At 66.2% G+C, this 113,102-nt stretch carries 100 protein-coding genes and 3 pseudogenes (1 of these 103 running past the window's edge); 63 read left to right on the top strand and 40 right to left on the bottom strand.

Translation table 11 applies throughout. The features are described 5' to 3' along the window. From D2T30_RS14435 to D2T30_RS14420, 4 genes are all read right to left on the bottom strand, one after another. Positions 1-190 carry the beginning of an ABC transporter permease gene (locus D2T30_RS14435; RefSeq protein ID WP_128185835.1) on the bottom strand. It extends 653 nt beyond the left edge of the window, so only the first 190 of its 843 coding nucleotides appear in the window; it begins with the start codon at positions 188-190; the stop codon falls past the left edge of the window. Next, entirely contained in the window at positions 187-1,137 is a 951-nt protein-coding gene (locus D2T30_RS14430; RefSeq protein ID WP_128209445.1) for an ABC transporter permease, read from the bottom strand. Before D2T30_RS14430 ends, D2T30_RS14435 begins: the two co-directional genes overlap by 4 nt. Positions 1,138-1,141: 4 nt before the next feature. Then, positions 1,142-2,668: an ABC transporter substrate-binding protein gene (locus tag D2T30_RS14425; RefSeq protein ID WP_128209444.1), complete on the bottom strand. Its 1,527-nt coding sequence runs from the start codon at positions 2,666-2,668 to the stop codon at positions 1,142-1,144. Positions 2,669-2,737: 69 nt separating this feature from the next. Then, a complete protein-coding gene (locus D2T30_RS14420; protein ID WP_128209443.1) occupies positions 2,738-4,219 on the bottom strand; it encodes a M81 family metallopeptidase in 1,482 nt (493 codons plus the stop codon). A gap of 533 nt (positions 4,220-4,752) precedes the next feature. On the opposite strand from D2T30_RS14420, the gene D2T30_RS23935 reads away from it, so the two are divergent. Further along, entirely contained in the window at positions 4,753-5,616 is an 864-nt protein-coding gene (locus D2T30_RS23935) for a MurR/RpiR family transcriptional regulator (protein ID WP_128209442.1), read from the top strand. Between the two features lie 203 nt (positions 5,617-5,819). On the opposite strand, the gene D2T30_RS14410 is transcribed toward D2T30_RS23935, so the two are convergent. Beyond that, positions 5,820-6,875, bottom strand: coding sequence for an alanine racemase (locus D2T30_RS14410; protein WP_128209441.1), 1,056 nt, complete (start codon positions 6,873-6,875; stop codon positions 5,820-5,822). A gap of 464 nt (positions 6,876-7,339) precedes the next feature. Here D2T30_RS14410 and D2T30_RS14405 point away from each other — a divergent pair, with 464 nt between their 5' ends. Continuing rightward, positions 7,340-8,239, top strand: a complete 900-nt coding sequence (locus D2T30_RS14405) for a LysR family transcriptional regulator (RefSeq protein ID WP_128209440.1) — start codon at positions 7,340-7,342, stop codon at positions 8,237-8,239. Between the two features lie 193 nt (positions 8,240-8,432). Here the strand turns inward: D2T30_RS14405 and D2T30_RS14400 are convergent, their stop codons facing one another. The 7 genes from D2T30_RS14400 to iolG form a co-directional block, all read right to left on the bottom strand. Further along, positions 8,433-9,932, bottom strand: a complete 1,500-nt coding sequence (locus tag D2T30_RS14400; RefSeq protein WP_128209439.1) for a CoA-acylating methylmalonate-semialdehyde dehydrogenase — start codon at positions 9,930-9,932, stop codon at positions 8,433-8,435. Between the two features lie 140 nt (positions 9,933-10,072). After that, positions 10,073-10,945: a MurR/RpiR family transcriptional regulator gene (locus D2T30_RS14395; protein ID WP_128185818.1), complete on the bottom strand. Its 873-nt coding sequence runs from the start codon at positions 10,943-10,945 to the stop codon at positions 10,073-10,075. Positions 10,946-11,154: 209 nt separating this feature from the next. Continuing rightward, complete coding sequence (locus D2T30_RS14390) at positions 11,155-12,279, bottom strand: Gfo/Idh/MocA family protein (RefSeq protein ID WP_128185816.1); 1,125 nt, start codon at positions 12,277-12,279, stop codon at positions 11,155-11,157. Further along, positions 12,272-13,237 (bottom strand): hydroxyacid dehydrogenase, encoded by a 966-nt coding sequence (locus tag D2T30_RS14385; RefSeq protein ID WP_128209438.1) that lies wholly within the window; start codon positions 13,235-13,237, stop codon positions 12,272-12,274. The genes D2T30_RS14390 and D2T30_RS14385 overlap by 8 nt, the downstream gene beginning before the upstream one ends. Beyond that, the gene (locus D2T30_RS14380; protein ID WP_128209437.1) at positions 13,237-14,055 is read right to left on the bottom strand and encodes an HpcH/HpaI aldolase family protein; all 819 of its coding nucleotides are present in this window, start codon (positions 14,053-14,055) and stop codon (positions 13,237-13,239) included. The genes D2T30_RS14385 and D2T30_RS14380 overlap by 1 nt, the downstream gene beginning before the upstream one ends. A gap of 21 nt (positions 14,056-14,076) precedes the next feature. After that, positions 14,077-15,507, bottom strand: a complete 1,431-nt coding sequence (locus D2T30_RS14375) for an NAD-dependent succinate-semialdehyde dehydrogenase (RefSeq protein WP_128209436.1) — start codon at positions 15,505-15,507, stop codon at positions 14,077-14,079. Between the two features lie 3 nt (positions 15,508-15,510). Further along, complete coding sequence (iolG, locus tag D2T30_RS14370; RefSeq protein WP_128209435.1) at positions 15,511-16,518, bottom strand: inositol 2-dehydrogenase; 1,008 nt, start codon at positions 16,516-16,518, stop codon at positions 15,511-15,513. Positions 16,519-16,622: 104 nt separating this feature from the next. Between iolG and iolD the strand changes: the two genes are divergently transcribed. From iolD to iolB, 8 genes are read left to right on the top strand one after another with little or no spacing between them, the layout of a single operon-like run. Beyond that, entirely contained in the window at positions 16,623-18,494 is a 1,872-nt protein-coding gene (iolD, locus tag D2T30_RS14365; protein WP_128209434.1) for a 3D-(3,5/4)-trihydroxycyclohexane-1,2-dione acylhydrolase (decyclizing), read from the top strand. After that, positions 18,495-19,412 (top strand): myo-inosose-2 dehydratase, encoded by a 918-nt coding sequence (gene iolE / locus D2T30_RS14360; protein ID WP_128209433.1) that lies wholly within the window; start codon positions 18,495-18,497, stop codon positions 19,410-19,412. After that, positions 19,409-20,221, top strand: a complete 813-nt coding sequence (locus tag D2T30_RS14355; RefSeq protein WP_128209432.1) for an SDR family oxidoreductase — start codon at positions 19,409-19,411, stop codon at positions 20,219-20,221. The genes iolE and D2T30_RS14355 overlap by 4 nt, the downstream gene beginning before the upstream one ends. A 1-nt stretch (position 20,222) precedes the next feature. Further along, positions 20,223-21,284 carry a sugar phosphate isomerase/epimerase family protein gene (locus tag D2T30_RS14350; protein WP_128209431.1) on the top strand — a complete coding sequence of 354 codons (1,062 nt, stop codon included), beginning with the start codon at positions 20,223-20,225 and terminating at the stop codon, positions 21,282-21,284. A 20-nt stretch (positions 21,285-21,304) separates the two neighbouring features. Continuing rightward, complete coding sequence (locus tag D2T30_RS14345) at positions 21,305-22,438, top strand: Gfo/Idh/MocA family protein (RefSeq protein WP_128185905.1); 1,134 nt, start codon at positions 21,305-21,307, stop codon at positions 22,436-22,438. 53 nt (positions 22,439-22,491) lie between these two features. Beyond that, positions 22,492-24,399, top strand: coding sequence for a bifunctional 5-dehydro-2-deoxygluconokinase/5-dehydro-2-deoxyphosphogluconate aldolase (locus tag D2T30_RS14340; protein ID WP_128209430.1), 1,908 nt, complete (start codon positions 22,492-22,494; stop codon positions 24,397-24,399). Positions 24,400-24,440: 41 nt separating this feature from the next. Continuing rightward, on the top strand, positions 24,441-24,641 hold the full coding sequence (locus D2T30_RS14335) for a DUF3329 domain-containing protein (protein WP_128185796.1): 201 nt from the start codon (positions 24,441-24,443) through the stop codon (positions 24,639-24,641). Then, entirely contained in the window at positions 24,638-25,441 is an 804-nt protein-coding gene (gene iolB, locus D2T30_RS14330; protein ID WP_128209429.1) for a 5-deoxy-glucuronate isomerase, read from the top strand. The genes D2T30_RS14335 and iolB overlap by 4 nt, the downstream gene beginning before the upstream one ends. Positions 25,442-25,572: 131 nt before the next feature. Here the strand turns inward: iolB and D2T30_RS14325 are convergent, their stop codons facing one another. The 8 genes and pseudogenes from D2T30_RS14325 to D2T30_RS23655 all read right to left on the bottom strand — a co-directional run. Continuing rightward, a complete protein-coding gene (locus D2T30_RS14325) occupies positions 25,573-26,334 on the bottom strand; it encodes a sulfite exporter TauE/SafE family protein (RefSeq protein WP_128209428.1) in 762 nt (253 codons plus the stop codon). Between the two features lie 63 nt (positions 26,335-26,397). Further along, positions 26,398-27,411, bottom strand: a complete 1,014-nt coding sequence (locus tag D2T30_RS14320; protein ID WP_128185790.1) for an ABC transporter permease — start codon at positions 27,409-27,411, stop codon at positions 26,398-26,400. A gap of 45 nt (positions 27,412-27,456) precedes the next feature. Beyond that, positions 27,457-28,992, bottom strand: coding sequence for a sugar ABC transporter ATP-binding protein (locus D2T30_RS14315; protein ID WP_128209427.1), 1,536 nt, complete (start codon positions 28,990-28,992; stop codon positions 27,457-27,459). A gap of 219 nt (positions 28,993-29,211) precedes the next feature. Further along, the gene (locus tag D2T30_RS14310) at positions 29,212-30,141 is read right to left on the bottom strand and encodes a sugar ABC transporter substrate-binding protein (protein ID WP_128209426.1); all 930 of its coding nucleotides are present in this window, start codon (positions 30,139-30,141) and stop codon (positions 29,212-29,214) included. Between the two features lie 330 nt (positions 30,142-30,471). Continuing rightward, complete coding sequence (locus D2T30_RS14305; protein ID WP_128185784.1) at positions 30,472-31,410, bottom strand: substrate-binding domain-containing protein; 939 nt, start codon at positions 31,408-31,410, stop codon at positions 30,472-30,474. Continuing rightward, complete coding sequence (locus tag D2T30_RS14300; protein ID WP_128209425.1) at positions 31,407-32,624, bottom strand: Gfo/Idh/MocA family protein; 1,218 nt, start codon at positions 32,622-32,624, stop codon at positions 31,407-31,409. The genes D2T30_RS14305 and D2T30_RS14300 overlap by 4 nt, the downstream gene beginning before the upstream one ends. 120 nt (positions 32,625-32,744) lie before the next feature. After that, a complete protein-coding gene (locus D2T30_RS14295) occupies positions 32,745-33,188 on the bottom strand; it encodes a GlcG/HbpS family heme-binding protein (protein ID WP_128185780.1) in 444 nt (147 codons plus the stop codon). A gap of 369 nt (positions 33,189-33,557) precedes the next feature. Beyond that, positions 33,558-34,089: pseudogene (locus tag D2T30_RS23655) on the bottom strand (transposase); the annotation flags it as partial. Between the two features lie 277 nt (positions 34,090-34,366). Here D2T30_RS23655 and D2T30_RS14280 point away from each other — a divergent pair. Further along, a pseudogene (locus tag D2T30_RS14280) lies at positions 34,367-34,991 on the top strand (helix-turn-helix domain-containing protein); the annotation flags it as partial. A 118-nt stretch (positions 34,992-35,109) separates the two neighbouring features. Beyond that, a pseudogene (locus tag D2T30_RS14275) lies at positions 35,110-36,088 on the top strand (IS5 family transposase). A 163-nt stretch (positions 36,089-36,251) separates the two neighbouring features. Here the strand turns inward: D2T30_RS14275 and D2T30_RS14270 are convergent. After that, complete coding sequence (locus tag D2T30_RS14270; protein WP_128209424.1) at positions 36,252-38,594, bottom strand: hypothetical protein; 2,343 nt, start codon at positions 38,592-38,594, stop codon at positions 36,252-36,254. Positions 38,595-38,618: 24 nt separating this feature from the next. Next, entirely contained in the window at positions 38,619-40,952 is a 2,334-nt protein-coding gene (locus D2T30_RS14265; protein ID WP_128209423.1) for a glycosyltransferase, read from the bottom strand. Between the two features lie 752 nt (positions 40,953-41,704). On the opposite strand from D2T30_RS14265, the gene D2T30_RS14260 reads away from it, so the two are divergent. From D2T30_RS14260 to D2T30_RS14250, 3 genes are all read left to right on the top strand, one after another. Further along, entirely contained in the window at positions 41,705-42,967 is a 1,263-nt protein-coding gene (locus D2T30_RS14260) for an MFS transporter (protein WP_206612972.1), read from the top strand. 331 nt (positions 42,968-43,298) lie between these two features. After that, positions 43,299-44,933 carry an MFS transporter gene (locus D2T30_RS14255; RefSeq protein ID WP_128209421.1) on the top strand — a complete coding sequence of 545 codons (1,635 nt, stop codon included), beginning with the start codon at positions 43,299-43,301 and terminating at the stop codon, positions 44,931-44,933. 26 nt (positions 44,934-44,959) lie between these two features. Then, positions 44,960-45,391, top strand: a complete 432-nt coding sequence (locus D2T30_RS14250; protein WP_164884312.1) for an acyl-CoA thioesterase — start codon at positions 44,960-44,962, stop codon at positions 45,389-45,391. Between the two features lie 141 nt (positions 45,392-45,532). Here the strand turns inward: D2T30_RS14250 and D2T30_RS14245 are convergent, their stop codons facing one another. Continuing rightward, a complete protein-coding gene (locus D2T30_RS14245; RefSeq protein ID WP_128209419.1) occupies positions 45,533-46,294 on the bottom strand; it encodes an IclR family transcriptional regulator domain-containing protein in 762 nt (253 codons plus the stop codon). A 106-nt stretch (positions 46,295-46,400) separates the two neighbouring features. Between D2T30_RS14245 and D2T30_RS14240 the strand changes: the two genes are divergently transcribed. Genes D2T30_RS14240 through pcaF form a run of 3 tightly spaced genes read left to right on the top strand, consistent with a single transcriptional unit; the run spans position 46,401 to position 49,004 of the window. Beyond that, on the top strand, positions 46,401-47,135 hold the full coding sequence (locus D2T30_RS14240) for a 3-oxoacid CoA-transferase subunit A (RefSeq protein WP_128209418.1): 735 nt from the start codon (positions 46,401-46,403) through the stop codon (positions 47,133-47,135). Then, a complete protein-coding gene (locus D2T30_RS14235; RefSeq protein ID WP_128209417.1) occupies positions 47,132-47,803 on the top strand; it encodes a 3-oxoacid CoA-transferase subunit B in 672 nt (223 codons plus the stop codon). The genes D2T30_RS14240 and D2T30_RS14235 overlap by 4 nt, the downstream gene beginning before the upstream one ends. A gap of 1 nt (position 47,804) precedes the next feature. Then, positions 47,805-49,004, top strand: coding sequence for a 3-oxoadipyl-CoA thiolase (gene pcaF, locus D2T30_RS14230; RefSeq protein ID WP_128209416.1), 1,200 nt, complete (start codon positions 47,805-47,807; stop codon positions 49,002-49,004). Positions 49,005-49,152: 148 nt separating this feature from the next. Here pcaF and D2T30_RS14225 read toward each other — a convergent pair whose 3' ends face one another. From D2T30_RS14225 to pcaD, 5 genes are all read right to left on the bottom strand, one after another. Continuing rightward, the gene (locus D2T30_RS14225; protein WP_128209415.1) at positions 49,153-50,211 is read right to left on the bottom strand and encodes a 3-carboxy-cis,cis-muconate cycloisomerase; all 1,059 of its coding nucleotides are present in this window, start codon (positions 50,209-50,211) and stop codon (positions 49,153-49,155) included. 68 nt (positions 50,212-50,279) lie between these two features. After that, positions 50,280-50,879 (bottom strand): protocatechuate 3,4-dioxygenase subunit alpha, encoded by a 600-nt coding sequence (gene pcaG / locus D2T30_RS14220; RefSeq protein WP_128209414.1) that lies wholly within the window; start codon positions 50,877-50,879, stop codon positions 50,280-50,282. A 1-nt stretch (position 50,880) separates the two neighbouring features. Beyond that, positions 50,881-51,609, bottom strand: a complete 729-nt coding sequence (gene pcaH, locus D2T30_RS14215) for a protocatechuate 3,4-dioxygenase subunit beta (RefSeq protein WP_128184463.1) — start codon at positions 51,607-51,609, stop codon at positions 50,881-50,883. After that, on the bottom strand, positions 51,606-51,992 hold the full coding sequence (gene pcaC, locus D2T30_RS14210) for a 4-carboxymuconolactone decarboxylase (protein ID WP_128209413.1): 387 nt from the start codon (positions 51,990-51,992) through the stop codon (positions 51,606-51,608). The genes pcaH and pcaC overlap by 4 nt, the downstream gene beginning before the upstream one ends. Next, entirely contained in the window at positions 51,989-52,774 is a 786-nt protein-coding gene (gene pcaD / locus D2T30_RS14205) for a 3-oxoadipate enol-lactonase (RefSeq protein ID WP_128209412.1), read from the bottom strand. The genes pcaC and pcaD overlap by 4 nt, the downstream gene beginning before the upstream one ends. 86 nt (positions 52,775-52,860) lie before the next feature. On the opposite strand from pcaD, the gene D2T30_RS14200 reads away from it, so the two are divergent. Further along, the gene (locus D2T30_RS14200) at positions 52,861-53,775 is read left to right on the top strand and encodes a LysR substrate-binding domain-containing protein (protein WP_128209411.1); all 915 of its coding nucleotides are present in this window, start codon (positions 52,861-52,863) and stop codon (positions 53,773-53,775) included. A 119-nt stretch (positions 53,776-53,894) separates the two neighbouring features. On the opposite strand, the gene pobA is transcribed toward D2T30_RS14200, so the two are convergent. After that, positions 53,895-55,064 (bottom strand): 4-hydroxybenzoate 3-monooxygenase, encoded by a 1,170-nt coding sequence (pobA, locus tag D2T30_RS14195; RefSeq protein ID WP_128209410.1) that lies wholly within the window; start codon positions 55,062-55,064, stop codon positions 53,895-53,897. 131 nt (positions 55,065-55,195) lie between these two features. Between pobA and D2T30_RS14190 the strand changes: the two genes are divergently transcribed. Beyond that, complete coding sequence (locus D2T30_RS14190) at positions 55,196-56,017, top strand: helix-turn-helix domain-containing protein (RefSeq protein WP_241651291.1); 822 nt, start codon at positions 55,196-55,198, stop codon at positions 56,015-56,017. On the opposite strand, the gene D2T30_RS14185 is transcribed toward D2T30_RS14190, so the two are convergent. Next, on the bottom strand, positions 56,018-56,980 hold the full coding sequence (locus D2T30_RS14185; protein WP_206612971.1) for an MBL fold metallo-hydrolase: 963 nt from the start codon (positions 56,978-56,980) through the stop codon (positions 56,018-56,020). Between the two features lie 320 nt (positions 56,981-57,300). On the opposite strand from D2T30_RS14185, the gene D2T30_RS14180 reads away from it, so the two are divergent. The 23 genes from D2T30_RS14180 (at position 57,301) to D2T30_RS14070 (ending at position 81,109) form a co-directional block, all read left to right on the top strand. Then, the gene (locus D2T30_RS14180; protein ID WP_206612970.1) at positions 57,301-58,533 is read left to right on the top strand and encodes an MFS transporter; all 1,233 of its coding nucleotides are present in this window, start codon (positions 57,301-57,303) and stop codon (positions 58,531-58,533) included. A gap of 171 nt (positions 58,534-58,704) precedes the next feature. After that, the gene (locus tag D2T30_RS14175) at positions 58,705-59,472 is read left to right on the top strand and encodes a LamB/YcsF family protein (protein WP_128209407.1); all 768 of its coding nucleotides are present in this window, start codon (positions 58,705-58,707) and stop codon (positions 59,470-59,472) included. A 12-nt stretch (positions 59,473-59,484) separates the two neighbouring features. Then, a complete protein-coding gene (locus tag D2T30_RS14170; RefSeq protein ID WP_128209406.1) occupies positions 59,485-60,420 on the top strand; it encodes a 5-oxoprolinase subunit C family protein in 936 nt (311 codons plus the stop codon). 35 nt (positions 60,421-60,455) lie between these two features. Next, positions 60,456-61,094, top strand: coding sequence for a GntR family transcriptional regulator (locus tag D2T30_RS14165; protein WP_128209405.1), 639 nt, complete (start codon positions 60,456-60,458; stop codon positions 61,092-61,094). Continuing rightward, positions 61,091-62,041: a hydroxyacid dehydrogenase gene (locus D2T30_RS14160; protein WP_128209404.1), complete on the top strand. Its 951-nt coding sequence runs from the start codon at positions 61,091-61,093 to the stop codon at positions 62,039-62,041. Before D2T30_RS14165 ends, D2T30_RS14160 begins: the two co-directional genes overlap by 4 nt. Continuing rightward, positions 62,038-63,291: a hydantoinase/carbamoylase family amidase gene (locus tag D2T30_RS14155; protein WP_128209403.1), complete on the top strand. Its 1,254-nt coding sequence runs from the start codon at positions 62,038-62,040 to the stop codon at positions 63,289-63,291. Before D2T30_RS14160 ends, D2T30_RS14155 begins: the two co-directional genes overlap by 4 nt. Continuing rightward, positions 63,288-63,971 (top strand): GntR family transcriptional regulator, encoded by a 684-nt coding sequence (locus D2T30_RS14150; protein WP_128209402.1) that lies wholly within the window; start codon positions 63,288-63,290, stop codon positions 63,969-63,971. The genes D2T30_RS14155 and D2T30_RS14150 overlap by 4 nt, the downstream gene beginning before the upstream one ends. Positions 63,972-64,108: 137 nt before the next feature. Next, entirely contained in the window at positions 64,109-65,095 is a 987-nt protein-coding gene (locus D2T30_RS14145) for a TRAP transporter substrate-binding protein (protein WP_128209401.1), read from the top strand. Between the two features lie 52 nt (positions 65,096-65,147). Then, a complete protein-coding gene (locus tag D2T30_RS14140; protein WP_128209400.1) occupies positions 65,148-65,681 on the top strand; it encodes a TRAP transporter small permease subunit in 534 nt (177 codons plus the stop codon). Between the two features lie 12 nt (positions 65,682-65,693). Beyond that, the gene (locus D2T30_RS14135) at positions 65,694-66,995 is read left to right on the top strand and encodes a TRAP transporter large permease (protein ID WP_128184493.1); all 1,302 of its coding nucleotides are present in this window, start codon (positions 65,694-65,696) and stop codon (positions 66,993-66,995) included. A gap of 21 nt (positions 66,996-67,016) precedes the next feature. Then, complete coding sequence (gene pxpB, locus D2T30_RS14130) at positions 67,017-67,772, top strand: 5-oxoprolinase subunit PxpB (RefSeq protein ID WP_128209467.1); 756 nt, start codon at positions 67,017-67,019, stop codon at positions 67,770-67,772. After that, positions 67,759-68,928 carry a M24 family metallopeptidase gene (locus D2T30_RS14125; RefSeq protein ID WP_128209399.1) on the top strand — a complete coding sequence of 390 codons (1,170 nt, stop codon included), beginning with the start codon at positions 67,759-67,761 and terminating at the stop codon, positions 68,926-68,928. The genes pxpB and D2T30_RS14125 overlap by 14 nt, the downstream gene beginning before the upstream one ends. A gap of 256 nt (positions 68,929-69,184) precedes the next feature. Further along, entirely contained in the window at positions 69,185-70,126 is a 942-nt protein-coding gene (locus tag D2T30_RS14120; protein ID WP_128209398.1) for a LysR family transcriptional regulator, read from the top strand. 123 nt (positions 70,127-70,249) lie between these two features. After that, the gene (locus D2T30_RS14115) at positions 70,250-71,221 is read left to right on the top strand and encodes an ABC transporter permease (RefSeq protein ID WP_241651290.1); all 972 of its coding nucleotides are present in this window, start codon (positions 70,250-70,252) and stop codon (positions 71,219-71,221) included. 16 nt (positions 71,222-71,237) lie between these two features. After that, the gene (locus D2T30_RS14110; RefSeq protein WP_128184503.1) at positions 71,238-72,254 is read left to right on the top strand and encodes a sugar ABC transporter substrate-binding protein; all 1,017 of its coding nucleotides are present in this window, start codon (positions 71,238-71,240) and stop codon (positions 72,252-72,254) included. A 54-nt stretch (positions 72,255-72,308) separates the two neighbouring features. Further along, entirely contained in the window at positions 72,309-74,441 is a 2,133-nt protein-coding gene (locus D2T30_RS14105) for an ABC transporter permease (protein ID WP_241651289.1), read from the top strand. Beyond that, positions 74,438-75,472 (top strand): SMP-30/gluconolactonase/LRE family protein, encoded by a 1,035-nt coding sequence (locus D2T30_RS14100; RefSeq protein ID WP_128209396.1) that lies wholly within the window; start codon positions 74,438-74,440, stop codon positions 75,470-75,472. The genes D2T30_RS14105 and D2T30_RS14100 overlap by 4 nt, the downstream gene beginning before the upstream one ends. Continuing rightward, positions 75,472-76,968: a sugar ABC transporter ATP-binding protein gene (locus D2T30_RS14095; protein WP_128209395.1), complete on the top strand. Its 1,497-nt coding sequence runs from the start codon at positions 75,472-75,474 to the stop codon at positions 76,966-76,968. The genes D2T30_RS14100 and D2T30_RS14095 overlap by 1 nt, the downstream gene beginning before the upstream one ends. Positions 76,969-76,979: 11 nt before the next feature. Beyond that, a complete protein-coding gene (locus D2T30_RS14090) occupies positions 76,980-77,384 on the top strand; it encodes a carboxymuconolactone decarboxylase family protein (RefSeq protein WP_128184509.1) in 405 nt (134 codons plus the stop codon). 11 nt (positions 77,385-77,395) lie between these two features. Then, positions 77,396-78,364 (top strand): quinone oxidoreductase family protein, encoded by a 969-nt coding sequence (locus D2T30_RS14085; protein ID WP_128209394.1) that lies wholly within the window; start codon positions 77,396-77,398, stop codon positions 78,362-78,364. 43 nt (positions 78,365-78,407) lie between these two features. Further along, a complete protein-coding gene (locus D2T30_RS14080; protein WP_128209393.1) occupies positions 78,408-79,166 on the top strand; it encodes an N-formylglutamate amidohydrolase in 759 nt (252 codons plus the stop codon). A gap of 9 nt (positions 79,167-79,175) precedes the next feature. Then, the gene (locus D2T30_RS14075; RefSeq protein ID WP_128209392.1) at positions 79,176-79,817 is read left to right on the top strand and encodes a cysteine hydrolase family protein; all 642 of its coding nucleotides are present in this window, start codon (positions 79,176-79,178) and stop codon (positions 79,815-79,817) included. Further along, the gene (locus D2T30_RS14070) at positions 79,814-81,109 is read left to right on the top strand and encodes a glutamine synthetase family protein (protein ID WP_128209391.1); all 1,296 of its coding nucleotides are present in this window, start codon (positions 79,814-79,816) and stop codon (positions 81,107-81,109) included. Before D2T30_RS14075 ends, D2T30_RS14070 begins: the two co-directional genes overlap by 4 nt. Positions 81,110-81,239: 130 nt before the next feature. Here D2T30_RS14070 and D2T30_RS14065 read toward each other — a convergent pair whose 3' ends face one another. Then, entirely contained in the window at positions 81,240-82,832 is a 1,593-nt protein-coding gene (locus D2T30_RS14065; protein WP_128209390.1) for an acetolactate synthase large subunit, read from the bottom strand. A gap of 124 nt (positions 82,833-82,956) precedes the next feature. On the opposite strand from D2T30_RS14065, the gene D2T30_RS14060 reads away from it, so the two are divergent. The 4 genes from D2T30_RS14060 to bhcC all read left to right on the top strand — a co-directional run bounded on the left by D2T30_RS14060 (position 82,957) and on the right by bhcC (position 89,018). Beyond that, entirely contained in the window at positions 82,957-83,865 is a 909-nt protein-coding gene (locus tag D2T30_RS14060) for a LysR family transcriptional regulator (protein WP_164884311.1), read from the top strand. 221 nt (positions 83,866-84,086) lie between these two features. Then, positions 84,087-86,156: a hydantoinase/oxoprolinase family protein gene (locus tag D2T30_RS14055; RefSeq protein ID WP_128209388.1), complete on the top strand. Its 2,070-nt coding sequence runs from the start codon at positions 84,087-84,089 to the stop codon at positions 86,154-86,156. Beyond that, the gene (locus tag D2T30_RS14050; RefSeq protein ID WP_128209387.1) at positions 86,153-87,793 is read left to right on the top strand and encodes a hydantoinase B/oxoprolinase family protein; all 1,641 of its coding nucleotides are present in this window, start codon (positions 86,153-86,155) and stop codon (positions 87,791-87,793) included. Before D2T30_RS14055 ends, D2T30_RS14050 begins: the two co-directional genes overlap by 4 nt. A gap of 61 nt (positions 87,794-87,854) precedes the next feature. Next, entirely contained in the window at positions 87,855-89,018 is a 1,164-nt protein-coding gene (gene bhcC / locus D2T30_RS14045; RefSeq protein WP_128209386.1) for a 3-hydroxy-D-aspartate aldolase BhcC, read from the top strand. A gap of 108 nt (positions 89,019-89,126) precedes the next feature. Here the strand turns inward: bhcC and D2T30_RS14040 are convergent, their stop codons facing one another. From D2T30_RS14040 to D2T30_RS14010, 7 genes are all read right to left on the bottom strand, one after another. Beyond that, a complete protein-coding gene (locus D2T30_RS14040; RefSeq protein ID WP_128209385.1) occupies positions 89,127-89,915 on the bottom strand; it encodes a GntR family transcriptional regulator in 789 nt (262 codons plus the stop codon). Between the two features lie 106 nt (positions 89,916-90,021). Beyond that, positions 90,022-91,305, bottom strand: a complete 1,284-nt coding sequence (locus tag D2T30_RS14035) for a TRAP transporter large permease (RefSeq protein WP_128209384.1) — start codon at positions 91,303-91,305, stop codon at positions 90,022-90,024. Continuing rightward, a complete protein-coding gene (locus tag D2T30_RS14030) occupies positions 91,302-91,931 on the bottom strand; it encodes a TRAP transporter small permease subunit (protein WP_241651288.1) in 630 nt (209 codons plus the stop codon). Before D2T30_RS14030 ends, D2T30_RS14035 begins: the two co-directional genes overlap by 4 nt. Next, positions 91,928-92,983: a TRAP transporter substrate-binding protein gene (locus D2T30_RS14025; RefSeq protein ID WP_241651287.1), complete on the bottom strand. Its 1,056-nt coding sequence runs from the start codon at positions 92,981-92,983 to the stop codon at positions 91,928-91,930. The genes D2T30_RS14030 and D2T30_RS14025 overlap by 4 nt, the downstream gene beginning before the upstream one ends. Positions 92,984-93,212: 229 nt before the next feature. After that, entirely contained in the window at positions 93,213-93,890 is a 678-nt protein-coding gene (locus D2T30_RS14020; protein WP_128209382.1) for a glutathione S-transferase family protein, read from the bottom strand. Positions 93,891-93,895: 5 nt separating this feature from the next. After that, positions 93,896-94,390 carry a carboxymuconolactone decarboxylase family protein gene (locus D2T30_RS14015; RefSeq protein ID WP_128209381.1) on the bottom strand — a complete coding sequence of 165 codons (495 nt, stop codon included), beginning with the start codon at positions 94,388-94,390 and terminating at the stop codon, positions 93,896-93,898. Further along, complete coding sequence (locus D2T30_RS14010; RefSeq protein ID WP_128209380.1) at positions 94,391-94,972, bottom strand: carboxymuconolactone decarboxylase family protein; 582 nt, start codon at positions 94,970-94,972, stop codon at positions 94,391-94,393. 555 nt (positions 94,973-95,527) lie between these two features. Between D2T30_RS14010 and tauA the strand changes: the two genes are divergently transcribed. The 3 genes from tauA to D2T30_RS13995 all read left to right on the top strand — a co-directional run bounded on the left by tauA (position 95,528) and on the right by D2T30_RS13995 (position 98,120). Continuing rightward, a complete protein-coding gene (gene tauA / locus D2T30_RS14005; protein ID WP_128209379.1) occupies positions 95,528-96,502 on the top strand; it encodes a taurine ABC transporter substrate-binding protein in 975 nt (324 codons plus the stop codon). 69 nt (positions 96,503-96,571) lie between these two features. After that, positions 96,572-97,351: a taurine ABC transporter ATP-binding protein gene (locus D2T30_RS14000; protein ID WP_128209378.1), complete on the top strand. Its 780-nt coding sequence runs from the start codon at positions 96,572-96,574 to the stop codon at positions 97,349-97,351. Continuing rightward, the gene (locus tag D2T30_RS13995) at positions 97,344-98,120 is read left to right on the top strand and encodes an ABC transporter permease subunit (RefSeq protein WP_206612968.1); all 777 of its coding nucleotides are present in this window, start codon (positions 97,344-97,346) and stop codon (positions 98,118-98,120) included. The genes D2T30_RS14000 and D2T30_RS13995 overlap by 8 nt, the downstream gene beginning before the upstream one ends. Positions 98,121-98,235: 115 nt before the next feature. Here D2T30_RS13995 and D2T30_RS13990 read toward each other — a convergent pair whose 3' ends face one another. After that, a complete protein-coding gene (locus D2T30_RS13990) occupies positions 98,236-98,868 on the bottom strand; it encodes a TetR/AcrR family transcriptional regulator (protein WP_128184547.1) in 633 nt (210 codons plus the stop codon). Between the two features lie 108 nt (positions 98,869-98,976). On the opposite strand from D2T30_RS13990, the gene D2T30_RS13985 reads away from it, so the two are divergent. From D2T30_RS13985 to D2T30_RS13930, 12 genes are all read left to right on the top strand, one after another. Next, positions 98,977-100,026 carry a polyamine ABC transporter substrate-binding protein gene (locus tag D2T30_RS13985; RefSeq protein WP_128209376.1) on the top strand — a complete coding sequence of 350 codons (1,050 nt, stop codon included), beginning with the start codon at positions 98,977-98,979 and terminating at the stop codon, positions 100,024-100,026. A 2-nt stretch (positions 100,027-100,028) separates the two neighbouring features. Further along, complete coding sequence (locus D2T30_RS13980; protein WP_128209375.1) at positions 100,029-100,883, top strand: ABC transporter permease; 855 nt, start codon at positions 100,029-100,031, stop codon at positions 100,881-100,883. After that, positions 100,880-101,653 (top strand): ABC transporter permease, encoded by a 774-nt coding sequence (locus D2T30_RS13975; protein WP_164884310.1) that lies wholly within the window; start codon positions 100,880-100,882, stop codon positions 101,651-101,653. Before D2T30_RS13980 ends, D2T30_RS13975 begins: the two co-directional genes overlap by 4 nt. Continuing rightward, positions 101,650-102,669, top strand: a complete 1,020-nt coding sequence (locus D2T30_RS13970) for an ABC transporter ATP-binding protein (RefSeq protein WP_128209374.1) — start codon at positions 101,650-101,652, stop codon at positions 102,667-102,669. Before D2T30_RS13975 ends, D2T30_RS13970 begins: the two co-directional genes overlap by 4 nt. Beyond that, on the top strand, positions 102,666-103,394 hold the full coding sequence (locus tag D2T30_RS13965) for an MBL fold metallo-hydrolase (RefSeq protein ID WP_128209373.1): 729 nt from the start codon (positions 102,666-102,668) through the stop codon (positions 103,392-103,394). Before D2T30_RS13970 ends, D2T30_RS13965 begins: the two co-directional genes overlap by 4 nt. After that, positions 103,394-104,341, top strand: a complete 948-nt coding sequence (locus D2T30_RS13960; protein ID WP_128184557.1) for a LysR family transcriptional regulator — start codon at positions 103,394-103,396, stop codon at positions 104,339-104,341. Before D2T30_RS13965 ends, D2T30_RS13960 begins: the two co-directional genes overlap by 1 nt. 91 nt (positions 104,342-104,432) lie before the next feature. Beyond that, complete coding sequence (speB, locus tag D2T30_RS13955; RefSeq protein WP_128184559.1) at positions 104,433-105,386, top strand: agmatinase; 954 nt, start codon at positions 104,433-104,435, stop codon at positions 105,384-105,386. A gap of 28 nt (positions 105,387-105,414) precedes the next feature. Beyond that, a complete protein-coding gene (locus D2T30_RS13950; RefSeq protein ID WP_128209372.1) occupies positions 105,415-106,485 on the top strand; it encodes an ABC transporter substrate-binding protein in 1,071 nt (356 codons plus the stop codon). Between the two features lie 27 nt (positions 106,486-106,512). Then, the gene (locus tag D2T30_RS13945; protein ID WP_128184563.1) at positions 106,513-107,547 is read left to right on the top strand and encodes an ABC transporter ATP-binding protein; all 1,035 of its coding nucleotides are present in this window, start codon (positions 106,513-106,515) and stop codon (positions 107,545-107,547) included. Further along, positions 107,544-108,386: an ABC transporter permease gene (locus D2T30_RS13940; protein WP_128209371.1), complete on the top strand. Its 843-nt coding sequence runs from the start codon at positions 107,544-107,546 to the stop codon at positions 108,384-108,386. Before D2T30_RS13945 ends, D2T30_RS13940 begins: the two co-directional genes overlap by 4 nt. Next, a complete protein-coding gene (locus D2T30_RS13935) occupies positions 108,383-109,183 on the top strand; it encodes an ABC transporter permease (protein ID WP_128209370.1) in 801 nt (266 codons plus the stop codon). The genes D2T30_RS13940 and D2T30_RS13935 overlap by 4 nt, the downstream gene beginning before the upstream one ends. Next, positions 109,176-110,198: an alcohol dehydrogenase catalytic domain-containing protein gene (locus D2T30_RS13930; RefSeq protein ID WP_128209369.1), complete on the top strand. Its 1,023-nt coding sequence runs from the start codon at positions 109,176-109,178 to the stop codon at positions 110,196-110,198. Before D2T30_RS13935 ends, D2T30_RS13930 begins: the two co-directional genes overlap by 8 nt. Positions 110,199-110,204: 6 nt before the next feature. Here the strand turns inward: D2T30_RS13930 and D2T30_RS13925 are convergent, their stop codons facing one another. Continuing rightward, on the bottom strand, positions 110,205-111,248 hold the full coding sequence (locus D2T30_RS13925) for a GSU2403 family nucleotidyltransferase fold protein (RefSeq protein WP_128209368.1): 1,044 nt from the start codon (positions 111,246-111,248) through the stop codon (positions 110,205-110,207). 174 nt (positions 111,249-111,422) lie between these two features. Here D2T30_RS13925 and D2T30_RS13920 point away from each other — a divergent pair, with 174 nt between their 5' ends. Continuing rightward, complete coding sequence (locus tag D2T30_RS13920) at positions 111,423-112,856, top strand: NAD(P)/FAD-dependent oxidoreductase (RefSeq protein WP_241651286.1); 1,434 nt, start codon at positions 111,423-111,425, stop codon at positions 112,854-112,856. The last annotated feature ends 246 nt before the right edge of the window (positions 112,857-113,102 follow it).

Genomic DNA, 113,102 nt, shown 5'->3' with positions numbered 1-113,102 from the left:
CGTCGGTGCCGAACAGATGCGCGGCCGAGGGCGGCTTCAGCTTGTTCACGATCGACAGCCTGTTCGGCGCATAGGGGGCAAGCAGCGGCGCGAAGATCGCGGCCAGCACCACGATCGCCAGCACGATCATGCCGAAGACCACGGCGCGGTTGCGCAACAGCGGGCGGAGAGCGGCGGGAACGAGGGTCATAGTTTCACTCGCGGGTCGGCGACGACGTAGAGCATGTCGACGATGAAGTTGATCAGCACGTAGATCGCGGCGGCGGCAAGCAGCGTGCCCTGAATGACCGGATAGTCGCGCCTGAGCACCGCCGAGACGACGAGATTGCCGACCCCGGGCAGGCCGAAGACGCTTTCCGTCACCACCGCGCCCGCGACCAGCATGGCGACGGACAGGCCGATGACCGTGATGATCGGCACCATGGCGTTGCGCAGCGCATGTTTCAGCACGACGCGGCCCTCGCCCGCGCCCTTGGCCCGCGCGGTGCGGATGTAGTCGTCGCCCAGCACGTCCAGCATGGCGGCGCGGGTGAACCGGGTGATCAGCGCGGAATTGACCACGCCCAAGGTGATCGCCGGCAGGATCAGGTGGTGAAGCCGCGCGCCGAAGGGCGTGTCCGGCCCGCCATAGCCCGAGGCCGGGAACCAGCCCATCTGGACGGCGAAGATCTGGATCAGCACCAGCCCCAGCCAGAAGCTGGGCACCGAGGCCGCGACCATCGTGACCGTCACCACGATCTGGTCGAACAGCGTGCCGCGCTTCACCGCCGACAGCACCCCCACCGGCAGCGCGATGGCCGTGGCGATCAGGATGGCGAAGAGCGTCAGGAAGAAGGTCGGCTCGGCCCGGCTCAGCAGCGCCTGCCCGACCGACTGGTTGAGAAAGATCGACTGCCCCAGATCGCCGTGCAGCAGCCCCCAGAGGAACTGGCCGTATTGCACGACGAGCGGCGCGTTCAGCCCGAGCTTTTCGCGCAGCTGCGCGATATCCTCGGGCGTCGCGTCGGAGCCGAGCATGACGGCCGCAGGATCGCCCGGGGTGACGCGGACGATGAGAAAGACCACCGTGGCGACGATGGCGAGCACGATGGCCATGCCCGCCAGACGCCGGACGAGGGCCTGGGCGATCCTGTTCATGGGCCTACTCCTTGGGCGAGACGTTCCAGAAGTGCGGCCAGTAGGTGGGCTCATAGCCCGCGACCCCCTTGGCGACACCGGCCAGCGCGTTGAAGTTGCCCACCTTGTAGAGCGGCACGTCATCGTAGATCGCGGTCTGGATCCGTTCCCATGCGGCGAATTTCGCCTCGTCCGTGGTGGCGTTCATGTAGGCCGCGACGGCCTCGGCCTTCTGGTCCGAGACATACCAGCCCGGATAATTGTCCGAGAGGGTGTTGATCGTCGAGGGATCGCCCGGGAAGTTCGAATGGGTGACGAAGATGTCCCACAGATCCGGATCGGCGCGCCGGGTGGTCAGCGTGGCCCAGTCCACGACCTGAAGGTCGATCTTGAAGCCCGCGGCTTCGAGATAGGCCTTGGCGACCTCGGAGATCTTGTAGTGGAATTCATACTGGCGCGAGGTCATCAGCCGCAGGGGGGTGCCGTCGTAGCCCGCCTCGGCCAGCATTTTCGCCGCGCCTTCGGGATCGCCTTCGCCGTAACGCGCGATGCCCGCTTCGGTGTGCCAGAAGAAACCCTTCGGGAAGATCGAGCCATCGACGCTGTAGAACATGTCCGCGTCGAAGGCCGCCATCATCATGTCGGTGGGGTTCAGCGCAAGCTGCACCGCCTGACGCAGGGCCTTGCTGGTCATCAGGCCCTGTTTCATGTTCATGTTCATCGACACCCAGCCGGCGTTTTCAAAGATCACGGGGGCGGATTTGTCCGATCCGTTCAGCCGGTCGTAGGCGCTGACGGGCAAGGAATCGGCAAAGTCGAACTGGCCGGACAGCAGCCCCTCGACCCGGGTGTTGGCGTCGGGCACCGGCACGAAGCGGATTTCCTTCGCGATCGCCTCGCGCCCGCCGGCGTAGTTGCTGGGTTCGCCCTCGGGTGAGGCATAGTCGTCGAAGCGGACCATCTGGATATACTGGTCCGGGCGGCGTTCCTTGAGCACATAGGGCCCGGTGCCGACGAATTCCGTCAGCGGATCGGCCAGCGTGGTCACGGGCAGGATCACCGAGCCGGAGCAGAGCGTGGCGATCAGCGGCGAATAATGGGCGTTGAGCCGGAAGACCACGGTGTTCGGGCCATCGGCCTCGAGGCTCTCGACAAAGGCGGCGACCTGCTTGCCCTTCGTCGCGAGATCGAGCCAGCGCCGGAGCGAGGCGACGACATCGTCGCTGGTCATCACCGCGCCGTTGTGGAACTTCACCCCCTCGCGCAGGGCGATCGTGTAGGTCAGGCCGTCGTCCGAGATCACCGGCTGCGCCGCGGCCAGAAGCGGCACGGTCTTCCATTCCGCGTCATAGGTGTAGAGCGTCTCGAAGATGTGCTGGTCGATCGTCATCACCAGGTCGGTAGTGGTCTGCATGACATCGAGGGTGGGCGGCTCGCCGATCATGGCGACGGTCAGAACCCCGTCCGAAGGGGCGGCAAATGCAAGGCGGGCGCTGCCCGCAAAGACGGCCGTGGCCGCGGTGGAGACAAGAAACGATCTGCGATTGAGCATGGTGAGAACCTTCCTGTGGCGTGTTTTCGTTGTGTCTTGGGCGCCGCCCGGGCCGGGCCGCGCGGTCGGTCAGCCGTCAAGCCCGAGCGGATCCGGCACGCGCGGCCAGATCCCCTTGCCGGCCTTGAGGTATTTCGTCTCGGCCGGGTTCGTCGGATAGCAGGTGGGGGCGGCGATATAGACCACCTCGGGCGTGATCGGCGCGAAGCCCGCGTAGAAGTGGTTGGTGGACTTGATCAGCAGGTAGTCCTTGGCGGCGGTGTCGATGCCGAGGTTGGTGAAGATGTCGGGTTCGTAGGTCTGGGTGCGCGAGGTGATCAGGATGATGTCCATGTCCGTGCCCACCGGGCGCACCACCGCGGCACGGCCAAGCGTGACGCGGCTGGCGCGGAAGCTCTGCCAGCCCTCGGACACGGTCTTCATCACCCGCACGCGCAGGTCGAGCGGCTCGCCCCCCTCGGCGCAGGATTTCCCGCCGATGCGCAGGGTGATCTTCGCACCCTCGCCCGCCGCATGGGCGAACCAGACGGCGATCGGATCCCACATGGTGGCGATGCCCGCATTGGTCATGCCGCGTTCCAGCATCCGGCGCAGGATGACCGTCGCATCGCCCGCGACGCCGCCGCCCGGATTGTCCCAGACATCGGCGATGACCACCGGCCGGCCGGGACGGGCGGCATGGACCGCCGCTGCGTGGTCGAGCCCGGTTTCGGTATCGAACATGGGAAAGGCGGTTTCGCGCCGCATCCGGTAAAGCTCTTCGCCCAGCTTGCGGGCCAGCGCGTCGCCCTTTGCCCTGTCATTGTCCGTCACCACGACGATGCGGGTGCCCATGTCTGCCACATCCCCCGCCATGAAGCCGTGGATGACCGAGATCGACAGGATGCCGTCCTTGCCCTGCATCGCCTTCAGCCGGTCGACGAAGGACCGCATCGGTTCGCGGCTGGTCGGGTAGATGGTGATCATCCGGCAATCGAAGGTCGAGATCACCGGCCTGACCGCGCCGCGCAGCGCCGCCAGCGAAACATCGACGACATGGGCGCCACGTTCCTCGAAATCGGTATGGGGAAATTCGAGAAAGGCCGCCAGCATGTCCAGTTGCGCCACGCGCCGCGCGGTGAGGTGGCTGTGCGGATCGAACTCGGCCGAAACGAAGACGTCGGGGCCGGTGATCTCGCGCACGCGGGTCAGAAGATCGCCCTCGGGATCGTCGTAGCCCTGCGCGACCATGGCGCCATGCAGGCCGAGGATGACCGCATCGACCGGCATCGCGGCGCGGAGCTGGCCGAGGATTTCGTCGCGCAGGGTTTCGTAGGTCTGGCGCTGGATCATCCCGGCGGGCTCGGCCCAGGTCGAGGTGCCCTCGATCACGGTGAAGCCCTCGTCCCGGCCGCGGCGGCGCAGGATCGGCACGACGGACGAGCAGAGCGTGGGGGTATCGGGGTGCTGTCCGGGGCCGGCGTAGAAGGCCGCCCTGAAGGCCTCGAGATCGGTCGGAACCGGCGAGAATGTGTTGGTTTCCGTGGCCAGCGAGGCCGTGAAGATACGCATGTCTTGCGTCCTGATGCGTGAACGCCGGGGGCCGGAGGCCCGCGTCGTCCGAAGATGTCTGATCATATGCCGGACGGATCGGCCGTCCGGCACAGGGCAGTGGCCTGCCGGGTGATTTTGTAATAAGTTTTCATAATCATGCCGTAAATGTGCCTGCGGTCAACGAAAATCCGGTAATTCCGCGGTAGTCTGGAAATTGAATTTCTCACTGAGGAAAAGATTTTCGCCATTGTCGGGCAAATTTTCGGCCGGTCCGGTGCGCATCGGTGGGATGGGTGCAAAAATACAGGAATGACAACAGGTTGCCCCGCCTGTTTCGATTTTGGGCGGAAAGCGAAGAGCGGAATTTCCCGCTGAAATTTCATGCAGTTTTTCGGGCCGGCGCGGGGTTGGCCGCATCCGGTGCCAAGACAGGGGCTGGTGATACGGAATTTCTTCATTGCGCCGTTCAAGGGTCGATTCGGCGCAGTCCGGGCTTGACGCAGGTGCCGGTTGCGTAATTCAATTTCAGGACCCCACAGACTGGATGTTTCATGGACCTGTTTCAGACCCTCGCGAACACCGCCGGCAAGCCTGAGGGGCTGGACGCGCGTCTGGCGCGCACGGTGCTCGACGATGTGGATTTCGCCATGCGCGCCTCGATCGCCGAACTGGCGGAGCGGGCCGGTGTCTCGGCCCCGTCGGTGACGCGGTTCTCGCGCCGGATCGGCTGTGCGGGCTATCCGGATTTCAAGGTCAAGCTGGCGCAGATGGCCTATGTGGGGCTGCGCTACCTCAAGCCCGAGGTCACCTCGACCACCCCCGCCGAGGTGGCCGAGGATATCGTGACCAAGGCGCAGGACGCGCTGTTCCGGTTCCACCGTCAGGTCGATCTGGCGGCGATGGAACGGGCGGCGCAGCTCTTGCGCGGGGCGGATTTCATTCAGGCGGTGGGGGCGGGGGGCAATTCCTCGATGATCGCGGGCGAGTTGCACAACCGGCTGTTCCGGCTGGGGCTGCGGGTGCACAGCTCGAACGACCTGACGATGAGCCTGATGCAGGCCTCCGCGGCGACCGAGGGGACGGTGACCATCGTCTCCTCGATGACCGGGATCGATGCGACGCTGGTGCGCTGCGTCGAATTGCTGGGGCAGCAGGGGCTGCCGACCATCGCGCTGACACAAAGCGGCTCGCCACTGGCCAAGGCGGCCTCGGTGGTGATCACCATCGACCTGCCCGAGGGGCAGAACATCTTCCGCCCCAGCTCGACCCGCTTCGCCTATCTGGCGGCGGTGGATGTGCTGGCCAATCTGGTGGCCTATGCCGACCGGGCCACGTCGCTGCAAACGCTGCGGAGGGTCAAGGCGGAACTGGTGCGCAGCCGCGATGGCGACGACCGGCAGCTTCTGGGGGATTAGGGGTCAGCGATCCCGTGAAACGGGCGGTCGCCGGGTGCATGGGTAGGATGGCGGCGCGCGACGAGTCGCGCACGGTGTAGCGGAGCACCTCGGCGAGGATGAGGATCTGCGCGCTGTTCGCGGCGCAAGCCCATGGCGTCTGACACCGTGCCGATGCTCACGCCAGCGCCGCCCGGCTCACCTTGCGGTCATCGGTCTGCGCCCTAGCGCGTGCAGCCGCGGGCGGACACGTCCCATGCCTCCAGCGTGCCGTCGGGCAGCCGCACCAGAACCTGATCGTGCAGGTTGCTGACCGGGCAGACGTGGTTGGGCACGATCCGCACCTTCTCGCCCAGTTTCGGGGCGGGGAGCGCGGGGTCGATGCTGACGATGCCGTGTTCCTCGGTCAGCCGCTCGATCACCGCCTGCGGATAGTCCACCAGCAGGCCGAAGCCGGGGTTGCCCGGGCCGGCGGGGTCGCTGGTCAGGGTCTTGGTGCCCGCGTCGATGATGAAATGGCCGGGCTGCGGAATGCTGATCACGGTGGCGATGACCATCAGCGCGCAATCCTCGATCGTCGCGGCCCCGGCGCCGATCATGGCGCGGTCGTTGTAGATGTAGGTGCCGACGCGCAACTCGTCGACGCAGCCCAGCTCGTGCATGTGGAAGGCGCGGGGCGAGCCGCCGCCCGACACCATCGGCAGCCCGATGCCCGCGGCGTCAAGCATCGGCCGCAGCCGCGCGACGAAAGCGGCGGTGGCCTCGTTCGCCGGATAGGTCATCACCCCGGCAAAGCGCAGCCCCGGCGTCGCCACGACCTGTTGGGCCAGCGCCAGCGCCGCCTCGGGCGTGACGACGCCGGTGCGCCCCAGACCGGAATCGAATTCGACCAGCACGCCGATTTCCGCGCCGGACAGGCGCGCGGCCTCGGCCGCCGTGTCCACGGCCAGCGTGCTGTCCGCCGCGACGGTGAACCGCGCCTTGCCGGCGATCGCCGCCAGACGGCGCGCCTTTTGCGGCCCGATCAGCGGGTAGGAGATCAGGATATCCTGCACGCCGCTGTCCAGCATCACCTCGGCCTCGGTCAGCTTCTGGCAGGTGATGCCGATGGCGCCCAGCTCGGCCTGACGCCGCGCCAGACGGACGATCTTGTGGGTCTTGATATGCGGGCGCAGGCGGATGCCATGCGTGTCGCAATAGGCCTGCATCCGGGCAAGATTGCGTTCCACCGTCGCCAGATCGACCAGCGGGGCGGGGGTTTCGATATCGTCGTAGGTCATGCCGGGTTCCTTGATGCGCCTGTCGGGCGCGGGGTGATGGTCTTGGTTCCGTCTTCGGATCGAGCCTGCCCGATCCGGAGCGCCACGGCGTCAAACGGGCGCGGACTCCTTCTTTGCCCGGAGTCTTGCGGCGCAAATTGCGCAAATGCAAACAATATTGGCCGGCCTGCGGGGACGGATCTGACGCTCGGCGGCAAACGCGTTGACCTGCACCAGTCCATTGGATTGATCGGCGTGGCGGGCCGGCGAAACTGAAATACAGGGACGAAGGTGTCTTCAAAACCGGCCGGCCATGATCTGGTGCTCAACGGCGACCGGATGTTCTACCCTATGGATCGCCGGTCGAGGGATGGAGTTGCCGTCATCCCACTGGGCAGTGATCCGCCGAAGCGGATCGGTCTTGCAGGAATGCCGGCAATATCCCACCATCGGCGCATTGGTTTTGCATTCATGCAAAGGGCATCATGGACTGGGACGATCTGCGGGTGTTTCTGGCCGTCGCGCGGGCGGAAAGCCTGTCGGCGGCGGCGCGCGTGCTGAAATGCGATGCCGCGACGGTCGGGCGCCGGGTCGCGCGGCTGGAAGAGGATCTGGGGGCGAAACTGTTCCTGAAATCGCCGCAGGGGTATCGGCTGACGGAGCCCGGGCGCCGCCTGATCCCCCATGCCGAAACCGCCGAACAGGCGATGTCCGGCGCGGCCGAGGAGCTTTCGGGCCAGACCGGAGGCCTCAGCGGGCAGATCCGCATCGGCGCGCCGGATGGCTGCGCGAACTACGTGCTGCCGCAGGTCTGCGGGGCGATCTGCGATGCCAATCCGGGGCTTGAGATCCAGATCCTCGCCCTGCCGCGGATGGTCAACCTGTCGAAGCGCGAGGCGGATTTCGCCATCACCGTCTCGCGCCCGACGGGGGGGCGGCTGACGGTGCAGAAGCTGGCGGATTACGCGCTGCATCTGGCAGGCGACCGGAGCTATCTGGCCACGCATCCGCCGATTACCGCACTCGCGGATCTGCGCGGGCACCGGATGATCGGCTATATCCCCGACATGATCTTCGACCGCGAACTGGACTATCTGGCCGAGACGGGGGCGCCGACGGTCGATCTGGCCTCCAACTCGGTCGCGGTACAGATGCAGATGGTGCGGGCGGGGGCGGGGCTGGGCATCGTCCACGATTTCGCCATCCCCGCCTGCCCGGATGTGGTGCGGGTGTTGCCCGAAACGATCGCGCTGCGCCGGACCTTCTGGCTGGTGCGGCACGCGGACGATCGCCGCTCGGAACGCCTGACCCGCTTTGCCGAGGCTTTCGCCCAGGCCACGCGAACGGAAATCGCCCGGCTCGAAGCCATCGCAGCCGGGCAATAAGCCCGGCTCCCGGGCGCCTCGTTATCCGAGGCGATCCTTTCCATTTCGGCTTTCCATAAATATCCCGGGGGATGAGGTGGAAAAGACGACCTTCCAGTGGAAGGTCGTCCCGCCGAATGCGCTTGCGCCGAGGGGGCTGGCCCCCTGCGACCTCACCGTCTGCGCCTGCCCCCGGGCCCTGGACCCCGAAGGATCAGTCCATCGCCTTGAAGTTCAGGCTCGCCCCGTCGCGGATGCCAGAGAACCAGCGCGCCGTGACCGTCTTGGTCTTGGTGTAGAAGCGGAAGGCATCCGGGCCATACTGGTTCAGGTCGCCGAAGGCCGACTTCTTCCAGCCGCCGAAGGAATAGTAGCTCAGCGGCACCGGGATCGGGAAGTTGATGCCGACCATGCCGACATTCACCCGGCTGGCGAAATCGCGCGCGGTATCGCCGTCGGCGGTGTAGATCGCCGTGCCGTTGCCGTATTCGTTCTTCATCACCAGTTGCAGCGCCTCTTCATAGCTGTCGGCGCGCACGGTGGACAGGACCGGGCCGAAGATCTCCTGCTTGTAGATCTCCATGTCCGGGGTGACGTTGTCGAACAGCGACGGGCCGGTGAAGAAGCCGTCCTCATAGCCCTGGATCTTCAGCCCGCGGCCGTCGATCACCAGCTTGGCGCCCTGTTCGACGCCCGAGGCGATCAGCCCCTCGATCCGCTCCAGCGCGGCCTTGGTGATGACCGGCCCGAAATCGACGTCATCGCCGCCGGTATAGGGGCCGACCTTCAGCTTTTCGATCCTTGGGATCAGCTTGTCGATCAGCGCATCGGCGGTCTTCTGCCCGACCGGCACCGCGACTGAGATCGCCATGCAGCGTTCGCCCGCCGCCCCGTAGCCCGCCCCGATCAGCGCGTCCGCCGCTTTGTCCAGATCGGCATCGGGCATGATCAGCATGTGGTTCTTGGCGCCGCCGAAGCACTGCGCGCGCTTGCCGTTCGTCGCCGCGCGGCCATAGATGTATTGCGCGATCGGCGTCGAGCCGACGAAGCCGATGCCCTGAATGGTCGGGTGATCCAGCAGCGCGTCGACGATTTCCTTGCCGCCGTTGACGACCTGCAGCACGCCGTCGGGCAGCCCGGCCTCCTGCGCGAGTTCCGCCAGACGCAGCGAGGTCGAGGGCACGCGCTCGGACGGTTTCAGGATCATCGCATTACCCGAGGCCAGCGCCGGCCCCATCTTCCACAGCGGGATCATCGCCGGGAAGTTGAAGGGCGTGATCCCCGCGACGACGCCAAGCGGCTGGCGCATCGCGTAAAGGTCGATCCCCGGCCCGGCATTGTCGGAAAACTCGCCCTTCAGGGCCGAGGGCGCGCCCATGCAGACCTCGATCACCTCAAGGCCGCGCTGCACGTCGCCCTTGGCGTCGGGGAGCGTCTTGCCATGTTCGCGCGAAACCAGCTCGGCCAGTTCGTCCATGTGTTCGTTGATGAGCGCGCCGAACTTCATCATCACGCGGGCGCGCCGCTGCGGGTTGGTCGCGGCCCATTTGACCTGCGCCTTTTCCGCCGAGTCGATGGCCGCGCCGAGTTCCTCGGGCGTCGCCAGCGCGACCCGGGCCTGAATTTCACCCGTCGCCGGGTTGTAGATGTCGCTGAAGCGCCCCGAGGTGCCCGCGACATGCTTGCCGTCGATCCAATGTCCGATGTCTTGCATCTTCTTCTCCTCCTGCTTGTTGGGAGGAGTTTAGTGTTGCAGAAATAGATGGAACAGAGGGAATAAGGAAAATCCGTTTTGCATTTTTGCATGATGAGGCGGGGAAGGGGGCATCGCGGTGCCTTTCCGGCGCAGGATCGTCAGATTCCGGTCACGGTCGGGATGCGCGGGGCGGTGTTGTTGTATTGCACCCGCGCGGCGACGGATACGACCAGCGCCTGCGCCAGACACATCGGTGCGGCGAGCGAGCGTGAAAAGGTGTAATCGTGCTCGGGCACCGGGAACAGCACCCGCGCCGTCTTGGCCAGCGGCGACAGCGTGCTGTCGGAAATCGCCACGATGTCGATGCCGCGGGCGCCGACTTCCTCGACGATATCGACGACCTCCTTGGCGTAGAAGCGGAAGGACACCGCCATCAGCACGTCGCGGGGCGTGATCGTCCGGCTGATATAGGTCGAAAAGCCCGCCGCGCTGTCGAGCAGGATGCACCGCTTGCCGATCATCGTCAGCTGGTAGCGCATCAGCTGCACCACCGGCAGGGACCGCAGCTGCCCGATCAGGTAGATGGTATCCGCCTGATGCAGAAGTTGCGCCGCAAGGGTCAGATCCTCGGGCCGGATGTCCTTGAGCAGTTCCTGAAGCGAGGCGATGTCGCGCACGACCAGTTCGCTGAGGAAACCCGTCTCGGAGCGGTCGCGCGAGGTGTGAAGCTCGGTTTCCAGCGCTTTCACCCGCGCCTCGAACCCCGGGGCGGCGGTGGCAAGCCGCTTCTGGAACAGCGCCTGCAATTCCTTGAACCCGCGATAGCCAAGCGCCTGCGCGAAGCGCACGAAGCTCGATGCGTGGATGCCGCAGCGTTCCGCGATGGCATTGACGGATTGCACCGCCACGTCATTCGGGTTCTGCGTCAGAAAGACCGAGATTTTCTGGTAGGTCTTGCTCATCTGATCGTGGCGTTCGTGAATCAGCCGGATCAGCTCTTCGTAGTCCTTGGGTGGCTCGCCTGCGTGCATATCTTGCTCCATGCCACAACTTTGCAATGAATATTGCGGAAAGCCAAGGGCAATGATGCAAAGGGGCGAATGGTTCCCTGCGGACAGGGGACGGGCGCCCGGTGGGGGACCGGGCGCCCGGAGTGCGGGGCGAGGAGGCCCCCTTGGCGCAACGGGTAGGAGGGGGCCCGCGCGCATTCCGTCAGACCGGCCCCGTCAGGCCGGCCCTATCAGGCGGGCACGGGCAGCCATTGCCGCGCGGCCGAGGATTTCTGGATCGTCTCGACCAGCCGCTGGATCCGCAGGCCGGCGACGAAGCCGAAGGGTTCGGGGATCTCGCCCGCGATGGCGCGGGTATAGCCCTCGATCTCGATCGCCTTGAGGTCGTTGAAGCCAAGCTGGTGCCCCGGCGCCACGCAGAAGCGGCCATAGGGCGGGTGATCGGGCGAGGCCTCGATCCGGCGGAAGCCGCGCCGGCCCGGGGCATCGTCGGTCGCATAGAAATGCAGCTCGTTGAAGCGTTCCTGGGTGAAAGCCAGCGCGCCCTTGGTGCCGTAGACCTCGAAATCATGCTGCATCTTGCGGCCGGTGGCGATCCAGTTGCCCTCGATCGAGCCCTGCGCGCCGTTGGCGAAGCGCAGGAAGGCGCGGCCGACGTCATCGACGCTGACCTTGCGGGTGCCGCCCTTGCCGTCCGGCCGTTCGCCGATCAGCGTGACGCAATCGCCCATCACCTCGCTGATCGGGCCGAGCAGGAATTCCGCCGTGGCGAGCGCATGGCTGCCGATGTCGGCCAGCGCCCCGCCGCCCGCCGGATCATGGCGGAAGGTATAGGGGCCGGAGGCGTCGGCCATGTAATCCTCGGCATGCAGGCCGCGATAGCCGCGGATCTCGCCCAGTTCGCCCGCGGCGATCATCTCGCGCGCAAGGCGCAGCATCGGGTTGCACAGGTAGTTGAAACCGACCTGCGTCTTGACCCCTTTCGCCGCCGCCGCATCGGCCATTTCGCGCGCGTCGGCCGCGAGCGGCGCCAGCGGCTTTTCGCAATAGACATGCTTGCCCGCGGCGATGGCGGCCAGCGCCATTTCCTTGTGCAGCGCATTGGGCGCGGTGATGTCGATCAGGTCGATCTCGGGGTTCGAGATCAGCTCGCGCCAGTCCGCCGTGGAATGGGCGAAACCGAATTCATGCGCGGCGCGGGTGGCGGCCTCCGGCGTGATGTCGGCGACGGTATGCAGCTCCAGCCGGTAGGGCAGGTCGAAGACCTTCTGCGCCGAGGCGAAGCCGAAGACATGGGCCTTGCCCATGAAGCCGGTGCCGATCAGGCCGATGCGGAGGACGGGTTTGTCAGACATGTGCGAATTCCGGATTGACGACGAGATGCCGGTCGATACTGCCGGCGAGATAGTTCAGGGCGTTCTCGATGGAGGCGATGGCCATGCGTTCGCCGCATTCGGCCGTCAGCCCCGCGATATGGGGGGACAGCAGGACCGAGCTGTGCGCGAAGAGCGGCGATCCGTGGACGGGCGGTTCCTCGTCGAAGACATCGACGCCGGCGGCACCCACCTGACCGGAGGCCAGCGCCTCGGCCAGCGCGGTTTCGCATACGACGCCACCGCGCGCGGTGTTGGACAGGATCACGCCGCGCTTCATCTTGGCGATCTCCGCTGCGCCGATGGCGGGCTTGTCGCCCTTGGGTATGTGGACCGAGATGCAGTCGGCCCATGCAAGCCCCTCGTCGAGCGAGACGGGCAACACCGGCCCCTCGGGCCAGCCCGCGCGTTCCAGATAGGGGTCGTAGGCGCGGATCTGCATGCCGAAGCCCGCCGCCATCCGCGCCAGATGCCGCCCGATCCGCCCATAGCCGAGGATGAGCAGGTTCTTGCCCGAAATCTCCTGCTGTTCCAGACCGTCGCGCCAGCGCCATTCGCCGCCGCGCACCGAATGATCGGCGCGCAGCACGCGCTTCGCCGCCGCCAGAAGCTGCATGATCGCATGTTCCGCGACCGAGATGGAGTTCACGTCGCCAACGATGGTCAGCGCGATGCCGCGGTCGTTCAGCGCCTTGAGATCGACCGAATCGTAACCGACGCCATGCCGCGAGACGACCTTGAGCCGGTCCGCCCGGGCGATCGTCGCCGCTGACAGCGGCTGCGTGCGGATCACCAGCGCGTCGGCCTTGTCGATCAGCGGCGCGTAGGAAGGTTCGGAGACCTCCTCGACGTAATCGACGGTGATGCCCCGGGCGGGCAGGTCGCGCAACAGCGCCTCGCCCGAGGGGTGGAGCTTTCCGGCAACCAGAAGATGGGGCATCAATAGCCTCCTTTCGCGGGCTGGGCGGGGGCGTCGGCGGGGGCCGTGCCGGTGAGATCGCGCCACGTCCGGACCGAAGCCGAGGCGGCGGCGGCCAGAAACCGGCTGTCGCCGCCCACGGTGGTCAGGTCGAATCCCCAGCCGATCGCCTTCGCGGCATATTCCGCCGTGCCGCAATGCAGGCAGGCGCGGATGCCGTTTTCCTTGCACACCGACAGGATGCGGCGGATCAGGGTGACCATGACCTCTTCCTCGCGGTCGAAGCCGGGCGGCAGGGTGCCGTTCTGCGTGCCGAGCGTGAGGTCGGCCGGACCGATGTAGATCCCGTCGAGCCCCGGCGTCGCGGCGATGGCTTCGAGGTTGTCGACGCCGCGCTGCGTTTCGATCATCGCAAGGGCCAGCACCTCGTCATTCGCCGCCACGCCATAGCTGCCATAGGCGAAGGCCGCGCGGGTCGGGCCGAAGCTGCGCTGGCCGAGCGGCGGATAGCGCAGGTAGCTGATGAACTCTGCTGCCTCCTCGGCCGAATTGACCATCGGGCAGATGATCCCCTGCGCGCCGGCGTCGAGCGCCTTCATGATCGCACCGGGTTCGCGCCACGGCACCCGCGCCATCGGCGTCACGCCCGAGGCGCGCATCGCCTGAAACATCGGCAGGACGGAGCCGTAGTCGAGCGCGCCGTGCTGGATGTCGATGGTGACGGAATCGTAGCCCTGCGCCGCCATGATCTCGGCGGTGAAGGGGTTGCCGATGGAAAGCCAGCCGTTGATTGCGGGCCGTCCTTCCGCCCATTGCCGTTTCAGCTTGTTGGTGAACATGGTCTTCTCCCTCGCGGCTGTTCAGAACACGATCTGCGCCAGCTTGGTGTCCAGATAATCCTCGATGCCTTCGATCCCGCCCTCGCGGCCCATGCCGGAATGGTTGGTGCCGCCGAAAGGCGCCTCGGAGGCGGCGAGGGCGAAGCTGTTGATCCCCACCATGCCGGATTTCAGCGCCGCCACGGTGCGCCGCGCGCGATCGGGCGATCGGGTGAAGGCATAGGCCGACAGCCCCATGTCCGAGGCATTGGCGCGGGTGAGTGCCTCCTCCTCGCTGGAAAAGCGGGTGATGGCGGCGATGGGGCCGAAGTTTTCCTCGGCGAAGACCTTCATGTCGTCGGTAACATTGGTCAGCACCGTGGGTTCAAAGAAATAGCCGCTGTTCAGATGCGCCGGGCGCTTGCCGCCGTGGGCGAGCGTCGCACCCGCGCGGACGGCGTCCTGCACGATGGATTCGATCTCTTCCAGCCTGCCGCCGTTGATCAGCGGCCCCATCCCGGTGTCGGGGTCGAGCCCGTCGCCCAGCCGGATTTTCGCGGTGCGGGCGACGAAACCCTCGACAAAGGCGTCATGCAGGCTGTCGTGGACGAAGATCCTGTCCGGCGTCACGCAGACCTGTCCGCAATTGGCGAATTTCGTCGGCACGGTCAGGTCGAGCGCGTTTTCCAGATCGGCATCGTCGTAGACGATCAGCGGCGCATTGCCGCCAAGCTCCATCGACACTTTCTTGACCGTATCGGCGGCGTCGCGGATCATCTGCTGACCCACGCGCGTCGAGCCGGTGAGTGAGACCTTGCGCACCCGCGTATCGGCCATGATCGGCGCATAGGTGTTGCCGGTGGACCCGACGACAAGATTGACCGCCCCGTCGGGCAGGCCCGCGGCGCGCAGGCAGTCGACCATCACCATCGCCACGCCCGGCGTCTGCGACGAGGGCCGCAGCACCACCGGACAGCCCGCTGCCAGTGCCGGCGCCAGCTTGCGCGCCGGCAGCGCGGCCGGGAAGTTCCACGCGGTGAAGGCGCCGACGATGCCCACGGGTTCGCGCGTCACCTCGAACCGGCCGCCGGGGACGCGGCTGTCGACAATGCGGCCGTAGATGCGGCGGGCTTCCTCGGCGAACCAGCGGAACTGGTCGCAGGCAAGGCCCCATTCCCGCCCGGCCTGCGCGATCGGCTTGCCGGTTTCCAGCGCGATCATCCGCGCCGCTTCATCCGCGCGGCGGATCATCTCATCCGCCGCCTTGTGCAGCGCCTCGGCCCGGGCGAAACCGCCCAAGGCCCGCAGTTTCGGCAAGGCCCGCGCCGCGGCATCAAGCGCCGCGCGGGTTTCATCCGCCGTGGCCGCGGGCACGGTGCCGAGCGGCTTTTCCGTGACGGGGGAGATGACCTCCGCCGTGACGGCGCCGGGGGTCCAGCTGCCGTCGATGAACAGTCCGAATTGCGAATACATGGCTTATCCGATCTCGCTGATTTTGACGGTCCGGCCTTCGGCGACCGAAAGGAGGGCGGCTTCGGCGAGGATCAGCGCCTGACGGCCATCCTCGAAATCGACCGGCGGGGCGATGCCCTGTTCGATCGCATCGACGAAGGCGCCGATTTCCGCCGCGAAGGCATCCTGATAGCGTTCGATGAAGAAGTTCAGCAGCGGCGTCGCCTGCCCGGTGAAATCGGCAGTATAAAGCCGCAGCTGGTTCAGCGTCCGGTTTTCCGAAATCGCCATGCCGCCGGAGCCGAAGGCCTCGACCCGCTGGTCATAGCCATAGGCGGCGCGGCGCGAGTTGTTGATGATCGCCTGCTTGCCCGAGGCGGTCTTCAGCACCACCGTCACCGTGTCGTAGTCATTGCAGCGTTCCATCAGCGCCGGATCGACGAGCCGCGAGCCGGTCGCCGTCACCTCGGTCACTTCCTCGCCCAGAATGAAGCGCGCCATGTCGAAATCGTGGATCGTCATGTCGCGGAAGATCCCGCCCGAGACCTCGACATAGGCGACCGAGGCCATGCCCGGATCGCGCGAGGTGACGATGACCTGATGCAGCTCGCCGATCTGGCCTTCCTCGATCGCCCGCCGCACGGCGGCATGGCCGGTGTCGAAGCGGCGCACGAAGCCCAGCATGATCGGCACCGTCGCGCCTGCAATTTTCGTTGCGCAGGCATTGACGCGGTCCAGCGACAGGTCGATCGGCTTCTCGCACAGGATCGGTTTGCCGGCGGCGACGCCCTCCTCGATCAGATCGGCATGGGTGGCGGTCGAGGTGGCGATCAGCACGGCGTCCACCTCCGGCGATGCGAACACCGCCTCGGCCGATTCGAACCGGGGAACGCCCAGCTTTTCAGATATTTCCACCGCTGCGGGTGTGTGGACGTCGAACACGCCCGCGAGGGTTGCACGCGGATGCGCGGCAATGTTTTCGGCATGCATGCGGCCGATGCGGCCCACGCCAAGGACGGCAATTCTGAGCATTGAGTCTCCTCCCGAGATCTTTGGCAATAATCATTGCGAGACTGTTGCATTGTCAATATGCATTCCGTAATATCGAAACATATCCATCCGCAGGAGGAGGCGAGATGACCCGCAATACCGTGCGCCTGACCATGGCTCAGGCACTGGTCCGTTACCTTTGCAACCAGTTCACCGAAATCGAAGGGGAGCGTGTGCCGCTGTTCGCGGGCGTGTTCGGCATTTTCGGCCACGGCAACGTGACCTGCCTGTCCGAAGCACTTGAACAGGTTCAGGATCAGCTTCCGACCTGGCGCGGCCAGAACGAACAGACGATGGCTCTGGCCGCGATCGGCTTTGCCAAGGCGAAGCGCCGCCGCCAGATCATGGTGGCCGCGACCTCGATCGGGCCGGGCGCGCTGAACATGGTGACCGCCGCCGGCGTGGCGATGGCGAATCGCCTGCCGGTGCTGCTGATCGCGGGGGATACCTTCGCGAATCGCCTGCCCGATCCGGTGCTGCAACAGGTCGAGCATTTCAACGATCCGTCGATCACCGCGAACGACGCCTTCAAGTCGGTCGTGCGCTACTGGGACCGGATCGTGGTGCCGGAACAGATCCTGCAATCGCTGCCGCAGGCGGTGGCGACGATGCTGGACCCCGCCGATTGCTGCCCGGCCTTCATCGGCCTTGCGCAGGACACGCAGGAACTGGCCTACGATTACCCCGAGGTGTTCTTTGAACCCAAGGTGTGGAAGATTCCCCGTCCGCGCCCGGACCGCGAGGCGGTCGCCGCGGCGGCCGAGCTGCTGAGGACGGCGAAACGCCCGCTGATCATCTCGGGCGGCGGCGTGCGCTATTCGCTGGCGGGCGAGACGCTGGCGAAATTCGCGGCGGAGCGCGGCATCCCGGTGGTGGAAACCATCGCCGGCAAGGGCACGCTGACGCATGACGACGCGGTCCATGCGGGCCCGATCGGGATCGTCGGCTCGACCTCGGCCAATGCGCTGGCGAAAGAGGCGGACGTGATCCTGGCCATCGGCACCCGGCTTCAGGATTTCACCACCGGATCGTGGACGGCGTTTTCGCGCGATGCGCAGTTCATCTCGGTCAATGCGGCGCGGTTCGACGCGGTGAAGCACCGCTCGCTGGCGGTCGTCGGCGATGCGCTGGAAACGATCGGCGAGCTGGATGCCGCGCTTGGCGGCTGGAAGGCCGATGCGGCGCTGCTGAAACATGCCAAGACGCTCTTCGCCGAATGGAACAAGCTGCTCGATGACGTGCAGGCGCCGACCAATGATCCGGTTCCGTCCTACGCGCAGGTCGTGGCGGTGCTGAACAAGGTCGCCGGGCCGAACGACACGCTGATCTCGGCCGCGGGCGGCACGCCCGGCGAGGTGGTCAAGGGCTGGCGGGTCAAGAACCCGGACACCTTCGACTGCGAATTCGGCTTCTCCTGCATGGGCTATGAAATCCCGGCGGGCTGGGGCTGCGCGATGGCGCAGGAAGGGCCGGGCGGCACCGGCGGCACGCCGATCGTCATGCTCGGCGACGGCACCTACATGATGGCCAATTCCGATGTCTATTCGGCGGCGCTGACCGGGCACAAGATGGTGGTCGTGGTCTGCGACAACGGTGGCTTCGCGGTCATCAACCGTCTGCAACAGGCCAAGGGCGTGCCGGGCTTCAACAACCTGCTGACCGATTGCCGGGTGCAGAACCGGGAAAACCCACTCCACGTCGATTTCGTCAAGCATGCCGAGGCGATGGGCGCGAAGGCGGTGAAGGCCGAAAGCCTCGCCGATCTCGAACGGGTGATGAAGGAGGCGCTGGCGCATGACGGGATCACCGTCGTGAACATCGTCTCGGACGCCTGGAAATGGGTGCCGGGCGATGCCGACTGGGATGTCGGGGTGCCGGAAATCTCGAATTTCGAAACCGTGCGGGCCGCGCGCAAGGCGCAGGAAAAAATCCGCGAAGCTCAGCGTCTGGGTGTTTAAATGAAAGCCAAACTTGGGATTGCCCCGATCGCGTGGTGGAATGACGACCTCGCGGAACTGTCGGATGATGTCAGCCTTGAGGAATGCCTGCGTCAGGCCTCCGTCGCCGGGTTCACCGGGATGGAGACGGGCCGCCGCTTCCCGATGGACATGAAGGAACTGGGTCCGATCCTCGACCGCTTCGGGATTTCGGTCTGCGGGGGCTGGTTCTCGGGCCTGCTGCTCGATGGCGACATCGAAGCGGAAAAGGACCGGATCGCGCAGCAGATGGAATTCTTCATCGCGGCGGGCGCGCCCTGCATCGTCTACGGGGAAACCGCGCGCTCGATCCAGGGGGTGCGGTCGGCGCCGCTGGCGACGAAGGTCAAGCTGAGCGAGGCCGAGGTCGAGGCCTATGGCCGCAAGATCTCGGATTTCGCCGACTGGGCGGCGGCGCAGGGGATGCCGCTTTCCTACCACCACCACATGGCGGCGGCGGTGGAGACCGAGGCGGAGCTCGACCTGTTCATGAAGCATTCCTCGGTGCCGCTGCTGTTCGACGCGGGCCACATGGCCTTTGCCGGCGGCGACGTGATGCGGGTGATCGAGAACCACCATGCGCGCATCACCCATGTCCACACCAAGGACATCCGGCGCGAAGTGATCGACGCGCTCGACCGCACGAAGGAAAGCTTCCTCGATGCCGTCATCAAGGGGGCCTTCACCGTGCCGGGCGACGGTAGCCTCGATTTCGAGGCGATCGTCAAGGCACTGGCCGCGAAGGGCTATGAGGGCTGGTTCGTCGTCGAGGCGGAACAGGATCCCGTCGCCAATCCGCCGCTGGAAATGGCGCGCAAGGGCCATGCGGAACTTCTGCGCGTCATGGACGCGGCGGGGTATGAGGTTGTAGGCTCTGACCTGGAGGAGGTGACGAGATGAACCGTATCGACGGAAAGGTCGCCGTCATCACCGGCGGCACGCAGGGCCTAGGCGCGGCGGTCGCGCGGTTGTTCGCCGAGGCGGGCGCCGCGGGCATCGTCATCGTCGGCCGCGATCAGGAAAAGGGCCGCAAGGTCGCCCATTCCATCAGCGAAGAGACCGGCGTGCCGGTCGAGGTGGTGGCCGCCGATCTGGGCAATATCGAGGACGTGCGCAAGATCATCCCGGCCGCCGACAAGCGCTTTGGCCGGGTCGACATCCTTGTCAACGCCGCCGGGCTGACCGATCGCGGCAACATGCTGAACACCACGCCGGAACTCTTCGACCGGATGTTCGCGGTGAACACGCGGGCGCCGTTCTTCCTCATTCAGGACGCGGCGAAGGTGATGATCCGCGAAGGGGCCGAGGGCCGCATCGTCAACATCGGCTCGATGTCCGGGCTGGCGGGGCAGCCGTTCCTTGCGCCCTATGCGGCGTCCAAGGGCGCGCTTGCCACGCTGACCCGCCATGCGGGTTTCTCGCTGATGCGCCACCGGATCCATGTCAACCAGCTCGACATCGGCTGGATGAACTCGGACCATGAACGGGCGCTGGTGCTGTCGGAAACGGGCGATCCGGATTTCATCGACCGGGCGGCGGCGGCGAAGCCCTTCGGCCGCATCCTCGATCCCAAGGAAGTGGCGCGGGCCGTGCTGTGGATGGCCTCGGATGACGGCGGCATGATGACGGGCGCGGTGATCCCCTTCGACCAGTCGGTCTATGGCGGTTATGACGACGCGCCGGTGCCGGCCGCGAAGCTGGAGGCCTGACATGCGCACGATCAAGGGGCCGGGGGTATTCCTGGCCCAGTTCGCGTCCGACGAGGCGCCTTATGACTCGTTGCCCGGTCTGGCGAAATGGGCGGCGGACAAAGGCTTCAAGGGGGTGCAGATCCCGACCTGGGACACCCGCCTGATAGACATGAAGCGCGCCGCCGAAAGCGACGCCTATTGCGACGAGATCTCCGGCCTTCTGGCCGATCACGGGTTGCAGATCACCGAATTCGCCTCGCATATCACCGGGCAGCTGGTGGCGGTGCATCCGGCGCATGACATGATCATGGACAGTTTCGCGCCGGAACATGTCCGCGGCAATCCCGCCGCCCGTCGCGCATGGGCCGAGGAACAGTTGCGTTTCGCGGCCCGCGCCTCGAAGCGGTTCGGCATCGACCGGCACGTGACCTTTTCCGGCGCGCTGCTGTGGCCCTATCTCTATCCCTATCCGCAATGGCCCGAAGGTCTGGTCGAGGAAGGCTTCGACGAACTCGCCCGCCGCTGGACGCCGATCCTGAATGACTTCGACGAACATGGCGTGGATGTCTGCTACGAGATCCACCCCTGCGAGGATCTGCACGACGGCCATAGCTGGGAATATTTCCTGGAGAAGGTGAAGAACCACCCCCGCGCCAACCTGATGTATGACCCGTCGCATTTCGTGCTTCAGGCGCTGGATTATCTGGCCTTCATCGACCATTACCACGACCGCATCCGCACCTTCCACGTCAAGGACGCCGAGTTCCGCCCCGATGGCAAGTCGGGTGCCTATGGCGGCTATCAGCCGTGGTCAAAGCGCGCGGGTCGGTTCCGGTCCCCCGGCGACGGGCAGGTGGATTTCGGGGCGATCTTCACCAAGCTTTCGACCTATGGGTTCGACGGATGGGCGGTCCTCGAATGGGAATGCTTCATCAAGAACCCCGAGGATGGTGCCCGCGAGGGGGCGCAGTTCATCGCGGACCATATCATCCGGGTCTCGGACCGCGCCTTCGACGATTTCGTGAAATCCGGCGCGAATGCACGCGCCAACCGGGCGATGCTCGGACTGGAGGAAGCATGAGCAGACCTTTGCGTCTTGGAATGGTGGGCGGCGGGCAGGGGGCCTATATCGGCAACATCCACCGTCTGGCCTCGCGGCTCGATGGCCAGTGGCAACTGGTGGCGGGGGCGTTCGATGTCGACCCGGCGCGGGGGCGGGATTTCGCCATCGCGCAGGGGCTCGATCCCGCGCGCAGCTACGGCACCTATCAGGAACTGATCGCCGGTGAGGCCGCGCGCGAAGATCCCGTCGATGCCGTCGCCATCTGCACCCCGAACTTCACCCATTACCCGATCGCCAAGGCGCTGATCGAGGCGGGCTTCGAGGTGATCTGCGAAAAGCCGCTGACCGCGACGCTGGCCGATGCCGTGGCGCTAGAGGCGCTGGCGCGCGACTCGGGCCGGTTCGTCGGCGTGACCTACACCTATTCGGGCTATCCGCTGGTGCATGAGGCGCGGGTGCGGATCGCGCGGGGCGAGATCGGCGACGTGCGCACCGTGCAGGTTGAATATCCGTTGGAATGGATGTCCGCCCCGATCGAGAAGGCGGGCAACCAGCAGGCCGCGTGGCGGACCGATCCGCTGAAGAACGGCCGGGGTGGGTCCATCGGCGATATCGGCACGCATGCCTATCATCTGGCGGGCTTCGTCACGGGGCTGAAGCTTGAAAGCCTGACAGCCGATCTGGCGACCTTTGTCGAAGGGCGTGCGCTCGATGACAATGCCCATGTCCTGCTGCGTTATCAGGGTGGGGCGCGGGGGCTCTTGTGGTCCTCGCAGGTGGCGATCGGCAATTCCAACGGTGTGCGGCTGCGGGTCTTTGGCTCCAAGGGCTCGTTCCAGTGGTATCAGGAACAGCCAAACGAGCTGATCTACACCCCGCTCGACGGCCGGGTGCAGGTCATCAAGCGCGGCTCCGCCGACCTGTCCGAAGACGCCGCCGCCCGCACCCGCACGCCCCCCGGCCATCCGGAGGGCTATCTGGAAGCCTTCGCGAACCTCTATCTGGGCTTCGCCGAGGCGATCCGGGCGCGGCGCGAGGGGCGCGAGCCGGGGCCTGCCGGGCGCAACCTGCCTTTGGCCTATGACGGGCTGAAGGGCGTCGCCTTCGTCGAGGCGGTGGTGGACAGCGCCGAAGCCGAAGACCAGCCGTGGATCACCCCCGTGGCGGTCTGAACGAAACGCGCGCGGGGGCGTCAGCCCCCGCCTTTGGGAGGAGGGCGCGCGACATGAAGAGCCTTGATCTGATCACCATCGGCCGGGCCTCGGTCGATCTTTACGGCGCGCAGATCGGCGGACGGCTGGAGGATATGGGCAGTTTCCGCAAATATATCGGCGGATCGCCCACCAATATCGCGGCGGGGACGGCGCGGCTCGGTCTGAAATCGGCGCTCATCACCCGGGTCGGCGACGAACACATGGGCCGCTTCATCTGCGAGGAGCTGCTGCGCGAAGGCGTCGACGTGCGCGGCGTCCGCACCGATCCCGAGCGTCTGACCGCGCTGGTCCTGCTGGGCATCCGCGACGAGGACCATTTCCCCCTGATCTTCTACCGCGAGAACTGCGCCGACATGGCGCTGTGCGAAGACGACATCGACGCCGCGCTGATCGCCGATGCCCGCGCCGTCGTCGCTACCGGCACGCATCTGAGCCATCCGCGGACCGAGGCGGCGGTGCTCAAGGCGCTGACCCTTGCGCGCAGTCACGGGGCGCAGACGGCGCTGGACATCGACTACCGGCCGAACCTGTGGGGCCTGTCGGGCCACGGCGACGGCGAGAACCGCTTCATCGCCAGCGCCGCCGTGACGGCGAAGCTGCAGGCGACGCTGCCGCTGTTCGACCTGATCGTCGGCACCGAGGAGGAATTCCACATCGCCGGCGGCACCACGGATACCATCGCCGCCCTGCGCGCCGTCCGCGCGGTGACGCCCGCCGTTCTGGTATGCAAGCGCGGCGCGGCCGGGGCCGTGGCCTTCACCGGCGAAATCCCCGACACGCTGGACGAGGGCGAGGCCGGCCCCGGCTTCCCGATCGAGGTGTTCAACGTTCTGGGCGCCGGGGACGGGTTCTTTTCGGGCCTGTTGAAGGGCTGGCTCGACGGGGAAAGCTGGCCGAAGGCGCTGGAATACGCCAATGCCTGTGGGGCGTTTGCCGTCAGCCGCCATGGCTGCACGCCCGCCTATCCCTCGTGGGAGGAACTGCAATTCTTCCTCGAACGCGGCATCCGCCGGCCCGATCTGCGCAACGATGCGGAGCTTGAACAGATCCACTGGTCCACCAACCGTCATGGCGACTGGTCGGAAATGCGCGTCTTCGCCTTCGACCACCGGATGCAGCTTGAGGAAATGGCGGGCGCGACGCCTGCGAAGATCGGCGCCTTCAAGGAGCTGTGCCTTGCCGCCGCGCTAGAGGTGCAGGACGGCCGCCCCGGTTATGGCATCCTGTGCGACAACCGGCTGGGCCGTCGGGCGCTGCACGCGGCCTCGGGCACCGGGCTGTGGATCGGTCGGCCGGTCGAATGGCCGGGCTCGCGCCCGCTCACGCTGGAACCCGAGATCGGACCGGATTACGGCGGGCTGTCGGAATGGGCGCTTGAGGATGTGGTGAAGGTGCTTTGCTTCTGCCATCCCGACGACACGCCCGAGATGCGCGCGGAGCAGGAGGCCGTCATGACGCGCCTCTTTGCCGCCGCGCGGCGCAACCGGCTGGAATTCCTGCTGGAGATCATCCCGTCCAAGGTCGGCCCCGTCGATGACGACACCACCGCGACGCTGATCCGCCGCTTCTACGAGATCGGCATCCACCCCGACTGGTGGAAGCTCGAACCGATGAAGACCGCGCGGGCCTGGGAAAACGCCGTCGCGGCGATCGAGGAAAACGACCCCTATACCCGCGGGATCGTGGTGCTGGGCCTCGATGCGCCCGAGGCGGAGCTGGCCGAAAGTTTCCGTGTCGCGGCGGCGCAGCCGCTGGTGCGCGGCTTCGCCGTCGGCCGGACGATTTTCGGCGCGGTGGCGCGGGACTGGATGGCTGATCGGATCAATGACGACGCGGCGGTGGCCGAGATGGCCCGCCGCTACGCCCGCCTGTGCGACATCTGGGACCGGGCGCGCGGCGCCGCCCGTGTCGCGGCATGACCGGCCCGGACGGGAAGGGCCCGGATACAAAAGGAAAATCGATGTTCGATCTGGACGATCCGCGCTTTCGCCCGCTCTGGCTGCGCGTCCTGCTGACGGGGATCTGCCTTCTGTGGGCGGTGTTTGAATTCGCGACCGGCAGCCCCGGCTGGGGATTGGCCTTTCTGGCGCTTGGCGGCTGGGTCGGCTGGCGCTTCTTCGTGACCTTCCGCCCCCGCGACGAAACGGGAGAGGGAAAATGAGCCGCCTCCAACTGAAACCCTTCGGCACTCGGGGCAAGGTGCATGAGGTCACGCCCGCCTCGGCCGGCTGGCGCTATGTCGGCTTTTCGCTCTATCGGCTGCGGCCGGGCGACGTGGCGCAGGAACCCACCGGCACGAACGAGGTGATCCTGGTGATGGTCGAGGGCAAGGCCGCCTTCACCGCCGCCGGACAGGACTGGGGCGTTCTGGGCGACCGGATGAGCGTTTTCGACAAGACTCCGCCGCACAGCCTTTACGTGCCGAACGGGCAGGAGTGGCGCGCCGTGGCGGAAACCGACTGCATCATCGCCGTCTGCGCGGCCCCCGGCCGGGGCAACTACCCGGCGCGCAGGCTCGGCCCCGAGGGGATCGTGCTGACGACCCGGGGCACCGGGCAGAACACCCGCCTCATCAACAACATCGCGATGGAGGCCGAGGATGTCTGCGACAGCCTGCTGGTCACCGAGGTTTACACCCCCGCCGGCAACTGGTCGAGCTATCCCAGCCACCGCCACGACGAGGACGATTTCCCCCGCATCACCTATCTGGAAGAGACCTATTACCACCGGCTCGACCCGGCGCAGGGCTTCGCCTTCCAGCGGGTCTATACGGATGACGGCGCGCTCGACGAGGTGATTGCCGTGCGCGACGGGGATGTGACGCTGGTGCCGCGCGGCCATCATCCCTGCGCCGCGCCCTATGGGTTCGATCTCTACTACCTCAACGTCATGGCCGGCCCGCGGCGGAACTGGCGCTTCGTCGCGGATCCGAATGTGCAGTGGCTGATGGATCGGGGCTGACCCGCTCCTTTCCCTGCGGCAGAAGGCGCCCCAAGCCCCCTTCTGCCGTCGTTTTTCCATAAATATCCCGGGGGTGAGGCGCTTGCGCCGAGGGGCAGGGCCCCCTTTCTTCCCCTCCCTACGCGGAACGCCTAAAGCCCCGCGATCCCGTCCCAGATCAGCTTCACCGCGACCACCGCGACCGAGATATAGGTCAGCGGATAGAAGATCGCCGGACGCATCCGGTGCACGATCCAGCCGCCGGCCCAGGTCGCCGCGACCGCAAGCGGGAACATCAGCGCCGCCCGGCCGAGGTTCTGGCCGTCGAACTCCCCCAGCATCGCATAGGGGATCAGCTTCAGCGCATTGGTGACGGCGAAGAACATCACCGTCGTGCCGGTGAAGATCCGCGGGTCGAGCCGCATCGGCATCATGTAGATCTGGATCGGCGGCGCGCCGGCATGGGCGACGAAGCTGGTATATCCCGCCGCCGTGCCGCAGATATTCGCAAGCCACGGCCGGTCGCCGTTCACCTTCTGCACATTGCGCGCGGGAAACACCGCCCGCAGCACGAAAACCGCCGAGACCACGCCGACGATCAGCCGCACCACGGAATCCGACACCATCTCGGCGGTGAACCAGCCGATGCCGATGCCCAGCACCGACCCCGGCATGATCAGCCGCATGATGTGCCAGTCGACCCATTTGCGCCACTGGATGACGCTGACGACATCCATCACCACCAGCACCGGCAGCAGGATCGCCGCCGCCGTCACCGGCGACATCACCAGCGCCATCAGCGGCACGCCCAGCATGCTCATGCCGCCAAGGCCACCCTTGGAGAGGCCCACCAGAATGACGGAGACCAGCGTGACGGTCAGCTCGACCGGCGAGTTGAACAGGTTCCAGAGCATGTTTCACCCACAAGAATGCCCGGAGCGGGATCGCTCCGGGCGGACAAGGTCGAGGGGTCCCCCTCAGGCCTTCTTGGTGCGCGCCTTCTGGCGGTAGACGTCGGCGACGACGGCGGCCACGATGATCAGGCCCTTGACGATTTCCTGATAGTAGGCGTCGACGCGCAGGAAGGTGAAGCCCGACATCATCAGGCCAAGGATCATCGTGCCGATCACCGTGCCGAAGATCCGCCCCCGGCCGCCGCTGAGCGAGGTGCCCCCGATGACCGCCGCCGCGATGGCGTCGAGTTCATACATCATCCCCATGCCCGCCTGCGCGGTTTCGGCCCGCGCCGCGGTGACGATGCCCGCAAGGCCCGACAGCAGCCCGGCAATGGCATAGACCGTGATCAGGTGGCGCTGCACGTTGATGCCCGACACGCGGGCCGCCTGCGGATTGGCGCCGATCGCATAGGTGAACTTGCCGTAGCGCGTGTAGCGCAGCGCGACGTGGAAGATGATCGCGACCAGCAGGAAGATCGCCACCGGCCAGGCGCCCGAGCCGATCTTGGCAAAGCTTTCCGTCGGGAAGGAGATCGGCTGGCCCTTGGTATACCATTTCGCGATGCCGCGCGCCGTCACCATCATGCCGAGCGTGGCGATGAAGGGCGGGATGCCTGTGATGGCGATCAGCGAGCCGTTGATGATCCCGGCCAGCAGCCCGAGGCCGAGCCCCACCGCCAGCGGCACGATCACCGGCATGTCGGTCAGCGCCGGATAGATCGCCCGGGCATAGTCGCTGGATTGCGCGAAGCTCATCGCGACCATCGCGGTCATGGCGACGATCGAGCCCGAACTCAGGTCGATGCCGCCGGTGATGATGACCTGCGTCACGCCGACGGCGATGATCCCCACGACCGAAACCTGAAGGATCATGATCGTCAGCCGCTGCGGGTTCATCAGGAAGCTCTGCCCCTGAAAGATCCAGCCCAATAATTCGAACACCAGCGCGACGCCGACCAGCACCGACAGGATGTTCAGTTCCTGTGGCAGCTTGCGTCTGGTCCGGGCCACGGGTTCGATCTGCACGTTTGCCATTGTATCCTCCTCCCCGGCTTGCGCCGTCGGTCTTGCGTTGCGGCCTCAGCGGGCCGCCAGTTCCATGATTTTCACCTGATTGGCCTCGGCCCGGTCGAGAATGCCGGTCATATGGCCTTCGTGCATGACCAGGATCCGGTCGGACATGCCCAGAACCTCGGGCAGCTCGGACGAGATCATGATGACCGCGACCCCCTCCTGCGCCAGTTTCGAGATCAGGCGGTGGATTTCCGCCTTGGCGCCGACGTCGATCCCGCGCGTCGGTTCGTCAAGGATCAGGATGCGTGGTTTCGTCAGAAGCCAGCGCGCGATCAGCACCTTCTGCTGGTTGCCGCCGGACAGGTTCTCGATCCGCTCGTCAAGGTTGGGGGTCTTGACCCGCAGCCGGCCCTTCATGTCCTCGCACAGCTTCGTCAGGCCCTGTTCGTCGACGAAGCCCGCCTTGACGTGGCCCTGATGGAGCGCGGCGATCTGCATGTTCTCAAGGATCGACAGTTGCAGGAAACAGCCGGTTTCCTTGCGATCCTCGGTCAGCAGGGCCATGCCCTCGCGCATCGCATCTGCGGAGGACCGGATCGTCACGGGGCGGCCGTCGATGCGGATCGTGCCCTCGGTCGCCGGGACGACGCCGAACAGCGCCTCGGCCACGTTCGAGCGGCCAGAGCCGACAAGCCCCGCGACGCCAAGGATCTCGCCCTTGCGCAGATCGAAGGTGATGCCGTGGAAGACGCCCGGCAAGGTCAGGTTCTCGACCGACAGGATCACGTCGGTGATCTTGGCTTCCTCTTTCGGGAACATGTCGGTGATCTCGCGACCCACCATCATGCGAATGATGTCGTCGCGGGTGACATCGGCGCTCGCGTGGGTGCCGACATAGGTGCCGTCACGAAAGACGGAAAACTCGTCGGCGATCTCGAACAGCTCGTTCATCTTGTGGGTGATGTAGACGATGCCGATACCGCGCGCGCGCAGGTCGCGGATGATGTCGAACAGGTGGTCCACCTCGGTTTCCGTCAGGGCCGAGGTCGGTTCGTCCATGATCAGCACGTCGGACTGGTAGCTGACGGCCTTGGCGATCTCGACCATCTGTCGCTGCGCGACGGTCAGGGTGCTGATCTCGGCCGTGGGGTCGATGCGGATCTTGAGCTGGTCGAACAGCTCGCGCGTCTGTTCCGCCATCTTGCGGTGGTCGATCAGGCCGAAGGCGTTCTTCGGTTCGCGCCGGATCCAGATGTTTTCCGCCACCGTCATCCAGGTCATCAGCGCGAGTTCCTGATGGATCATCGCGATGCCCCGCTTCAGCGCGTCCAGCGGGCCGTTCAGCTCGACCTCCTCTCCGCGCAGCCGGATGGTGCCGCGGTCGGGGGTGTAGATCCCGGCGATGATCTTCATCAGCGTCGATTTCCCCGCGCCGTTTTCGCCCATCAGGGCGTGGACGGTGCCGGGGCGCAGCCGGAACTGCACGTCGTTGAGGGCGAGCACGCCGGGGAATTCCTTGCGGATCCCCTCGATCTCCAGAAGGTAGGGGCCGACGGGCTGCCCGCCCTGTCCGAGGGTCTGCGGAGGCGTCATCGAATTCATGGCTGGTTCCTTCATGCTGACGGGACGGGCAGGGGCCTCATCCGGAGTTGCGGGCGAAGTTTCGGGACGTTCGGACCATCGCATGCGACCGGCCCGGCGCGGGACTCCCCCCGCCGCGGCGCGATACCGGGTGTCGGTTTCTCTGGCATGGCATCCCCCCTGTCGCATCCACTCCTCCGGTGGACGTCACGGCGCCCGGACGCATCCGGGCGCCGCCTGTCAGTTCCGCACGGTGTAGTCGTCGACGTTTTCCGGCGTCACCAGTTCGAACGGCACGGCGACCTTCTGTTCGTAGGTTTCGCCGCGGGCGATCTTGAGCACGGTGTCAAGCGCGCCTTCCCCCTGACCCTTGGCCGACTGGTAGACGGTGACGTCCAGATCGCCGGTCTTGATCGAGGCCAGCGCGTCCTGCGTCGCATCGACGCCCGCCACCACGACCTGATCCATCTTGAAGCCCGAGGATTTCAGCGCCTGAATCGCGCCGAGTGCCATTTCGTCGTTGTTCGCCAGAACCGCATCCGGTTTCATCCCGGAGGTGATCCAGTTGGTCATCAGGTCCATCGCCGGGGTCCGCATCCAGTTCGCGGTCTGCGAGTCGAGGATCTTGATCCCCTTGCATTCGTCGGATTGCAGGACCCGCTCCGCGGCGGCGGTGCGGCCGCGCTGCCCGGTGGTGCCAAGCTGCCCCATCAGGATCACCGCATTGCCTTCGCCGCCCATCAGCTTGCAAACCTCGGTCGCCTGAAGCTCACCCGCCTGTTCCTCGTCCGAGCCGACCCAGGCCTGCTTGTCGGGGAAGGTGTCCATGTTGGCGGGCAGCATGTTGACGAAGACAAGCGGAACACCCGCCCGTTCGGCGATGCGCGACATCGCCTTGCCCGAATCCGCATCGACCAGCATGACGATGATGCCGTCGACGCCGGAAGCGGCGAAGTTCTCGATCTGGGATTGCTGGCGGGCGATGTCGCCCTGCGCATCCTCCATCTGCACCTCGACGCCGCCAAGTTCGCCGGCGTGGCGCTGGATGTTGTGACGCAGCACGGTCAGGTAGTTGTCGTCGAACAGCGACATGGCCACGCCGATCTTTTCGGCATGGGCGGTTCCTGCCAGCAGGGCGAGAAGCGCCGTGGCCATTGCGAGTTTCTTCATGTGGTTTCTCCTCCGTTGAATGGGCTTCGGCCGGGTCTCCTCCTGACCCGTTTCGCCGTGCGCGGCATGTGGAAGATGTCCGGAAAGCCCCTCGCGCAGTCGGCCTGCGGCCGGTGATGCGAAATCAGGCTGAAACCCCTCCCCATGCGCCGACAGGCGACGCCAGTGTCGAACCCGTGACCGGATTCGTCTTGTCTTGAAAAACGGCGGGGGAACCTCCTTCCCCGCCTAGGAAGGATAGCCGCCGCGAAAAACATTAGCAACAAAAATTGCAGTGCGCATGTGCAGCAATATTTGTTCTCTCACGCGACGTCATCCGCCGGGCAGGCATCAGCGCGACAGGTATTCGGCCAGGTTGGAGGCCGTCACCAGCTCGAACGGGATGTAGCTGACCTGGTCGAAGGCCTCGCCCCGGGCCATTTTCGCGGCGATTTCGGCGCCCAGACGCCCCTGCCCGGCGGCATCCTGAAAGACGGTCAGGTCGACATCGCCCGACCGGATCCCCATCAGCGCGTCGGGCGTCGCATCGACCCCGGCGATGACGACATCCTCCTGCGACACGCCCGCCATCTTGAGCGCCTGCGCCGCGCCGATCGCCATTTCGTCATTGTTGGCGAAGATCACGTCAAGCTTGATCCCGGCGGAAAGCCAGTTCGACACAAGGTCGTTGGCCTTGCTGCGCGACCAGTCGCCGACCTGCGTGTCGATGATCTCGACGAAATCGCATTCCGGCGTCTTGACGAAATCCTGCACGGTTTCGGTCCGCACCCGGCCCGCCTGAATGAAAAGGTCGCCGGCAAGGATTGCGCCCTTGGCGTTCTCGCCCTCGCCGATCTTTTCGCGGACCATGCGGCAGGCCTCGCGCGCCTGAATCGTGCCGGCATCCGTTTCGCGTGAGCCGACGAAGGCTTCGAGCGGGCCGAGCTTGTCGACATGCGGCGGTTCGCGGTTGATGTTGACGATCGGAATGCCCGCGGCAGTCGCCATCCTGTCCATCTGCGGGATCGAATCCGAATCCACCGCGACGACGATGATCGCATCGACGCCCGAGCTGATGAAGTTCTGGATCTGGCTCAACTGCCGGGGGATGTCGTTCTGCGCATCCTCGAATTGCAGGTTCACGCCGGCGGCCTTGCCGCCGTCCTCGATCCCGTGACGCAGGATCGTCAGGAAGTTGTTGTCGTATTGCGCCATCGCGACACCGATTTCCTGCGCCTGTGCCGAGACGGCGGCAAGGGTGAGGGCGGTGCTCATCATCAGGGTCTTCATCTTGTGTCTTCCTTTGCAGAACCGGTGTCGAAGGTGCAGCCCACCCAGGCGCCGTCTTCGGCGTCGGACCGGATCGCGGCCTGGATGAAGGCGACGCCGGCCGCGCCTTCCTCGATCCCCGGATAGGCCAGCAGGCCATCGGGCAGGGTTCGGCCGTCGCGGCGCGCCTCGATCGCGATGGCGAATTCCTCGTAGAGGTTGCCCCATGCGTCCGAGAGCGCCTCCGGGTGGCCGCGCGGGATGTGGACGAAGCGCGCCGCGTCGGACAGGATCCCCGCGCCATGCCCGCGCGAAATCCGAACATGCGGTGCATTGAACGGGCGGTGATACAGGTATTCGGGGTTTTCCTGATCCCATTCCAGCGTGCCCGCGGTGCCCGAGATACGGATCCGCAAGCCGCAGCTTGCCCCCGCCGCCGCCTGCGAGATGATCAGCGTGCCGGGCACGTCGCCCTCGAAACGGCAGGTCATGAAGGCGGTGTCCTCAAGCGGCTGATCCGCGCCGAGACGGTGGAATTCCGCCCGCAGCCGCGTCATCCGCAGGCCCGAGACGAATTCCGCCAGATGATGGGCATGGGTGCCGATGTCCGCCGTGGTCGCCGCGCCGCCGACCTTGGCCGGATCCTGCCGCCAGGGCGTGCCGGACCATGCGGCATCGGCGGGCAGCAGGGCCATTTCCTGAAAATATTCCACATGGATCTGTGTCACCGGGCCGATAGCGCCTTCGCGCACCATCTGCCGCGCCTGCCGGACCATGGCATGGGCTGCGAAGGAATAGGTCACGCCGAAGATCAGCCCGGTCTCGCGTTGCCGGTCGATCAGGGCCTGCGCCTCCTCCAGCGTATTGACCAGAGGCTTGTCGCAGATCACGTCGATCCCGGCATCCATGAAGGCCAGTGCGACGGGGGCATGCAGGTGGTTGGGCACGGTGATCGCCACGGCGTCGATACCGTCGGGGCGGGCGGCCTCGGCCTCGGCCATCTCGCGCCAGTCGATATAGGAGCGTTCAGGCGCAAGGCCCCATTCGCGGCCCGAGGCCAGAGCGACCTCGGGGCGCGAGGACAGCGCGCCCGCCACGATCTCCCACCGGTCGGACAGCCGTGCGCCGCGCGCATGGACCCGCCCGATGAAGGCACCGGCGCCGCCGCCGACGATCCCCAGACGCAGTTTCCGCTTGGCCGGGGGGAATGTCCCCGGCGCTTCCGTCTTTTCCATGATCCATCTCCCCGGTCGAATCCGACCCTCCGGGAGGCATGAAAGACGAACGCGCCGGGGTTTGCAATAGTTGTTGCAATAATATTGACTAGTTTATTTTTGTTGCGTGATGTGCAGGGATCATTCGGCCTGCGCCGGGACCGCCCAATCCAGACCTTCGGCCGTCAGCGCCGCCTGCGCGCATTCGATGTCTTCGGCGGCTGTTGCCCCCGAAACGCCGATGCCGCCCACGACCCGCCCGTCATGCACGACCGGCAGCCCGCCGCCCCAGACGATGAACCTTTGCCGGTTCGCGAGCACGATCCGGGAATCGTCGCGCTGGCTGACCTCCTCGAAATAGGCCTTTGTGGTCACCCGCATCAGCGCCGCGGTATAGGCCTTGTCCGACGCAAAGCCGAGGATATGCGGCCCCACCCCATCCATCCGCAGCGCGGCGAGCATCTCTCCATCCGGGTCGGTGACGGCAACGGCCACCGGCCAGCCCTGCGCCTGCGCATGGGCGAAGGCGTGCTGAACAAGGCTCAGCGCCGTCTGCGCCGACAGGACATGTTTCGTGACGATCATATGGTTCCTCCGGTTCGCGGTGGCTGCTCCTCATGCCACCGTCGGAAGCAATGATAATTACTATTTCTGTAGGATTGCAATTGACGCTGTATTCGGTAAGGTACGCAGCAGTAGTTGGGGACGCATGTTGTCCGGGCGTCGGTCTTGGTCTTGCCCCGTTTCATCGGGCACTCAGGAGGTTGTGGTTTGCGCTGCGATGACCTCGCGGAGCGAGCACATTTTCAGCTCTGAGTGCGGGCGGTTATCATTGTAGTCTTCGATCCAGCGGCCGATCAAGCACACAGGATTGTCCGGGCATCCGGCATCGGCGTGATCGGCGTTGTTGCAAAAGTCAAAACCTGAGTAGGCAGTGCCCTTTCCCGGTTGAGTTCATGCCACGCGCTCGATCTCGGCGGTGCCGAACGCTTTGACGCGATTCATCAGTGCGACACGGATCTGGACTTCGGCCGTCTGTCGGTCCGGGTCGCGTGATGCGCTGCGTTCCCCGAACGCCTTGAGGTATTTCATCCAATCGTCGGGAGAACAGTCCACTGGACTGTTTCATGGTCCTCCTCATATCTCGATCCGGCTTCGGACGTGATATCCGGACCAGCGTTTCCAGGATGAGGAGGAACCGTGGCGCCAGTGGCGCCGCGCAAGTCCGACGAATGCGGCCCGGGCGTTGGGGCGCACGGGGATCCTGTTGCGGGGCGAGACATTATCCGCCACTGGTCCGAGGACCATGTCGAGCGCGGCGGGCAGTCCCCCGCCATCGTTGCCCGTTTTTGCGGAAGGGTATGACTACGGTACCGCCGCGCAGCAGGATGGCCGTGTGATAGCGGCGGGTGTCGGAGGCGCCGTCTCCGGTCACGGTGCCGATCTGCTCATCGGGCGGGATCTGGTCGAGCGGGTGGGGCAGAACCCTCGCCCGTTCGCTCGAGCCAGTGGCGCTTCATCGGCTCGATGTCGCCCTTGTCGCTGGAGATGAACTCCGCTGCGCAGATGTCGGTGGCCGTATCTATGGCCAGTTGAGCCTTGCGATACCGGCGTCGGCGATGCGTGCCATGCTTGCGCGCGAACCATTCATTCGATGGGCTTGCGCGGCTGCTCCGCAGCCACGGTCCCCTCTCATTCACCGAGGAGCTTGATGCCCTTCGCCATGGGCCCCGAACCTGTCCCCTTAACCTTCTTTCCGTGCAATTCTTGGAAAGGAGGAACCACCGAGGGACGGATCATCGAAGATCAGGAAGTCGCCACGTGACGCGGCCAGCAAAGTCGCGTAACAGCGGATGAGCGTGCTGGAGCTAGCGCGGGAACCAGGCAACGTCGCCGAGGCCTGCCGTCAGCGCGGCATGGATCGCACCAGCTTCTACGAGTGGAAGCGATGGTTCCAGACCCAAGGTTTCGACGGGCTGAAGGACCTGCCCCCGATCCACAAGTCCTACCCGCAGGCCACCGCGCCGGAGGTTGTCGAGCGCATCCGGGCCCTAGCGCTTGAGCACCCGGCATACGGCTGCAACCGGCTCGAGGCGATCCTTTCGCTGGAAGGGTGAGCCATTGGAGCGCCATTGGTTCGAGCCCAATGGCGAACGGATCTCGGCGATCACGATCCAGAAGCTGCTCAACGACCATGGGCTCGGCACCCGGATCGAGCGCTGGCTGGCGCTGGAAGAGGCCAATGCCGGCAAGGTCATCGATATCACCGCCGAGCAGGCTGCCTTCCTCGAAAAGCTCAACCCCTCCTACCGCGAGCGCCATGTCGAAAGCGCGGCGTCGGGCGAGCTACTGTCGGTCGGCACGTTCTTCGTCGGCAGCCTCAAGGGGTGAGCCATCGAGGCGCCACCGGTTCAAGCCCGATGGCGAACGGCGAGGTCTACCGGGCTTGTTGCACATATCGGTGATATGGATTCATTTTGGGAATCGGTAGGGTTAGGTCAGTCACATGCCGAAGCCTAACACCTCCCGCTATCGCACGACGAACTGGTCTATCTACAACGCCTCGCTCAAGCGACGTGGCTCCCTTTCGATCTGGTTCGATGCCGAGCTGGAGTGGTCGGCGGTCAGGACCGGCAGGCGCGGCCACCCCGAGGCTTTCTCCGACAGCGCCATTCAGATATGAGGAGGGTCAGCAAACAGTCCGGGGGACTGTTTGCCCGACGATTGGCCTGACGCTGAAGGTCCTCTTCGGCCTACCGCTCCGCCAGACCGTCGGTCTTGTCGCGAGCCTGATCAAGATGGCCGGTCTCGACTGGCCGGTGCCGGACTATTCGACCCTGTGCCGCCGCCAGGCGCGGATCGCGGTTCAAATCCCTTATCGATGCTCCGGCCAGCCCCTGAATCTGCTGATCGACAGCAATGGCATCCGTTTCCGCGGTGATCGCGAATGGCTGGCCCGCAAGCATGGCGCGGCGCGTAGTCGGGAGTGGCGCAAGGTTCACCTGGCGACGGACACCATGACAGGTGATATCCGTGCTGCCGAGTTCACCTCCAGCCGACAAGGCGACAGCCCGATCCTGCCGGAGCTGCTGTCGCAGATCCCGGTCACCGAGGATATCGAGACGGTCACTGCGGACGGAGCCTACGACACGCGTCGCTGCCATGCTGCGATCCTTGAGCGCGACGCGGAGCCGATCATCCCGATCCGACGGAACGGCCGTGCGTGGAAACCCGATTGCCCTGCAGCGATCTCGCGCAATGAGATCCTGCAAACGACCAGATGTCTGGGCCGGGCTCTCTGGAAGAAATGGACAGGCTATCATGCCCGAAGCCGCATCGAGGCGCAGATGAACCGCCTCAAGCTCTTCGGCGAACGGATCATGTCACGCGATCCCGACCGCCAAACCGCCGAAATCCAGATCCGCATCGCTATCATGGATCGCTGCTCGGCCCTCGGAAGAGCCGAAATCGAAGTCGTCGCCTGAAGCCAACTGGGAAAGGGAAAGCTCAAACTCAGCGCCGAATAGCGCAACAACGCCCACTGATTTAATGCAACTCCGAATTGCTCACCCCATTGGCGCGTTTTACCTCTATGGTCGGCTACTGTCCGGGGAAAATATTATCGACATCGCGTCTATCAGAAAGAGTTCATGCCGAGACGTGGACTCTTTTAGAAAGATGCTCTCCGATATTGATCTGAGTGCTCTGACCTGGAACCAAAGGCAATTTCTTTCCTGCCGCTCTGATAGTCACCTGATGCTGTCCCGCATTGAGGCCAAGGGCCTGTAGATCGAAATAAAAGCCAAGCCTCGCATCGCCATAACCGTTTGCAGTCAGGTCAAGCCGTGAATAACGCGACGGTATCGCCGTGACCCGGATCTCATCCACAAACAATTCTGGCATTGGCGGGCTGACAATCGACGCATTGTCGATAACCCAACCACTTATCGCTTTGTCATCAATACGGTCTATCCACCCTTCGATCCGGGTATGGGCGTCCGCCAAGCGACCGACACAATTGCGCAATATCGGAAATCCTCGCCCGGGCACCTCTCTTCCCGAAGTGCGATCATAAACGCGCACAACGTGATAGAGTCGTTTTATTAATGGCTCGTTAAAGCGAAAATGGAAGATATACTTTGATCCGCCATCCACCGGATTCACGACGGCGCGACCGACGATTTTTCCATCGACGGTGATTTCAAGAACAGGATCTGTTCCCTGAACACTCAATACCCAGCCTGAAACTCTATAAGGTGTGAGCTGCTCAATTGATCCATGTGCTGGGGTGTGATCACCGATCTTTCGGTGATCGCGTCCAGTGGAAGCTGGGTTTACCTCAGCCTCGAACTTTCGTTGAAGCGTCTCGGCATCCCTTGTCTTCGCGTCAAGTTTCTGCCTCAGGGTCATGATCGTCTTGTCGCGGACGATCAGATTATCGGCCATCACCCTGATCTCGGCCTCGAGTGCGGTCCGTTTTGCTTCATGAGAAGATCGGACCTCTGAAAGAGCGCTATCACTCGATTGACACTCGGAAAGTTGAGTGGAAAGCGCTCTAATTTCAGAAGAGAAACTCTTTTCTGATGCCTCCTTTTCCTTCCTTATCGCGTCGAGTTCGCGACGCAAGTTCACAATTCCTTTGTCGCGATCAATCAAATTGTCGGAAAGGATTCCGATCTCCGCCTCTAACTCGGTTCGCTTCTCCTCGGCCGTCGCCTGCATTTGCATCAAGATTGTATTGTGCTCCTGCAGTTCTTTTTGCAGAATGTTTTCTTGCTCTTGGCTCTTGTCGCGCTCACTGATGAGATCATTCAAGGATTTCTCCTGCGCAGCAATCGTGTCGGAAAGAGCGTTTATCTCGGTTTCATGCTCCGCTTGCTTTGCGTCAGCCTCGGCCTGTATCCTTACCAGAGCATCATTGCATTGTTGCAGCTCACCCTGCAGAATACCTTCCCGTTCACGGATTTCGTCACGCTCGCGCGTGAGGTCGACCAGAGTTTCCTGTTGCTTGGCGATCGTGTCGGAAAGAGATTCAGCGTTGGTTTCAAGTTCGACGAGCTTCGCCTTCGACGCATTCAGATCCTTTTCCAGCCGCCTTGCTTCTTGTTTCCTTTTATCCAAAGCGACCAGTGGACGGGAGAACAGCGACGCCGCAAGATCGAACTGACCATGTATATGATCCAGAACGTTTCTGTCTTCTTCTTTCTCCCCGTCAGCGGCCCATTCTTCCAGAATGCGCATACTGTCGACGATAAGTTTTGGTGCCGCCGCGTTCTTCAGAGTCGCGGCTATATCAGAGTCATGGTGGCGTAATTTCGGATCGATCAGATCGGCGACCCTTTCCTCGCGCAACTGCGAGATCACCGGCCAGGAGAAACCAAATCGTTCTTCCGCCCGTGCGGAGAACTCTGTCCAATTCCCGAGGATCCGGGAATAGCTGGTGAATATCCGCGGCAGATCCCTGCTGTTGGCCTCCGCCTCCAGAACGTATCGCAACCAGACAAGCATTCCGATACTCGGATCCACCTCGATATTGCGGCGTTGTTCGAGCGATGTGGCCACTTCGACCGGACTACGGTGGGTATGGATACAGACTACGCGATAGCCGTTATCTTCGAGGACCTGCCGCCAAAGCGGAAGAAGACGACAGATGCGTGGATCCTTGAGGTAAATCAATGAGGAACGGCCATATTCCGCCTCGATCAATTCGGCCGCACGATCCCGGAATTCATTGAACCTCGGCGAGAGTTGCCAGCCCGGGTCGAGAGGGCGCCAGTCATCCCATTTGAGAGCAGCCGCGGCGAGGATCTCGTCATTGAGGCGAAATATCGGCTGTGACTCAAAATAGCCTTTTGGATTACGATCATTGGCTGCGACAGGTGTCTTTGGGCCTTGGCAACCTAGGCTATGGAGCACCCCCGCCAAAAGGGATGTGCCGGATCGATGCATTCCCAGAACCAGAACTGCGACTTTACGGGTGGATTGTTCCATAGCTGATCTGCTCATCGGTAATGTTTATGCGACCTTTGTGACATTCTTTGCGGTCGCCAGCAGGGCCGCAAGCTGGTGCTTTTTCTCGTTAAGGCGTGCCTGTATGGCAGGACGATGTTCGGGCTTGGCAATACGCAAAGCATTTTCGCGGATTTCGATCGCTTGTTCTAATCGTGAAATCTGGCTCGCACCGGTCCAGACACTGGCGGAATTCAACCGGTAAACGCTCATAACTTCATCAATGAAGCCAAATTTACCAATGCGATCAAGATAGAACGACAGCGTAATTTCATTCATCCTCGGCTTATAGACTGCCGAGGGCAAATCGGCCATGATTTTCTTGCGAAACATTGCAGAGGAGAAATTGGCGATCAGGTTGAGGTGCTCATTCTTGGCAAAATCAGATCCCGCCAGCAAAGATGCTAATCCATCTTGCCGCGGTAATAAGCGGTAACTATTCTTTCCCATATCCAGCAACTCAATACGGGAAAAAACCATAGTTGCTTCAGGGTGCGACATCAAAAAAGATGATTGTTTCATATTCTTCTCTGGATCAGTCCAGTAGTCATCACCCTCCAGAACTGCTATAAACTTACCCACGGCCTCCTTGAAGCAATGACGATAGTTTTCTGCAATGCCGAAGTTTCCTCCTCGACTGATGTTCCGAATTATTCTGGGATATTTTTCTGCATAACGTGCAAATATTCTTGCCGTTCCATCATTCGATCCATCATCCGCTAGGAGGATTTCATGGAAGGGCGTTCCCTTTTGCGACAATGCACTTTCAATCGCCTCGACGATAAACTGTTGGTGGTTATAGCCCAGTATGACAGTCGACACTGTAGGTCTGTCGTCATGCTTGGTGTGAATCATCATATCAGCTTTAAGAAATGACTCGCAGACGCTAATCCGATCATCATGCTGCTCATCCGTATAGTCCAGAAGAATTCTTGGAATGTAAATGGGATCTTTGTGGCGTGTGAGGCGGATGCAAAGATCCCAGTCGACGAGTCGGCGCAATTCCGCGTCGAAGCCACCAAATTTCGAGATGAGAGATCTGCGGTGAACAAAGACGCCCAGATCAATGAAATTGCCCTTGACAAGGCCTTCTCGATTAAACGACTTTCCAATTATAACGCCGCCATTGACGTGGATCATTCTTCCATAGAAAGCATCACGATCCCGATGTTCGACGATCGCATTGGCCATCATCGTCAGAAAGTATGGTCGCATTACATTGTCGCTGTCTGCGTATCCGATCCATGGATTGCGGGCATGAGCTATCCCGATATTGCGCGCATTGCAAACGCCAACATTCTCTCGCAGTCGGATGTAGCGGATACGACCAGTCTCCAGATCGGCGCCAAAGTCTCGCGTAATTAACCCTTCGGTGTCATCGATAGAGCCATCATCCACGATGATCAGTTCAAAACGGCGATGCGTTTGCGCCATGACTGCGGTGACAGCTTTCGAAATGCACCATGCCCTGTTATGTGTCGGCATGATCAACGAAAATGCGACATCATCCGCATCTTCGAAGCGCCTTATGTCAATGTCCGAGATGACGTGTTCATAGAGATCAGGCGCGTTTTGATGAAGCCATTCCAGCACTCGATTCTGCCCGTCTGCATTTGTATGGGCTACACGAAGCGCCTTGACTTTCACCAAGGGCAGGCCGTGTTCGAGCGTATAAAGAGGGAATAGTGTCAGGTTGTTTTTGCTCGGGTCCTTTGGGTGCACGCCCTTCAACGTATTTTCGACCATGGCACCGGCTTTGAACCCGGCCTCAATCAATGTCTTCGTCAGGCCAAGTTCGTAGTTCAGGATCACCTTCTGAACATTGTCCTGCTTCTTCACGCTTTCAAGGAAGCTGGTGAATGCTGAGGAAAGGAAAACCTTGCGGCTCAATACCACCCAATAGCTTTGCAGGTGATAGGTGAATTCGCGGCTGTCCGTCGCGCCCCAGAAGTCGAGCCCGCGCGCTTCCATCTTCTCGAACATCGGTGCGAAGGAACCGACGGGACCAAAGCAGCTGTCATTGCACAGGATCAAGTCATCCGCAGTCTCAAGCAGTCCGTTGTCGCGCGCCCAGGCCGTGCCGCGTTTGTAGGAGCCGAAATCGTATTCGCCGTGTCGGCCGGTGATCACATGGGTGGCGTATGGCGCCAGCTTCTCGCGCTCTCCGGGGGCCAGATCGTTGTCGCAGACCACGATGATCGCCTGGGTCAGGGGCTTCAGCCCGGCGAGGTAGGGCAAAACCTGTGGAGGAAGAAAGCCATCACCGCTGTAGGAGGCAAAAATGGCAATACGCTTCCTACCGGACAGCAGTGATCCGCGATCGAACGAGAGGCTGGGCATTGGTCGTCTTTCAGGAGGATTTGGGAGGTGGATTTCGTGAACTGAGCAGTGAATATGGGACTATGCCGATTGAATTCTCCTTTAAATTGCATGATCTGGTCATCGAAGACAATGCCTGAAGGACCTCAGGAGGCCGATCCCGGCTGCTGTTTTCCACTCTGTTCATGAGCCAGCGTCCGAAGCCCGTCGCTCTGACGAACTGCTGAAATAAACGGCGGCGGACGGAGCTGGAGGGTGGTTTCGCATTGGTCATGTTTTCGCGAGCCGGCTATCGGCCTGGATCCGGCCCGTGGGGCAGCATCCGGCGACCACGGGGATCCGCCTGTGCGTCCGTGAAGGGCATCACGCGGCCGGGCGGGCTTCAATTATGACCGGCATCCAAAATCGTCTCGCAACCGGCCGCGCGAGCATGCCGGTTGCTCGACTACGGCTGTGGCTGGCTGGCACCACGCAGGTTTTCCGGATAGGTATTCCAGTGGACGCGCGGCTTGCGTGGCGTGAGCCGCGGCCTCAATAGGCTGATCGCGGTTCGCATTCTTAACGCCGCAGCCATGCTGAAAGCCTCAAAACTTAACCGCAGGTATATATATCTCGCGAAAAATGTCATGTTTTTCTGGGGGTGCGGCACATTGCCGCTGCATATCCGGCTCGCTAGTCTGCCGCGCTAAGGACGAGGGGACCATTGCCGCGCCGCGGCAACGGGAAGGGTTGAGGGGCCCGGGATTCGTCCTGACATCAGGAAGGAGACTATCTTGGCACCTACCCATTCCCAGAGTGCGTCCGCGCGCATCGTCGCGCTGCTTTGCTGGATCGCTGTCGTTCTTGACGGCTTCGACCTCGTGGTTCTCGGCGCGCTGATCCCGCCGCTGACCAGCGGTGAAACGCCGTGGATGACCCCGGCCGAAGCGACCTTCGTTTCGACCATCAGCCTTGTCGGCATGACCATTGGGGCGCTTTCGGTCGGCATCGCGACCGACTGGCTTGGCCGGCGCAAGGCGCTGATCTGGGCCGTGGTGGCTTTTTCGGTGCTGACGCTCGGCTGCGCCTTTGCGCGGAACTATATCGAGCTGGGGATCCTGCGCTTCCTTGCCGGCTTCGGGCTTGGCGGCTGCCTGCCCACGGCGATCGCCATGGTGACCGAGTTCTCGCGCGGCCGGGCCGGCAAGGCCTCGACCACGGTGATGACCGGCTATCACGTCGGCGCGGTGGCGACCGCGCTTCTGGGGCTGGTGCTGCTGCCGGTCTTCGGCTGGCGGGCGATGTTCGTCGTCGGCGCCATTCCGGGCTTCATCCTTGCACCGGTCATGTTCCGGTATCTGCCGGAATCGCCCTCTTTCCTGATCGCGAAGGGCCGCACTGCCGAGGCGCAGGCCATCGCCACGCAGTTCGGCATCACGCTCGCCCCGCCGGCCCCGGCCGAGCAGAAGGCGTCGCTCGGATCCCTGTTCCGCCATCCGTTCCTGCGCAATTCGATCGCGATCTGGGTGACCTCGTTCATGGGGCTCTTGCTGGTCTACGGGCTGAACACCTGGCTGCCGAAGCTGATGATGGCGGCGGGATACGGGCTGACCGGGGGGCTGTGGCTGCTGCTCCTGCTCAATGCCGGGGCGATCTGCGGGTTGCTTGTCGCGGGACAGGTCGGCGACCGGATCGGGCTGAAGCGCGCGGCCTTCCTGTGGTTCCTGTGCGGGGCGGTGCTGCTGGCGGCGCTGTCGGTCAGGATGCCCTCGGCCATCCTTTACCCGATGGTGTTCCTGACCGGCTGTTTCGTCTTTTCGGCGCAGGTGCTGGTCTATGCTTTCACCGCGGCGAACCACCCGCCGGGCGTGCGCGCCACCGCGCTTGGTATGTCGGCGGGCGTCGGCCGGGTGGGGGCGATCACCGGCCCGCTGGTCGGGGGCACGCTGGTCTCGATGGGGATCGGCCATCCCTGGGGCTTCTACGTCTTTGCCATCGTCGGTTTTCTGGGCGCGCTCGCCATCGCCACGACGCAGGTTTTTCAGCAAAAGGCGTGAGGGATCGGTCGTTGCGGGGGAGGGGCGTTGCCCCCGCCCCGTTCCGGTTTTCGGCGCGACGTCCTTCCACAGGAAGGCCATTTGATCCGCCTCATTCCCGCGGATATTCATGGATGAAAGCGGGAGAAGGGGCCAGTAATTCCGGCCTGCGCTGTCGCCGGATCGAACGGCGTCTTGCCGGTTCCGGGCGCATGGGATCCCGGCCGGATTGTGGGGATGGTTTCGTGCGCCAGCCGTGCCATTCGCCGCCGCTATCTGAACAAATCACCTTGCGACATCGTTCCTGTTCCAGTCATAAGGCTCCAGCCACATTCCCAAACAGCCCGCCGAGATGCCCAGAAGCTCTGTCCTCACGCCCTTCCGCAACAGCAGTTTCCGAGCCCTCTGGACGGCGACGCTGGCATCGAACCTCGGCGGTCTGGTGCAGGCGGTGGGCGCGGGGTGGCTGATGGTGTCGCTGACACCCTCGCATGGGATGGTGGCGCTGGTGCAATCGTCCAACACCTTGCCGATCATGGCCTTTTCCCTGATCGCGGGGGCGCTGGCCGACAATTTCAACCGGCGCCGGATCATGATCTTTGCGCAGGTCTTCATGCTGGTGGTTTCGGCCGCGCTCGCGTTGTGCAGCTGGTTCGGGCTGCTGACGCCCTGGCTGCTGCTGGCCTTCACCTTCCTCATCGGGTCCGGTACGGCGCTGTTCAACCCGTCGTGGCAGGCCTCGATGGGGGATATCGTCGCGCGCGAGGATCTGCCCAATGCGGTCAGCCTGAACAGCATGGGCTTCAACATGATGCGCAGCCTCGGCCCGGCGATCGGCGGGCTGATCGTCGCGGCGGCGGGTGCGGCTGCGGCGTTTGCGCTGAATGCCTTCAGCTACCTGCCGTTGATCGGGGCGCTGATCCGCTGGAAGCCCGCCTATCCGAAATCCAGCCTGCCGCCCGAGCCTTTGGGCGCCGCGCTCGGGGCGGGGCTGCGCTATATCATGATGTCGCCCGCACTGCTGCGGGTGATGGGCCGGGGCGCGGTGTTCGGCTTTGCCGCCGTGTCGGTGCTGGCGCTGCTGCCCGTCGTCGCGCGCGACACGCTGCAGGGGAGCGCGCTGACCTACGGGATCCTGCTCGGCTGTTTCGGGCTTGGCGCGATCGGCGGCGTCGCCCTCAACGGCCCCCTGCGCGAGCGCCTGACGAATGAGGTCGTGGTGCGGCTGGCCTTTGCCGGCTTCGCGCTGTCCATGACGGTGCTGGCGTTTTCGACGCTGATGCTGACCAGTTGCGCCGCGCTGCTGCTGGCCGGGGCATGCTGGGTGCTGGCGCTGTCGCTGTTCAACGTGACGGTGCAGCTTGCGACGCCGCGATGGGTCGTCGGGCGGGCGCTGTCCTTCTACCAGACGGCGGTGTTCGGTGGCATGGCCGTGGGGGCGTGGAGCTGGGGGGCGCTGGCCGACGGACAGGGGGTTTCGTTCGCGCTCTGCACCTCGGCCGCGATGCTGCTGATCGGGCTGCTGCTTGGCTTCTGGCTCTGGCTGCCGGAATTCTCGACGCTCGATCTTGCGCCGCTGGACCGCTTCCGCGCGCCCGAGCCGGTGCTGGACATCAAGGCGCGCAGTGGTCCGATCATGGTGATGATCGACTATATCATCGACCCCGAGGATACCGATACCTTCCTGCGCCTGATGCAGGAACGCCGCCGCATCCGCATCCGCGACGGGGCGCGTCAATGGGCGCTGCTGCGCGACATGGAAAACCCGCGCCAGTGGACCGAAAGCTATCATGTGCCGACCTGGCTCGACTATCTGCGCCACAACCATCGCCGCACCAAGGCGGATGCCGAGAACCTCGACAACCTCCGGGCGCTGCACCGGGGCGGTGAAATGCCCCGCGTCCACCGGATGATCGAGCGCCAGACCGTGCCCGTTCACGACGACATCCCGCCCCGTCAGACCACGCCCGAGATCCCCGGCGTATGACGGACAGCGGCTTTCAGGAGGCAGACATGACAGAGGCATTTCAGTGGCAGCGGCGCGTCGGCTTCGGCGATTGCGACCCGGCGGGCATCGCCTACACCGGCACGCTGAGCAACCTCGCGCTTGAGGCGCTGGATGTGTTCTGGGAAGAGATACTCGACGGCAAGGGCTGGTATCGGATGAACACCGAATACGGCTTCGGCATGCCCTTCGTGCATATGGAGATGGATTTCAAGGCGCCCGTGATCCCCGGAACGCCGCTGGTATTCTCGGTGGCGCCCGAGGCGGTCGGCCGCAGTTCGGTGCGGCTGCGCCTGAGCGCGGAGCAGGGCCGGGTGCTCCGATTTACCGCGTCCTTCGTTTCTGTCTTCGTCACGACGCCGGGAATGGAGAAGATCCCCGTGCCGGAGATTGTCCGCGCGGCGCTTGCGCGTCGTTTCGGGCCGGATGCGGGTATCTAGGGCGCTCCGGAACGGGCCGCGGGGCGAACGGAGGGGTAGGAGGGGGCCAGCCCCCTCTTTGCGCTGATGCGCAAATTCACCCCCGGGATATTTATGGAAAAACGACGGCAGAAGGCGCTTGGCTGTAGCGCAGACGCCGCATCAGCCGCGCAGGACGCGGCGCAATCCGTCCTGCACCTTGAGCAATGCAGGCAGATAGAGGGTTTCCAGTTCCCCGGGCGCGGTCTGCACGGCGGCGACGCCGGTGTTCAGCGCCGCGACCACGCGCCCCGAGGTGGAATAGAGCGGCACGGCGATCGAGCGCAGGCCGATCTCGACCTCCTGATCGATCAGGGCATGTCCATCGACCCGGGCCAGGCGGATGCGGTCCATGATGTCGTCGGGATGGGTCAGGCTCAGCGCCGTGCGCGGCGTCAGGTCCGACCGTTCGACGATGGCGCGGGCCTCGTGTTCCGGCAGCGCCGCCAGCAGCACCCGCCCGAGCGAGGTGGAATGCGCCGGCAGCCGTGATCCCGGCATCAGCCCGATCGACATCACCCGCCGCTGCGCCGCCCGCGCCAGATAGACGATTTCCGTCTCGTCCAGAATGGCGACCGAGGTCGACTGCCCGATCCGCTCCGACAGCTGATCGAGCCACGGCTGCACCACCTGCGCCAGCGGCAGCGCCGCCAGCGTCCCCATGCCAAGCCGCAGAACCCGTGGGGTCAGGGTGAAGAACTTGCCGTCGTAATCGGCATAGCCCAGCTCATGCAGCGTCAGCAGGCAGCGCCGCGCCGTGGCCCGGTCGAGCCCCGTCGCCTCCGCCACATCGGCGATGGCAAGGCGGGGATGTTCGGCGCGGAAGGCCTCGATCACCTGAAGCCCCTTGGCCAGAGAGGCGATGAAATCGGTTTTGTTCACCATGCGCACAGGATTGGTCACATATAGAACAAATGTCAACAAGCGCACGAAATTCCTAGGCCAGACCCTCGCCCGGGCGTAACTTCCGCCCGACAAGCAGGAGGAGTTCATGGACAAACGCATTGCCACATTGGCCGAGGCGGTCGCGGATATCCCCGACGGCGCCACGGTGATGATCGGCGGTTTCGGCGGCTCGGGCGCGCCGATCGAGCTGATCCACGCGCTGATCGACCGTTTCCTTGCGACCGGCAGCCCCAAGGACCTGACCGTCATCAACAACAATGCCGGCAACGGTCATGTCGGCATCGCCGCGCTGATCGAACAGGGCATGGTGCGCAAGATGGTCTGTTCCTTCCCGCGCTCGGCCGATCCGCGGGTCTTCACGGACAAATATCTGGCGGGGCAGATCGAGCTGGAACTGGTGCCGCAGGGCACACTGGCCGAGCGTATCCGTGCAGGCGGGGCAGGGATCCCGGCCTTCTTCACGCCGACCTCTTTCGGCACGGACCTTGCCAAGGGCAAGCCGGTGCAGGAATTCGAGGGGCGGTCCTATGTGATGGAACGCTGGCTCAAGGCCGATTTCACGCTGATCAAGGCGGAGCTTGGCGATCACTACGGCAACCTGACCTACCGGATGGCGGCGCGGAACTTCAGCCCGATCATGGCGATGGCCGGGGCGAAAACCATCGTGCAGGTGACCCGCGCGGTCGAACCCGGCGGGATCGAGCCCGAGAACGTCATCACCCCCGGCATCTTCGTCGACGCGATCGTCGAGGTTCCGGCCCCCGCGCAGGAAGAGGCGCTGAACCGCGCCGACACGCATTACCCTGAGGTGCAGGCATGACCGCGAAACTTTCCAACGCGCAGATCGCCTGGCGTGCGGCGCAGGACATCGCCGATGGCGCCTATGTCAACCTTGGCATCGGCTTCCCGGAAATGGTGGCGAAATTCCAGCCCCCCGGCCGTCAGGCGGTGTTCCACACGGAAAACGGTGTTCTTGGCTTCGGCGAGGCCCCGGCTCCGGGGACCGAGGACTGGGACCTGATCAACGCCGGCAAGAAGGCGATCACGCTGAAACCGGGCGCGGCCTTTTTCCACCATGCGGACAGCTTCGCGATGGTGCGCGGCGGGCATCTGGATGTGGCGATCCTCGGTGCCTATCAGGTGGCCGAGACCGGCGATCTGGCGAACTGGTCGACCGGGCCCAAGGGCGTTCCGGCGGTGGGCGGCGCGATGGACCTTGTGCATGGGGCAAAGCGGGTGGCCGTGCTGACCGACCATGTGACCAAGGACGGCAAGCCGAAGCTCGTGGAAAAATGCACCCTGCCGCTGACCGGCGTGGGCTGCGTGACGCGGGTCTATACCTCGCTCGCCGTGGTGGATATCGAGGACGGGCATTTCGTCTTGCGCGAAAAGGTTGCGGGGCTCAGCTTCGACGATCTGCAGGCGGTGACGGGGGCAAAGCTGCATCTCGGCGGCCCGGTGGCCGATATCGACGTGCCGGAGGTGTGACATGACCGAAGTTTTCATCTGCGACTATATCCGCACACCGATCGGGCGTTTCGGCGGGGCTCTGGCCTCAGTCCGGGCCGACGATCTGGGGGCGATCCCGCTGAAGGCACTGATGGAGCGGAACGCCGGTGTGGACTGGGCCGCGATCGACGACGTGATCTTCGGCTGCGCCAATCAGGCGGGCGAAGACAACCGCAACGTCGCGCGGATGTCGCTGCTGCTGGCGGGGCTGCCGCTTGAGGTGCCGGGCACGACGATCAACCGGCTGTGCGGATCGGGCATGGATGCGGTGCTGACCGCCGCCCGCGCGATCAAGGCGGGCGAGGCCGAGATCATCATCGCCGGCGGCGTCGAAAGCATGTCGCGCGCCCCCTTCGTCATGCCCAAGGCGGAATCCGCCTTCAGCCGCGGGGCGGAGATCCACGACACCACCATCGGCTGGCGCTTTGTCAATCCGCTGATGAAGGCGCAATACGGCGTCGATTCCATGCCGCAGACCGGGCAGAACGTCGCCGACGATTTCGGCGTCAGCCGCGAGGATCAGGACGCGATGGCTCTCCGCTCGCAGGCGAAGGCGGCGGAGGCACAGGCGAACGGGCGGCTCGCGGCGGAAATCACTCCGGTTTCCGTCAAGCAACGCAAGGGCGACCCGGTTATCGTGGACCGCGACGAACATCCGCGCGCAACGACGATGGAAACGCTTGGCAAGCTGAAACCGCTGTTCCCGAACGGCTCGGTCACCGCGGGCAATGCGTCCGGCGTGAACGACGGCGCGGCGGCGCTGATCATCGCGTCAGAGGCCGCGGCGCGGAAATACGGACTCACGCCGATCGTGCGCATCCTCGGCGGGGCGGCGGCCGGTGTGCCCCCCCGCATCATGGGGATCGGCCCGGCGCCCGCGTCGAAAAAGCTGATGGCGCGGCTTGGCCTGACGCAGGACCAGTTCGACGTGATCGAGCTGAACGAGGCTTTCGCCGCGCAGGGTCTTGCCACCTTGCGCGACCTCGGCATCGCCGATGACGACGAACGGGTGAACCGCAACGGCGGCGCGATCGCGCTTGGCCATCCGCTCGGCATGTCGGGCGCGCGGATCACCGGCACGGCGGCGCTGGAACTGGCGAAGACCGGCGGCAAGCTGTCGCTGTCCACCATGTGCATCGGCGTGGGGCAGGGGATCGCCATTGCGCTGGAGCGCGTCTGAAACATCACGGGCGCGGGGCTCCCCCGCGCCCGAGAAGACCCTCTTCCCGTCGTTTTTCCATAAATATCCCGGGGGTGAATTTGCGCGTCAGCGCAAAGAGGGGGCTGGCCCCCTCCTACCCCTCCATAATCCCGACGCCGGACTGGTATTATTCCGGCATCCCCATCCGCCGGACCTGACCGGCCAAAGCCTGCGCCGCGACCAGCGCCCGGCCCGTCGCCTGCGCCATCTGCGGCAGCACCATCCATTCCAGCGCCCAGGCCGCGCCCGAGCGTTCCTGTTCATGCACCAGCGCCTGATGCATCGCGGAAACCTGTACCGCGTTGAACCGCGCAAGCGTCACCAGCAGCTCCGCCAGCACCGGGTTCTGCTTGTGCGGCATCGCCGAAGACCCCCCGCCGCCCACCAAAGCGATTTCCGAAATCCCCTGCTGCGCCATCAGCGCCATATCCTGCCCCATCTTGCCAAGCGTCCCGGTCACCAGCGACAGGAACGACGCGAATTCCGCCACCCCGTCGCGCATCGCGTGCCAGGCGCGCGGCGCGGGCGCCAGATCGAGCGCCGCCGCGACATCGGCCACGATCCCGTCGGCCTTGTCGCCAAGCGCGAAACGATCGCCCGAGGCGCCGCCGATCTGCACCTTGGCCACGCGCGGGCGCAACTCGGCCAGCCGCGCGCGATGATCGGCCAGCGGCAGCAGCCAGGGCGCGATACGGTCATGCACGGTGATCTCGGTCGCGGCCTGCATCCGGGTGCGGCCCATCAAGGGCTCCTTGCCGAAGCGGGCGTCCAGCGCCTCCAGCGCCCCGGTCAGTTCCGCCAGCCGCGCGTTGATCACCGCCAGACTGTCGCGCATCGCCATCGCGAGCGCCGTGTCGATCACGTCCTGCGAGGTGGCGCCCTTGTGAACCGCGCCTTTGGCCGCGCCCGCCGCAGCCTTCATCTGTGCGGCCAGATGCGGCACGACCACGCCATCCGTGCCCGTGCCCGCGCGCAGATCGGCCATGTCGAACGCCATCGCCGCGATCGCCTGCGCCGCGGCCTCGGCCTGCGCCGGATCGGCCATGCCGGCGCGGCCGAGCGCGCGGCTCCATGCCACCTCAAAAGCCCGCATCCCGGCCAACTGCGCCTCGGGCGACCACAAAGCCGCCAGTTCCACATCGGCGAACAGTCCGCCAAGCCAGGGGTGGTCGAATACGTCGGTCATGTCATCCTTCCCGAAATGACGAAACGGCGCGGCCTGAAACGCCGCGCCGTCCGCAAGTTACTCCGCGATCAGATGTCGAGGAAGACCGTCTCCCCCGCACCCTGCAGGCGGATGTCGAAGCGGTAGCGGTTCTCGCCGATCTTCTTAGCGATCAGGGTATCGACGCGCGGCCGCTGTTCGATCCGGGCGAGGAGGGGGTCTTCGGAATTGTCCTCATCCTCGAAATAGATGCGGGTCTGCAGGCCGATGTTGATCCCCCGCGCCACGATCCAGAGCGAGATATGCGGCGCGAACGGTTTGCCATAGCGCGAGGGCACCGGGCCGGGCTTGACGGTGCGCAGGCTGAATTCCCCCGTCACCGCATCCGCCCCGAACCGGCAGAGGCCGGAAACGGCGGGATCGGCGCCGTCCTGCCCCGGGAACCTGCCCGCCGCATCCGGCTGCCAGCTTTCGATCATCGCATCGCGCAGCGCCCATCCGGTGCCATCGTAGACGGATCCGACGATCTCGATCACCGTGCCCTGCACTTCACCCGAGATCGGCGAAACGCCGATCTCTTCCTGATAGCTGCCTGGATTGCCGGCATAGGTCGGCATCAGGCCGATATGGACATAGGGCCCGGCGGTCTGCGACGGGGTTTCGGCCAGGTAATTCAGCGGCTGGACCATCTCACATCCCCTCCAGCTTGTTTTCGAACATGGTCTGACGCCGCCCGCGCAGGACGATGTCGAACTTGTAGGCGAGGAAGTCGAGCGGCCGCGAGAACGCCATGTCGAGCGGCGCCACCAGCCGGTCAAGCTGCGAGCGGTTGCGGATCGTCGCGGCGATCGGGCAGCGGTCGATCAGCGGGTCGCCCTCGAAATACATCTGCGTGATCAGGCGCTGGCCGAAGCTGTGACCATAGACCGAGACATGGATATGCATCGGCCGCCAGTCGTTGCCGCGGTTCGGCCAAGGGTAGGCACCCGGGCGGATCGTCAGGAACTGATAATAGCCGTTCTCGTCGGTCAGCGTGCGCCCGCAACCGCCGAAATTCGGGTCGAGCGGCGCAAGATAGCCGTCCTTCTTGTGGCGATAGCGGCCGCCGGCGTTCGCCTGCCAGATCTCGACCAGCGTATTCCGCACCGGCCGGGCGTTTTCGTCCAGCACATGGCCATGCATCAGGATGCGTTCGCCGATGGCGGGCGCGGCGCCCTTGCTCCAGTTCAGGATCAGGTTGTTGTCGAGCGCCCCCAGCCGTTCGTGGCCAAAGGTCGGGCCGGTTTCCTCGGACGGGCCGGATTCCATCGACAGCAGCGGCAGGTTCGGCGACCGTGCCACGGATGTCTTGTAATCGGGATAATAAGCTAGCGGATGCATCTCGCGGTTGCGCGGGATCAGCGGGCCTTGGTCGATCATTCGGATGCCGCCTCCATTTCGGCATAGGTCTGTTTCGCCAGTTTGATGGCGTGGTTCGCGCGCGGGACACCGGCATAGACCGCCACATGCTGGAACGCCTCCATCACGTCCCTTTTGGTGGCGCCGGTGCGGGCCGTTGCGCGGATATGCATCGGGATTTCCTCGAAATTCCCCGTGGCCGCCAGAAGGGCGAGCGTCAGCATCGACCTTTCGCGCCGGGTGATCGCGTCCGAGGCCCAGACCGTCCCCCAGGCGGAGACGGTGATCAGTTCCTGAAACGGCAGGTCGAGGTCCGTCTTCGCCGCCTCGGCCCGGTCGACATGCGCATCGCCCAGAACGGCGCGGCGGGTTTCCATGCCTTTGTCAAAGCGGGCGTCTGTCATCGGGCGGTCCTTTCCAGAAATTCGGTCAGCAGTTTCGCGGTGGCGGCGGGCTGTTCCACGCAGGGAATATGTCCGGCCTGCGCGATCAGGTGGAAGTCGGCGCCGCAAAGCGCCGCCGTCGCGCGCACCAGATCCGGGGGGGTCGAGCCATCCTGATCCCCCGCCAGCGCCAGCACCGGCAGGCGCAGCCCGCGCGTGCTTTCGGTCAGGTCGGTGCCCGCGATCGCCGCGCAGCAGCCGACATAGCCCTCGACCGTGGTGCGTTTGAGCATGTTGCGCCACAGCGCATATTCCGGGTTTTCGGTGCGGAAGGGCGCGGTGAACCAGCGTTCCATGATCGGCCCTTCCAGCGCGGCGATGCCGCCTTCGCGGATCGAGGCGATGCGGGTGGTCCACATCCCGGCGCTGCCGATCTTCGCCGCCGTGTCCATCAGCACCAGCGCACGCACCAGATCGGGCCGCTTCGCCGCCAGCCCCTGTCCGATCAGCCCGCCGATCGACAGGCCGACGAAGGTCACATCGGTCAGGCCCAGCCCGTCGCAGACCGCTTCCGCATCCGCGATCAGCGTTTCCATGGCGTAAGGCGCGGGCGTGGCATCGGACAGGCCGTGGCCGCGCTTGTCGAACCGCACGATCCGCAGCCCGGCGGGCAGCAGCGGCAAAAGCGCATCCCACACCCGCAGATCGGTGCCGAGCGAATTGGCGAACACCACCACGCGGCCCGCACGCGGGCCTTCGTCACGGATGTGAAGGGTGGCGTCTGATGTCTGGATTGTCTGCATGTCTTCCCCCTGATCCTTTTATGGCATGACAAATGCGCCGTGAAAATTATAATGATCAACTGAACGCATAACGTATGGGTTATGAAATGCTCAGTCCACATCTGCGCCTGCGCCATCTGCGCTGCTTTCTTGAGGTGGCGCGCCTTGGCAGCCTGTCCGCCGCGGCCGAGGCGCTGCATGTCAGCCAGCCCGCGGCATCCAAGACGATCCGCGAACTGGAAGAGATCCTCGGCACCGCGCTCTTCGACCGCTCGGGCCGCAGGCTCAGCCTGACCGCGGCGGGGCGCGTCTATCAAACCCATGCGGGAACGGCGATCCTGGATCTGGAACGGGCGCAAAGGCTGGTGCGCGATCCGCCGAAGCAGCGGCCCCGGGTGCGGGCGGGCGTTCTGCCGACGGCGGCGACGGGTCTGGTGCCGCATGCGGCGCTGGCCTTCCGCGCCGCGCATCCTGAGGTGCTGATCGACGTGATGACCGGGCCGAACTGGCTTCTCCTCTCGCTCCTGCGCGAAGGTCAGCTCGACCTCGTGGTCGGCCGGATGCCGCAACAGGGCAATCACGAGGGGCTCAGCTTCCGCCGTCTCTACTGGGAAAAGGTGGTGCCGGTGGTGCATCGGGGCCATCCGTTGTTGCGGCCGGACTGGGACTACGGCGAGCTTGCGCATTACCCGCTGATGCTGCCGCCACAGGGCGCGCTGATCGCCGCCGCCGTAGGGAACTGGCTGCATTCCGTGGGGATCGAGGATCCGCAACCCGCCTATGAAAACGTCTCGCTGGCCTTCGGGCGCGAGGTGGTTCTGCAATCCGACACCGTCTGGTTCATCTCCGAAGGCGTGGTGCGGCCCGAGCTGGAATCCGGCGCGCTGGCGGTCCTGCCGATCCGCAACGACCTGCTGGGCGGGCCGGTGGGCATCTCCCTGCGCGAAGGCGGCGCCCCCTCGCCCGAGGCGGCGGGCCTGATCGCGGCGATCGACCATGCCGCGATCGGGCTCGGGGCGTGACCTTCCCCCGGGAAAACGGCCCGCTCCCATCATCTTTCCATAAATATCCCGGGGGTGAATTGGCCGAAGGCCAAGAGGGGGCTGGCCCCCTGCCTCCCTATTCGCCCACGCTCCGATCCCTAATAGGGCAATCCCACATAATTCTCCGCCAGATCCTTGCGCGCGGTTCCCGATTCCGCCAGATGCGCCAGCGTCGCGCGGCGCATCTGCGCGGCAAAGCCGTCCTCGCCGTCGAACCGGTGCAGCATGGTCGTCATCTGCCAGCTGAAGCGCATCGCCTTCCAGATCCGGCGCAGGGCGCGCTCGGAATAGGCGTCGATGCCTTTTTCGTCGCCGGTCTTCAGCGCCGCGATCAGCGCCTGATGCAGGTAGAACACGTCCGAAACCGCCAGATTCAGCCCCTTCGCCCCGGTCGGCGGCACGATATGCGCGGCATCGCCCACAAGGAACAGCCGGCCCCAGCGGAGCGGCTCGGACACGAAACTGCGCAGCGGCGCGATCGACTTTTCGATCGACGGGCCGGTGATCAGCCGTTCCGCCGCCTGTGAGGGGATGCGGCGCCGGAACTCTGTCCAGAAGCGGTCGTCGGACCAGTCCTCGACCCTGTCGGCCAGCGGCACCTGCACGTAATAGCGCACCAGAGCGGCGTTGCGCATCGAGGCCAGCGCGAAGCCGTGGGGCGAACTGGCGTAGATCAGCTCGTCGTTCACCGGCGGCGTGCGCGACAGGATGCCAAGCCAGCCGAACGGATAGACCCGCTCGAACTCTCGCCGTTTCTCCGCAGGGATGGTCTTGCGCGACACGCCATGAAACCCGTCGCAGCCCGCAACCCAGGCGCAGGTCAGGCTGCGGCTCTCGCCGTTCTGGGTGAATTCGACGCGGGCCTGCGCGCCGTCCAGGTCGAGGATCCGCACATCCTCGACCCCATGCAGGATGGTCGTGCCCATCGCGTCCTGCGCCCGATACAGATCCTGCGTCACCTCGGTCTGGCCGTAGACCATGACCTTCTTGCCGGTCAGCGCCTTGAAGTCGATATGCACCATCAGATCGGCATCGGTGATCCATGTGCCGTCATGGGGGAAGCCCTCGGCGTCCATCCGCGCGCCGACGCCCGCCTCGCGCAGCATCTCGACCGTGCCCCATTCCAGAATGCCCGCGCGGATCCGCGACAGCACATGATCCCGGTCCGAGCGTTCCAGAATGACGGTGGCGATCCCTTCGCGGTTCAGCAGTTGCGACAGCAGAAGGCCCGACGGCCCGCCGCCGATGATGACGACCTGAGTATCCATGCGCATGTTCCGATTGTTCTCCCTGCCCCCATTCCTATCCGTCGCGGGGCCGGGCACGAATGGACGGATGCGGCAATGTCTGGTATTTTTCGTGCATGAAAACGTCATCGCAAGATTCCGCCAGAATCCCGGTGTTCAACCTGTTCGGGGAAACCGGGGCCTTTCCGGATGTGATCCATTGCGAACGGATATGGGATCGGGCGCGGCTGCACGACTGGGTGATTTCCCCGCACCGCCACCGTGAGATGGCGCAGCTGTTCCACATGGGCCGCGGCGCGGCGCGGGTCCGGGTGGACGGACGCGAGGTCCGGCTGGAGGACGGCGATTTCCTGTTCGTCCCGGCGCAGGCCGTGCATGGATTCGCCTTCCGTCAGGGGTGCGAGGGGCTGGTCCTCTCCTTCCCGCTGACCGTCGTGACCGGCTTTGCCCCCGACGCGCTCCGGGGCCGGCTGGCGCGCCCGATCCATGGCGAGGCCGATCCCCGCATGCTGTCCTTGCTGGACCAGATCGCCGCGACCTTTTCCGGGACGGGGCCGTTCCGCGCGCCGCTGCTCATCGCGCTGGCGCAGGGGGTTCTGGCCATCGCCGCCGAGATCGCGCTGCGCAAGGCCGAGCAGGTCGAACCGCTGTCGCAGCGGCGGATGCTGGAATTCGACCGACTGATCGGCGCGCATCTGGGCGAGGGCTGGGGGGTGGAGGATTATGCCTCGGCCCTGTCGATCACCCCGGGGCATCTGAACCGGATCTGCCGCGCGGCGATCGGGGAAAGCGCGCTGCGCCATATCGAGGCCGCCGTGATGACCGAGGCGAGCCGCCTTCTGGCCTTCACCCGGCTGCCCGTCGCCGAAATCGGCTACCGGCTGGGCTATGCCGATCCGCCCTATTTCTCGCGCCGGTTCCGCGCGGTGCGGGGGGAGACGCCGACCGCCTATCGCGCCCGTTTCGACGGCTGATCAGTCCCAGGCGGCATCCGGAAACAGGTCGAGCGGGATTTTCAGGTAGCGTCGGCCATTGGCCTCGGGCTCCGGCAACCGGCCGCCGTTGATGTTGACCTGCAGGGCCTGCAGGATCCGGTTCGGCATCGGCAGGGTGCGGTCCCGCGCCGTGCGCATGGCGACAAAGGCCTCGCGCGTCGGGCATTGCGTCAGGTGGGTGTTCGTCGCGCGCTGCGTGGCCGGGGTGCTTTCCCATTGCGGCGCCCGGCCCTCGGGGCAGTAGTCATGCCCGGTGAACAGGCGCGTGTCGTCCGGCAGGGACAGGATGTCCTGAATGGAGTCCCACAACGCCCCCGCGCTGCCGCCGGGGAAATCCGCCCGCGCCGTGCCGGCGTCGGGCATGAAGATCGTGTCATGCACGAAGGCCGCATCGCCGATAAGATAGGTGACCGAGGCCAGCGTATGCCCCGGCGAGGCGATCACCCGCCCCTCGATCCCGCCGATCCGCAAGCTGTCGCCCGGCGCGAACAGGCGATCCCACTGCGATCCGTCCACCGCCAGACCGGGCCAGTTGTAGATGTCGCGCCACAGAGCCTGCACCGCGCGCACTCCGGCACCGATCGCCATCGGCGCGCCGGTCCGCAGTTTCAGGTAATGCGCGGCCGAGAAATGATCCGCATGCGGATGGGTGTCGAGGATCCATTCCACGCGCAGGCCCCGCGCCGCGATGAAATCCAGCAACCGGTCGGTGCTGGCCGTGGCGGTGCTGCCGGATCTTTCGTCGAAATCCAGAACCGGATCGATGATCGCCGCGGCGCCCGAGGCGGGATCCGCCACGATATATTGCAGCGATCCGGTGCGGGCGTCGTGAAAGACGAAGACATCGGGCGAACCCGCGCCGCGCGATGCGGACTGCCCGGTGGGCGCGGGCTGGCTGACAGAGGCGCCTCCGCCCGGAACGCTGTCGACAGGACCGGCCATTCTGGCTCCTTTCCGCGGTTCACGCCATGCGGGGTGGAAACGTCCCGCCGGGGGGGCAGTTCCGGCGCGGCGCATCGGGTTTCCTATGACGCAGGATCGTTTCCATATGCGCGATCTTAGCCGGGACGCGGTAAAGGTCCAGCCGGGGCCACGGCCCGCCGGCGATCACTTGCCTGCGCGTCCGGCGGGGAGGATTTGACAGGGGGTCGGCGCTTCGGCTAGAGGCGTTCTGGTGCCGCGGATCCGCCCCTGTCCGGACGGCGCGGCCCGAACGCCGATGGCGCCGGCCACTGGCAGGGCTTGGCGGGAGACGGGCGGTCGTGAGCGAAACGGCACAGGGCATCGACCAGCAGCAGGTGCTTCACAACGGCAATTACCGGCATTTCATTTCCTCGCGCATCTGTTCCTCGCTGGGATTCCAGTCGCTGGCCGTCGCGCTTGGCTGGATGATGTATGACCTGACCCAGAACGCCTACATGCTGGGCTTCGTCGGACTCAGCCAGTTCGCCGCGATGGCGGTGCTGACCTTCGTGGCGGGGCCGGTGGTGGACCGCTTCGACCGGCGGCGCATCGGGTTCCTGTGCCAGATCATCGAGGGGCTGACCGCGCTGTGCATCGGCGCGCTGATCCTGACCGGGACGTTTTCCGCCCCGATGATCCTGATCGCCGTCGCGGTCCTTGGCGGCTGTCAGGCGTTCGAGCGGCCGACGATGGCCTCGCTGCTGCCGAACATCGTCAGCCGGTCGATGCTGCAACGGGCGGTGGCGACCTCATCCTCCTTCATGCAGACGGCGCTGATCGTTGGCCCGTCTCTGGGCGGGCTGCTGTATGGGTTCGGCGAGCGGGCGCCGTTCCTGTTCTCGATGGTCGCCTTTGTCATCGCGGGATGGAACGTCGCCTCGATCCGGCTGGTCAGCGCGGGGCATCCGAAAACGCCGATCTCGCTCGGCACGGTCTTCGCGGGGCTGTCCTTCATCCGGGGGCGGCCGGCGATCCTCGGGACGATCTCGCTTGATCTGTTCGCGGTGCTGTTCGGCGGGGCGGTGGCGCTGCTGCCGATCTTTGCCAGCGACATCCTTGCCGCCGGGCCGATCGGGCTTGGCCTGCTGCGCGCGGCGCCGGCCGTCGGGGCGCTGCTGATGTCGATCGTGCTGGCGCGCCGGCCGATCACCCGCAGCGCGGGCCGCAAGATGTTCCTTGCCGTCGCGGTCTTCGGTCTGGCGACGGTCCTGTTCGCGCTGTCGAGCAATATCGCCCTGTCGATCCTCGCGCTGCTGATCACCGGCGCCGCCGACAATGTCAGCGTGGTGATCCGCAGCTCTCTCGTGCAGCTCCTGACGCCGGATGAGATGCGCGGCCGGGTCAATGCGGTGAATTCGCTGTTCATCGGGACCTCGAACCAGTTGGGCGAATTCGAATCCGGCATGGCCGCCGGTCTTGCCGGGCCGGTCGCGGCGGGGGTGATCGGCGGGGTCGGCACGCTGGCCGTGGTGCTGGTCTGGATGCGGCTCTTTCCCGAACTGCGCCGGGTGGAGCGGCTGGACGGGCGCTAATCGTCGGCCTGCCCGGAAAACGGGCGGGCAGCGGATTTCCGGATCGGACCCCCGGGACGGACGGGGCAAGGCCCTTGAGATTTCAGTATACAGCGGGTATCCGAAATCTGACGCGGCCCTGTTGCGGCCATGTTCCTGCGGCCCGTGTTCCGGCTGACGAAAGGGAAAGCCATGCGCACCATCGACCTCAATTGCGACATGGGGGAAGGCTTCGGCGCCTGGACCGTCGGCGACGATGCGGCGATGCTCGATCTGGTGTCCTCGGCGAATATCGCCTGCGGCTTTCACGCGGGCGATCCGGTCGTCATGCGCCGCACGCTGGAGATGGCGAAGGCCAAAGGCGTCTCGGTCGGTGCGCATCCGTCCTTTGCCGATCTCTACGGCTTCGGTCGGCGGCGCATCTCGGGCGAACGGCCCGAGGATCTGGAGGCGCAGCTGGTCTATCAGATCGTCGCCCTGCGCGGCATGGCCGAGGTCGTCGGCCACCGGATGACCCATGTGAAGACCCACGGCGCGCTTGGCAACATGGCGGCGGTGGATGCGGATCTGGCGGCGGTCTGCGTGCGGGCGGTGGCGGCGGTGGATCCGACGCTGGTCTATGTCTCGTTGCCCTATTCCGAGACCTATACCGCCGCCGAAAAGGCCGGGCTGCGCGTCGCGTGCGAGATTTATGCCGACCGCACCTATACCGACCGGGGCGAGCTGACCCCCCGCAGCCAGCCCGGTGCGGTGATCCATGATCCGCGGCAAAGCCTCGATCAGGTGCTGGAAATGGTGGTGAACGGGAATATCCCGACGACGGGCGGGCAAAAGCTGCCGGTCGAGGCCGCGACGCTCTGCGTGCATGGCGATACCCCCGGCGCGGTCGGCATGGCCCGTGCGCTGAAAACCGCGCTGGAGGGCGAGGGCGTCGGCATCGCGCCTTTCGCCCGTGCCTGAGGGAAGGGCGGCATGGCGCAGGTGACGGTTCTCCGCGCAGGGCTGATGATGACGGTGCAGGACGCGGGCCGCGCCGGGTTCCTGCGGTTCGGGGTTTCCGGCTCCGGTCCGATGGACCCCGAGGCGCTGCGCATGGCGAATGCCCTTGTCGGCAACGATGCGGAGGCGGCGGCACTGGAATTCGCCTATGTCGGCGGCGTGCTGCGGTTCGCGGATGACCGGATGGTGGCGGTCTGCGCGGCGGCCACGGATCTGAAGATCGACGGCGCGCGCGCCCTGCCGTGGCGCAGCCATCTGCTGCGCGCGGGGCAGGAGCTTTCGGTGGGCGCGACGCCCGGCTCGGTCTGGGGCTATGTCGCGGTCAGCGGCGGGATCGCGACGCCGCCGGTGCTTGGCGCGCGCTCGACGCATCTGCGCACCGGGATCGGCGGGATTGAGGGGCGTGCGTTGCAGGATGGCGACGACCTGCCGCTTGGCGCGGGGGACATCGGCCCGGTCCGGGTGCTGCGCAATCCGTGGCGCACGCGGGGCGGGGCCATCCGCGTGGTCATGGGGCCGCAGGACGATTATTTCAGCCCCGAGATCCTGCGCCGGTTCCTGAACGGGCCCTATGCGGCCACGAACCAGCGCGACCGGATGGCGCTGATCCTTGACGGGCCGGACCTGCCCGCTGTGCGCGGGCATGACATCGTTTCGGACGGAACGCTGGCCGGCTCGATCCAGGTGCCCGGCTCGGGCCGGCCGATGGTGCTGATGGCCGACCGGCAGACGACGGGCGGCTATCCCAAGATCGCCACCGTCACCGGTATCGACCTGCCGCGTCTGGCGCAGATGCCGACCGGGCGCCGCTTCCGCTTTCAGGCCGTGCCGCGGGACCGGGCCGAGGATCTGCTGATCGCCGCGCGGGCGGCCTTTCGCCACGCTCTGGCCGAGGTCGGTGCCCCGTGACCGCCCGCGACCCAGCCAAGCCCGGGGAGGACCGCGTGAGCCAGTCGCTGTCCGCCCGCGCGCATGCCCGCATCATCGGCATGATCCTGAGCCAGCAGCTTCCCCCCGGCGCCGCCTTGCAGGAGGAAAAGCTGGCGGACTGGCTCGACATGTCCCGCACCCCGGTGCGCGAGGCGCTGAAGCGGATCGAGGCCGACGGGCTTGCCCGCAAGGACGGACGCTTCCTGCGGGTGCGGCAACTGACCATGGCCGAGGTGCGCGAGATCTTCACCCTGCGCGCCGCGCTGGAAGGGTTCGGCGCCCGGCAGGCGGTGCATCTGCCGCGCGCGCGGCTGGACGAGATGGCGGACCGCGTGCAGGCCCTGCTGCGCACCGGCGAGAGCGAGGAGCAGCGCCGCGTCGATGACGATTTCCACGCCATGATCGCCCGGGCGAGCGGCAATGCCACGCTGGAACGGACCATCGCCGATCTGCGCCTGCGCACCTGCATGTTCGACATCCATCAGGTGCCGGAACGGTTCGCGCAGGGATGCGGCGAACATCTGGGCATCCTCGACGCCCTTGCCGCGGGCGATGCCGGGCTCGCCGAAGACCGGATGGTCGCCCATCTGCGCAACGCGGGCGCGGCGGTGCTGGGGCGGCTTGAAACCCTCGAAGCGGAGAGAACGACATGACGAAATGCCTGATCGTGCAGGCGATGCATGAAGATGCGCTGGACCTGCTGCGGCAGGGCGGGATCGAGCCGGTGATCTGCCCCGATCCCGCGCCCGGCACGGTCCTGTCGCTGATTGGCGATTGCACGGCGGTCATCACCCGCGATGCGGGGCTGTCGGGGGCGGCGATGCGCGCGGCGCCGGGGCTGCGGGTCGTCGTCGCGCACGGGGCGGGGCATGACGCGATCGACAAGGAAACGGCGACCGGGCAGGGCATCCTCGTGTGCAACACGCCGGGGGCGAATGCCCGGTCGGTGATGGAGCTGGCCTTCGGGCTGTCGATCGCGGCGGCGCGGCTGATCCCGGCGGGCGACCGCGACGAACGGGCGGGGCGGCCCGGTTTCCGCGAACGGCACCGGACGGTCGAATTGTCGGGCAAGGTGGCGCTGATCGTCGGCTGGGGCACCATCGGCGCGGGTTTCGGGCGGATGCTGCGCGATGCGCTCGGCATGGAGGTGATCGTCCATTCGCCGCGGGCGCGCGATCTGCAGGGCTTCGCGCCGGTGCCGGATCTGGCCTCGGGGCTGGCGCGGGCGGATCTGATCTCGCTCCACACGCCGATGCGGCCGGAAACGCGCGGGCTGATGGGGCGCGCGGCCTTTGCCGCCTGCAAGCCGGGCGCGATTCTGGTGAATACCGCGCGGGCGGGGCTGGTGGACGAAGAGGCGCTGGCCGAAGCACTGGTCGAGGGCCGGATCGCGGCGGCGGGGCTGGATGTCTACAGCGCCACGGCCCCGCAAGGCCCGCTCTCGCGCTTCGATCAGGTGATCTTCACCCCGCATCTGGGCGGCTCGACCGAAGAGGCGCTGATCCGCGTCGGCACCGGCAGCGTGCGCAACGTGCTGACGGCGCTGTCGGGCGTGCGGCCCGCGACCACGGTGAACGACCCGGCGGGATGGGGCGCATGACGGATGTCATTCGTGAAACGGTCGAGGCTGTTCTCGATCAGGTGAACGCGATTTCCCTGCCGGGACCGGGCTATACGCGACCCTCCTACAGCCCGGAGGAATCCGCCGCGCATCGGGTGATCGAGGATCGGGCGGTGGCGCTTGGGCTGCAGGTGCGCCGCGACGCGGGGCTGAACCTGTTCGCGCGGCTCCCTGGCCGGGACCGTTCGGCCCCGGCGCTGCATGTGGGATCGCATCTCGACACGGTGGCGATGGGCGGCGCTTATGACGGGGCGGCGGGGGTGGCGGGGGCGATGGCCCTTGCCGCGGCCTTCGTGGCAAGCGGTGAAACCCCGCCCGTCGATCTGGTCGTGACCGTCACCCGGGCCGAGGAAAGCGTCTGGTTCCCCGTGTCCTACATCGGATCGCGCGCCGCGCTGTGCCGTCTGGATGCGGCGGAGTTCGAGGCCCGTCGCGCCGATACTGGCCGCACCCTCGCCGATCACATGCGCGCCGAGGGCGGCGACCCGCAGGCGGTGCTGCGCGGCCCCGGCCTTGCCCCGGCGCAGTTCGTCGAACTGCATATCGAGCAGGGGCCGGTGCTGTTCGACTCCGCCGAGCCCTATGCGCTGGTGACGGGCGTGCGCGGCGGGCTGCGCTACCGGCAGGCGCAGATCCACGGCACCTGGGCGCATTCCGGCGGTGCGCCGCGCGAAACGCGCGCCGATGCGGTCTTCGCCTTTGCCGATCTGGTGGTGGCGATGGATGCGATCTGGGCGCGCGAACTGGCGGCGGGGCACGATCTTGCGGTGACCTTCGGCCGGGTGGAGGGCGCGACGCCGGAACATGTCTTTGCCAAGGTGCCCGGACATCTGGGCTTTTGCGTCGACATCCGCAGCGACGATGTCGCCGAGCTTGACCGCATGGACGCGGCGCTGAAGGCCGAAATCGCAAAGATCGAGGCGCGCCGGCATCTGCGCTTCGATCTGGGGGCGCCGTCGCGCAGCCGGCCCTCGGCCCTGTCCGCCTCGCTGGCGGCGCGGATCGCCGATGGCGCGTTGCGGCTGGGTCAGGCGCCGCGGCGGATGCTGTCGGGCGGCGGGCATGACGCGGCGGCCTTCGCGCAGGCGGGCTGGGAGTCGGTCATGGTGTTCCTGCGCAACTGGGACGGCAGCCACAACCCGGCCGAGGGCATGGACCCCGCCGATCTGGCCGAGGCGGTGCGGGCGCTGAAGGCGGCATGGGGCGACGCTCAGGGGCAGCCGGGATGACTGAGGACACGCTCGCCGATCAGGCCTATCGCGCGATCAAGCGGCGCATCCTGACGGGGGAACTGTCGGCACGGATCGTGCTAACCGAACGCATTCTGGCCGAGCAGTCCGACATTTCCCGCACGCCCCTGCGCGCCGCGATCCAGCGGCTTGAGAAAGAGGGGGTGATCGCCCGGCTGTCGAACGGCACGCTGACGGTGCGGGAGGTCACGCTCGAACAGCTCATGGAAATCAGCGAGGTGCGGCGGATCCTCGAAGGCGCGGCGGCGGCCGAGGCGGCCCGGCGCGCGGACGGGGGCCTGCATCCGGCGCTGGCCGCCGCGCGGCAGGCCATGCGAGGCTATGCGGGCGCGCAGGACGCGGCCTTCGACGCCTTCTGGGAAGAGGATGAGGCCTTCCATCGGGCGGTGGCCGTGGCCGCGGGGTTCGCGCTGCTGCCCGAGCTGCTGCGCGAGCTGCGTGAGACGGCACGGCGCTGCACCATCAGCCGCACGCAGGATCTGTTCGCGGAACAGGCGGCCGAACATCTGGCGGTGATCGACGCGATCGAGGCCGGCGATCCCGCCCGTGCCCGCACCGCGATGGAGGCGCATTTCGACAATGTGCGGCAAAGGTTCCTTGCCCGGCTGATGCGGCGCCCCGGCGCGCCCCCGGATGAGCGCGGCCAGCCCAATATGTAACGATGCCCCCCGCACAGCGCTGAAATTTTCACCAATTTCGGCGTGGCGGGGGTTGCGGAGCAGATAGGGCATCATCGCCGGATACTGATGGTATACTGAAAATCCCAAGCATCAGCCACCATCAGAATGGGATAACGATGAAACAGGGACCTCTCGCCACCTTTGCCATCGCCTGTGCCTTCGCCATTACGGCGGGCGCGGCCTCGGCGGAAACCAGCTGGGACATGTCGGTCGTCTGGCCGGAAGGCAACTTCCACACCCAGAACGCGCTCGCCTTCGCCGAGGCGGTGAAGGAAGCCACCAACGGCGAGGTGAACATCACCGTCCATTCCGGCGGCGCGCTCGGGATCAAGGGGCCGGAGGGCATGGCCGCGGTGCGCGACGGCCTTGTGCCGATCGCCGACATCCTGTTGAGCCAGCAGGTCGGCGAGGCACCGATCCTCGGCATCGAGACGCTGCCCTATATCGCGCCGACCATGCCGGATCTGGCGCTTTTGCACAAATTCTTCCGCCCGACGGTGGATGCGGTGGCGGCCGACATGAACCAGAAGGTGCTGTATCTGGTGCCGTGGCCGGGGCAGGCGGTCTATTCGCCGAACAAGATCAACACGCTCGACGACATGCAGGGGCTGACCATCCGCGTGGTCGATGCAAACGGCACCGATTTCTTCAAGGCGCTCGGCGCGACGCCGGTGCAGATGCCCTGGGGCGAGGTTGTGCCCTCGCTCGCGGCGGGCACGATCAAGGGGGTGACGACCTCTTCCTCCTCCGGGGTGGACGGGGCGTTCTGGGAATTCCTCAAGAACATGAACACCTTCAACTGGCAGGCCTCGTCGAACATGGTTTCGGTGAGCCTCGATGCCTGGAACGCGCTGTCGCCCGAGGATCAGAAGGCGATCGAGGCGGTGGCCGAGAAGCTGGAAGGCCAGTTCTGGCTGAACAGCCGGGCCGAGGATGACAAGCGCCTTGCCACGCTGCGCGAACACGGCATGGAAATCGACGCCCCCTCGCCCGAGCTGCAGGCGGCGCTTCTGGAAAAGGCCATGCCGCTGTGGGATGCGTTCAAGGCCCGTGTGCCGGATGCCACGCCGGTCATCGACTCCTACCTCGCCGTGAAGAACTGATCCGGCCGCGCAGCCGCCCCCGGCTGCGCTCTTCCCGGCGAAGAGTGACCCCATGACCACACCCGTGCCCCGCAGATTTGGCCGCATCATCGCGGCGATCGACTGGCTGACCCGACTGGGCAGCGCCATCTCGGCGCTCAGCCTGCTGGCTATCCTCGTGCTCATCGTGGTGGAGATCGCGGTGCGGAACTTCTTCCGCATGTCCTTCGACTTCACATGGGACCTGTCGGCCTATCTGATGGGCACGTGCTTCATGCTCGCCTGTGCGGGCGCGATGCGGGGCGGCATCCATGTGCGGGTGACGGCGCTGTTGGAAATCCTGCCGCCCCGCGCCGCCCGGGTCATCGACATCGCGGCCTGCCTCACCGGCCTGTTCATCTGCATCCTGCTCAGCCGCGCCTTCATCGAGATGGCCTGGCTGTCCGGCGTCCGCGGCACCATGTCGGCGACGACGTTCCGGATGCCTCTCGTCTATCCGCAGGCGGTGCTGTCCTTCGGCGCCGTCCTGCTGACGCTGCAATGTTTCGCGCAACTGCTGCGGCTGCTGCGCGGGGAAAAGCTTTCCCTCGCCGAGGGCATCGACTGAAAAGGGCCCGACATGGGAAAGATCGTCTTCTCGCTCTTCGGGCTGATGGCCCTGCTGCTTGGCTCCGGCCTGTGGATCGGGCTCGGCCTGATCGGCACCGGCGCCGGACTGATCGAGATCTTCCGCCCCTCCATGCCGGCGCTCAAACTGCTGTCGCAGCAGGCGTGGAACACGCTGGTCTCGACGGAGCTGCTGGCGCTGCCGCTGTTCATCCTGATGGCCGAGGTGCTGTTCCGCACCCGCATTTCCGAGGCGTTGTTCACCGGCCTTTCCCCGTGGCTCGGCCACGTGCCGGGACGGCTGAGCCATATGACCGTGCTGGGCTGCACCATGTTCGCCTCGGTCTGCGGGTCCTCGGCGGCGACGACGGCGACGGTCGGGCGGATCACCGCGAAAGAGCTGATCTCGCGCGGCTACAACCGCGATCTGGTCACCGGCAGTCTGGCCGGGGCGGGAACGCTCGGCTTTCTGATCCCGCCCTCGACGATCATGATCATCTATGGCGTGATGGCCGAGGAATCGATCCTCAAGCTCTTCATCGCCGGGATCGTGCCCGGGCTGATGCTGGCCGCAAGCTACATGGGCTATCTGGCGATCCGCGCATGGCTGAACCCGTCGCTCGTCGGTGCGCCGCCGCCGAAGACGACATTCTGGGAAAAGCTCGTGGCGCTCAAGGATCTGGGGCCGCTCCTGCTGCTGATCCTCGGGGTGATCGGGTCGATGTATGGCGGTATCGCCTCGCCGACGGAGGCGGCGGCCGTGGGTGTCAGCTTCGCCATCCTGATCGGGGTGATGCAGCGCACGCTCGACCTGCGGGGGCTGCTGACGGCGGCGCGGCAGGCGGCTGAGAATTGCGCGATGATCGGGCTGATCATGATCGGCGCCATCTACCTGTCCACCACGCTCGGCTATCTCGGCGTGCCGCGCTACATCGCCGCCGAAATCCAGAGCTGGGGCATGTCGCCCTTCCTGCTGATCGTGGTGCTGCTGATCTTCTACATCATCCTCGGCACGGTGATGGAGGGGCTTGGCATCATCGTCATGACCCTGCCGATCACGCTGCCGCTGGCAACGGCGGCGGGCTATGACAAGATCTGGTTCGGCATCTTCCTTGTCATCGTGGTGGAGCTGGCGCAGATCACCCCGCCCGTCGGCTTCAACCTGACGGTGATCCAGCGGCTGACCGGCGACAGCATGGGCCGGATCACCCGTGCCGCCATGCCGTTCTTCTACATCACCGCGGCCTTCGTCTTGCTGATCGCGCTTTTCCCGGGCATCGTCAGCTTCCTGCCAGATATGATGAGCCGCAGGTAGATCAGGATCAGGTCAGGCATGATGGCGCCCACCCCCAGCATTCTCCCGGCAGGCGACAGCGCCTTCCTCTTCCAGATCGGCGAGGAGATTTCGGCCCCCGTCAACGAACGGATCGTCGCGCTGGCCGATGCGCTGGAAACCGGCGCCATTCCCGGCCTGCGCGAGGTCGTGCCGACCTATCGCTCGCTCCTCGTCTGCTATGATCCGGAACGGGTCCGGGGCGCGGCCTTGGCGCGGCAGGTGCGCGCGGTCTATGACAGGCTCGGGCCGGTCCGGGCGGCGGCGCGGCGGCTGACGGTGCCCTGTCTGTATGGCGGCAAGGTCGGGCAGGATCTTGCGGAGCTGGCAAAGATGAAGGGGCTGACGACGGATGAGGTGATCGCGCTCCATTCCGGCGCGGAATACCGGGTCTACATGATCGGCTTTGCGCCGGGCTTCGCCTATCTGGGCGGCCTGCCGGAAAGGCTGCACACGCCGCGTCTGGCGAAGCCGCGCCAGCATATCCCGGCGGGCGCGATCGGGATCGGCGGGCAGCAGGCCAGCGTCAATTCCGTCGCCGGTCCCTCGGGCTGGCGGTTCATCGGCTGGACCCCGGTGCATGCCTTCGATCCGGGCGCCAAGGACCCCTTCCTGTTCCGCGCGGGCGACCGCATCCGCTTTCGCCCCATCGACCCCTCCGAGGCCGAGGACCTGCGCGCCCGGCAGGCCGCCGGTGAGGCGATCGTCGTGATCGCCGCGCCGGATACCGCAGCCGGACCCGCCGATGACCGCAACTGACGACCCCCTGCGCGGCCGCGAAGCCGTCTTCCCCGCCACCGAGTTCCGGGGGCGCATCGCCCGGTTGCAGCGCAGTCTGGAACCCCTTGGCGCCGAGGCGCTGATGCTGACCGGGCCGGAGAACATCTTCTGGGCCTGCGGGCGCCAGACGGCGGGCTATTTCGCTTTTCAGGCGCTGATCGTGCCCCTGACGGGGGAGCCCACTTTGCTGGTGCGGCGGCTGGAACTGACCGGGGCACGGACGGCGACCTGGCTGCGCGACATCCGCATCTGGGAGGATGGCGAGGATCCGGCGCAGGCGCTTGGCGCGGTGATCGCGGATCTGGGCATCCGGCGGCTTGCGGTCGAACGCGACGGCTGGTTCGTCAGCATGGCTTTGGCCGACCGGCTGGCGCACGCGCTGGAGGAGGTGACGATCCTCGACGGTTCCGGGCTGGCCGAGGCGCTGCGCGTGGTCAAGTCGCGCGCGGAACTGTCGGCGATCCGGCACGCGGGACGCTATGCGCAGGCCGCCATGCGCGCCGCGATCGACGCCTGCCGTGCCGGGACAAGCGAAAACGACGTGGCCGCCGCGATGGTCAGCGCCGCGATCTCGGCCGGGTCCGAGGCCATGGCGATGGAGCCGCTGGTATCTTCCGGCCCGCGTTCCGGGATCCCCCATGCGACATGGCGGCGCCGGATCCTGCAAGAGGGGGACGGGGTGTTCCTCGAACTCGCGGCGAGCCATGACCGCTATCACGCGGCGCTGATGCGCAGCGTCTGGCTCGGCCCGCCGCCGGATGATGCGCGCGACATGATGGCGACGGCGTTGCGGGCGCTGGATGCGGCCCTGGCCGCGATGCGGCCGGGCGCGCCCTGCTCCGCCCCGCATGAGGCCGCGCAGGCCGTCGTGGATGCCGCCGGTCACGCGCAGGCCTTCCGCAAGCGGATCGGCTATTCCATCGGCACCGCCTTCGCGCCCGACTGGGGCGAAGGCGGCATCCTGTCGCTGTTCACCGGCGTCGGGCGGGAACTGGAACCGGGCATGGTGTTCCATCTGCCGATGACGCTGCGCCGTTACGGCGCCTTCACCGTCGGCGCCTCGGAAACCGTGATCGTGACCGAAACCGGGGTCGAGCCGCTGTCCGACCTGCCCCGGGACATGGCGCTACGCTGAGAACGGGGCGGAACGGACCTTCTCCCTGTCGTGTTTCCATAAATATCCCGGGGGTGAGGCTGAAAGCCGAGGGGGCAGCGCCCCCTGCGCCCTCTCCGCCCGCCCCACGATCCGGAAACCCGCGCCCGGGCCCGGCACTCCCGTTTCGCCGCGAAATCGGGCGACGGCGGGGCGATTGCCCGCCATTCGCACCACGGCCGTTGACGCGGGCGCGGCCCGGCCTCTAGCCTGACCGCCGATCCTGCCGGGAGGTCGCATGGACATCCGCACCTATACCGCCTTCGTCACCGTCGCCGAACTGCGCAACGTCACCCGTGCCGCCGAGCGGCTGCACCAGACCCAGTCCGCCCTGTCGCGCCAGATCAAGGCGCTGGAGGCGCATCTGGGTGTGCCGCTGTTCGAAAAGGTCGGGCGCAACATCCGCCTCACCCCGCAGGGCGAGGCGCTGCACAGCCGCGTCAACGGCGTTCTGGCGGCCGAGCGCAATGTCCATGCGCTGGCCGAGGATATCGCGCGCGGCAGCTCGGGCCTCCTGCGCGTGGGCGCCTGTTCGCAACTGATAGAACGGTACATGCCGACCTTCCTGTGCGACTGGCAGCGGCAGAACCCGGGGATCGAGATCCGGCTCGAGGACGGCGGCGGGCCGGAACTGGCGGGCAAGCTGCGCGACGGGGCGCTGCATCTGACCGTTTCCGCCGCGCCGCAGATGCCGGTCGAGGCGCTGGAGCAGGTGCCGCTCGGCACGCTCGGCTTTCTGGCGGTCGGCACGCCCGATCTCCTGCCCGAAGGCCCGGCGACGGTGGAGCTGACCGCATTCCTCGACCAGCCGATCCTGACGCTGAACCGCAAGCATGCCTCGCGCGAGGTGTTCGACGCCGCCTGCCGGATCTCGGGCGCCGCGCCGCGGATCGTGCTGGAAAGCTATTCGCCGCATACGCTCTTTGCCATGGCCGAGGGCGGGGTGGGCATCGCGGTGGTGCCGTCCTCGGCCAGGGCGCCCTCGGACCGGCTGGTCAGCCGGGCCATCGCGCTGCGCGGCACGCCGGTGCGTTTCGGCATCTGCGCGATGTGGAACCTGCGGCAGGCGCTGCCGGGCTACGGCCATCGTTTCATCGAGGCCCTGGGCGCCCATATCCGCGCCGATCAGGCCCGCGACGATCCGGGCACCGCCCGCTACGGCCGCTTGCAGGTGGTCTGATCCCGACGCGCCGATCGGACCGATCCATTCCGTTCCGGCATGGATTTCCCGCCGAATTATTCATTGGACGCAAACGGCGGGGCACGACTAGCGTCACAGGTCTGTGCAAACCGGATGTGGTGGATGGGATTTCCGAAGGACCTTTCTCAGGAACGCATCGTGGCGCTGATCACGGTGGCGATCTTCGCCATGGCCTCGGTCGCGCTGCCGGGGTTCTTTTCGCCGGACAATCTGGTGGCGATCGTGCGCTCGATCTCGGTGCTGGGCATCCTCGCGCTTGGCATGGCGGTCATCATCATCGGGCGGGGGATCGATCTGTCGATGGTGGCGATCATGGCGATGTCCGTGGCGTGGTATCTTCAGATGCTGAACGACGGGATGGGCGAATGGCGGGCGCTGGCGCTGGTTCTGGCGGGGGTGCTGGTCATCGGGCTGGCGAACGGGTTCCTTGTGGCCTATGCCGAGGTGCCGGCGATCTTCGTCACGCTCGCCAGCGCGTCCTTCGTCTTCGGGCTGGTGCGGTCGCAGATGATCGGCTCGGACGCGGTGCCGGTTCCGGCGGGGCACTGGCTCGGCCATCTGGGGGGGATGCGGCTCGCCGATGTGCCGGTCGAGGTCTATGTCTTCGCCGCGCTGGCCTTTGCCACCTTCCTGTTCCTGCGGTTCACCAAATGGGGCCGCTATGTCTATTACGCGGGCGACAACCCGGCCGCCGCGCGCAACATCGGCATGCCGGTGCGGCCGATGATGGTGCTGCGCTACGTGCTGTCGGCGCTGATCGCCTTTGTCGCCGGGCTGCTGACGGCGGGCAGCCTGCAAAGCATGAACACCCGCGTCGTCAACTCGACCCAGCTTTACGATATCGTGCTGGTCGCGGTGATCGGCGGCATCGGGCTGTCGGGCGGCAAGGGCGGGGTGCGCAACGTGCTGATCGGCGCGGCGCTGATCGGCATCCTGCTGAACGCGATGACCATTCTGGACATTCCGCTGCTGTATCAGAACCTGATCAAATCCGCGATCCTGCTGATCGCGATCATCGTCGACGGGGTGCTGAACCCGCGCGACGAACAGACCGCGCAGCAGGGCGACATATGACAAGAGGAGCGACCCGATGAACTGGAAGACCCTGTTTCTGGCCGCGGCCATGACGGCCGGCGCGCTGCAACCGGCGCTGGCGCTGGAGGATCCCGCCCCCAAGGCCTATGGCGAGGCGCTTGCCGGCAAGCGCGTCATGCTGGTGCCGATGGCGATGGGCTTCGACCTCGCGCAGGGCTGGGAAGCCTATCTGAAGCGCGAGATCGACGCCTTCGGCGGCATCCTCGAAACCCGCGATCCGAACTGGTCGGTCGAGGCCGGCGCGCAGGCGATCACCGAGGCGATCTCGGCCACCCAGAAACCCGATGTGCTGATCGTCATGTCGCCCGACCTGAACAGCTATTCCAAGCTGATGAACCGCGCGCAGCAGGCCGGGATCTATGTGATCCTCGTGGACAATCCGGCGAATTTCAAAGCCGACGTCTTCACCGGGCCGGACTGGACCGAGCTTGGCCGGCTTGAGGCCGAGGCGGTCGTCAAGGGCTGCGGCGAGGGCAGCTCCAAAAAGATCGGCCTCGTGCAGGGCGATCAGGTGAACGCCACCAGCCTGTTCCAATATGCCGGGATCATGGAGGTTCTGGCGAAATATCCGGATTTCCAGGTCGTGGCGAAGCCCGATTCCAACTGGGACGCCACCACCTCGCGCAATGTGACGACGACGATGTTGCAGCAGAACCCGGACATCTGCGGCATCATCGACTTCTGGGACGGCGACGCGACCGGGGCCGCGGCGGCGATCCGCGACGCGGGCAAGCAGGATCAGGTCTATCTGGTCACCACCGGCGGGGGCGAACAGACGGCCGATTGCGACCGTCTGGCCGATGGCACCTTCGACGCGGTGGTGATGACCGAACTGCCGACCGAAAGCGCCAACATGGTGGCGATGATCAAATATCTGCTGCAATCGGGGCAGAAGCCGGGCACCTCCTCGGCCTATCTCTATTCGCTGCTGAAGGCGACGACGAAGGACGACCTGACGCCGACGAGCTGCTGGAGCCTGCAGCATGTCCGCGCCGAGGCGGGCATCCAGTAACCGCCGACCGGCAGCCCCCCGCGGGCTGCCGCCTTTCCCCGTCCGGAACCGCCCATGTCCTCCTCCGTGCCTTTTCGCGAACGCCTTCAGGCCCTGCGCTACAACCTGATCCCCGATCACCTGATCGGCGAGATCCTGACCAAGCGCTGGACCGACAACGCCATCCCCTTTCTGGCGCTGGTGGCGGTGATCGCGATTTTCGGCTCGGCGATCCCGGGCTTCTTCAACCCGTTTTCCCTGCAGGAATCGACGCGCCAGCTTGGGGAGTTCACCATCGTCGTCATCGGCCTGACGGTGGTGATGCTGGGCGGCGGGATCGACCTGTCGGTGGGGTCGATCTTCGCGCTGGCGACCTTTGCCGCGGTGGGCTGCTTCTTCATCCTCGACCTGCCGGTCTGGGTGGCCTTTCTGGGCGCGCTGGCGACGGGGGCGCTGTGCGGGGCGGTGAACGGCTATCTGGTGGGGTTCCTGCGGCTCAGGGCGTTCCTGACGACGCTGGTGACCTTCATCATCGGGCGGGCGGTGTTCGACATCCTCATCGTGCAATACGGCGCGGCGGTGCAGACCTCCTTCGCGCAGTCGGATGCGTGGGATTTCATCGGCGACGGCACGGTGATGGGGCTGTCGGTGCCGATCCTGTCGGCCCTCGTTCTGGCGATCGTTACGCATGTGGTGCTGACGCGGGCGCGGATCGGCTGGCACATCCTTGCGGTCGGCGGCTCGCGCCGCTCGGCGCACAACGCCGGGCTGAAGGTGCGGCGCACCGTTTTCCTCACCTATGTCTTTTCCGGCCTGTGTTCCGGCGCGGCGGGGTTTCTGGTCGCCTGCCGGCTGTCGGGGGCGGGGCCGGGCACCGGCGCGGGGCTGGAGATCCTTGCCCTGACGGCGGCGGTGGTGGGCGGCAACGCGCTTGGCGGCGGGCGCGGCTCGGTCGCCAAGGCGCTGATGGGGGCGGTGATCGTGCTGGTCATGACCAACGGGCTGATCCGGCTGGGCTATGGCACCGGCACGAACCAGATGGTTCTGGGCCTGATGCTGGCCGTCGCCGTGACCATCGACATCCGCTGGCTGAAGAACCGCCACAAGGTGCTGAACGAGGTCTATGTCGCCCCCGTCTACCTGCGGATGGGCGATGCGCAATCGGCCGAGCCCGGTTCGGGCACCCCCTACGCGCTGAACAACCGCCTGTCCGAGGCGGAGCCCATCGGTCTGGGCGAGCTCGAGGGACCGGAGGACGTGATCCTCGACCGCGACGACCACCTCTATTGCGGCACCCGGCATGGCGAGATCGTGCGCTTCTTCGCCCCCGACTACAAACGGTCCGAGGTCTTTGCCCATGTCGGCGGCTTCCCCCTCGGGCTGGCCTTCGACCGGGCGGGGAACCTGCTGTCCTGCGTCGGCGCGATGGGGCTGTATCGGATCGCGCCCGACCGGACGGTGACGCGGCTTTCGGCGGAAACGAAACGTTCGCTGACCTCGGTGCAGGACGATGCGCGGCTGCGCGATCCGAACGACCTCGACATCGCGCCGGACGGGCGGATCTATTTCACCGACTCGACCAAGCGCTATGACGCGCATGAATGGACGCTCGATTCGATCGAGAACCGCGGCACCGGGCGGCTTCTGGTCTACGATCCCGCCGACGGGACGACCAGGACATTGCTGGACGGTTACCGCTACACCAACGGCGTGTGCATGGCGCATGACGGAAAATCGCTGTTCTTTTCCGAAAGCTGGGCCTGCCGCATCCACCGCTACTGGATCGAGGGACCAAGGGCCGGCACCGCCGAATGCGTCATCCGCGACATGCCGGGCTATACCGACAACATCAACCGCGCCTCGGACGGCACCTACTGGATGGCGTGGCTCGGCATGCGCACGCCAAGTTTCGACCTGTCGCTGCGCCATCCGGCGATGCGCAAGCGGATGACCCGCCGCCTGCCGCAGGACGACTGGCTGTTTCCGAACATCAACACCGGCGGCATCGTGAAATTCGACGAAACCGGCCGCATCATCCGGACCTTCGGCGATCTGTCGGGGCTGTCGCATCCGATGGTGACCTCGATGCGCGAACACAAGGGCGAGCTGTTCATCGGCGGCATCCTCAACAACCGCATCGGCCGCTACCGGATCGAAGGCGCGGACCCCACCTGGACCGGACCTGACAGCTATTGGGGGCGGACATGATCCTCGACCCGATCCTCGATCTGTTTCGCGGCAAGGCGGTGACGATCCCGCCGATGGACGGCGCCTTCCGCCCGAATACCGCGCTGGAGGATGCGCCCGTCTTTGCCCGACTGGCCGAGGCGGACAATCTGGCGCCGTGGAAAGGCGCGGTGATCGCGAGTTCGGGCAACGCGCTCTACCGCCTGACCGAGGGCGCGCCGCCCGAATTGCTTGAGGTGTTCGAGGCGCCGGTTTCGGCCATCGCTACCTCTTCCGCGGGTGAAATCGCGGTGGCGCTGGACGACGGGCGGCTGTTCCTCGACCGCGAAGAGGTGCCGACCGGCAGCGCGATCCGCTGCATCACCGCGCTGGCCTTCGCGTCGGATGGCGGGCTGTGGCTGGCGAACGGATCGGCGGAGCATCGGGCCTCGGACTGGGCGGCGGATCTGATGCGCAAGCGTGCCTCGGGGTCGGTCTGGCGGCGCGCGCCGGGGAAGGCGGCGTTCGAACAGCGCGCCTCCGGCCTTGCCTTTCCGAACGGACTGCTGCCGGTCGCGGGGGGCGTGGTGTTTTCCGAAAGCTGGCGGCACCGGCTGATGCGGCTGGACGGGAACGGCCTGCGCCCGGTGCTGGAACAGATCCCCGGCTATCCCGCCCGCCTCGCGCCCCTCGCGGAGGGCGCGTTGCTGGCGGTTTTCGCCCCGCGCAACCGGCTGATCGAACTGGTCCTGCAGGAAGACCATTACCGCCACGACATGATCGCCGAGGTGCCGCGCCCCTACTGGATCGCGCCCGCGCTCGCCTCGGGCAAGAGTTTCCTCGAACCGCTGCAATGCGGCGGCATCCGCACGATGGGGGTGCACAAGCCCTGGGCGCCGTCGCGGTCCTGGGGGCTGGTGGTGCGGCTCGACAAGGCGATGCAGCCGGTCGAAAGCTGGCACAGCCGGGCGAACGGCACGCGCCACGGCATCTGTTCGGCACTCGCGTGGGAGGGGCGCATCCTTGCCGCCTCGAAGGGCGGCGATCTGGTGGCCGCGATGGAGGCGGGCTGATGGATCCGATCATCCGCATGGAAAAGATCACCAAGGCCTATCGCGGCGTCCCCGCCGTGCGGGACGCGGATTTCGACCTGATGCCCGGCGAGGTCCATGCCCTGCTGGGCGAAAACGGCGCCGGGAAATCCACCCTGACCAAGATGATGGCCGGGGCGGTGGCGCCGACCTCGGGGCGGATGCTGTTCAAGGGGCGCGAAACCGTCTTTGCCTCGCCTTCCCAGGCGCTGGATGCGGGCGTGGCGATGGTGTTTCAGGAAACCAGCCTCGTGCCCTCGATGACGGTGGCGCAGAACCTGTATCTCGGCGCGGAAAAGCCGCTGAACCGGCTGCGGGGGATCTACATTTCCGCGCAACAGTTCCTGCAATCGCTGAACTTCCCGGTCGATCCGGCGGCGATGGTCGAAACCCTTGGTGCGGCCAAGAAGCAGATGGTGGAAATCGCCCGCGCCGTCCATCACAACGCCGCCGTCATCATCTTCGACGAGCCCACCGCCACCCTGACGCCCGAGGAAAAGCGCCATTTCTTTGCCCTGATCCGGCGGCTGAAGGCGCGGGGGGTGTCCATCGTCTTCATCAGCCACGCGCTGGAAGAGGCGCTGGCGATCTCGGACCGGATCACCATCCTGCGCGACGGGGAAATCGTCGCCTCCGGTCCGACCTCGGGGTTCACCCGCGACAGCATCATCGCCGCGATGGTTGGCCGCGCGCTCTCGGGTCAGCTCTACCGCGAGCGGACCGAGGCGGGCGTCCGCCCCGCCGGGCGCAAGATCCTGTCGGTGCAGGACCTGTCGCAGGGGGCGATGGTGCGCAACACCTCGTTCTCGATCTTCGAGGGGCAGATCACCGGGGTCTTCGGGCTGATCGGCTCGGGCCGGACGGAAACGTTCAAGGTGGTCGCCGGGATCACCAAGCGCGACTTCCTGCGCGGCGGATCGGTGGTGCTGGACGGCCGCCCGGTGCGCTACATCGTGCCGCGCACCGCGGTGAAGGACGGCATCGTCTACGTGACCGAGGACCGCAAGGCCGAGGGGTTCTTCGAAACCATGTCGATCGCCGAGAACCTCTATTCCGGGCTGCTCGCCTCGGGCCACAACCGGGCGTGGCTGGTCAGCCGGGCCGAGATGGCGGGCCTTGCCGCCGACTGGTCGCGCAGGCTGAACATCCGCGCGATCAACGACAACGCCCGCGTGGTGGAACTGTCGGGCGGCAACCAGCAGAAGGTGGTGATCGGCAAGGGCCTGATTCAAAAACCGCGTCTGGTGATCTTCGACGAACCCACGCGCGGCGTCGACGTGGGTGCCATCGCCGAGATCCACGAGCTGATCAACCGGCTGGCGGATGAGGGGCTGGCCGTGGTCGTCATCTCGTCCTACCTGCCGGAGGTGATGAACCTGTCGGACCGCATCCTTGTCTGCCGGCAGGGCCGGATCGTCGAGGAATTCTCGCCCGCAGAGGCGACCGAGACCCGGATCATGTATGCGGCCGTTCACTGAAGGAGAACCGGATGGCAACCGTGAAGCTGATGACCGATGCCGAGGCGGAGGCGATCCCCGCCGTCAAGGCGGTGTTCGACGACATCCGCGCGACCCGCAAAAGCGACTTCATCAACAATTTCTGGCGCGCGCTGGCCTTTGACCCGGCGCTGCTGAAGCGCACGTGGGAGGGGCTGAAGGCCGTGATGGCGACCCCCGGCACGATCGACCCGATGGTGCGGGAAATGATCTATGTCGCGGTCTCGACCGCGAATGCCTGCCAGTATTGCGTGCATTCCCACACCGCGCAGGCAAAGGCCCGCGGCATGACCGAGGCGCAGCACGCCGAGCTTCTTGCCATTGTCGCATTGGCGGCGCAGACCAACCATCTGGTGACGGCGATGCAGGTGCCCGTCGATCCGGAATTTCAGGTGTGAAGGAAAAAGTCATGGATATGGCATTCGTCGCGACCCGTCCCGGCGGCCCCGAAGTCCTGCAATGGACAGAGGTCGAAACGCCTGTCCCCGGCCCGGGCGAGGTGTTGCTGCGCCATACCGCGATCGGGGTGAATTTCATCGACACCTATTTCCGCTCGGGCCTCTACCCCTGGCCGGAAAAGACCCTGATCCCCGGCGGCGACGCGGCGGGGGTGATCGAGGCGGTGGGGCAGGGCGTCGACCTGCCCGTCGGCGCGCGGGTCGCCTATGTGATGCGCACCGGCGCCTATCGCACCCGCCGCGTGGTGCCGGCGGACCGGCTGGTGCTGCTGCCCGAGGGCGTGTCCGATTCCGTCGCCGCGAGCGTCATGCTCAAGGGTCTGACGGCGCAGTATCTGGTGACCTCCTCCTATCCGGTGAAGGCGGGGGATACGGTTCTGGTCCATGCGGCGGCGGGGGGCGTGGGGCTGCTGCTCGGCCAGTGGCTCGCGCTCCTGGGCGCCACGGCAATCGGCACCGCGGGCGGACCGGAAAAGGTCGCGCTGGCCCGCCGCCACGGCTATGCCGAGGTGATCGACTACACCGCCGGCGATTTCGTCCCCCGCGTGCAGGAGATCGCCGGTCCGAAGGGCTGCGCGGCGGTCTATGACAGCGTCGGGCGCGATACCTGGCGCGGTTCGCTTGCCTGTCTGGGCCGGTTCGGGGTTTTCGTGAACTTCGGCCAGTCCTCCGGCCCGATCGAGGGGTTCGGCCTGCCCGATCTGGCGCGGGGGTCGCTTTATGCCTGCCGGCCGACGCTGTTCGACTACATCGCCGACCGGGCGGATCTGCAAATGCGCGCCGCCGACCTGTTCGGCCGGATCGCGGCGGGCGAGATCCGCGCCGATGTCATCACCACCCGCCCGCTGAGCGAGGCGCCGCAGGCGCAGGCCGATCTTGTCGCCCGGCGCACGACCGGCGCCACGGTGCTGATCCCTTGACGGGCTTTCTTGACTGGCGCGGCAATCTTCGCAGGATAGGCGCATGACCGATCCCTCCCCCCTTCTTGGCCCGGATGACCGATCCCCGGTCGAGGTGACGAACCCCGAAGGCGCCTCGCCCATCGTGCTGCTGTGCGAACATGCGGGACGGGCGTTTCCCCGCGCGCTCGGCCCGCTTGGCCTGTCGGACGAGGCATCGCACCGCCACATCGCCTGGGACATCGGCGCCGAGGGTGTGTCGCGCGCGCTTGCGAGTCTGCTGGATGCGACGCTGGTGACGCAGCACTACAGCCGCCTTGTCGTCGACTGCAACCGCCCGTTCGAGGCGGTGGACCTGATCCCCGAGGTGGCGGATCTGGAACCGATCCCCGGCAATGCCGGTCTGACCCCCGCCGAGCGCCGCGCCCGGTTCGACGCGATCCACCGGCCCTATCACGACCGGGTGGCGCAGGTCCTCGATGCGCGGGGGCCGGGGGCGCGGATGGTGACGATCCACAGCTTCACGCCGATGCTGCGCCGCACCGGCGTGGCGCGCCCCTGGCATATCGGGCTGCTGTATATCCACGACGACAGGCTGGCCCGGCGGCTGAAGCCCGCGCTGGAAGCGCAGAACCCCGGCCTGATCGTCGCCTTCAACGAGCCCTATCAGGCGGACGAGATCAGCGATTACGCCCTGCCCGTCCACGGCGAGGGGCGCGGGCTGGAACATGTGATGATCGAGATCCGCAACGACCTTATCGCGACCCCGGCGGGGCAGGCCGAATGGGCCGGCAAGATCGCCGCCGCGCTGCGCGCCACCTGAGAGGATGCCATGCACCTGACCACCCGTGAAATTCCGCTCGACCCCGCGCGCTCGGCGATCCTGTTCATCGACGTGCAGAACTTTTCCTGCCGGCGCGAGGGGGGCGAGTTCAAGGACATCCCGCCCGCCGAGATCGAGGCCCGCTGCGGCTATTACTTCGACCGGCTGGAAACGCTGGCGGTGCCGAACATGCAGGCCCTGCAGGCCGGTTTCCGCGTCGCCGGGATCGAGGTGATGTATACCACCATCGAAAGCCTGACGAAGGACGGGCGGGACCGCAGTCTCGACTACAAGATCACCGGCTTCAACGTGCCGAAGGGGTCGTGGGACGGCAGGGTGATCGAGGAAATCGCCCCGGGCGAGGATGAGATCGTCTTGCCGAAATCCTCCTCCTCGGTCTTCGTCTCGACCCATATCGACTATATCCTGCGCAATCTGGGGGTGACGCAGATCGTGCTCTGCGGTTGCCTGACGGATCAATGCGTAGAATCGGCGGTGCGGGACGCCTGCGACCTTGGCTATCTGGTGACCTTGGTGCCCGATGCCTGCGCGACGATGACACAGGCGCGGCACGACAATTCGCTGCGCGCGATCAGGGGATATTGCCGGCAGGTGCCCACCGCCGACCTGCTGAAGGAGATCGGCCAATGATCCGCACGCCGCTGATCTTTGCCGGGACGGCCGATGTCTGCGGCAAATTCAAGGGCAAGGCCTTTCCGCTGGACCAGATGGAGCGGCGGGCGGTTTCCGGCATCGGCTGGACGCCGACCAATGTGCAGATCACCTGTTTCGACGCGATCGCGCCCAGTCCATTCGGCGCGCTCGGCGATCTGGTGATGGTGCCGGATCCCGCGGCACTGGCCGATGTGGATTACGAAGACGGCCTGCCGCCCGAGCGGCTGGTGCTGGCCGACATCCGCACGTCCGAAGGCGCCGCCTGGAACTGTTGTCCGCGGGCCATCCTGCGCGCGGCGCTTGCGCGGCTGAAAGAGGTGTCCGGGCTGGTGTTGCGCGGCGCTTTCGAGCATGAATTCCAGTTGATCGGGGCGCCCGCGCGGCCCGGCCTTGCCTATGCGGCCGAGGGGTTCCGCGCGCAGGCGGCGTTTTGCGGCACGCTGATGGCGGCGCTTGGTCAGGCCGGCATGGCGCCCGACACGATGATGAAGGAATATGGCGCCAACCAGTTCGAGGTGACGATCGACCCAGAGGACGGTCTGCGCATCGCCGATACCGCCGTCCTGCTGCGCGAGATCGCGCGGGCGACGGCGCTGCGGTTTGGCGAACGTGCGACCTTCACGCCGATCCTCGACCCCTCCGGGGTGGGCAACGGCGTCCATATCCACATGAGCCTGATCGATGCGGGCGGCAAACCGGCGGGCTGGTCCGCCGACGGGCCGGGCGGGATGTCGCCGGTCATGGCGAGCTTCGTCGCCGGGATCCTGCGCCATGCCGGGGCGATCGTCGCGCTGACCGCGCCCTCGGCGATTTCCTACGACCGGCTGACCCCGCATCGCTGGAGCGCGGCGTTCAACAACCTCGGCCTGCGCGACCGCGAGGCGGCGGTGCGGATCTGCCCCGGCACCAGTCCCGCGGGGTTCAACGTCGAATATCGCGCGGCCGATGCCGCCGCCTCGCCCTATCTGGCGCTGGCGGCGATCGTGCATGCGGGGGCGCAGGGCATCGCCGACGGTCTGCCCGCCCCCGGGATCACCGAGGAGGACCTGACCCTCGCCACGCCCGAGGCGCTGGCCGCGCGTGGGATCGCGCCCTTGCCGCAAAGCCTCGATGCCGCGCTGACCCGGTTCGAGGCCGATGCCCTTGTGCGGAGCTGGTTCCCAGCGGGCTTCCCCGAGGTCTATCTGGCCCACAAGCGCGGCGAGATCGGGGCGCTGGCCGGCAAGAGCGCCGGGGATCGCTTTGCCGCCTATGCGGAGGTCTATTAGCGCGCAGGCGGATGGGGGGCAAAGGGGGCGCTGCCCCCTCTTTGCGCTGACGCGCAAATTCACCCCCGGGATATTTATGGAAGAATGAAGGCGGAAGGGGTTTGGAAGGGCGACGCCGCCTGCGGCCCCTTCAGGCGAAGCGGACGTCGATCAGGAATGGCCCTTCACGTTCCAGCGCGGCCTGCATGGCGATCCGCAGCGAGGTCAGATCGTCCACCCGGATGCCCGGCACGCCCATCGACCCGGCCAGCGCGACCCAGTCGAGATCCGGACGGTCGAGCGACAGCATGTCCATCGCCGTCGGTCCGGGATCGGCCCCGACCTTGGTGTATTCGCCTTGCAGGATCGCATAGCTGCGGTTGTTCAGCAGCAGCGTGAGGCAGGGCAGCTTTTCCCGCGCCTGTGTCCAGAGCGCCTGCATCGTATAGGCGGCGGAGCCGTCGGCCTGCAGCCCGATCACCCGTCGCCCCCGGGCCGCGACGGCGGCGCCGGTCGCCAGCGGCAGGCCGCCGCCGATCGCGCCCCCGGTCACGCCGAGCCAGTCGAAGGGCGCCGCCCGGCCGTAGCGCGACGGCAGCCCGGCGCCCAAGGTCAGCGATTCATTCACGACGATGGCGTTTTCCGGGATCAGGTCGCAGACGACTTCGGCGAAACCCTCGGGCTCGATCGGGCCTTCGGGATGCGCGAAGGGGGTGGCGGGCAGCAGCGGGACAGGCTCCACCGTCACCGAAAGCGCCTCGGCCAGCCGTTGCAGGGCGGCGAGGGCGTCCTGATCCACGCGCGACAGCACATGGTGGTCGGCGGCCGGGTTGGTCACCAGACTCGGCCGGCCGGGATAGAGGAAGAAGCCGGTCGGCACCGGACAGTTCACCGTGATCACCGTGTCATAGGCCGCAAGTGCCTCTATCGCCACGTCCACCGGATAGGGAACCGCAGGAATGTCCAGCCGTCCGCGGCCCCTTGGCTGGATCGCGACCATGCCGCTGGCATAGGCGGTGAGTCCCGTCGCTTTGGCGATGCTGTGGACATAGGGCTGCGCCTCCAGCGTCAGCCCCGCCGTGCCCAGCACCATTAGCACATTGCCGCCGCGCCGGATCGCCTGTGCGGCATTCTCGATGGCGATGGGGTCGGGGGGCAGCGGCGCCCGCACCGGCTGGGGCGCGCCCACCGTGCCGCCCGCGCCCCAGGACACGTCGGCGGGCAGCACCAGCGTCGCCACCTGACCGTGGCCGGCACCCGACCCCGCCGCCGCGATGGCGCGGGCCGCATCGGGGCCGATCCGCTCGGGACTGGTCGAGACGCATTGCCAGCCCGAAACCGTCCCCGCCAGCGCCCGCACATCCGCAGTCAGCGGGCTGTCGAACGGCACATGCGGGATGGCATGGTCGCCGGTGATGTTGACGATGCCGCTTTGCCCGCGCCGGGCGTTGTGCAGGTTGGCGATGCCGTTCGCCAGCCCCGGCCCGCAATGCAAGAGCGTCGCCGCCGGCCTGCCTGCCACCCGGTAATAGCCGTCCGCCATGCCGGTGACGGTGTTTTCCTGCAAGCCGAGCACGCAGCGGATCCCCGGAATGCGGTCGAGCGCCGCGACGAAATGCATTTCGCTCGTGCCGGGATTGGCGAAACAGGTGTCCACGTCGCCTGCGACGAGCGTGCGCACCAGCGCCTCCGCCCCGGTCTGCGGGGCGGGCGCCTGATCGCTGGAGTTCCGGTGATCCGACATGGCTTCCTCCCATCGCTTTTCGCGCATAAGGGACCAGCCGGAGGCGAGTTGCAAGCCCCGCCGCACGTTGACAGCGGCCCGGATAACGGCTGGCATGTCCGCACCGCAATGGGGACAGGTCCGCATGAAACCCGATCTGAGAAGTCTGGAAATCTTTTACTGGGTCGCGGAATTCGGCAGCTTCCGCCGCGCGGCGGCGCGGCTGAACACCAGCCAGCCCGCCGTGTCGCAACGCATCGCCGCGCTGGAGGCGGATTTCGGCACGCCGCTGATCATCCGGGGGCCGCGCAAGGCGAGCCTGACCCCCAAGGGCCGCGAGCTGCGGGAATTCGCCGAGCGTTTCCTGCGGCTGTCGGACGAACTCGCCATGGCCTTCGCCGCGCCCAATTCCCACAGCGGGGTGATCCGGCTCGGGCTGGCCGAGACGCTGGTCCACACATGGCTGCCGGTCTTCATCGAGCGCGCGCACAATCTGTTCCCGAATGTCACGCTGGATATCGAGGTGGATGTCAGCTCGCATATGGTGCCGGCGCTGGTCGATGGTCAGGTCGATCTCGCCTTTCTGATCGGCCCGGTGCAGCGCCCGTCGATCCTGGACTTTCCCCTGTGTTCCTATCCGCTGGCCTTCGTCGCGCGGCCGGACCTGCCGCTTGGTTCCCCGGATGCGCGCGGCCTGATCCCGCGCGAGGCGATCGCACGCACCGCCGTCATCACCTTCCCGACCGAGACCATGCCCTATCAGACGGTGCGCGACCTGCTGGGGCAGGGGGGTGACGTGCGGCCGCGGCTTTACAGCAATTCCTCGCTGTCCTCGATCGTGCGGATGACGCTCGACGGCATCGGGGTCAGCGTCATCCCGCCCGCGGTCATCGGCCCGCATCTGGAAAAGGGAGAGCTGGTGCTGCTGAAAACCGACATGGAATTGCCTCGGCTGTCCTTCGTCGCGGCGATACAGGCCGGGCCGGACCGCGCGCTTTTGGAGGCGCTGGCGCGGCTGGCGCAGGAGGTCGCGGCGGAGCAGGATCTGCGATAAGCACCGCTGATCGGTTTTCTTTCGAAATCACGATTTGACCTGATCGGAAAACCGCGCTTTTAATTCCGGAAAAGAACCATAATCGTCCCGACACCGAGGTTTCCAGATGTTGTTGCCTGACCGTCAGGCGGCGCTTTCGCGCCTGTCCTTATCCGCATATCCGGTCGCGGATCTCAGCCCTTTCCCCGCACCGACCCAGACCCTTTGAAGAGGATCAGACCTTGACGGATACACCCTTCATCCGGATCGGCATCGACATCGGTGGCACCTTCACCGATCTTCAGATCCTGAACGAAAAAGACGGCACACTTGCCAGCCTGAAGACACCGACAACGCCCGAGGATCCGGCCATCGGTCTGGTGACCGGCCTGCGGCAGGCGGCGGACCGCTACGGGTTCGAGCTGGGCGACATCCGCCTGCTGATGCACGGCACCACCATCGCGACCAATGCGGTGCTGGAACGCAAGCTGGCGAAAGGCGTGCTGCTGACCACCGCGGGCTTCGAGGACGTTCTGGAAATCGGCCGCCATGCCCGGCGCGACATCTACAACATCCGGCAGCGGCGCGAAGCCCCGCTGGTGCGCCGCGACCGGCGCTTCGGCGTGCCCGAACGGATGCGCGGCGACGGAACGGTGGAGCTTGCGCTGGATCCCGCGGCGCTCGAACCGCTGGCCGCGCGGATCGAGGCGGCGGGGGCCGAGGCGGTCGCGGTCTCGCTGCTCAACTCCTACCTCAACGACAGCCATGAACGCAGGATCGGCGACTGGCTGGCCGGCCGCTTCCCCGATCTGCCGGTGTCGCTGTCGGTCGACATCAGCCCCGAGATCCGGGAGTTCGAGCGCACCTCGACCACCGTGCTGAATGCGCTGCTGCTGCCGGTTGTCGGCGGCTATCTCGACCGTCTGGCCGCCCGCCTGTCCGAGGCGGGCATCGCCGCGCGGGTGTTGCTGGTGCAGTCGAACGGCGGCGTGTGCAGCCCCGACGTCGCCCGCCGCCAGCCCGCGCGCCTGCTGCTGTCCGGCCCGTCGGGCGGGGCGCTCGCGACCCAGAGCATGGCCGGGGCCCTGTCGCGCCCCAACCTGCTGGGCGTCGACATGGGTGGCACGAGCTACGACATCTGCGTGGTCAGCAACGGCGCCATCACCCAGATGACGCAGGGCGAGATCGACCAGCTGCCGGTGCGCCTGCCGATGATCGAGATCCGCACCATCGGTTCGGGCGGAGGCTCGATCGCCGCGATCGACGATTCCGGCCGGCTGCGCGTCGGCCCGCAAAGCGCCGGATCGCGCCCCGGCCCGGTCTGCTACGGGCGCGGCGGAACCGAACCCACCGTCACCGATGCCAACCTGTTCATGGGCCGGCTGGATGCGCGCTATTTCCTTGGCGGGGCGATGAAGCTTGACCTCGACGGATGCCGCGCGGCGGTGGATGTGCGCGTGGCGCAGCCGCTGGGGCTGAGCGCCGATGCCGCGGCCGAGGGGATGCTGACCGTAGTGAACGCGAGCCTCGCCGCCGCGGCGCGGCTGAGCCTGTTCGAAAAGGGCCTCGATCCGCGCGATTTCACGCTGGTGTCCTTTGGCGGGGCGGGCGGTCTGCATGCCATCCCGGTGGCCGAGGAACTGGGCGTGAACGAGGTGGTCTTTCCTGCCGATGCCTCGACCTTCTCGGCCTATGGCATCCTGCATTCCAACATCGTCCATGACGTGGCGCGCAGCCGCATCCTGCCGCTGAACGTGGAAAACCTGCCGGTGATCGGGCAGATGCTCGACGATCTTCTGGCGCAGGGCGCCGCGCTGCTGGCCGCCGACGGCGTTCCGCCCGAGGCCCGGGTGCTGACTGTCTCGGCCGATCTGCGCTATCGCGGGCAGGCGTCGGAACTGGTCGTGCCCTGGGGCGATGCCGCGGCGACCGAGGCGGCGCTGGCGCGGCTGGCGGCGGATTTCCATGCCGGGCATGAACAGCGCTTTTCCTATTCCAACCCGGTGGCGCCGCTGGAGCTTGTGGCGCTGCGGGTCACGGCGACCGGGCTTCTGTCGGGCGGGACCGAGCGGGCCGCCGACGTGCGCCCGCCCGCCGGGGTCGAGGCCAGCGAAACCCGCCCGATGCTGGCGGGCGGGGTCTGGATGGACGTTCCGGTCTATCGCCGCGACCGCATCAGCGGTGAAATCCGCGGCCCCGCGCTGGTCGAGGAAGAATACACCACCATTCTGCTGTCGCCGGGCTGGAACTGCGTTCCCGGCCCGATGGGAACCCTGATCGCCCGCAAGACCGGTAAAGGAGAAGCCGCATGACCACCACTTCATCCGCCATCGATCCGGTCACGCTGGAAGTCCTGCGCAACGCGCTGACCGCCGCCGCCGCCGAGATGGACGTTACCGTCTGGCGCACCAGCCGGTCGACCATCGTGCGGGAAATGCTGGATTATTCCACCGCCGTCTTCGACCGCGACGGGTTCAATGTCGCGCAGGCGGCGCGGATTCCGCAGCACCTGAACTCGATGGGGGCCGGGCTGCGCACCATCGTCACCGACTACCTGCCGCTCGACCAATGGGCGGAGGGCGACGTTATCGTCACCAACGATCCCTATTGCGGCGGGCAGCATATTCCCGACCTGCTGGCCTTCCGTCCGGTCTTTGTCGACGGGCGGCGCATCGCCATCGTCGGAACCCTGTGCCACCATCTGGACATGGGCGGCATGGCGGCGGGCAGCTATGCCGCCACCGCGACCGAGATCTTTCAGGAAGGATTGCGAATTCCGCCGCTGAAGCTCGTCTCGAAAGGCGTGCTGAACGCGGACATCATGGCGATGATGCGCCAGAACGTCCGCCGGCCGGAAATCCTCGATGGGGACCTGCAGGCGCAGCTTGCCTCTCTGTCCGTGGGTGAGGTGGGACTGAAGGCGCTGGCCGCACGCTTCGGCGCGGATGTGCTGGTCGAGGCCTGCCGGATGCTGCTCGACGGATCGGAACGCGCGGTGCGCGCGATGATCGGCCGCATCCCCGATGGCCGCTACAGCTTTGAGGATTTTCTGGACGATGACGGCATCGTGCCGGATCCGATCCGCATCCATGCGACGATCGAGGTCAGCGGCGACGAGATGGTGATCGACCTGTCGGGCTGCGGTCCGCAGGCCGCGGGGCCGGTGAATGCCACGCTCGCCTCCTCGGCCTCGGCGATCTATTACGCGGTGCTGTCGGTGGCGGATCAGCCGATCGCCGTCAACGCGGGCTGCTACCGGCCGGTCAGCGTCATCGCGCCGGACGGGCTGATCGTCAACCCGCGCCATCCAGCGCCCGTGGCGAACCGCATCGCCGTTTCGCACCGTCTGGCGACGACGCTGTTCGGGGCGCTGCATCAGGCGGTGCCGGGCCGGGTTCCGGCGGCCTATTACGGTGTCTCCTACGTCTGTTCGTTCCAGACCATCGGCGCCGTCGGCGAGCGTGGCGTTCTGGTCGAGATCGAGGTGGGTGGCTCCGGCGCCTATGACGATCAGGACGGCGTCAGCGCATGGGCCTTCGGGATGCACAACAATGCCTCGATCCCGGTCGAGATGATCGAGGCGGACGTGCCCCTGACCATCACCGGCTATGGCCTGCTGGACGGATCGGGCGGCGCGGGCCGGCAGCGCGGTGGCCTTGGCCTGTTCCGCGAATGGCGCGTCGACAGCCCCGAGGCGCTGTTCACCGCCAACCTCGAACGGTTCAAGTTCCGGCCCTATGGGCTCGAAGGCGGGGAACCCGGGCGCGAAGGGCGGCTCTATCTGATCCGCGACGGCGAATGGCGGCCGCTGCCGTCCAAGGTCAACAACCTCGCGCTGGTGCAGGGCGATGTCATCCGGCTCGAAACCTCGGGCGGGGGCGGGTATGGCCCGATGGCCGAGCGGGGCGCCGCCGATCTGGAAAACGACCGGATCTGCCATTACGCCTGATCGACACGCCGTGCCCGGAGCCCGGGCGCGGCATCTTTGCCCGGATCCGAGGAACGCCACGATGACCATCCCGCAAACCTTCGCCGGTCTTGAACCCGGCTTCGACATTCCCGCACTGCCCGGCATGGACGAGGCCGAAATCCAGACGCCCTGCCTGATCCTCGATCTGGACGCGCTGGAACGCAACATCCGCAAGCTGGGCGATTATGCCCGCGCGCAGGGCATCCGCCACCGGGCGCATGGCAAGATGCACAAATCGGTCGATGTGCTGAAATTGCAGATCGAGTTGGGCGGCGCGGTCGGTGTCTGCTGCCAGAAGGTGTCCGAGGCCGAGGTCTTTGCCCGCGCCGGGATCGGCGATATCCTCGTCTCCAATCAGGTGCGCGACCCGCTGAAGATCCGCCGCCTTGCCCATCTGCCGAACTACGGGGCGGAGGTTGCCGTCTGCATCGATGACATCGACAATGTGGCGGAACTTTCCGCTGCGGCGCAGGCCGCGGGCACGGAGCTTGGTTGTCTGGTCGAGATCGATTGCGGCGCGAACCGCTGCGGCGTCACCGATCCCGCCGAGGTCGTTGCCATCGCGCAGGCTGTCGCGGCGGCGCCCGCACTGCGGTTTCGCGGGCTGCAGGCCTATCATGGGTCGATGCAGCATCTGACCTCGCATGCCGAGCGCGCGGCGCGCTTTGCCGCCGTCAGGGTGCAGGTCACGGAAACGGTGGCGGCGCTGGAGGCGGCGGGGCTTGCGCCTGAACTGGTTTCCGGCGGCGGCACCGGATCCTATGATTTCGAGGCGACCTCGGGCATCTACAACGAGCTGCAATGCGGCTCCTACGCCTTCATGGATGCGGATTACGGGCGGGTGCAGGACGAAACCGGCACGCGGTTCGACGGGGGCGTATGGGAAAACGCGCTGTTCATCCTGACCTCGGTGATGAGCCATGCGAAGCCGGGCAAGGCGATCTGCGATGCCGGTCTGAAGTCGCAATCGGTCGACAGCGGGTTGCCCGTCGTCTTTGGCCGCGACGATGTGCGCTATGTCAAATGCACCGACGAGCATGGCGTGATCGAGGATCCCGGCAATGCACTGGCGATCAACGAGCGGTTGCGGCTGGTGCCGGGGCATTGCGATCCGACCTGCAACATCCACGACTGGTATGTCGGTCTGCGCGGCGGCAAGGTCGAGACGCTCTGGCCGGTGTCGGCGCGCGGGAAGGCCTATTGAGCCTGCGCTTGCGGATAGCAGGAGGGGGCGCCGCCCCCTCGCCGGCGGAGCCGGCTCACCCCCGGGATATTTATGGAAAGCCGACAGGGCCGGCATTTCGGGGTGGCGTCAGTCGAGGATATGTTCCGCCTCGGTCTTCTGTGTCGGGGGGAAAGGGCTGAAATCGGCCCTGACCGCGCGGCGGTTCAGGATATGGATCAGGCGCACCTGCACATAGGCCGCATGTTCGGGCAGGATGACGGAAAGCTTTGCCAGATCCTTGCGGCGCACCGTGTCGATGATTTCATCATGCTGGGCGAGGTTCAGCGTGAACTGTTCGTTCTGGTGTTCGGTTTCCGGCAGCTCGTTGCGATAGGTCCAGTTCAGCACGCGCGACACCAGCCGAAGGATCTTCAGCGCATAGTCGGCGATCAGCTGATTGCGCATGGTTTCGTAGAAACACATGTGGAATTCGGTGTTGATGTCGGTGATGCGCAGGTAGTCGCGCTGGTTCACCGCGACGACATAGCGTTGCTGGATCGCCTCCAGCTTTTCCAGAAGGCCCGGATAGTCGATCTGCAGCCTGTGGCTGAGCATGGCTTCGCAGAACTGATGCGCCTCGATCAATTGGCCGAAGTCCTCGAAGCCGAGGGGGGCGACGAAGGCGCCGCCGCGGTTCGCGCGGAGCTGGACGAAACCCTCCATCGCCAGCCTGTTCAGCGCCTCGCGCGCAGGGGTTCGGCCAAGGCCGAAATCGGAGATCAGCAGGCGTTCATCGATCCGGCTGCCGGGTTCCAGCGTCAGGTCCATGATCCGGGCGCGCAGGAATTCGACGGCGGCATCCACCTGCGAGACACCGGCGGTGTCTTCGGGCGATCTCTTTCTGCGCGGGGTGGGGCGCGATGGCGTTCGTGTCATTCGTTGTCCACCAGTCAGAGAAGATCGGAAATATCCCGCGGGGCGCGGTGAGCCCTTACCCGGATTATCCGCAGCCGGGAGACAAGGCCAGTCCCGGCTGCGGCTGTCATCGCAGGATCTCCGGCAGGAACAGCACGATCTGCGGGAACAGGATGATCAGGATGATCCCCACGAACAGCGAGCCGAGGAACGGCACCACCCCCTTCACCACGTCGTTCAGCGATCCCCGCCCGCGCACGCCCTGAACGACGAAGAGATTGATGCCCACCGGGGGAGTAATCATCGCCGTCTCGATCAGCAGGATGACGAGAATGCCGAACCAGACCGGATCGAAGCCCTGCGACACCAGCACCGGGGTGAAGATCGACACCGTCGCCACCATCAGCGACAGGGTTTCCAGAAACAGCCCCAGCACCAGATAGAACGCGATCACCAGGAACAGCGTCCCGTAGGGGCTGAGCGAAAGGTTCTGGAAAGCGTCGGTGACGCTGCTCGTCAGGCCGATATTGCCGAAGACGAAGTTCAGGAAATAGGCCGCGCTGACGATCGCGATCAGCATCCCCGTGGTGCGGATCGTGCCGAAGAAGGCCGCCCGGATCGCCGAAAGCGTCAATGCCCGCGCGAAAGCCGCGACGATGATCGCGCCCAGGACGCCAAGGGCGGCGGCCTCGGTCGGGGTGGCCCAGCCGGCATAGATCGTGCCGACCACGAGGAAGAAGATGAACAGCGGCGGCAGCAGATGCGGCAACCCGCCGATCCGTTCCCGCCATGTGGCCGAGATCCTTTCGCCGCCCCATTCCGGGCGGATCTTGCAGGCGACCAGCACCGCCATGCTGAACAGCACCGCCAGCCCCAGCCCCGGAATGAACCCCGCCAGATACAGCGCCGGGATCGAGGTATTGGTCAGCGCGCCGAAGATGATCAGGTTGATCGAGGGCGGGATCAGGATGCCAAGCGTCCCCGACGCCGCGATGGAGCCAAGGAACAGCGGCTCGTTGTAGTTGTGGCGCTTGATTTCCGGGATGGCGGTGGTGGCGACGGTCGCGGCGGTGGCGACGGAACTGCCCGAGGTCGCGGCAAACAGCGTCGAGGTGCCGATATTCGCATGCATCAGACCACCCGGCAGCCAGCCCAGCCACCCCGACAGCGCATTGTACATGCGCGAGGCGACGCCCGAGCGCAGCAACAGTTCGCCCATCAGCACGAACAGCGGCACGGCGATCAGCAGCCCGTCGTTCATCGACTGCCATGTGACGGTGCCAATCCCACGCGTCGCCGGGATGAAGGCGAACAGCTCCGACAGGATGACGGCCGAAAGGCCGAGCACCGCCGCCACCGGAACCGACAAAAGCAGTAGCGAAAACAATACGATCAGTGTGACGGCGATCATTTCACCACCTCCTTGCCCTGAGCCTCGGCATTCAGGGCCAGTTCCTCGGCCACCTCGTCATCGGCGCTGAGCGTGCCGATCAGGGCGTTGACCGTCCGCAGATCGCCCGCGCACAGCGCCAGAAGGCTGCGCAAGAACAGCGTGACCGCGGTCACCACGAACAGCAGCAGCCCGGCGAACCACAGGCTTTGCGGGATCCACATGACGACCGACAGCGGCGAGACCGACCGCGACCCCATCGTGTAGCTGCGGTCAAGCAGCAGCCACGCGTATTTCAGCAGCAGGCCGTAAAAGGCGATCAGCCCTGCCATCGCCAGCAGGTCGAGGATCGCCCGCCCGCGCGGCCCGAAGCGCTGATGCACCAGATCGATGCGGATATGCCCGCGGTTCAGCAGCGTCGAGGTGAAGGCGATGGCGGAAACGATGGCCAGCGTGTAACCGCCAAGCTCATCGACCCCGGTGAAGCTGTGATTGGCCAGCCGCCGCATCAGAACCTCTGCACCGACCGCGAAGGACAGCAGCACCAAAAGCCCGCCGCCGAACCAGACGCCGGCGGTGGCAAGGACGCGCAGGACCGCCAGAATCCGGTCGAGCCCGCGCGCGGTGACATCCACGAAGGTGCTCACGGCAGCGGCGCCTCGATGCCAAGGGCGGCGCCCACCGTCGCGTTCCATTCGGTGACGCAATCGGCGCCGCAGCGCTTGGCCCAGCCCGGCAGGACGTAATCGCGGACGATCTCGCGGCCCTTTTCCTTGTCGGCCTCGCTGATCTCGACAACGTCGATCTTGGCCGGGATGCCCATCTTGCATTCGCCGCCCGACAGGCAGGACAGCGCGTCGGTGTCCTGTTCGATCTGCGCGGCCCATGCGGCGGCTTCGAGCTTGCCGTATTCCTCGGTCATGATCTTCTGCGCCTCGGGGCTGAGCCCGTCCCAGACCTGCTTGTTCGCGGCCCAGTAGATCATCGACCAGCCGACATTCATCGGATAGACGGCCTGCGTCACCTCGAACCAGCGGGCGGTGTTGCCGCTCGAGGTGCCGGTGACCGCGCAGTCGGCGACACCGCGCTGCAGGGCGGGGATCACCTCGACGAAGGGAATGGTGACCGAGGTGCCGCCGACGCCCTCGACGAAATCGGCGAGGGTGGAGTTGAAGATGCGGATCTTCTTGCCCTTCAGGTCGGACAGCGCGGAAATCTTGTCCCGGCACCAGAACACCTGACTCGGCAGCGGCGCGAGACCGAGGAGATGGGTGTTGAACTTCTCCTCCATCACCTTCGCCAGAACCGGCTTGTAGGCATCGGTGGCCTTTTTGGCATCGGCATTGGTCAGGGTGACCCCGGCCAGATCGAGCGCCTCGAACCGGGGATCCTCCCCCGCCATGTAGCTGATGTTCTGCGAGGCGAGCTGCAACGTGCCGTCTTGCAGCATCGACAGGACCTCCGGCCCTTTCAGGCTGGCGACGTCATGCGGCACCGCGTCGATCGAGATGACGCCCGCGCCCGCGTCCTTGAACTCGCCGGCGAAGAAGGCCTTTTCCATGCCCCACATGTAGAGGTTCGAGGTATAGCCGATCGCCTTCAGCTTCGTTTCGGCCTGCGCCGAAGACGCGACGACCAGTGCCATCGCGCTGCCCAGCACGAGGCCGCTCAGCCGTCGCGCCGCAGTCTTGCAGGTCATTTCCATCAGGTTCCCTCTCTGTTGTTGCGGCCCGCCTGTTGGTCCGCCGGGTCATGCTGCCCCCGGATCGGCGCGCCATATATATGCCAAATATATGTGAGCGACGCGGGTATGGACGGGGCAACAGTTTTCCGGCCCGGAAGGGGGGCTTCCGGGCCGATGAACAGATTTTAGGCGCCGTGTCGGGGCGCCTGATATGGAATGGGGCAGAAATTGGGCCTGACGGGGCTCAGGCCCCGAAGGGGCCGAGCGCGCGGGACCAGTCGTTGCGATTGCCGCCGGTGGCGATCAGCCCGGCGGAGCGCCCGATCCTGTCGTGAAAGCGCCGCTCCGCCGCGGCATTCAGGGCCCGGCGTGTCGGGGCCAGCGACAGGATCCGCTCGTGGCGCCCGCGCAGCCGGCGCAGCGGCGCCAGAACATGGGTGGCGTAATCCCGGTCCAGCAGCGCGATCCGCCACAGCACCGGCGCGAGCGCCAGATCGACATTCGACAGGCGGGCATCTGCGCGCGCGGCCTCTTCCTCGAAGGTCTGCATCAGGTCCAGCAGGAAATGCTGGGCGATGTCCAGATCGCGGTCGGTCCTTGCCGTCAGCATGTCGCTGAGCCGCGCGGGCAGCCGTTCCGCCACGCGCAGCAGCGCGCGATGCCGCCCCCGCGTCGCGGGATCCTCGGGGTGGAGCGGCTGGCCGGGGTGGAAATCCTCGATCCAGTCGAGGATCGCGGGCAGCGCGCCGGCGCGGATCTCCTGCCCCTCCAGATCGACGACGGAAAGCTGTGTTCCGTGATCGGGTCCCGCCGCGCCGGGCAGCCAGTCGAAGGGCGTTCCGCGATGCAGCAGGGCCAGCGCCGCCGCCTGCGCCGTGGCGCAGTCGAAGGGGGCCGCAAGGCTGAAGGCGACATGGGCCATCGCGGTCACCCTTCCTTCGCGTCCCGGCCCTTCGACACCGCGGGCAGCCGGTTGTGCAAAGTGGCGAAGGCCGATGCAAGCAGCAGGTCCAGCGTTTCCTCCGGGTCGAACCGATCGAGGTGCAGGCGCTGAAGATCCGCGTCCCGCAGGTTCTGGAACGGGGTCGCCAGCCGTGCCGCCGTGGTGACGATCGTGCCCCGGCGCCCGGTGATGGGCGAGGGAAACCCCTCCTCCAGCACCAGATCGACGGTGCGCCGGTCCTTGGTCAGCCGCGCGGCTTCCCGCGCGAAATGGCGGCTGTCCGCGGCGCATCCGGTCTGCACCGATACGGCCAGCGCGGCGAGCGCCTTTTCCCCCCGCGACAGCCCATCGCCGCGATAGAGGATCGCCGCCCCAAGGGCCGCGACCTCGCCCCGGCCGTCATTGCTGGTCCGGGAATCGCCCGCCTGCCACCGGGGGCCGGTCTGCGCGGAACGCTCTGTCGAAACTGCCTGTGCCATCTATGCGACCCTTTCCGAAACATCCCCGCTCACCGCGTCCAGACAGGCCCGCAGCCCGCCGATCAGCACCCCCTGAAACGCCACGAGCGCGACGATCCGCGACAGGATCGCCGCCGCGCCGTCCTGCCAGCCCGCGGCCCGCAGCCCGTCCCCGGACGCCAGATCCGGCCGCAAGGCCAGCGCGCCGGCATGGTCCAGCGCCGCCGACAGCCGCGGCCCCAGCGTTTCGCGGATCATCGGCCGCAACCGGGGCGGGGCGATCCTGTCGCCCGGGGGGATCGCGCGCCGGGCCTCGGCCTCGATATAGGCGGTATCGGCCAGCCGGTCGGACATCGTCAGCCGCAAGAGGCCGCGATAATGGCTCTGCACCGCCAGATCGCCCTGCAGGAACGCGGCGAAGGCCGCCACCGCATGGCGCTCCGCAAGGGAAACGGGGCCGGGATGGGCCGGCGCAAGCAGGGCCTGATAGGCGATTTCGGCGGACCAAAGGACCTCCGGACGCGCGGCAAGAAATTCCACCGCCCGCGGCCCCGCCGCCGCAAGGGCAAGCTGTTCGATCAATGTCTGGTCGGGATTTGGCATGGCACAACAGGCTTCGCGGATTGAACAAGGGATGCCCAAGAATGCCACGCAGCGCCGCGAAAAACGATGAAACAGGCCTTGTCTTTATCGCGCCGCGACGAGGGAGTTTCGCTCCACAGGCCTGTGCGGACAGAATGAAACCAGCGCCGCCGCGCGCGATTCGGCCCGCAGCCCATGCGCCATCCTTCGGTGGCGGAACGCCTCTTCGCCCCCCCTCAAAGAACACATCAGTGCCTTCGGAGCAGTCTTATGTTTTCGTGTTTCCATAAATATCCCGGGGGAGTCGATGGCTTGCCATCGACGGGGGCAGCGCCCCCGGCGCCGGAGCGATTTGCAGACGGCCGGGAGTCATACGCCGGACGGGCCGCTTCGCCGTCGGGCGGAAGAAAAATATTCTCCCCCAAAGCATCGTCCCGAAAGCGGCGCCCCCCAAACCCCGCCGAAAAGGCGATGGCAATCGGCGCGATTTCCCCGATCCTGAGGCCAACGGCGGCATCCGCGACCCATCCGGTCTTGCCGCGTCGGAACATGTTCAACGAAGGATCGTGACGCATCATGAAATTCAAGGCAATTCTCGCGCTTCTGGCCCTGTCGGCCTTCCCGGCCCATGCCGAGGAAGCGACCCTGCGCATCGGCTGGCAGCAGATCGTCGAGCCCGCGCGCGTGCCGCAGGCCGAGGGCACCTATGACACGGAAACCGGGGCGAAGGTCGAATGGCTGCAGTTCGGCGGCGGCGCGGATGTGATCGCGGCGATCGCCTCTGGCTCGATCGACATCGGCTATGTCGGGTCTTCGCCGTTGACGGCGGGGGTCAGCCGCGGCCTGCCGATCGAGACGATCTATGTCGTCGGCAATATCGCGCAATCCGAGGCGCTGGCCGTCAAGGGCATCACGGACCCCAGGGATCTGGTCGGCAAGAAGATCGCCACGCCCTTCGTCTCGACCGCGCATTATTCACTGCTGTCGGCGCTGAAACACTGGGGGATCGACGCGAAGCAGGTGCAGCTTCTGAACCTGCGCCCGCAGGATATCGCCGCGGCGTGGGAACGGGGCGATCTCGACGGGGCCTATGTCTGGGATCCGGTGCTGCAACAGATCAAGGCGACGGGCGGCACGGTTCTGGCCGACAGCGCCGATGTCGCGGAATGGGGCGCGCCGACCTTCGACGCCTGGATCGTGCGCAAGGATTACGCCGAAAAGCATCCCGAGATCGTCACCGCCTTCGTCAAGGTGACGGGCGCCGCGACCGATGCCTATCTGGCCGATCCGGCCGCCTTCACGCCGGACTCTCCGCAGGTCAAGGCGATCGCCGATCTGACCGGCGCGAAGCCCGAGGATGTGCCGCAGCTCCTGCAAGGCTACAAATTCGCCGGGCTGAAGGATCAGACCTCGCCGGCCTTCCTTGGGGGCGAGACGGTCAAGGCGATCACCGACACCGCCGGCTTCCTGGTCGAGCAGGGTTCGATCCCCGCGGCCCTGCCGGATTACTCCGCCGCCGTCGCACCCCGGTTCGCCACCGCCGCGCAATAGCGCCCAGCCATCCCGGCATCTGCCCGTCCCGCCCATGGCGGGGCGGGCTGTCCCGTTGCGGAGAACCCCATGTCGCTTCTGTCCTTTGACGATGTTTCCCTTGATTACAGCACGCAGGGCGCGGTCCTGTCGGGGATCGGCCTGTCCTTCCGCCGGGGCGAGTTCCTGACCGTCATCGGTCGGTCGGGATCGGGCAAGACCTCGCTGCTGAACCTTGCGGCGGGGTTTTTGTCGCCCAGCCGGGGGCGGATCACGCTGGACGGGGCGCCCGTCACCGGACCCGGGCGCGAACGGGCGGTGGTGTTTCAGGACGACGCGCTGTTTCCCTGGCTGACGGTGCGCGAGAACGTCGCCTTCGCGCTGCGCCTGTCCGGCCGGCCGCGGGCGGAACGGTCGGATCGGGCCGAGGCGCTGCTGGCCGGTGTCGGGCTGGCGGGGCAGGGGGCGAAACGGATCTGGCAGCTTTCGGGCGGACAAAGGCAGCGTGTCGGCATCGCGCGGGCACTTGCCGCCGATCCCGCCTTCCTGCTGATGGACGAACCACTGGGCGCGCTCGACGCGATGACGCGCGACCGGATGCAGGAACTGCTGCTGCGCGTCTGGTCGGACAGCGGCGCGGGGGTTCTGCTCATCACCCATTCGGTCGAGGAGGCGCTGTTCTTGGCGACCCGCGTGCTGGTCCTTGCCCCCGATCCGGGGCGGATCGTGATCGACCGGGCGGTGGATTACGGCCAACGCTTTCTGGATGGCGAAACCTCGCGCGCGCTCAGGGCCGAGCCCGGCTTCATCGCCCTGCGCGAGGAACTCGTCGATGCGATCCATGCGGGCGAGGAGGCAAACCATGCGTGATACCCGCCACATGACGCTGCTTACCGGGATCGCCACCCTTGCGATCGTGCTGACGGTCTGGACGCTCGCCTCGACACGGGGCTGGGTGTCGCCGGTCTTCCTGCCCTCGCCCCTGCAGGTGCTGAAGGCCGGGCAACTGCTGATCTCGCAGGGCTATGCGGGCTCGACCCTCGGCGCCCATGCGGCCGCAAGCCTCGGGCGCGTGATGGCGGCGCTGGTGCTGACGGCGCTGGTGGCGGTGCCGGTGGGCGTGCTGATCGCCACCAGCCCGGTGGGGCGCGGCGTGCTGGACCCGATCATCGAATTCGTCCGGCCGCTGCCGCCTTTGGCCTATCTGCCGCTGATCATCATCTGGTTCGGCATCGGGGAACCGTCCAAGATCCTCGTGATCGGGCTCGCCATGCTGGCGCCCATCGCGATTTCGACCGCCGCCGGGGTGCGGCAGGCCTCGCTTGGCCAGATCCATGCCGCGCGCTCCCTTGGCGCGACACGCGGGCAGGTGCTGTGGTTCGTGCTGCTGCCCGCCGCCCTGCCGCAGATCCTGACGGGCGTGCGGATCGCGCTTGGCGCGGGCTGGACGACGCTGGTCGCGGCCGAGCTGGTCGCCGCGGCGCGCGGATTGGGCTACATGATCCAGTCGGCGGCGCAGTTCCTTGTCACCGATGTGGTCATCGCGGGGATTCTGGTGATCTCGGCGCTCGCCTTCGCCTTCGAGGTGATCCTGCGCATCGTCGAGCGCTTGTTCATCCCGTGGGCCAGCCACCGCTAGTCCCCATCGGAACCGAAAGCGTTTTGCCCATCATTCTTCCAGAAATATCCCGGGGGTGAGGCGCTTGCGCTGAGGGGGCAGCGCCCCCTTTCTCCCGCGCCACATGCGTCCACGATCACGGTCTCAGCGCGATCAGCCCCGTCACTGCATGCAGCCGGGCAAAAAGGCTGTCCTTGAGCGCCGCAAGCGTCATCTCCTCCTGCATCGCGAATTGGGTGAAGGCGGCGTTGAGATCGTTGAACAGGATCAGGCCGAGCGCCCCGGCATCCGCCTCGGCGCGGATCGATCCGCGTGCCTGCAACGCCCGCAGCAGGGCCGTGACCTGCGCGGCAAGCTGCGCGTCCAGATCATGGTAGCGGCGCGAAAAGGGTGTTTCCGGATGCTGGATCGCCATCGCCATCGCGGTGCGCCACATCTCTTTCGTCAGATAGACCAGCGAATGGTCGTAATAGGTCGAGATCAGCCGCCGCAGCGCCAGTTCGACGGCTTCGGGCGGCGCGGCGACGACGGCGGCGCCCTGATGCAGGACTTCCTCCACCTCCATCGTGACGATCGCCAGCAGCAGCTCAGCCTTGTTCTCGTAGTAGTTGTAGAAGGTGCCGACGGAGACCTCGGCCGCCTCGGCGATGGAATCGATTCGCGCCGCCTCGTATCCGACCTGCCCGAAAAGTGTGCTCGCAGCCTTCAGCAGGCTGCGGTTGCGCCGGGCTTTCTGTTTCGCGCGCAGTCCCGTCGTCGGGCCGGTCATCGGCAATCTCCTATTCGCTAAAATTAGCATTGACTGTAAAAATGAATGCGTTCAACTTTTTTCTGAAGAAGGCGCCACAGATGCGCCGCTGACCGACAGGAGACGGAAATGACGCTGAAACACACCTGCGCCGTTGCGGCGCTCTGCCTTGGTTTCGCCGGTGCCGCCGATGCGCAGGAATTGAACGCCCTGATCTGGTGCGACCACGCCGATCCGGCCCTGCTGGAACCGTTCGAGACGGCGCATGGCGTGCGGGTGAACACCAAGGAATACGAAGGCACCGCGGCGGGGCTGACGATCCTCGAACAATCCCGGCCGGGGGACTGGGACGTGATGGTGATCGACGCGGTGGATGTCGGGCGCGCGGTCGAACGCGACCTGCTCGCCCCCCTGCCGGTGGATCAGCTTCCGGTCGCGGATTATTTCCCGCAGGTGGTTCTGGACGAAAACAACACCGTCGACGGCGTGACCTATGCGGTGACCGAGAAATTCGGCTACAACACCATCGCCTACAACAAGGCCAAGGTCGATCCCGAGGACATGAAAAGCCTCGCTTCGCTGTGGTCGGGAAAATATGCCGGGCGGATCGCGGTCTATGATTACTACCTGCCGGTCGAGGGGCTCGTCGGTCTGTCGCAGGGCATCGCGACGGCGGATCTGGACGCCGCGGCGCTGGACAAGATCCGCGAACCGCTGTTCGCGCTGAAGGCCGCCTCGAAACAGGTTTCCGACGTGGTGGCAAGCCAGACCGCGCTGGCGACCGGGGAGGTGGACATCCTTGTCGGCGGCGGCGAATGGCTGACGGCGGTGCTGCATGAGGAAAACGCCGATCTCGACTGGACCATCCCCGAGGAAGGCGGGCTCGTCTGGGCGCAGTCTCTGGCGGTGCTGAAGGATTCGACGCGGCCAGACCTCGCGCTGGAATTCGTGAAATACATCACCTCGCCCGAGGGGCAGGCCCGGCTGGCGACGTCTTCGTGCTACTGGGGCATGCCCGCGAACCGCAAGGCCGAGGCGCATCTGGACGACGCGCAAAAGGCCATCCTGCGGTGGGACGAACAGGCCGACTATCTGGCCCGCGCGCAGCTTTACCCGGTGCCCGACGCGGCGACGGATGCGGCGATGCAGGACCTCTGGACCGACATGTTGCAGCACTGAAGATGCGCATCGAGACCCGCGAAAGACGACTGGGCGCGGCGCTGGTCGCCCCGGCGCTGATCTGGACGGTGGCCTTTTTCGTGCTGCCCTTCGCGGCGATGGTCTGGATGAGCCTTGCGCATCTGGACGGGCGCATGGTGGTGCCGGGGCCGGACGCGGGCAACTACCTGCGGATCTTCACCGAGCCGTCGCTGCGCCGGGGCATCTGGGTGTCGTTGCAGATCACCGCGATCGTCACGGTGATTTCCGTCCTGCTGGCATGGCCGCTGGCGTGGATCATCGCGATGCGGGTGCCGCCGCAATGGCGCAGGCTGGCGCTGCTGCTGGCCGTCCTGCCGTTCTGGACCTCCTATGTGGTGCGGTCCTATTCTTGGGCGCTGGTGCTGGGCGAGAGGGGCGTGGTGATGAACGCGCTGACCGGGATTGGCCTGTTGTCCGAGCCGGTGCAGATCATGGCCACACGCTCGGCCACGGTGATCGGCTTCGTGCATTTCTTCGTCATGCTGCTGACGCTGACGATCTACGCGAACCTCGTGCAGCTGTCGCCGAACTACGCCCGCGCGGCCGAGGATCTGGGCGCCTCGCGGTTTCAGGTGATCCGGCTGGTGATCCTGCCATTGACGCTGCCCGGGGTGGTGACCGGGGCGTTCCTGACCTTCGTGCTGTGCATCGGCGATTACATCACCCCGCAGATCCTTGGCGGCAACAACGAGCTGACGGTGCCCCAGCTCATCATGCTGCAACTGGGGCGGCGGGGGGATTATCCGATGGCCTCGGCGCTCGCCGTGGTGCTGATGGCGATCGTGACGCTGGCCTATGCCGCCTGCGCCCGCTGGCTGAGGATGGACCGGCTATGATGCGCTTCCTGTCATGGGCCTATCTGGCCGCGACCTTCGCCTTCATCCTGCTGCCGGTCGTGGTGCTGGTGGTCTTTTCCTTTCAGGACGGGCGTCTGCCGGTGCCGCCCTTTCGCGGCGCGACTTTGCGTTGGTATGGCGAGATCCTCGGAAACCGGGCGCTGATGGCGGCCCTGCGCAATTCGCTGCTGGTCGCATCCGGGTCGGCGCTTGTGTCGGTGGTGCTGGGGTTTCTGGCGGCCTCGGGGCTCGCGCGGGTGGCGCTGCCGGGATCGGCGCTGATGCGGGGCGTGCTGATCGCGCCGATGACGGTCAGCTATCTGATCATCGCGCTCGGCCTGTTGCAGATGTTCAATCAGGTGGGGATCCGGCCGTCGCTGATCGCCACGGGGATCGGCCATGTGGTCATCAACCTGCCCCTGTGCTTCGCCATCCTATATGCGGCGATGGGGGAACATCAGCGCAACGCCATGCGCGCGGCGCGCGATCTGGGCGCGGCGGAATGGCAGGTGCTGTGGCTGATCTCGGTGCCGATGCTGGCGCCGGCGGTGGCGGCGGCCTTCTTCCTCAGCTTCACCTTCAGCTGGGACGAATTCATCATCGCCTTCCTGCTGACGCGCTTCGACGTGACCCTGCCGGTCGAGATCTGGTCGATGCTGCGCTCCGGCCTGTCGCCCAAGACCAACGCGATCGGGTCGCTGGTCTTCCTCGTCTCGGTCGTGATGGTCGTGGCGCTTGAGCTTACCCTGTTCCGAAAGGCCCGGACATGACCGCGGAAGTCCGTTTCGACGCCGTTCAGCACCGTTTTGGCAGCTTCACCGCGCTGCATCAGGTGGACCTGACCATCGCGGCGGGGGAATTCATCGTGCTGCTCGGCCCCTCGGGCTGCGGCAAGACCACGCTGCTGTCGATCCTCGGCGGGTTCCTGACGCCCTCGGCGGGGCGGGTGCTGATCGGCGGGCGGGACATGACCCATGTCGCGCCGAAAGACCGCCCGACGACGACGATGTTTCAGGATTACGCGCTGTTCCCGCATATGTCGCTGCGCGACAACGTGGGGTTCGGGCTGCGCATGCGCGGCATCGGCCGGGCGGCGCGAAACGCCCGCGCCGGGGAGATGCTCGACATGGTGGGATTGGCCGACAAGGCCGGGCGGCGCCCGCATGAACTGTCCGGCGGACAGCGGCAGCGGGTGGCGCTGGCCCGCGCGCTGGCCGTGTCGCCCGATGTGCTGCTGCTCGATGAGCCGCTCGGCGCGCTCGACCTCAAACTCCGCCGCCAGATGCAGGAGGAGCTGAAGGCGATCCAGCGCCGGGTCGGCACCACCTTCGTCCATGTCACCCACGATCAGGAAGAGGCGATGGCCGTCGCCGACCGGATCGTGGTGATGAATCAGGGCCGGATCGAGCATTGCGGAACCCCGCAAGAGGTCTACCTGCGCCCCGCCACCCTGTTTTCCGCGAATTTCATGGGCGAGGTGAACCGGATCCCCGTCGCTTCGGGGGGCGCGACGCCGCTTGGCCCGATGCCCTTCGGGCAGGGCACGCTCTGCCTGCGGCCGGAATCCATCGGGCTTGCGGGGGATCTGCCGCTGGGTCCGGCGCGGCTGGAGGAGGCCGCCTTCTTCGGCGCCTATCTGCGTTGCTATTTCCGACCCGTCGCGGCACCCGGGATGCGGCTTGTCGCGCACCTGCCGCAGGGGCTACATCTGAAGGTGGGTGACGAGGTGGCGCTGTTCGCCCGCGATCCCGTGATCCTGCCCACTGAGTCCGGAGCCGTCGCATGACCCGCATTCCCCCCGCCGACTGGTATCGCATCCGCCCGGTGGCCGATGGCATAACCCATATCGACGAACCCTTCATCCGGGAATTCTACCGCTGCAACATCTGGCATGTGCGCGGGCGGGACCGGGACATGCTGGTCGACAGCGGCATGGGCGTGGTGTCGCTGCGCGCATGGGTGCCCTTGGTGACGGAACGGCCGCTCGACGCGGTGGCGAGCCATACCCACTTCGACCATATCGGCTGCCATCACGAATTTCCCTGCCGGCTGTGCCATGCGGCGGAGGCGGCGATCCTCGCCGCGCCGACGCGGGACAACACTTCGGCGGCGAATTACGTCAGCGACGAGATCTTCGACGCCCTGCCGCCCGAGCCCTATCAATCCGCGACCTACGGCGTCGCCCCCGCGCCCGCGACGCGGATACTGACTGACGGCGATATCATCGACCTTGGCGACCGGCATTTCGAGGTGATCCACACCCCCGGCCATTCCCCCGGCGGCATCGCCCTGTGGGAGGCGGCGACGGGTGTGCTGATCTCGGGCGATATCCTCTATGACGGCCCGCTGATCGAAGGCGAAAGCCCCGAGGAACAGGCGCAATACATCGCCTCGATGCGGCGGCTGCGCGATCTGCCGGCGCGGGTGGTGCATGGCGGGCATTTCCCCTCTTTTTCCGGCGAAAGGCTGCGCGAACTGATCGACGACTGGCTGCGCGCCAAGGGCGCCTGATGCAGCTTGCGGGCACCGATATCCGCCTGCTGCGGGTCTTTGACGCGGTGGTGCGCCATCGCGGCTTCGCCGCCGCGCAGGCGGAGCTGAACGTCGGGCAATCGACGATCTCGAACCAGATCGCGGCGCTGGAGGACCGGCTTGGCGTGACCCTGTGCCGCCGGGGTCGGGCCGGATTTCGTCTGACGCAGAAGGGCGAGGCGGTGCATCGCGCCGTCCGCCGCCTGCTGGTGGCGATGGATGGCTTCGTCACCGAAACCGCGGCGCTGCGCGACACGCTGGCCGGGACGCTGCGGATCGGCGTCGTGGACATGCTGGTGACCGATCCGAACTTCCGCCTGCCCGAGGCGCTGGCCGCGCTTGACCGCCGCGCACCCGCCATCCGCTACGAAATCTCGCAATGTTCGCCGCAGGACCTTCAGGCGCGGGTGCTGGAAGGCACGCTGCACATCGGTATCGGTTCGTTCCCCCACAAGGTCGAGGGGCTGCGCTACATCCCGCTCTACGAGGAACGGAATACCCTCTATTGCGGGCAGGGGCATCCGCTGTGGACGGTGCCCGAGGCCGATCTGACGGCGGAATTCGTCGCCTCGATGCGGACGGTGGGGCGCAGCTACTGGCGCGAGGATCACTGGAACAACCGCGATTTTCCGAATTCCACGGCGATGGCGCAGGGGCTGGAACAGCAGTTGATCCTGATCCTGACCGGGGCCTTCATCGGCTATCTGCCCGATCACATGGCGCGGCGCTGGCGCGACCACGACCGGCTGCGGCAACTGCTGCCCGGGCGGTTCGTCTATACCTGCCCGTTCGACGCGGTGGTGCGGCAGGGGACGGATCTTTCGCCGCTCGCCGCCGCGCTGGTGACGGAGCTGGAGGCGCTCTATCCCGCGCCGCTGGCGGCCTCGGGTTTCGGGGCCGAAAAATGCGGCAGGGATGAATCCTGACATTCACTAATATAAAAGTGAATGCCGCATACGTTGCTATTTATTCGCATGAACTCCCGCGCCATCCTGTGCCTGACCGGAGGTGCGCAAGATGACCAGAACGCTCAACCAGCCGCTTGGCGGCAATACCATGCCGCGTTTCGGCGGCCCGAACACGATGATGCGGCTGCCGATGGCGGACAGCGCGGCGGGGCTCGACGCCTGTTTCCTTGGCATTCCGATGGATATCGGCACCTCGAACCGTTCGGGCACCCGGCTCGGCCCGCGCCAGATCCGCGACGAAAGCCGGATGATCCGCCCCTACAACATGGCGACCGGCGCGGCGCCCTTCGAGGCCTTGCAGGTGGCCGACATCGGCGACGTGCCGATCAACACCTTTGATTTGAAGAAATCCGTCGACATCATCACCGCACATTACGACGAGGTGCTGTCGCACGGGGTGATCCCGCTGACGCTTGGCGGCGATCACACGCTGACATGGCCCATCCTGCGCGCGATCCGCAAGCGCCACGGGCCGGTCGCGCTGATCCATGTCGATGCGCATTCCGACACGAACGAGGACATGTTCGGCGAAACCGTCGCCCACGGCTGCCCGTTCCGCCGCGCATGGGAAGACGGCTGCCTGATCAACGACAAGGTGTTCCAGATCGGCCTGCGCGGCAGCGGCTATTCGCGCGAGGAATTCGACTGGGGCCGCCGGCAGGGCTGGACCTGCATTCAGGCCGAGGAATGCTGGCACAAATCCCTCACCCCCCTGATGCAGGAAATCCGCGCGAAGATCGGCGACGCGCCGGTTTATCTGAGCTATGATATCGACAGCCTCGACCCCGCTTTCGCGCCCGGCACCGGCACGGTCGAGGTTGGCGGCTTGACGACGATGCAGGGGTTGGAGATCATCCGGGGATGCGCCGGGCTGAACCTGGTGGGGGGCGATCTGGTCGAGGTCTCGCCGCCCTACGACCCGGCGGGCAATACCGCGGTGATCGCCGCCAACTTTCTCTTTGAAATGCTCTGCGCGCTGCCCGGCGTGCCGCGGGGCCGTTGAAAACAACCAGCCGGACAGGGGAAAAACCATGTTCAACAGACGTCAGTTCCTGAGCACCACCGCCGGCACCGCGGTGATGACGCTGGCCGCGCCTGCAATCCTGCGCGCCGCTGGCACGCCTTTGAAGGTCGGCACCTATGGCGGCTATTTTCAGGACAGCTTCGACAAGTTCATCTTTCCGGATTTCACCGCGGAAACCGGGATCGAGATCCAGTCCATCGGCGAACCGACGGGCGAGGCATGGCTCGTGCAGCTTGGACAGGCGGCGCGCGCGGGTCAGGCGCCGGCCGATGTGTCGATGATGGCGCAGGTGGCGCGGATCAAGGGCGAACGCTCGGGTCTCTGGGCGAAGCTCGATGACGGGGCGATGAAGAACCTCGGCAATCTGCCGGAGCATTTCGTTCATCGCTATGAGGACGGTGCCTTCTACGGCACCGGCGCGGTGAGCTGGTATGTCACGCTCGTCACCAATACCACGACCTATCCCGAGGCGCCGACCTCGTGGCAGGCGTTGTGGGCGCCCGAGCAGAAGGACCGGCTGGGTCTGATGTCGCTCGCCTCCAACTCCTTCCTGCTGGAAATCACCGCGACGACCTATTTCGGCGGGACCGACATTCTGGACACCGAGGAAGGCATCCTTCAGGTCATGGCGAAACTTGGCGAGCTGAAGCCGAACGTGCGGCTGTGGTATCGCGACGAAGGCCAGTTCCAGCAGGCGCTGGAAACCGGCGAAATCCCGATGGGCGAATATTACCACGACGTGACGGGGCTTGCCGCGTCGCAGGGCAAACCCGTGCGCTCGACCTTCCCGGACGAAGGCGCGGTGCTGGATTCGGGGTCCTGGGTGGTGTCGCGGGCCTCAAAGGCGCTGGATCAGGCGCAGATCTTCATCGACTACATGGCGCAGCCGGCGATTCAGGCGAAGCTCTCGCGCAATGTGGGCACCGCGCCCACCGTCGCGCGCGATCTGACCGACCTGACGGATGAGGAATTCGCCGCCGTCTCGTCGGACAAGACGCCGATCCTGCCGAAGGCGGTCCTTTACGTCGACAAGGCGGATTGGGTTTCGCAGAAATGGTCCGAACTGGTCACCGGCTGACCCGCCGCGTAGCAAGGAAGATGCCGCATGACCGAACTCCGGATCGAGGGGCTGAGCAAGCGTTTCGGCACCTATTTCGCGCTCGATGACGTGTCGATCACCATCCCGCATGGCCGCTTCGTCTGCCTGCTCGGTCCCTCGGGCTGCGGCAAGACCACGCTTTTGCGCGTCATCGCCGGGCTCGAGGCGCCAAGCGCGGGCCGGGTGCTGGTCGATGGCGTCGACCAGACCGCCGTGCCCACGCATAAACGCGGCATGGGCATGGTGTTCCAGTCGCTGGCGCTGTTTCCGCATCTGGATGTGGCGGGCAACATCGCCTATCCGCTGGCGATCCGCGGTGTCGACCGTGCGAAACGCGCGGCGCGGGCGCAGGAACTGCTCGACCTCGTGAAGCTGCCCGGCATGGGCGGGCGGCGCATCCATCAGCTTTCGGGCGGGCAGCGCCAGCGGGTGGCCATCGCGCGCGGCCTGTCGATCGACCCGCAGGTCTTTCTGCTGGACGAACCTCTCTCGGCGCTCGACGCCGGGCTGCGCGAGCATATGCAGATCGAGCTGCGGCAGATCCAGCAAAGCCTTGGCGTCACCACCGTCGTCGTCACCCATGACCAGAAAGAGGCGCTGACGATGGCCGATTTGGTCATCGTGATGAAGGAGGGCAAGGTCCAGCAGGCGGGCACCCCGATGGAGGTCTACCACGCCCCCGCCAATGCCTTCGTCGCGGATTTCATCGGCTCGACCAACCTGATGCCGTGCGATTGCGACGGCAAGGCGATCTCGGTCCTTGGGGCGCGACTGCCGGTGGTGGAGGGCGACCTGATCCGCGCGACTGGCGCGGCGCAGCTGTCCGTCCGGCCCGAGAATGTGGCGCTGGTCCCGCCGGCCGAGGGTATCCCCGCCGAAGTCACCTTCATCCGCGATCTGGGCGAGAGCGTGCATTTCGTCATGACCGCGGGAGGGCGGACGATCACCGCGCAGGTGCCCCCCGCCGCGCGGCCCGAAATCGCGGTCGGCGATGCGGTGGGGCTGGCGTTCCGCCCCGGCCATCGTGTGGTGCTGGCATGAACGGCGCGGTGACCCCGCGCTGGATCGCGCTCTGGCCGGCGCTGATGCTGGGGCTGTTCTTCCTCGTGCCGTTCGGGATCATGATCTCGGTGTCCTTCGCGCAGCGCGACGCGGGCGGTTTTTACCAGCCGGGGTTCGAACTGGCGAGCTATGCCCGCTTCCTCGCGCCGTTCTTTGCCCGGGTGCTGGGGGTGTCGCTGGCGGTATCGCTTGGCGCGGCGGCGATCTGCGTGCTGCTGGCCTTTCCGTTCACCGTGTTCCTCGCCTCGATGAGCCGCAAGGTGCAGACGCGGGTGCTGGTCGTGCTGCTGTCGGTGCTGTCGCTGTCCGAAGTGATCATCGGCTTTTCGCTGTCCACGCTGCTGTCGCAGACGGCGGGGATCGGCAATCTGTTCTATTGGCTCGGCCTGATCGAGGCGCCGCGCGCCTATACCCCCTCGCTCTTCGCGCTGATGACCGGGCTGTGCTATCTGGGCTTCCCCTTCGCGGTGCTGGTGCTTTACGCGCCGGTTTCGCGCCTCGATCCCGAGGTGGTCGAGGCCGCCCGCACCATGGGCGCCTCTGCCCCGCGCGCCTTTATGGGCGTCGTCGTGCCGATGCTGCGCGGCGCGATCGTGGGGGCGTTCATCCTCGTCTTCGTCTTCACGCTGGGGTCCTATCTGCTGCCGCAGCTTCTGGGCCGGCCCGAGCACTGGACCCTTTCGGTCCACATCACCGATCAGGCGATCTATCAGGCGAACCTGCCCTTTGCCGCGGCGATGTCGGTGTTCCTGATGCTGGTGGCGATGGCGCTGGTCGGGCTGTCGTCGCTGGCCGCGCGGGACGGGGGGGCGGCATGAGCCAGCACCTGAAGCTCGCCTACATCTGCGTCATCCTCGCGCTGCTGGCGGCGCCTTTGGTGATCGTCACCGGGGTGTCGCTGAACGCCGGGCAGAGCCTGCGCTTCCCGCCCGATGGCGTGTCGCTGCGCTGGTATCTGGCGCTGTTCCGGGAACAGGAATGGCTGGTGCCGATGCGGAATTCGCTGATCATCGCGGCCTGCGCCTCGGCGCTCGCCGTGCTGATCGCGGCGCCGCTGGCGTTGTATGCGTGGGAACGGACCGGGTGGCTGGCCAAGCTGCTGACCGGGATGGGCATGGCGCCCTTTGCACTGCCGCCGGTGATTTCCGCGCTCGGCTTCATGATCTTCTGGATGACCGTCGGCGGCTACGGGCAGATCTGGGCCACGATCGTCTCGCACGGGGTGTTTCTGGTGACGCTGCCCCTGGTGACCATCTCGCTCGGCCTCAAGGCGATGGACCGCGCATTGATCGAGGCCGCCCGCACCATGGGCGCCGACCGCCGCACGGTGATGCGCACGCTGATCCTGCCGCTGCTGGTGCCCTATGTCGTCTCGGGCTACGCCTTCGCCTTCGTGCTCAGCCTGAACGAATACATCATCGCCTATATGGTCGCGGGCTTCACGGTCGAGACGCTGCCGGTCAAGATCTTCAACGCCCTGCGCTATGGCTATACGCCGATCCTCGGTGTCGTGTCGGTGCTGTTCGCGGGCTTCGCGGCGCTGGTCTTCGGGCTGATCGGCCGGTTCGGCAACCTGCCGCGCCTGATGGGGGCGGAACGGGTGCGCGATGAATGACCTGCCCATGACGATGCGCGCGGTGGTCTGCGACGCGCCGGGCGCGGCCCTGACCCTGCGGCAGGTCCCGCGGCCCGAGCCGGGACCGGGGCAATACCTCGTAAGGCTGGAGGCCTGCGGTCTGTGCCATTCCGACCTGCATGTCCAGCGGGGCGAGGAACCGCTGCCGCCCGAAGCCTTCCCCCTGATCCTTGGCCATGAGGGGATCGGCCGGATCGTCGCGGGTGACGGGCCGTTGCCTCTGGGCACACGGGTGGGGCTGCCGTGGCTTTACGACACCTGCCTTGCCTGCGATCCCTGCCTGACGGGGCGGGAAACCTATTGCGCGCGGCAGAAGGCGCGCGGGCTCGATGCGCCGGGGGCATTCGCGGACTATGCGCTGCTCGAACAGGATTTCGCCGTGAGGATTCCCGACGCGCTGGACCCGGTCGAGGCGGGGCCGCTGCTGTGCGCCGGGCTGACCGCATGGTCGGCTTTGGCCCGGTGCGAGGTGCTGCCGGGGCGGCGGCTGCTGATCATCGGGGCGGGCGGGCTTGGCCAATATGCGCTGGAAATCGGTCTGGCGCGGGGCCTGCGCGTCGCGGTGGTCGAGCCTGACGCCGCGAAACGCGCGGCGGCGCTGGCACGGGGGGCGGCGCTGGCCGTCGGCCCCGACGATGCGCAGGCGATCCGCGACTGGGGCGGGGCAGACATCACGCTGAACTTCGCGCCGACGCCAAGGGTCTGGGATCTGATCGCGGCGGCAGCCAATCCGCTCAGCCAGATCGTCGCGGTGGCGCTGGTGCATGATCCGGTGCCGCTGTCGATGATGTGGCTGATCAACGGCGGCCATCGGGTGACGGGATCCTCGGTCGGCACGCGGGCGGAACTGCGTGCTTTCCTTGACTTCGCCGCCGGGCGCAGTTTCGCGGTGGAGCTGGAGCGGATCCCCCTCGCCGCCGTCGGCGAGGCGCTGGAACGGCTTGCCCGCGGGGAAATCCGGGGCCGCGCGGTGGTGGATTTCACCCTGACCTGAACGGCTTCACCAGTCGGGTTCCGTCCGCCCCTTCCGCGGTTCCGCATAGGGCAGGGCAAGCGCGGCGATCTCGCGCGGGATGGCGCTGTGGCGGCGCGGGTCGAGCCTTTCGCCCGGCAGCCTTTCGTCGATGAGCTGAAACACCGCCTCGGCCTGTTCGCGGTCGCGCTTCGCCTTGTCGCGCTGCCGGTCCTCCTTCGCCGAGATCCAGAGCTTGTGCGCCGCCCACGCGGCGGGGGCGGGGGCCGTCACCTCGACCGGATAGCCCCGGTCGTCGATGACCGCCGCGCTCAGCGCCGGCACGTTGACGAGCCATTCGAGCCCGGCGATCGGCGTGGGCACCGCGTCGCCCACGATGCCCGTCGCCTGCCCCGGCGTGGGTCGATGCGCCGGTCGGGCCTCGGGCCGGATGAACTCGACCATGAAGCCGTCCTTGTTGGTCAGCCGGTAATCCCCGGCGCGCCGCTGCGCGAAGCTGCCGTCCACGCCCTTCAGGATCGCGTCGAGGCCGCGGACCTCCTCGCTCAGGATCACGCGCAGGGGGGCGCGGTCGTCGACCAGCACGTCCAGATCCGCCGTGGCGAGGAAGCCGCTTTGCAGTTCGACCCCCGCCGCGGCCTCGTAGACATACAGCGCATGGGTGCCGACGATGCGAAAGCGCGCGGCGGCGGGGCTGTCGTTCAGCCTGCGGATCACCCGCGCGGCGATCGCCGGCATCCGCAGATGGCCAAGCGCGCGCATGACCGAGGCACCGCTGTCGATCCGCGCGGAAAGTGCCGCCAGCCGTTCCTCGGCCTCCGCCTTCTGTTGCTCGAACCGGCGCAGGATCTCCTCGGTCTCCGGGCCGCGCGGGCCGAGGCTGAGCGTCTTGCGCACCCCGTGCCGCCGCGTCCGGCGGTAAAGGTAGTCGCGGCCCGAACGTTCCTCGAACCGCATCGAGCCGCCGAGTTCGGACTGGAATTCATGCCGCACGCGCCGGTATTCTTCATAGGCGGCGACAAGGTCGATTCGGTCGCGGATGACGCGGCTGTCCAAGTCCTTGAAAAACATCGATTTGGTGTCCGGATTGCGATTTCTGCAAGAATAGACACCAAATCCATCTATTTCAAATGGTTAGATTGATCGTTGCCGTTTCCCGCCCATATGGCCGCGTTCCCGGACAGAATACCCGGCGGGGTGGCGGTGAAGAGCCTCGAGGCCTCAGGGCTTGGCCCGGCGATGACCATGACCTATCACGGTCTGACCGGCAGGCTGTGCGCCCGGATGGAAGATGACACGATGATAAACGGCGAGATTTCCTTCTGGTATGCGGATATGGGCGGGGTGCCGGGCTATCGTCCGGCGCTGCCCGGCGACCTTTCGGCCGATGTCTGCATCGTGGGCGCCGGGTTCACCGGGCTCTGGACGGCCTATTACCTGCTCAAGGCGCGGCCCGACCTGTCGGTCGTCCTTCTGGAAAAGGAATTCGCGGGCTTCGGCGCCTCTGGCCGCAACGGCGGCTGGTGTTCGGGCGAATTCGCCTGGAACCGCGGGAAATATCTGGCAGGCGGCACCCGGGACGGCGTGATCGCCTTCGAGGCGCAGGCCCGCGCCGCCGTGGCCGAGGTCGTCCGCGTCACCCGCGAGGAAGGCATCGACGCCGATATCGTCGAGACGGACTGTCTCACCTACGCCTGCACCCCCGCCCAATGGGAGCGCGCGCAGGCGGATTACGCGGCGGCGCTGGACTGGCAGGTGCCGCTGTCGCGGATCGAACTGATCGGCGCCGAAGAGGCCACGGCCCGGATCCGCATTCCCGGCACGAAAGGCGCGCTGGTGCTGCACGGCGTCGCCCGGGTGCAGCCGGCCAAGCTGGTGCGCGGGCTGGCCGAGGTGGTCGAGCGCATGGGCGCGCGCATCTGCGAACAGACCACCGTGACCGAAATCGCCAAGGGGCGCGTCATCACCGATCGCGGCGTGGTCTCGGCCCCGCGCATCATCCGCGCGACCGAGGGCTTCACCGCCACGCTCCCCGGCAGCCGGCGCGACCTGATCCCGCTCAACAGCGCGCTGATCGTGACCGAGCCGCTGCCCGACGCGCTCTGGGAAGACATCGGCTGGCAGGGGCGGGAACTGCTGTCGGATTACTCGCACGCCTATTGCTACGCGCAGCGCACGCGCGAGGGGCGGATCGCCATGGGCGGGCGCGGCGTGCCCTATCGCTTCGGTTCGGGGATCGACGACCGCGGCCGCACGCAGGCGGCGACGATCGCGCAGCTGAAGGAGATCCTCGCCCGGATGCTGCCGCAGACGCGTGGCTTGCGGCTCGACCATGCGTGGTGCGGGGTGCTGGGCGTGCCGCGCGACTGGTGCGTGACGGCGGGGCTCGACCCGGAAACGGGCATCGGCTGGGCAGGCGGCTATGTGGGGGTCGGGGTGTCGACCTCGAACCTGTCGGGCCGCACGCTGGCCGATCTGCTGCTGGACCGGCAGACGGCGCTGACCGCGCTCCCCTGGGTGAACCGCAGGCCGCGGAAATGGGAGCCCGAGCCGTTCCGCTGGCTTGGCGTGCATGGCATGTATCAGCTCTATCACCTTGCGGACCGCCGCGAGGCCGCGGGCGGCGGCAACAAGACATCACGGCTGGCCGCGCTGGCCGACCGCATCACCGGGCACTGACCGCCTGTCCGGCGGGAGGGACCATGATCGACCTTTCCGCCCCGTGACCTGGTATTCCAGTCTGCGCCTTGATGTTTCAGGCTTCGGGCGCTGCGCGTCCGAGCCTGCCGGCGATGTTGGCGATGAGTTGTCCGAGGGTTTCTTGGACCTCTGGTCTGGCTTCCGCGCTGGTGAGGGAGATGGCGATGCCGGCGAGGGGTTTTTGTGCGGCGTTGAGGACGGCGGCGCCGAGGCAGATCATGCCTT

It is taken from the genome of Paenirhodobacter populi, from assembly GCF_004022215.1.
GTDB lineage: Bacteria > Pseudomonadota > Alphaproteobacteria > Rhodobacterales > Rhodobacteraceae > Rhodobacter > Rhodobacter populi.
The sequence above is the reverse complement of the archived record's forward strand: the minus strand, read 5'-3'. Positions and strand labels throughout refer to the sequence as shown.

Excerpts from the sequence above, each read along its gene's own strand:
- D2T30_RS14070 (WP_128209391.1), top strand. The coding sequence starts at position 79,814 with ATGATCCGCACGCCGCTGATCTTTGCCGGGACGGCCGATGTCTGCGGC.
- D2T30_RS14300 (WP_128209425.1), bottom strand. The coding sequence starts at position 32,624 with ATGGAAAAGACGGAAGCGCCGGGGACATTCCCCCCGGCCAAGCGGAAA.
- bhcC (WP_128209386.1), top strand. The coding sequence starts at position 87,855 with ATGACCATCCCGCAAACCTTCGCCGGTCTTGAACCCGGCTTCGACATT.
- D2T30_RS13930 (WP_128209369.1), top strand. The coding sequence starts at position 109,176 with ATGAATGACCTGCCCATGACGATGCGCGCGGTGGTCTGCGACGCGCCG.
- D2T30_RS14225 (WP_128209415.1), bottom strand. The coding sequence starts at position 50,211 with ATGACCGACGTATTCGACCACCCCTGGCTTGGCGGACTGTTCGCCGAT.
- D2T30_RS14095 (WP_128209395.1), top strand. The coding sequence starts at position 75,472 with ATGGATCCGATCATCCGCATGGAAAAGATCACCAAGGCCTATCGCGGC.
- D2T30_RS14325 (WP_128209428.1), bottom strand. The coding sequence starts at position 26,334 with ATGCTCTGGAACCTGTTCAACTCGCCGGTCGAGCTGACCGTCACGCTG.
- iolE (WP_128209433.1), top strand. The coding sequence starts at position 18,495 with ATGAAAGCCAAACTTGGGATTGCCCCGATCGCGTGGTGGAATGACGAC.
- D2T30_RS14040 (WP_128209385.1), bottom strand. The coding sequence starts at position 89,915 with ATGACACGAACGCCATCGCGCCCCACCCCGCGCAGAAAGAGATCGCCC.
- D2T30_RS14100 (WP_128209396.1), top strand. The coding sequence starts at position 74,438 with ATGATCCTCGACCCGATCCTCGATCTGTTTCGCGGCAAGGCGGTGACG.
- D2T30_RS14105 (WP_241651289.1), top strand. The coding sequence starts at position 72,309 with ATGTCCTCCTCCGTGCCTTTTCGCGAACGCCTTCAGGCCCTGCGCTAC.
- D2T30_RS13990 (WP_128184547.1), bottom strand. The coding sequence starts at position 98,868 with ATGACCGGCCCGACGACGGGACTGCGCGCGAAACAGAAAGCCCGGCGC.
- D2T30_RS14145 (WP_128209401.1), top strand. The coding sequence starts at position 64,109 with ATGAAACAGGGACCTCTCGCCACCTTTGCCATCGCCTGTGCCTTCGCC.
- D2T30_RS14015 (WP_128209381.1), bottom strand. The coding sequence starts at position 94,390 with ATGGCACAGGCAGTTTCGACAGAGCGTTCCGCGCAGACCGGCCCCCGG.
- pcaD (WP_128209412.1), bottom strand. The coding sequence starts at position 52,774 with ATGCAGACAATCCAGACATCAGACGCCACCCTTCACATCCGTGACGAA.
- D2T30_RS14110 (WP_128184503.1), top strand. The coding sequence starts at position 71,238 with ATGAACTGGAAGACCCTGTTTCTGGCCGCGGCCATGACGGCCGGCGCG.
- pcaH (WP_128184463.1), bottom strand. The coding sequence starts at position 51,609 with ATGATCGACCAAGGCCCGCTGATCCCGCGCAACCGCGAGATGCATCCG.
- D2T30_RS13965 (WP_128209373.1), top strand. The coding sequence starts at position 102,666 with ATGACCCGCATTCCCCCCGCCGACTGGTATCGCATCCGCCCGGTGGCC.
- D2T30_RS13960 (WP_128184557.1), top strand. The coding sequence starts at position 103,394 with ATGCAGCTTGCGGGCACCGATATCCGCCTGCTGCGGGTCTTTGACGCG.
- tauA (WP_128209379.1), top strand. The coding sequence starts at position 95,528 with ATGAAATTCAAGGCAATTCTCGCGCTTCTGGCCCTGTCGGCCTTCCCG.
- D2T30_RS14390 (WP_128185816.1), bottom strand. The coding sequence starts at position 12,279 with ATGTCTGACAAACCCGTCCTCCGCATCGGCCTGATCGGCACCGGCTTC.
- D2T30_RS13975 (WP_164884310.1), top strand. The coding sequence starts at position 100,880 with ATGATGCGCTTCCTGTCATGGGCCTATCTGGCCGCGACCTTCGCCTTC.
- D2T30_RS23935 (WP_128209442.1), top strand. The coding sequence starts at position 4,753 with ATGGACCTGTTTCAGACCCTCGCGAACACCGCCGGCAAGCCTGAGGGG.
- D2T30_RS14245 (WP_128209419.1), bottom strand. The coding sequence starts at position 46,294 with ATGGTGAACAAAACCGATTTCATCGCCTCTCTGGCCAAGGGGCTTCAG.
- pobA (WP_128209410.1), bottom strand. The coding sequence starts at position 55,064 with ATGGATACTCAGGTCGTCATCATCGGCGGCGGGCCGTCGGGCCTTCTG.
- D2T30_RS14010 (WP_128209380.1), bottom strand. The coding sequence starts at position 94,972 with ATGCCAAATCCCGACCAGACATTGATCGAACAGCTTGCCCTTGCGGCG.
- D2T30_RS14400 (WP_128209439.1), bottom strand. The coding sequence starts at position 9,932 with ATGCAAGACATCGGACATTGGATCGACGGCAAGCATGTCGCGGGCACC.
- D2T30_RS14025 (WP_241651287.1), bottom strand. The coding sequence starts at position 92,983 with ATGACCTGCAAGACTGCGGCGCGACGGCTGAGCGGCCTCGTGCTGGGC.
- D2T30_RS14000 (WP_128209378.1), top strand. The coding sequence starts at position 96,572 with ATGTCGCTTCTGTCCTTTGACGATGTTTCCCTTGATTACAGCACGCAG.
- D2T30_RS14240 (WP_128209418.1), top strand. The coding sequence starts at position 46,401 with ATGGACAAACGCATTGCCACATTGGCCGAGGCGGTCGCGGATATCCCC.
- iolB (WP_128209429.1), top strand. The coding sequence starts at position 24,638 with ATGAGCCGCCTCCAACTGAAACCCTTCGGCACTCGGGGCAAGGTGCAT.
- D2T30_RS14410 (WP_128209441.1), bottom strand. The coding sequence starts at position 6,875 with ATGACCTACGACGATATCGAAACCCCCGCCCCGCTGGTCGATCTGGCG.
- D2T30_RS14120 (WP_128209398.1), top strand. The coding sequence starts at position 69,185 with ATGGACATCCGCACCTATACCGCCTTCGTCACCGTCGCCGAACTGCGC.
- D2T30_RS13970 (WP_128209374.1), top strand. The coding sequence starts at position 101,650 with ATGACCGCGGAAGTCCGTTTCGACGCCGTTCAGCACCGTTTTGGCAGC.
- D2T30_RS14115 (WP_241651290.1), top strand. The coding sequence starts at position 70,250 with ATGGGATTTCCGAAGGACCTTTCTCAGGAACGCATCGTGGCGCTGATC.
- D2T30_RS14320 (WP_128185790.1), bottom strand. The coding sequence starts at position 27,411 with ATGGCAAACGTGCAGATCGAACCCGTGGCCCGGACCAGACGCAAGCTG.
- pcaG (WP_128209414.1), bottom strand. The coding sequence starts at position 50,879 with ATGGTCCAGCCGCTGAATTACCTGGCCGAAACCCCGTCGCAGACCGCC.
- D2T30_RS14355 (WP_128209432.1), top strand. The coding sequence starts at position 19,409 with ATGAACCGTATCGACGGAAAGGTCGCCGTCATCACCGGCGGCACGCAG.
- iolD (WP_128209434.1), top strand. The coding sequence starts at position 16,623 with ATGACCCGCAATACCGTGCGCCTGACCATGGCTCAGGCACTGGTCCGT.
- D2T30_RS14050 (WP_128209387.1), top strand. The coding sequence starts at position 86,153 with ATGACCACCACTTCATCCGCCATCGATCCGGTCACGCTGGAAGTCCTG.
- D2T30_RS13940 (WP_128209371.1), top strand. The coding sequence starts at position 107,544 with ATGAACGGCGCGGTGACCCCGCGCTGGATCGCGCTCTGGCCGGCGCTG.
- D2T30_RS14345 (WP_128185905.1), top strand. The coding sequence starts at position 21,305 with ATGGTGGGCGGCGGGCAGGGGGCCTATATCGGCAACATCCACCGTCTG.
- D2T30_RS14125 (WP_128209399.1), top strand. The coding sequence starts at position 67,759 with ATGACCGCAACTGACGACCCCCTGCGCGGCCGCGAAGCCGTCTTCCCC.
- D2T30_RS13985 (WP_128209376.1), top strand. The coding sequence starts at position 98,977 with ATGACGCTGAAACACACCTGCGCCGTTGCGGCGCTCTGCCTTGGTTTC.
- D2T30_RS14140 (WP_128209400.1), top strand. The coding sequence starts at position 65,148 with ATGACCACACCCGTGCCCCGCAGATTTGGCCGCATCATCGCGGCGATC.
- D2T30_RS14255 (WP_128209421.1), top strand. The coding sequence starts at position 43,299 with ATGCCCAGAAGCTCTGTCCTCACGCCCTTCCGCAACAGCAGTTTCCGA.
- D2T30_RS14135 (WP_128184493.1), top strand. The coding sequence starts at position 65,694 with ATGGGAAAGATCGTCTTCTCGCTCTTCGGGCTGATGGCCCTGCTGCTT.
- D2T30_RS14170 (WP_128209406.1), top strand. The coding sequence starts at position 59,485 with ATGGCGCAGGTGACGGTTCTCCGCGCAGGGCTGATGATGACGGTGCAG.
- D2T30_RS14380 (WP_128209437.1), bottom strand. The coding sequence starts at position 14,055 with ATGTTCACCAACAAGCTGAAACGGCAATGGGCGGAAGGACGGCCCGCA.
- D2T30_RS13995 (WP_206612968.1), top strand. The coding sequence starts at position 97,344 with ATGCGTGATACCCGCCACATGACGCTGCTTACCGGGATCGCCACCCTT.
- D2T30_RS14295 (WP_128185780.1), bottom strand. The coding sequence starts at position 33,188 with ATGATCGTCACGAAACATGTCCTGTCGGCGCAGACGGCGCTGAGCCTT.
- D2T30_RS14150 (WP_128209402.1), top strand. The coding sequence starts at position 63,288 with ATGACTGAGGACACGCTCGCCGATCAGGCCTATCGCGCGATCAAGCGG.
- D2T30_RS14090 (WP_128184509.1), top strand. The coding sequence starts at position 76,980 with ATGGCAACCGTGAAGCTGATGACCGATGCCGAGGCGGAGGCGATCCCC.
- D2T30_RS14200 (WP_128209411.1), top strand. The coding sequence starts at position 52,861 with ATGCTCAGTCCACATCTGCGCCTGCGCCATCTGCGCTGCTTTCTTGAG.
- pcaF (WP_128209416.1), top strand. The coding sequence starts at position 47,805 with ATGACCGAAGTTTTCATCTGCGACTATATCCGCACACCGATCGGGCGT.
- D2T30_RS14375 (WP_128209436.1), bottom strand. The coding sequence starts at position 15,507 with ATGTATTCGCAATTCGGACTGTTCATCGACGGCAGCTGGACCCCCGGC.
- D2T30_RS13950 (WP_128209372.1), top strand. The coding sequence starts at position 105,415 with ATGTTCAACAGACGTCAGTTCCTGAGCACCACCGCCGGCACCGCGGTG.
- D2T30_RS14395 (WP_128185818.1), bottom strand. The coding sequence starts at position 10,945 with ATGCACGCAGGCGAGCCACCCAAGGACTACGAAGAGCTGATCCGGCTG.
- D2T30_RS14065 (WP_128209390.1), bottom strand. The coding sequence starts at position 82,832 with ATGTCGGATCACCGGAACTCCAGCGATCAGGCGCCCGCCCCGCAGACC.
- pcaC (WP_128209413.1), bottom strand. The coding sequence starts at position 51,992 with ATGACAGACGCCCGCTTTGACAAAGGCATGGAAACCCGCCGCGCCGTT.
- D2T30_RS13925 (WP_128209368.1), bottom strand. The coding sequence starts at position 111,248 with ATGTTTTTCAAGGACTTGGACAGCCGCGTCATCCGCGACCGAATCGAC.
- D2T30_RS14425 (WP_128209444.1), bottom strand. The coding sequence starts at position 2,668 with ATGCTCAATCGCAGATCGTTTCTTGTCTCCACCGCGGCCACGGCCGTC.
- pxpB (WP_128209467.1), top strand. The coding sequence starts at position 67,017 with ATGGCGCCCACCCCCAGCATTCTCCCGGCAGGCGACAGCGCCTTCCTC.
- D2T30_RS13945 (WP_128184563.1), top strand. The coding sequence starts at position 106,513 with ATGACCGAACTCCGGATCGAGGGGCTGAGCAAGCGTTTCGGCACCTAT.
- D2T30_RS14160 (WP_128209404.1), top strand. The coding sequence starts at position 61,091 with ATGACGAAATGCCTGATCGTGCAGGCGATGCATGAAGATGCGCTGGAC.
- D2T30_RS14075 (WP_128209392.1), top strand. The coding sequence starts at position 79,176 with ATGCACCTGACCACCCGTGAAATTCCGCTCGACCCCGCGCGCTCGGCG.
- D2T30_RS14305 (WP_128185784.1), bottom strand. The coding sequence starts at position 31,410 with ATGAAGACCCTGATGATGAGCACCGCCCTCACCCTTGCCGCCGTCTCG.
- D2T30_RS14385 (WP_128209438.1), bottom strand. The coding sequence starts at position 13,237 with ATGCCCCATCTTCTGGTTGCCGGAAAGCTCCACCCCTCGGGCGAGGCG.
- D2T30_RS14060 (WP_164884311.1), top strand. The coding sequence starts at position 82,957 with ATGAAACCCGATCTGAGAAGTCTGGAAATCTTTTACTGGGTCGCGGAA.
- D2T30_RS14085 (WP_128209394.1), top strand. The coding sequence starts at position 77,396 with ATGGATATGGCATTCGTCGCGACCCGTCCCGGCGGCCCCGAAGTCCTG.
- speB (WP_128184559.1), top strand. The coding sequence starts at position 104,433 with ATGACCAGAACGCTCAACCAGCCGCTTGGCGGCAATACCATGCCGCGT.
- D2T30_RS14250 (WP_164884312.1), top strand. The coding sequence starts at position 44,960 with ATGACAGAGGCATTTCAGTGGCAGCGGCGCGTCGGCTTCGGCGATTGC.
- D2T30_RS14035 (WP_128209384.1), bottom strand. The coding sequence starts at position 91,305 with ATGATCGCCGTCACACTGATCGTATTGTTTTCGCTACTGCTTTTGTCG.
- D2T30_RS14405 (WP_128209440.1), top strand. The coding sequence starts at position 7,340 with ATGGACTGGGACGATCTGCGGGTGTTTCTGGCCGTCGCGCGGGCGGAA.
- D2T30_RS14335 (WP_128185796.1), top strand. The coding sequence starts at position 24,441 with ATGTTCGATCTGGACGATCCGCGCTTTCGCCCGCTCTGGCTGCGCGTC.
- D2T30_RS14315 (WP_128209427.1), bottom strand. The coding sequence starts at position 28,992 with ATGAATTCGATGACGCCTCCGCAGACCCTCGGACAGGGCGGGCAGCCC.
- D2T30_RS14340 (WP_128209430.1), top strand. The coding sequence starts at position 22,492 with ATGAAGAGCCTTGATCTGATCACCATCGGCCGGGCCTCGGTCGATCTT.
- D2T30_RS14080 (WP_128209393.1), top strand. The coding sequence starts at position 78,408 with ATGACCGATCCCTCCCCCCTTCTTGGCCCGGATGACCGATCCCCGGTC.
- D2T30_RS14235 (WP_128209417.1), top strand. The coding sequence starts at position 47,132 with ATGACCGCGAAACTTTCCAACGCGCAGATCGCCTGGCGTGCGGCGCAG.
- D2T30_RS14310 (WP_128209426.1), bottom strand. The coding sequence starts at position 30,141 with ATGAAGAAACTCGCAATGGCCACGGCGCTTCTCGCCCTGCTGGCAGGA.
- D2T30_RS13920 (WP_241651286.1), top strand. The coding sequence starts at position 111,423 with ATGACCTATCACGGTCTGACCGGCAGGCTGTGCGCCCGGATGGAAGAT.
- D2T30_RS14265 (WP_128209423.1), bottom strand. The coding sequence starts at position 40,952 with ATGCCCAGCCTCTCGTTCGATCGCGGATCACTGCTGTCCGGTAGGAAG.
- D2T30_RS14175 (WP_128209407.1), top strand. The coding sequence starts at position 58,705 with ATGCGCACCATCGACCTCAATTGCGACATGGGGGAAGGCTTCGGCGCC.
- iolG (WP_128209435.1), bottom strand. The coding sequence starts at position 16,518 with ATGCTCAGAATTGCCGTCCTTGGCGTGGGCCGCATCGGCCGCATGCAT.
- D2T30_RS13935 (WP_128209370.1), top strand. The coding sequence starts at position 108,383 with ATGAGCCAGCACCTGAAGCTCGCCTACATCTGCGTCATCCTCGCGCTG.
- D2T30_RS14185 (WP_206612971.1), bottom strand. The coding sequence starts at position 56,980 with ATGGCCGGTCCTGTCGACAGCGTTCCGGGCGGAGGCGCCTCTGTCAGC.
- D2T30_RS14020 (WP_128209382.1), bottom strand. The coding sequence starts at position 93,890 with ATGGCCCATGTCGCCTTCAGCCTTGCGGCCCCCTTCGACTGCGCCACG.
- D2T30_RS14420 (WP_128209443.1), bottom strand. The coding sequence starts at position 4,219 with ATGCGTATCTTCACGGCCTCGCTGGCCACGGAAACCAACACATTCTCG.
- D2T30_RS13980 (WP_128209375.1), top strand. The coding sequence starts at position 100,029 with ATGCGCATCGAGACCCGCGAAAGACGACTGGGCGCGGCGCTGGTCGCC.
- D2T30_RS14270 (WP_128209424.1), bottom strand. The coding sequence starts at position 38,594 with ATGGAACAATCCACCCGTAAAGTCGCAGTTCTGGTTCTGGGAATGCAT.
- D2T30_RS14350 (WP_128209431.1), top strand. The coding sequence starts at position 20,223 with ATGCGCACGATCAAGGGGCCGGGGGTATTCCTGGCCCAGTTCGCGTCC.
- D2T30_RS14155 (WP_128209403.1), top strand. The coding sequence starts at position 62,038 with ATGACGGATGTCATTCGTGAAACGGTCGAGGCTGTTCTCGATCAGGTG.
- D2T30_RS14430 (WP_128209445.1), bottom strand. The coding sequence starts at position 1,137 with ATGAACAGGATCGCCCAGGCCCTCGTCCGGCGTCTGGCGGGCATGGCC.